Origin of the sequence: Chelativorans salis (genome assembly GCF_025336525.1) — a bacterium.
GTDB lineage: Bacteria > Pseudomonadota > Alphaproteobacteria > Rhizobiales > Rhizobiaceae > Chelativorans > Chelativorans salis.
Genome location: NZ_JAOCZP010000005.1, coordinates 171,646 through 286,988, shown reverse-complemented (window position 1 = coordinate 286,988; position 115,343 = coordinate 171,646). Strand labels below are relative to the sequence as shown.

The window sequence follows — 115,343 nt, the reverse complement described above, 5'->3', positions numbered from 1 at the left end:
TGTTATATCGAGAGTGAGACCCGATGGAGAGTTGCTGTCTTCTCTACGTCCCGCACGTATTACCTTCCATGTATCCATGGGCGCACCGTCACTCGGACGATAGACGAGGTACAGATGCCAACCAACGGGATATCGGGCAGTGTGTACTGGATTTCTTTCGATAGTAACGATTCCCATGACGGCTCCTATGGCCCACTGGTAAGTTCTTTGGAGATGTACGGATATGAACTGTCGGCTGAACTACCGATACTCACAATAATATCAGGAAGTAAAAAATTGATCTGTGCATGAACCCAACACGAAAATGTCATCGATTGACACTGAGGATACCGCGACAAGCGGCCCGACGCGAAATGCTCTGAGAAGGAAAATCGGAAAACATACATGGAGTCAGACCCTCGGAATGGCTTTCCGCCAGATCTAACAAGAAAGTCTTTCCAAGTTGACTCAGAATTTCTGCAGAGCTTGCTCTGTTTTATGAATTGCTCGTCGCTCAGATTGCGAATGGCCTTTCGAAGTTCGCTCGGAGAACTACATGCGAAATGATCGGGGCCAGTAAATGAATGTGGGGTTTCCGATGCAACTACCAGTATCGCACATGCAAGCAAAAGAGTGGCACAACAAGCACCCGCTCTATTCATATGAACTCTTAACTTGGCCCTGACGTCGAAGGAGCGATACGCAGCGTTGCGGCTGCCCAAGGCAGAACAACACCGCCGCAGAATCCCCAACGGCCCTTCCAAAGTGCCGGGCATCTGATACTGACCCCTCCCGCCGTTCAGTGCCTCAAACTATGGTTGAACAGTAGGGGGCTGCGTCTTGCTGAGTCAAACGAGCAGTTGATGGCCCGCGCCAACGGCATGCCGGCGCTGCGCCGGCATCTCGCCGCGCTGGTCGAATGCGGCCTGATCATCCGCAGGGACAGTCCCAACGGGAAGCGGTCGGGCTACTTTTCGGCGTGAGCGGCGCCGCTAACCGCCGGTCCGCAATCAGAACGAAATGCCGATAAGCGGCCGTTCAGCTGACGGACCCTGAGCCGCCATTCAAGTCTCTTCGTGTCGAAGGCCGCCCATTTTTTCATGTCATGTACTTGGGCAATGCCGCCGCCAGCGCGTCGATGGCTAGACGGATTTTCAGCGGCAGGTGAGATGTCTCCAGCCATAGCGCATAGGCGTTATAAAGGAATCCTGGCCCATCGGGCAGGAGTTCGACCAGCACGCCGGCCAGAATGCGTTCGCGAACCAACCAGTAGGGCAGCCAGGCCAGTCCCATGCCGGCAGCTGCCACATCGGCGATTGCGTTGAGGTCATCGAGCCGCAACCGGTTGGGCGGCGTGACCGCCACCTCAGGCTGGCCGCTGCGCGGAAACAGCCACGGCGGAACGGGACCTGACCTGCGGTAGACCACGGCATGGTGCTTGCTCAGATCCTCGATCTGCCGCGGCTGGCCGTGCCTCTCGATATAGGCCGGCGACGCGCAGACCACCATGCGCTGGTGCGCGATGCAGCGCGCAATCACCCCGCCTTTGTCCTCCAGACTGCCGGTCCGAACGGCGAGATCGTAGCCGCCGTCCGAAAGGTCGATGATACGATCATTGAACGACAGATCGAGCTCTAGCGCAGGATATTGCTGCGCGAGGTCCAACAGCACGGGGGCAACGCAGCGCCGGCCGAAATGCACGGGCATCGTGACACGCAGCTTCCCGCGCGGCTCGGCAATCTGGTCAGCCGCGAGTGCATCGGCCGCTTCGGATTCGGCCAGCACCACCCGGCAACGTTCGTAGTAGGCGCGCCCAAACTCCGTCAGGCTATGGCGACGCGTGGTGCGGTTGATGAGGCGCACCCCCAGACGCTCTTCGAGAGACCGGACATGCTTGCCGACCATCGGTCCGGACAGATCGAGCGCCGCCGCGGCTGCCGCGAACGATCCCAGGTCGGCGGCCTTAACGAACACGGCCATGCTGGTCAGGCGATCCATGATTAAAAACTTTTGGTTTCGGCTGTGCTGCTCTTGCGCCTCTTTATCGGCATTTAGCGCGCTGGCATAGCTCATTCAGTTCAAGCATTTTGGAGTTACAGCCGGATGGCGCGCGTTGTTCGCATTCATGAGCATGGTGGTCCCGAAGTTCTGCGCATCGAGCATGTCGATGTTCCGGGGCCCGGTCGGGGCGAGGTCCAAATCCGTGTCAAGGCGCTGGGCCTCAATCGGGCCGAGGTCCTTCTGCGCAACGGCACCTATATCGAGACACCGACGTTGCCTTCTGGTCTCGGTCTCGAGGCCGCTGGTATCATCGAAACCGTCGGCGAGGGCGTGGACGGTTTCGCGCCGGGAGACGCCGTCAGTGTGGTGCCGCCGACATCTATGGTTCGCTGGCCGGCATACGGCGAACTCGCGACGTTTCCCGCCGAACTGGTCGTCAAGCACCCGTCGTCGCTCGGCTGGGAGGAGGCGGCTGCCATATGGATGCAGTATCTCACTGCTTACGGCGCACTGATCGACATCGCCCAGCTCCGCAGGAAGGATTTTGTGGTTATCACTGCAGCATCAAGCAGTGTCGGGCTTGCTGCGATCCAAATTGCAAATATGGTCGGCGCGACCCGCATCGCGGTTACGCGGACGTCTGCCAAAAAAGAGGTCTTGCTCGAAGCCGGCGCTGACCATGTTATCGCCTCAGCGGAGGAAGATCTGGAAGTCCGGCTGAAGGACATCGCTGGCCCGGAGGGCGTACGAGTCGTATTCGATCCCGTAGGCGGCCCGATCTTCGAGCCATTGACGGCCGCGATGTCACGGGGTGGCATACTCATCGAATATGGTGGCTTGAGCCCCGAAGAAACTCCCTTCCCGCTGTTCGCCGTCTTGAGCAAAACACTCACGGTCCGGGGCTACCTCGTCCATGAGGTCATCTGCGATCCGGCGCGGCTGGAGGCGGCCAAGGCATTCATCCTCGAAGGCCTGGAATCGGGCGCTCTTAAACCCACTATCGCCAAGACATTCAAGTTTGACCAGGTCGTCGAGGCGCATCGCTTTTTGGAGTCGAATGAACAGTTCGGCAAAATCGTCGTGACGGTTTGACCGATCATACGCACTTCAGTTCGAGTGCTCCGATGCAATGGGCCGGTTTCCGCCCCAATCTTTGCCGTCAAACGGTTAAGGTCTCGGTCAGGCCAGTCGAGACCCTCCTCGTGCTTTTAGCCGACGACGGGGCCGGAAGTTGACGGACTGCTTCTGGCGAGGAAAGCTTCGGAAGCAGACGTCCTTCAGCCCCTTCCAGACCATTTGTCAGCCTGTGAACATCTTCTAACCGCAGGCCGTCATTTGGCTGATGTCTAAGTATCAGACGGCATCACTAGCTCGATCTCGGGTCGTGCCCCGCTGAGTGGTGTAGCTCGGCGGTGACGAAGCCGCTCGCGAGCGCCCTCAACAGCGCTGTAGCGAGCGAGCGGCGAGCAGTGGTCATCGATGTTCTCCGGTAGGGTTGGGTTGCTCACGCCAACCTGATTCGAAGGAACCACCGATGACCAACGACATGATGAACCTGCGCACGCTCGTAGAGAAGACCCCTGACGCCGATATCCTGCGCGAGATGATCGGCTTTGCCGCCGAACGGCTGATGGAGATGGAGGTTGGCGCTGCCACCGGCGCTGGCTATGGCGAGAAGAACCCGCTGCGCACGGCCCAGCGCAACGGCTATTCGGATGTGTTCCGGAATGGCTGCAGTGGCCGGAAGCCGTCGGTCCGCAATCGGGGCGAAGTAGCAGCAAGCGGCCGTTCAGCTGAGCGACCCCATTTCAGTCGTCGGCGCGGACCAAATGAACGGCTCGACTGTAGTTTTGCGATTTGGAGTTCTTCGCGGTCAAACAGTGAATCAACGACGGGCCAGCAGTCTGGCTACCGCTTCCCTGACAAGGGAAGGGACATCCTCGGTCTTGTCCAGGTATGCGGTTTCCAGCAGGCCGTCTGACAGGGCGACGAGGAGCGAGGCGGTGACGGAAGGGGCTGGATCGCCATCCTCTGCAAGAAGCTGCCGGAGGACGCCGTGATACCACGCGCGCCGCGCATCAATGGCTTGCCGAACGGGGCTGGTCGGGCTGGGGTACTCGGCCGCCGCGTTGAGGAACGGACATCCCCGCCAATCCCCCGCGACCACGGCCTTGCTGATGCGCCCCATGATCGCCGCGATCATTTTGCGTGGAGGCTGCTTCGGGAGCGCTGCGACGGCTTCCCGCCCGAGCCGATCCTGCTCTTCGATATACGCAAGGACGAGATCATCCTTCGACGGGAAGTGGTTATAGAACGTCGCCTTGGCGACGCCCGCTTCCGCAATGATGCGGTCGATTCCCACTGCATGGATACCCTCCGTGTAGAAGAGCCTCGTCGCAGTATCGAACAAGCGGCGGCGTGCTGGAGTGACGGCAGCGCCGGCATCTGAGTCTTTTCTTTTCATGGGTTGACTCTAACAGACAGGTCTGTAGTGTTCAACACTTAGACAGATCTTTCTGTATAGGACACCATGCAAGCGAACGAAACTTCAGCAATCGTCCACCGGTTCAACCAGGCGTTCCTCGATCACGATCCGGCAATCTTCGAAGGCCTCATCGCCCCGGACTGCGTCATGGAGTCGATCCAGCCCGCGCCCGATGGCACGCGCTACGAAGGTTATGAGGTGAACCTGACGTTCTGGCAGAGCATGGCGGCGGACCGCGTCAACCGTTTCGAGGTGGAGGACACCTTCGTGATGGGCGACCGCGCCAATGTTCGCTGACGCTTCCATTTCGGTGACGGCGGCTCGCTCCGCGGCGTCAGCCTGATCCGTGTCCGTGAAGACACCGGGTCAATCGGCACCGTTGCCTGAGTGAACCGGTCCAATGCCGTGCGGCCTCGGCGAGGGCGATGGTCGACCCCTTGTGCTTTAAAGGAAGGAGTAATGTTCATGATCATCATAGCCGGCTACACCCGCACCGACGCCGAGAAGCGGGACCGCGCAGTGGAAGCCTTCAGGGACATGGTCAAACGCGCGAGGTCGTACGATGGCTGTCTCGACTTCTCCATAAGCGCTGACGCGGTCGATCCGGAGCGCGTCAATCTCTTCGAATGCTGGCGCGACCAGACCGCACTGGACGCCTGGCGCAAGGTCGCGAAAGGGCCGCGGGGGAAACCCCGGGAGGTCGTGGTGAGCCTCTATCGCGCCGACAAGGCCGAAAAGCCGTTCTAAGGACGGGACGCCGCGGACCTACCGCATCGACCCCACACCCAGTTCGTAGCGCCCTCAGCGTTCGGACCGGCGGTCAGCGGACACCAGCCAATGGCTGCATGACTCAATGAGGTGAGAGGATGAATACCAACAGCGAAGTTACCCGTGAAATCATTGAACGTTTCCATGCCGCGTTTGAGGCGCACCGTCCCGAAGACCTCGACGATCTAGTTGGCGAAGATTGCGTTCTCGAAAATACGGCGCCAGCCCCGGACGGCGCGCGATATGACGGGCGTGAGGCATGCCTCGATTTCTGGAAGGGCATCGCATCTTCGGCGAACCTTCTCTTCGAGGCAGAGGAGATCTGGGCCAGCGAGGACCGCGGGATCATCCGTTGGAAACTCCGCTGGGGAGAGAACGAGACGGAGCGGGTTCGAGGGTAAACATCATGCGCGTTCGGGGCGGAAAGATCGTTGAAGGTCTCGGATACGTAAAGGGATAGGGGGATGCCTGCCACTCGCGACCTCGCGCCCGGAGGGCACCAGACATGAGCACAACTCCTCGCCGCAGCACCACCGGACTGCGCCAATTTCTGAATCCCGAGCAGCAGCGCAAATGGATGGAAGGCAAGACGAACTTGCGTGACGCCGACGAACGCTCGGAGTCCATGGAACTGCGGTTCAAGTACGCCGCGCGATTTCAAAAGCTGCTTCTTCGCCCGCAGGCACAGGAGGTTCTAGAGGTTCTCAGGCTCTACGGCCGGAACTGCATCCCCATCCCGCGCAAGACCGAGCGTCACTACTGGTCGGTTTCTTGTCTGCCGTCGACATCCGATAAGCCGCTTGTCCGCGTCAATGCGAGCTGGATGGAGCTTTTCACGCTGTATGCGGACGGCGAGGGCATCCGTGCAAGATTCCTGGTGCATCTTTCGGACTTCACCGGGGACCACTCGCTCGCGCAGAGTGATGTGGACGAACCTTTTCTTGAGCACTGCGTCACGACGCCGGAAGATGTGGGCTATTTCTTCCCGCGCGGCGAGGACATTTTCGGCATCAATGTGCGGGGCACCGCCTCGATCCACAAATTCCTCGCGGCCCGCCGCGTGTTGCGCGCCATCCGGACATTCAATTTGACGCACATGAATCGGGGGCGGAACGCCTACCAGGCGAGCCACTGCTACAGCTTGGCGGATTACATGCTGGAGAGTTGAGTGGATCTGGGATGCGCGCCAGCGAGGTTGCCGGACGCGCCGGCGTCGCGGCCGCAATCCGGTAGGCGCTTGCTTATGGTGACGGGCTGACCCGCTACCTTGACGATGGCCATCTGGCGATCGAAAACAATCCAGCCGAGCGGGCGCTCCGCAAGAACTGCCTGTTCGCCGGATCCGATGACAGAGGCGAGCGCGCCACCCTGATCTACTCGCTGATCGACACCGCCATCCTCAGCGGCCTGAGCCCTCCGGCTTACCTCGCCGACGTCCTCGTCCGCATCGTCGGCTACTCGGCAAAGCGCGTCGACGAACTCCCGCCCTTGATCTGGTAGCCCATTATAGACTTCGAGGGGCCGTCTGCGGACTGACTGCTATCGGAACGACGAAGTACTAATGTGCTGCCATTCCGCTCCCGACCCGGTTATGGATATTTGACTTTCCTACTGGGCACCAGCGAGTAGAGTCCGTTGCAATTGCCAGCCTTGGAGGTTCGCCGCATGCACATCGACCGCTCTGAAGGTTGGGACGGCGTTGCCCGGCAATTCATGGCCGCTCGCTCCGCCATCGGTGCGACCCTCGTGCGGTCCTGGGCACGAAACAATCTGCCGCCGTCGAGCTCCATCGTGGACGTCGGCTGCGGTTCCGGAGTGCCGATCGCGCAAGCTCTAATCGAGGATGGCTTCACGGTCTTCGGGATCGACGCATCGCCTACAATGATAGATGCGTTCCGTCGTAGACTTCCGGAAGCGCAAAGCGCCTGTGAAGCCGTGCAGGACAGTGTATTCTTTCAGCGCACCTTCGATGCGGCTGTTTCGATCGGTCTGCTGTTCCTGCTCTCGCCGAAAGATCAGCTTGAAGTACTTCATGGGGTAGCAAAGGCTCTCAGGCCAGGGGGGCGCTTTCTGTTCAGCGCACCTCGAGAGACGTGCGACTGGCAAGACATGCTGACCGGACGACGCTCGAGATCGCTTGGCGAAGAAGTGTATGAACGACTCCTGGAAGCGTCGGGATTGTGCCTGGTCGGCTGTCATGTCGATGAGGAAAAGAACAACTATTATGATGCGGCTAAGCCTTTCATATAACCATTTATGGCCGTTTTCAGTGGATCGGAAAGAGACTGCCGGTTTACGGGCGCTCGCCAGCTGACGACCCGTTGCTGTCGTCGAAGATAAGTCCCTTCAAAGATTGCTTCGATCTACCAGAGCTGTAGATGCGGCAGCCCCTCGCGGTGGTAAGCCGCCAGGACCGTGTTGTGCATCAGCATCATGATCGTCATCGGCCCAACGCCACCTGGCACGGGTGTTGTGGCCCCGCTGTTTCGATGACGGCGGCAAAGTCCACATCGCCGAGAAGCCGCTTCTTGCCGTCCACAATCACTTTCGTGGTTCCTACATCGATCACGGTTGCGCCGGGCTTGATCCAATCTCCCTTGATCATTCCGGCCTGTCCCGTTGCTGCCACCACGATGTCTGCCTGACGCACCTTTTCAGCCAAATTCCGCGTTCGAGAATGAGCCGTTGTTACGGTGCAGTTCGGGCCGGAAGCGGACTGACCGGCTTGGCTCCGGCTGTCTGATTTTCAGACTTGCGATGTTCGTTACGCGCTTTGAATCTTGCGACACGGGACGCGCAAGAACAACCACAATTGAAATTCGGACTCTTATCAGCCAATAACGGCGTCCCTAATGAAATGCCCCGCGACGAACCGCTCCACGTAGTCGCTCCAGGATCTAGAAATCAGATTCTCGGGGAATCGCCGTTCACGCAGATTCTTGTCGACTGCCACGATGATGACCCTGAGCAACCTTATAGCATCCGGCCGGGTCAGGATTGCCTCCAGTACCGAGCTGACAAGCCTGTGACGCGCTCCTGGAATTTCCGCGTTCCACAACTGGACGAAGAACTCTACAGCGACCCTCGCAAGTGAGGGCGCTTCGACGGTCTTCCGGGAAATGACCTCTACGAGCGACTTGAACTGAGGGGAGTCGAAGCCGAGCTGCGCTGCGGCGAACAAGTCCCCGGAGCCGGCAGACACGAAGCCAATCCGCTTGCTGCCGAGGTTGGCAATCAAGTCGACATAGTCGCCGTGCGACAGCTGCTTTCGGTCCAGAAGCAGCATGAGAAGCGGTTGGGTCCAAGAGACCCGCTGGGCGCCGATGATGGTCGCGAACCCCCGAAGCCGGCGATCTTCGATGATGGTCGGCATGTTCGTCGCCGCGGCGGTCGCAGCGGTGTCGAAGCTGGAGCCTGAGAAGAACTCTTCGAGCTCGTCGGCCTGCTCATGGTCAACGTGCTCGGTAGGGATGACCTCTGTATGCGCCCGTACCCAACACTCCAAACACGATGATGCGCGTGGTCTTCAACGTCCTTTGAATGATAAGGCAATGGGGCACGTCATGACACGCGAGCCAGGCTTTCCGGCGACTACAGAACACCGGCGGCAAGGCCGACCGCCGCTCCGACATAGCCGATCTGACTGAGATAGACGGGCCCGCCAACCGCCTGCAGGCGGAAGAAGAAGGCGAACATTATCGATGCCGCGGCGACCTGCGCGAGGACGAGAATCTGGAAGCCGGAAAGCAGCTTGAACGCTCCTGCGTCACCGACAAGAATGATCCCGAGAAGCAGCATCGCCGCTGCAGCGAGGTGGCTTCCGGCAGCGAGCTCGAGCGGCGTAGAGGCATCCGGCCAATCCATGGTCCGGTAGATGTTGCCGGCGGCGAGACTGACCGGAATGAGCAGCCCGATAAAGACCCAGGACAGTTCAGCGGGCTGTCCCACCTCCCCGCGCGTCGTTGCCACCATGACAGCTCCGACGAAGCCCACCGAAATGCCGGCGATGCCCAGGAGGTTGGGGCGGCGCACGCCCATTAGCATCGAAAGCCCCAGCGTGATCACCGGAGACAACGTGAACATGATTGCGGTGTAACCGGCGCCGAGATGCGGGATCGCCGAGAACATCACGATGTTGGGAATTGCGTAGGAGATAGCGGCCGTGATGATGAAGTAGCGCAGCTTAGGCGCGGCAAACCCGACGGAACTCCGCCGCGCGAGCAGAACGCAAAGAAGAACGCCGCCCGCGCCGAAGGAAATGACGAAGGACCAGGCCATGGCCGGAATCCCGGCCTCCGTCGCCAGTTTGCCGAGAGGCGGCGTCGCGCCTAGCAAGGCTCCCGTCACGAGGAGGAGGCCGAAGGCCGAGTCCCAGATATGTCTCATCGGATTTCCATTTGAAGATGGTGGGCCGCGTTCAGCGTCAGAACTCGGTTTCCAGAGACCGCATCACGGGCGGGGCTAGGCGGTGCCATTTGAGCCGGCCCCATGTCATGCAATGGTGCGCTCTAAGAGGTGTAACTCTGACCCGGGCCGCACCATCTTCTCGACGAATTCCTTGAAGGACTTGGCGAAGGTCGCAAGAAATTCTCGCGTGCCTTCATCGACCAATTCACCGTCATCATCGAACAGGCGCCCCGTATTGCCGATATAACACTCAGGCTGGCCGAGCGTCGGCATGTCGAGGGAGGCCAAAGACTGTCGAAGGTGATGATTGGCTCCAAAGGCGCCGATTGCACCGAGCGAGGTGGAGACGATTGCGGCAGGCTTCCCCATCAGGACACCTTGTCCATACGGCCGGGAGCCGACATCGACCGCGTTCTTGAGCACGGCGGGCACTGACCGGACATACTCGGGAGTGACAAACAGCACCGCGTCGGCCGCGATGATCCGGTTGCGGTAATCGGTCCAGTCCGCCGGTGGATTCGCTTCCAGGTCTTCATTGAAGTAGGAGATTTTGCCGATGTCGACGAAATCGAAGGACAGGTTCTTTTCAAGTCCAGTGATTGCAGCAGCAACCTTTCGGCTAAACGACTCTTTCCGAAGGCTTCCGACGAGAACTGCTATTTTGGTCATTGCTGATATCTCCTGTTTTTCGATTCAATGATTGGTCCGCCATGCCGGCGAGCGCGGATGACTTCATTTCGGTGTGTTTGGCCGCCCCCGCCAGACGAGGGTCCCCGAGGGCGAGTGCGGCGATGGCGAAGCGGAGCGCCGTCAGGAACAGCGGTGGCAGCCCTTCGCTCATCAGCGCAACGGCCGGGAAGGACAGCCCCACGATCAGCGCCCACAGAAGCATTCCCGTGTGCAGCCCTTCACGCCTTTCATCTCGGGCACCCTCATCACGCGCCTCCTTTCGGCTCCTCGCGCGGCAGGGGGAGCAGTTCCGCCGACGCAGGGCTGAAGGTAATTGGCGTCTTTTGCGACGATAATATTTGAATTTTTCTGTATACTATTCACCAGTAGTGAATGGTGATTCGATGCTTCCGCCGGAGCGAAAGGCGGCCTGGGAGGTGGGACCGCCTTTCGCTGTTCCGGAGGTCGGGGCTACTTCCGTGCGGGGAAGGCTACGCCGCAGCAGTCATTCCGTGCGCTCGGGCCAAAGTGATCGGCGGCGCTGTAGCCGGAATGTCTGGACGCCACGGTGGTGCTGGAGGTCACGAGTGCGCCTTCAGCCTTCTCTATGTCTGGTGGCCTCACCGAGTGCCGCGGAACAGAATTTTGCTCGTTGGGCCCGAACGCATCCGAGGCATTGAAACCACGATGGATGGTCGCGATGGTGACGGTCTCGCCGGTATAGACGGCCTGCTGCCCAGGATCGCCGGGAAGGGCATTGGCATTACTCGGCTTGAAGTCCTGGGCTGCGGCCGTGCCGGCACCGAGGAGGCAGAGGCCGGCGAGAATGATCAGTGACTTGTGCATGGTGGTTCCTTTCGGTGGTCATTTGCTGGATTGAGACAAAGGCGAATCGCCTTGGGATGGATCGACGGGTTGCCAAAACGGCTTTGATGCTTTCCGATCGACATCGGCCCGCGTAAGGCCGATATCGGCGAGGAGGCGATCGCTGAGATCGCAGAGATGTCGCCGCTCCAATGCGCGCTGCCGCCACCGGTTAGGCAAGGCCAACAAGTCCGCCAGTAGTCTGAGCGCAGCTAATGTGCGCTGCGAAGGGTCTTTGATGCCGAAGACGGTCGAGCTTGGGGAATTCAGCGGAATGTGCGCCATCTTCAACCTCCAGGGTGTTTTTCGCAGGTGAAGCGTTTCCTGCTAACTGCTAGGATGCGATATCAATCTTGAGGTGATAATCAGTGAAAATGCGCAAGGATCATCCACCGAGAGCGGATAATCGAGCACGATGGACAGACTCACGAGCCTAACGGTCTTCGGTCGTGTCGTGGAATGCGGCGGGTTCTCCGCCGCCGCCCGCAGTCTCAACATGTCGACGACGATGGTCAGCAATCATATCCAGGCTCTGGAGGACAGGCTCGGCGTCCGGCTCCTCAACCGCACAACCCGGAAGGTGAGCCTGACCGAGATCGGCGAGGCCTACTACGAACGTTCCTCCCGGATCCTCGCCGACCTGGAGGAGGCGGACCGGGTCGCCGGAGCCCTGCAGTCCACGCCGCAAGGCACGCTGCGCCTCTACTCGAGCATGACGACCGCCCGCTTCCTGGCGCCGGTCATATCCGAATTCGTCGCTCTTCATCCAGCCGTGTCGGTCGATCTCACCGTTGGTCAAAGAATGGTCGACATGGTGGGGGAGGGCTTCGACCTTGCCGTGCGCTCGCTGCCGCTTCCCGATTCGAGCCTGATCGTGCGGCGGCTGACGTCGTGGCGCAACATCGTCTGCGGTTCGCCCGGCTATTTCGAACGCTACGGAACCCCGGATGAACCAGGTGACCTCGTACGCCACAACTGCATGCACCACCCCTCCTATCCTTTCGGCGACGAGTGGCGTTTCGAGGGCCCCGGCGGCGAGCCCGTTACCGTTCGCGTCAACGGCAACCTAGTTACCAACAGCCAAGAGACGCTCAGGCGCCTCGCCCTGGACGGCCGCGGTCTATTCATACCACCGACCTTTCTCGTGGCAGACGACCTTCGCGCTGGGCGCCTTGTGCGCGTGCTCGAACGCTATTCCGGGCTCGAATTCTCCATCAATGCGATCTATCCGCACCGCCATCATCTCTCGGCAAAGGTGAGAGCCTTCATCGACCTCCTGGTCGAGCGGTTTGCCGAACATCGCCGATGGGTGGACACTATCGCCTGACGTAGGTGCCGTCGCGCCGAGTGCCAAGGCAAACGCCTTGCCGCGATGTCTAGGCGCAATCCCCATGCAGGATTCCCTTTGTGGATCCCTCGACCGGACCGAAATCCAGATCGGGGGAACCAGTGGTCATATAGAGGATGAATCAACGGAGAGGGGAACGTGGTCGACATCAGAAAGGCGCGAGGCAGCGGAAGCTTGAGGGAGACGGCAGGGCGCCGCATGGTCAGCGGTTCCAGCGTCGTCGCAGGCAATGTCTGCTTACGGGAAGTGGCAAAGTTGGCCTCGACGGCCGACATGGTGCGCAAGATCGTCGTGGCTTTTGCCTAGCGAGCGACCTTTCAGAGTTGCATAGTCAACACGCAAGTTAACGGCAGTAGACCCTATGCCGGCAGGACCACCACCTTGGTGTTCACTGGCGTCTTGGAATAGAGGTCCATCATATCTTGGCTGAGCAGGCCGATGCAGCCGCTTGAAACGCCTTTTCCGATCGTCTCAGGCACGCTCGTGCTGTAGATCGTGTAGAGCGTGTAGACGCCATTCTGGTAAAGATACAGTGTTCGTGCCCCGAGTGGATTGTTTAGTCCAGGCGCCATACCACCGGCATATTGGGCGACCTCTGGCTGGCGCAGGATCATCTCCCTGGGCGGCGTCCAGATCGGCCATTCGGCTTTTCGTCCGACATAGGCGTCACCGCTCCACAGGAACCCGGCGCGGCCGACATTGGCGCCATATCGGGTGGCATATCCGTCGCCTTCGATCCGGTATACGTAGTAGTTGCGGGGATCGACAATGATCGTGCCGGCTGCTTCCTTTGTGTCGTAACGCACCGTCCGGCGAAGATACTTCGGATTGATCTTGCTGACATCGACAGCGGGGATCGGAAAGCGCTCGTCGGGGACTGGCCCGTAGACTTTCTCCGCTTCAGCAAGACTCATACCGCCGGACGTTGCGCAACCCGCAAAGCCAAACGCGGTGAGACTGACGGCGGAGCCGATCAGAAACGACCGGCGGTTGAGAATGCCTAAGGAGCGGTCGGGACGCGCTACCGCGTCAGTCTCACGCGCATCCGACATCTCATCATACATGTTTCCAATCTCCCGTCCCCGACCAGAGACCACATGGCATTCAGCCTCGGGATGCCTGGCTGCGCGGAGCTTGGTCTCAAAGGCGACGGTTGGCAAGGTCTCCCGTTAATGCGGTGCGTCGGGCGTCGGGATGGCTGTCATGCCGCCCGGTGCATTGCCAATATAGCCGTCGATTGGCAAACGGCAGTTTTCGGGATTTGTCGCGGTGGAACGAATGGCGCCCTTCGGCGGCGCGAAGCGGCATCCGCGGGTCCGTCTGCGGAAGTTGAGTTTGGGACAACTCGGCCGGGGGCGATGATGTTGCTCTGGCGTGCTCCAGCGTAGGAGATAAAACGAGAGGGTATCGAATCTAGGGAGCGCTGCCGCCAATACAGTCCTGCAACCGAATTCATTTGTTGAGGCATAGCCACATGCGTTCGGAATCGCGCTGTGCAGCGCGCAAATGTGCCGCAATAGGCTTCAAATGGTCGACTTCAGAGGCTTGGAAAACTTCGTCTGGGTGGTTGCCCTCGGTAGCTTCCGCGGTGCCGCCCGGAAACTTAACACCACCCAGCCGGCCATCTCCCACCGGATCGCTTAGCTTGAGGAAGAATTCGGCGCAAGGCTGCTCACCCGTGAGACGCGCAATGTGACGTCCTACACAGCGCGGGCGACAGTTGCTGGTCTATGCCGAAAAGATGCTGGCGGTGCGTTCGCAGATGCTCTCGGCCTTGCGCGATACTTCGGCGGTGCGCGGGGTGATCCGGCTTGGCGTGTCCGAAACCATCGTGCACACTTGGCTTCCCGATTTCATCAAGGAAGTAAACCGCATTTATCCGGATATCTCGGTGGAGTTCGACGTCGATATTTCACCCTCGCTGCGCGCACGGCTGCTGGCGCAGGAGATCGATATCGCCTTCCTGCTTGGCCCCCTTTCGGCGCCGCTTCTGCGCAACCGGCTGCTTTGCGAATATCCAGTCCGCTTCATTGCAACCCCGTCTCTTGGTGTGTCCAATCCCGCGACGGTGCATGATCTCGCAGCCTTCCCCCTCATCACCTTGCGCGCAAGACGCAGCCCTATGAGCTTGTCAAATCTCTCTTTAACCAGCCCGACCTGCCGCCGATCAAGCTTCATGCCAGCGCGTCGATGGCGACCGCCGTTCACCTCGCCGTGGAAGGGTTGGGCATTGCCGTCATCCCGGATGAGCTGGTGGAGATGGAGCTGAAGAGCCGGACGCTGGTACGCATTCAGTCCGATGTCGTCATGCCCCCTCTCACTGTGCGAGTTGGCTGGAATCACCCGATAGTCTGGCTGTCGAACTGGCCGTCGACATAGCTGCGCGCGTGGCCGGTGGTAAAAGGGGCAGTGTGCGAAAGAGACCGTCTATCTGCCTTCCAGCCGATCAGCAGGAATAGGCTATTTTTCTTGTTTCGCAGCCGTGATCAGACCAATCTCGGCGGTGCCGCGCTTGCGCTGGGCGGCAAGCGCGAAGAATTGCTCGCGATAGATACCGCCTAAGCCACGGGCTGAGCAATTTCGAGCGCTGCCAGAACAGCATCGACTTGCGCTGCAGAATCCGGGGTCGCGTCACCGCCATTGGCAAACCACGGGCGCTGCTCGATATCGGAGACGCTCAAGGTGTCATTATCAGCCGTGGCGTTGAACTGACTCAGATCGCCGTCGATGTCATCGAGCGTATGGTGGAGATTGTCCCGCAACTTTGCAAGCTTGGTCGGGCCGTCTTCGCTGTTGGCAATCGAGTTGACCCAGTTCACCGTCTGCTCTGGTGTCAGCCCCTTCAGCTCTCCGTAGCGCATTAAGATCGGCACCGGGCTGTATCCTTCGCCGCTCTGGTCCTTTAACGCTTGGGCTGCTTCCTCGTTGAAGCCAGCCTGCTCCAGGAAGGCGGCTGTGGTATCTGTCTGGAAGCGGTTATTGTGCTGGACGTTCTGGATGCCATCCCAGACGAAGAGGCCGACTGTGGACAGCCCGGCTATGGTGAAACCGATCGGCCCCGCAAGGCTGGATGAGCCGAGCGCAGCCCAGCTTACGCCGAAGGCCACGCCTCCGTTCAGGACGGCGCCGGGTATATCGCCGTTTGCTAGCCGTCCAAGTCCGTCGATGGTGGCGAGACCGGCGCCAAGGAGATGGACAAACTTGCCGCCCATCTTCAGGCCGTTCGTGAAGGCAGAGTCGTTTGACGTGAGCAAGGCAGTGACAAACTGTGCGCCATCGATCCCTACACGCGCCGAATCAACCGCGACCTGCAGGGCATTACGGAGCGATGGGTCTTCGCCATACTGCTCAATGGCATTGGAAAGTCCGGAGCCTACAATGGCCAGCGCGGTCGTACGGAAGAGGCGGTTGAACGGCGCGTCGCGCACGAGGTCATCGAATTTGTCCAACGCGTTATTGAAGTTGCGCGCCACATCGATGCCATATCGCTCCGCGTTGAATTCGTCCGAGTATTCCGGCACGAGGTCGAGAAATGCGTCGGAAAGCTCGCCAAGTTCACTGTTCGTGATGCCAAGCAAGGAGGCAAGCTCCGGATTGTTGTCCAAAGCCTCCTCAATCTGCTCGCGGGCCTGCTGCAGCGACGACGGATCGCTGGGATCGATATCGCCGGCCGGGATCATGATGTTTTCGCGCATATAGGCGCTGATGAGGTTGTTCGCGAGCGGATTGTCGCTGCCGCTGATTCCCAACTCGTCGAAGAGCTGTATCAACTCCTGACCGGACTCGCCCTTCGTGAGATCGGGAACGTTGCGCAAGGCAATGGAAATGGCGACTTGCGCATTCGGGTCGCCGAGCAGGTTTAGAATACGCTCCTGGTAATCGCTTCGTACATCATCGGGAAGGTCTTGGAATTGCTGAGCATAGCCCAGCAGATCCTCCCCTCTTTCGGCCAGTTGCTGTTCCAGTTCTTCGAGTCGCTCCTGCCATTCCGGTCCCTTTTCATCGATATAATCCTGGATGGCCGCCTCGAGCTGCTCTTCCGTCATCGCCGTGCCGCCATTGGTGATGAGGTAGCCCAGTTCCTCCAGGTGTTCGCTGTAATCCTGGACAAGATCGACGACGTCGTGATCGCGCTCGCTCTCAACTGTGGAGAGGATTTCATCAAGGAAATCGACACCTTCCATGGAGGCGATGGTCAGCGCATAGCCGGGAATATCTTTGCCTTCATCGAGAGCCTGATTCAGCGTCGACCGCACGGCGTCCATATTGAACAGGCCCATCTGGGCGAATTGTTGCGCCGCCGCATCGCCCTTCGTCGTTCCCTCGACGCGGTCGAGAACGGTCAGCAGGGAGATTGTCCCGTTGTAATGCAACTCCAGACCGGCATAGCCTTCGTCCCGGAACCGTTGCTCCGCCTCGGCGAAGCGGGAGGTCATCGCATCGATCACTTCGGCGGCGATTTCAGGGTCGAGATCCGCCGTCAGCGTCTCCAGCCGTTCCATTGTCTGGCGCGTCAGGGCGCCAGGCAACTCCTCGTCCAGATCCCCGTTTAGCGGCTCTTCGGCCCAATCGGCCGCATTATCGATGATGCTTTGGACCGTGTCCGACTCGTCGAGGGCGTCGCGAACGCGGTCGGAGGGGGCATTCTCGTAGACGGCTTCAAGATCCTGCAGTGCCTGGGCCGGATTGTCCTGGTCGATCTGCGAGACGAGATCCTCGGCGGCGCGATTGGCGATCTCGTCCGTTGCGTCGTAATCGTCGAGCGCGCGTTGTACCTCCGACGAAGCATTGGCGTAACCATCCTCCAGCACCCGTAGGGCTTCATTCGGATCCGACTCCGCCTGTGCCTGCGCAATGATTTCACGTGCAGCGGTTTCCGTTTCCGAGCCCGCATGGCTGCTCTCGGCAAGTATTATGCCCGTCGACTCCGCGACCTGCTCGATGGCCATTTTCGTCGGTCCGGCATTCCCCCAACTTCGGTCGTAGAGGCGCTGCAACGCGGCTTTCCTATCCCCGGGCGGCAGGGCTTCCATGTAAGCCTGGACGTCCGTTGCGATCTCACCGATTTCCGCATCAAAATCGATGGTTGAAGGGTTGTCGGGATCTTCGAGATAATGACCACGCTCCCAGAGATTTTGGGCGAAGCCTTCCTCGCCTTCCGGAATGCCTTCAGCATTGAGGGGCGTCGCGGCGGCCTCCTCGGGGGAGGTATGGGGGATGATAATGGCCTCGCCCGGGTCGATATTCGATCCCTCGATGAAGTTGAGGTCTTGAATCTCCTCAAGGGAAACATCGAACTCGTCCGCTATCGCCCACAGGCTGTCGCCGCTCTCGACGATAACCGCGCGTTCCTCGGTTTCGTCGATTTCGCCCGAGCCGCCAGCGTCCTCCCTTGCGCGGAGCGCCTCGTCAATGGCTTCGCGGAAAGCCTGCTGCTGCGCCTGCGACAGGCCGGTCCATCCGTTCTCGCCGTATCGACGAAGTGCTTCTGTATCGATGCGAAATGCCATTTCAGAGTACCCATCCGCGGCAAGAAGATGGGCAACTCATGTAATGGTCAAACCCGGCGCTGAATTAAAGGTTGTGTTGCAGTTTTGTGAAATTCACGTCGCAGTACCCTGACAGGGCAACTGCCGTGGAGCTGACTCTCTATCCGTTCATGGACCCCAGCGCCTCCGCGCGAGCAGCCACCGTCGGCCTGGCGCGAATCGATCTCGCCGTCGCGAGCAGCTTGTTGACCTCTTCGGTCGACAGACCCGTGAGTTGAAGTGCGCGGGTTTCATCCGCGCGTCCAAGCAGACCGTAGACCATGATGATGTTGCGCTTGTGATGCAGGCTGATGTTCGGACTGGTAGCAAGCTCTTGTACGCTTGTCAGGGCCGTTGCCGAATCATCCGCGAGGGCGGCGGCCAGGGCGATATTCAAGCTGATGTCGGGATCGTCTGGCGCCAGCGAACGGGCGCGAGAAAACGTATCCATCGCAGGTTGGATCTGCCCGGCGAAGGTTTGAGCGACGCCGAGCCGGTTGTAGGCCTGGCTCGTATTGACACTCTGGGCCCCCTCGGCAAGCGTGCGGATGCCGGCTTCCGCGTCGCCGGACCGGACCATCGCCCAGCCAAGGCCGACAAGGGCGGGACCATAGCTCGGAGAGCGGGAGAGGGCGGCCTGATAGGACTTTATGGCCTGTTCGATGTAGCCGGCGCGCATATAGATGTCGCCCAATCCGACGAAGGCGCTGGCAGGCGCTCCCGGTGCGGAGGCGGCTTGCTCATAGAGCGCGATCGCTGTGCCGGTGGCACCTTGCTTCTCCAGATCTGCCGCCAGCCGCATGAGACGAGAGTTTTGGCTTGTCGGCTCCACCTCCAGCGCTTGTTCATTTTGTGTTGTGGCGCAGCCTGAAGCCGCTAATGTTGTCGACAAAGCCACACAAACCATGTGTCGTCGCATGTCAGGCTTCCTTCCGTGCAGCTCGATGGGGCACCTCGCGGAATGTCCATCGCGCAAAAAAAGCCAAAAACCCATAGGCGAGTCCGATGGCCGAGGAAAGTGAACAAAAAGAACTTCCCGCAACCCAGAAGAAATTTCGGGAGGCGCGGCGCAAGGGGCAGGTGCCGCAGAGCAAGGACCTCGCGGCCGGTTTTTCTATTTTTGTTGTCCTGATGTATTTGCTCTACGCTTGGCCGACCATGTCGGACAGGCTTCTTGAACTGGTGAACACGATCGGTAGCCGCCAGGATGACGTGTTCGCCGACGCCAGCCACTTCGCCATTCATCAGGCGATCAGAACCCTTCTTGCACTGCTCGGTCCCGTTGTGGCGCTGACGGTCGCCACCGTCATTCTTTTTAGCATCATCGCCACCCGCGGCCCCGTATTTTCCTCCGACCCAATCAAGCCCCGTTTCGAAAAAATCAGTCCCGCAAAGGGCTTCAAGCGGGTCATGTCGATGCGCAATGTCGTGGAATTCGTCAAGAGCCTGATCAAGGTCGTGTTCCTTTCCGCGCTGCTGGCCGCCGTTCTGCTTGTCTGGCTGCAATCGCTCTTCGAAGTGCCTGGTTGCGGCGCCGGGTGTGTCAGAGGCACGGTGATCGGCATCCTGACGCCGCTCACCGTTGCCGTGGGGCTTGCCTTCGTGTTGATCGGCCTGTTCGACATGCCCGTTCAGAGCTGGCTCTTTCGGCGCGACATGCGCATGACGCGAACGGAGTTCAAGCGGGAGCGAAAGGACCTGGAGGGCGATCCGCAGTTCCGCCAGGAGTTGCGCCGGCTCCGGCGTGAAGCGGTCACGAGGTCCACAAAACGCGGCCTGCACGAAGCATCGCTCGTCCTCTATGGTGGAAGCCGTCTGGTGGCGCTGCGGTATGTGTCGGATGACACGCCGGTGCCAATCATCGTCGCTAAGGAGGAGGGAGGCGAGGTTGCTACCCTGCTGGCGCAGGCGCGACGACAAAATTGCCCGGTTGTTGAGGACGGGGAGCTTGTGAGCAGGATGTTTGCGAAAGCACGTGTCGGTTACGATATCGAAACCGACGTGTTTCCATTCGTCGCTCAGCATCTCGTCCGCTTGAAGCTCGTGTGACGGAGCGGCGCAGGAATGGCGATGGCCGGCATCATTCCCGTTTCATTCGACTGATGTGGGTGCGGTGATATTCAGATCCTGCGACCGGCTGGGGCCACCGAGGAGTTCTTCCTCGCCATAAAGGTAGTGGTGAGCGGCTCTGACGGAGGGTGCCGCACGTGCGGGACCAAGGGTCCGTCCCTCGATGAGGTCGCGTTCGCTCTCCACCATGCGCTGAAGATTGTAAGCATTGGCGCAGCCCGGTGGCAGGTGCGGACCCAATGCCGGGGTGACGACGAAGTCGGTTTCCGCCAACCCGGGCGACATATCGGCCGGCTCACCAAGGCACGCCTCGGGCACCAGAACCGAGCCGCCAACCCCTTTCTCCATCCCTACATAGCTGTTGGTCGGGACAAAGCTGTAATAGGGAGTGTGATCCCTCGGCGCGGTCGCGCACCCCGAAATGGTTAGAAGAGAAAGCGCCAGGACGGCACGAAAATCGATAGGCGAAGTCATTTGCCCTTCCTCCCTTATTTCACAATCAAGCCGATACCGGTGGTGTTTTTCGCCCGCGGCTGTGGCGCGGGCCTGTCGAGGGGGGTGGCCAGCCGCCCGCCGCTGACGGGATTCACCAGATGTGGCGTAATCAGAATCACCAGTTCGGTCTCTTGCCTCTGATAGCGTTGAGACTGGAAAAGAGCTCCAAGAACGGGCACGTCTGCCAGCACGGGAACCTTCTGAAGATTGCGCGTCAACCGTTGCTGGAACAAACCGGCGATCGCAAATGTCTGGCCGCTTGCCACCTCCACGGTGGTGTCGGCGCGGCGGACAACGAAGCTAGGAAGCGAAAGGCCGTCAATGGAGACGCCTCCGCTGTCGGAAAGCGTGCTGACCTCCGGCCGAACATTGAGGGCAATGCGGTTATTGCCAATCAATGTGGGTGTGAAGCGGAGCGACACACCGAAGGGTTTGTATTCGACCGCGATCGTGTCGTTGCCCTGCGGTATTGGAACAGGGACTTCTCCACCGGCCAGAAAACTCGCCGTTTGACCGCTGACGGCCGTGAGGTTCGGTTCGGCGAGAATCTTAACGATCTCGTTGCGCTGGAGGGCTTCCAGGAGGACTTCGATGTTCACATTGCCAGCTCCGATGCCGAAACCAAGATTGGGATCGCCGACGTTGTTTAAAAGCCCGAAGTTGAAGCTGCCGTCGGTCACTGTCACATTCCAGTCAAGGCCGTAGGCCTGCAGTTCGGATCGCGAGACCTCCGCAAAACGAACGCGGATGTTCACCTGTTGGGACCCGTCGATGATGGTGTTGTTGAGTGGCGGCTGATCGGAGGGCGAATGCGAGCGCGCGACATTGTCGATATCGACAGCCTCGCCGATGTCGCGCACCCGACCGAGTGCCACAATGCGATCGCCGAGGAAGGTCAGTTCGGTCATCGAGGTCGGCTGAAGCCTGTTGGCCGCCGCCGCCGCGGCAGCGCTGTCAGCACTTACCTGGAGCTGCATGTAAGCTTCAACCTGCTGGTTCGCGCTGACGGCGATCAGGTTCGTGGTGCCGGGCTTGAGGCCGAAAACATAGATCACATCCGCGGATACGATCTGCAGATCGGCCACGCTCGTATCCGCGATAAGAACCGATTCCACCGGTTGCTCGAAGCGAAAGATGCGGCCCTGTCCGACATGAAGGTCGACCTGTCCGCCCGGTGCGCTCGTCTGCGCCTGTGCCGCCTCGCCGAACGCAACAATGAACAAGGCCGCCAAAGCGGCCGCAATCCGGTGCAGGCTCCAGCACTCCATGAGCCGGGCCATGCGGCAAAGGCCTGCCGCGGTACCAGAAAATATCATGCCAATTCCCCTCTCAAGCACGACGTCGAGTGCTATCTCGATCCCCGGAATTTCAGATCCTAGTCATCCGGCCGAAATGACGTCATGTCCCCGTGCGGCGGATGGTCGTGACGATCCGTTTGCCCGATGCAGCCGGACCCTCTTCTTCGGATAAGTGTTCCAGGTGTTTGTCTGGCATCTAATCGAGTCCCAACATCTAAGATTGTGTCGCCGGCGTATGCGCTGCCGGCAGTGATTTTGGCTGCGGCCTTGTCCCGGCGTCGCGTTGCCGGCTGGTAATCGTCGCAAGCGGCTGAACGTGGAATTCGTGCGCAAGCTCCTGATACGATAAGACCGGCAGATTGATTTGCCTTTGCATGAGAAGGTTGCGCATGTGGCGGCGCACATCCATCGCCGTTAAAACGACAGGCGCCGCGTCGGCCGCCGTCTTTGAGAGCGCACGCTCGATCTGTTCGACGATGAACTGAACTCCATTGTCGGCCATGTTGACGGAGCCGCCGCCGGGTGTATTTTTCACCGCCGCCCTTAATGCTTCCTCGGCCGATGGCTGCAACACATAGGCGGCGATGATATTGTTGCGATCGGCCAGGCGGAAGGTGATCTGCCGTTTCAGCGCGATCCGCACGTGCTCGGTCAGCAGAGCCGGTTCCTTTTCGCGCTGACCCCATTCCACAAGCGCCTCCAAAATGATGCGCAGATTGCCTATGGGGATGTTCTCGGCGACGAGCCGGCGCAGAACCTCGGAGATCTTCTGCAGCGGCACCATTTCCTGCGCTTCCCGGACAAGATCGGCGTAGTCTCCCTCGAGCGAGGAAAGCAGCCGCCTCGTTTCCTGAATTCCAATGAAATGGTTGGCATAGGAGCGCAGCGCGTGCTCGGCGGATCGGCAAACAATCTCGATCGGCCAAAGGAAAAGCAGACGCGCCTCGTCCAGCTGAGGCGTGTGGCTCTTCTCCACCCAGATTGGCTTGCGCCAGCCTGCGATGGGCGAGCCTTCCTCATAGGCGATATCCAGGAGATCGAGATGGGAAGGATCAGCCTCTAGGAGCACGCGATCGGCTGGAATGTCGACGGTGAGGATCGGCGCGCCTTCCAGGTCCATGCGCACACGCTGGGGATCGAGTTTGTCATCGATATGCAATGCGATCGCCGGTGTCTCGATACCGAGGTCCTCGAGAATGTCTTGGTGAACGCGCTGACTTTCCTTTGCGAAATCCGTGGATGAGACAAGCTCACCAAGATCTCGGCCCAACCGCACAACCACGCGATGCAGCAGGGGGAGGGCCAATTGCTCCCGTGTCTCGAGCGCATCAATTCCGTTATCGCGAGCCTGCGCGGGCGCGGAGGTGGACAAGGGCGTGAGGTCGACGATCTCCTCGTTGCGGGATTTGCGGTAAAGGCCATAGGCTCCCGCGCCCATGGCGATGCCCAAAACGAGGAATACGGCGGAGGGGAAGCCCGGCACGAGGCTCAAGGCAATGAGGATAACCGCGCCCGAAGTAAGCGTGCGGCCGTCCCGCAGCAACTGGCCCGTGATCTGACGCCCGAGATCACTTTGATCGTCGCCGCCGGTGACGCGTGTGATCATGGTCCCCGACGCAACGGCCACCAGAAGGGCAGGGATTTGCGCCACCAGTCCGTCGCCTACCGTCAGTAGCGAATAGGTGTGCATCGCCTGGGCGATCGACATGCCGTGCTGCAGCGTACCGATGGCAAAGCCGCCTATCAGGTTGACCGCGATGATGACGATGCCGGCAATGACATCGCCCTTGACGAACTTCATAGCGCCATCCATGGCGCCGTAGAGCTGGCTTTCATGCTCAAGGCGCCTTCGCAGCCGGCGGGCCTCGGCTTGATCGATGTCGCCGTTCCGCAGTTCGGCATCGATGCTCATCTGCTTGCCGGGCATGGCATCCAGCGTGAAGCGCGCGGCCACTTCCGCCACGCGCTCGGAGCCTTTAGCGATCACCACGAACTGCGCCACGGTGATGATGAGGAAAATCACGAGGCCGACGGCTAAGCTGCCGCCGACGACGAAATCGCCAAAAGCCGTCACGACCTGTCCGGCGTCGGCCTGGAGCAGGATGAGGCGGGTTGTGGTGATCGTGATGGACAGCCGGAACAGCGTGGCGATCAGGATGACGGAAGGCAGCGACGAGAACTGCAGCGGATGTGCGATGTAGAATGCTGCAAGAAGGATCAGCACGCTGACGGCGATGTTGGCGGTGATGAGGATATCGACGAGCCAGGTCGGTAGCGGGATCAACATCATCGTCACAGCGACGAGCATCAAGCTGGCGATGACGAGATCGCTACGGCGCGACAGATTGGCCAACACGGGGGTGATGCGGTCAAGCACGGGGATGATTCCTGCTTCCGGCGAGAAAAGTTTGGAAAGTTCTGCGCGCCTCCTCCATGCGCCCACTTAGAAGCAGGGCCCGGCTTTTCAGCAGTGCGAGCGCGGGATGGCTTGCCATATCGTCCATAGTCTCCAAGCGGTCGATGGTGGCGAGGGCCTTTTCGGCGTCGCCATCGCGTACGAGCAAGTGTGCAAGCGTGCGCAGGAGGCCGGGATCATCGGGCGACAACTGCACCGCGATCAGCAGGTAGGCTACGCCCCGTTTCACCTGACCGTGGCTGCCATAGAGGTAGCCGAGAGTATGCAGCAACTGCACCGCGTCGCGCATTTCAGTCAGGCTCAAATCCCCCCTGCATCCTTTCTTGCAGGGCGTGGCATTGGTCGATCTCCCCTTTCAACAGGTCCGTCGCAAATTCGGAAAACTGTGCTCCACCGTCGAGATTTGGAACCACGTCGGTGATGCAGTGCTGAAGGATCGAAACCAAACGGCGCAGGATGGCCAGATCGGCGTCCGGAGCCACGTATTCGGCCAGAATTTCGTCTGGCGATTGCGCGCGGCGCGAAGAGAACGGCTCCTGAACGCCGTCGATCGCTGACTGCTCCGGCGTGTCGGCTTCCTGCGCACGGCCGGTCCGCAAATCAATCTGGTCGACCTGCTGGGAGCGAATACGATCGGTGCCGGGCACCTCGATATTTTGTGCTTCATTCCCCGTCGAATGTACTCTGGCGGGATCGATGCGCAGCGCTTCAATACGTTTGATCATTGATATTTCAGCGCCACCACGGCTTCGCCTTTCGCCAGAAGGAGCTGTTCTTTACCGATCTCCTTGATGATCCAGCCGCCGCTGACGAATGCCCCCTCATGATAGCGGGCGCCATCGGCGGTTATGATGTAGGGGCCCTCACCGTACCAGATCGCCCGGAGGGGAAGTCGTGGCGCCTCGGTGCTGTTGCCGACGGCGACATTGGAGATAAGGACGGGGCGTCCCCGTTGTTCCTTATCGAACCAAGCCTGGGCCGCGCGCCAGGCTCCGACCTGATGATCGGTGATGCTTCCCGAAACCACCAGCCGACCCGGTGCCGCCGCCACATCGAGGCTGTTGATGCCGGCCTGTGCCAAATGGCTCTCAAGCGCACTTTTCGCCTGCCCTTCAATCAACATGTCCGACTGGCCGGCTGAATCCGGTCCGACTGCTTCCGCAACCTCGACGGCCGTCCCACTACTTACCTCGGGCTTTATCTGCGACAACGTGTTGGAGGCGACTGGAACGGCAAAAATCGTGGCGACCAGACCGGCCGCGATCATCATGGAACGGCTCGAGACGATTTTTTTCGCCGGGTAGGCGGGACTCGTGTCGGTCAGCCGTATCGTCGCGCCACCGATTGATACTTCCAGCGGTAACCGGCAGCGGCGCCCATATCCCTCAGGCACGGTTTGACCATTTGCAAGGCCGATGGCGCCTCCCAGTGCCTCCAGTTCCCCCCGACCGCCCACAACGCGAAACCGGCCATGAGTGTCCGCAATCTCGGGGTCGCTAAGAACGATGTCGGCGTCAACACTCGACCCGACCGTGAAAATCGTCTCGGTGAGGTCCAGTTTCGCTCCGGCGTGGAGCCCGCCGATCACCTCGAGCGCGATGTGCGGCTCAGGCGCCTCCGTCGCGTCTGAACCATGATTCAGACGCGGCATGCAGTGAGAAATGCGGCGGATAAGCTCCGTGTCCCGCACCCGATCAACCAGTCTCGCCAACTCCTGCGCCATCTAGGAGCACTCCCTTGAAGATGAGGCCACATGGTTCGCCGCAATTTGTTCATAAAGCGAGTGTGCCGCCGTTTCCGGGCTGGCGACACACGAGGACCGCTGTTGGCCGTGTCCTTTAGACCTTCTGGGCGACATCGCCCTCTTTGGACTTGGCGCCGATCGCAAACTGGCCAACAAGTTGTGCCTTTGAAAGCTCGGTTTGCCATTTCATGACTTCATTCGAGGATTTCTTGTAATCCTGAACAGCGTTGGCGATGGATTCTGCTTCTGAGGCCATAAGTCGCTCCTTGAATTCAAATGCGCTGCATATGCACGAACCGCCCGAGCAGGTATGCCGGTGGCCATGCACGGAACGATCTTAGGTCAGCAATGTTAAAAGTTAAAGTCCATTTGGAACTTTCACGCTTCCTAAATTCCATTCGCTGCGTTCCGTTGCATTGACGTGGACCAAGACGTAATGTGGGAATGGGCAAGGGGTATGGACAAATGAAACAAGGGCCTTTGGCAGAGCTACTGCTCGAACGTTTCGATTCGATGCCACCACAGTTGCAGATGGCGAGCCGCTTCGTGCTCGATCATCCCGACGACGTGGCGCTGATGTCGATGCGCGAGCAGGCAAATCGAGCGGGTGTATCGCACAGTACGATGATGCGGTTGGCGCGGTCGCTGGGTCTTAACAGCTACGAGGAAATGCGCGCGCTCTACGCAAGGGGGTTGCGAGAAGCGCACCGGAACTTCGAGGTGCCCGGCCTTTCGGAGGGAGAAGATGCGGAGCAGGGCGGCTTTTCCTTGGTCGGCCGCATGTCCGACACACTGGCCGCGCAGGTGGCGCGTTTCGGCGACTATGGAGCCGCCAGGCAACTGATGGCCGCTGCGGATGTGCTCGCTGGTGGGCGCCGTCTGTTTTGCTTAGGCTTGCGCTCGGAGCATGCGGTGGCGCACCATTTCAACCAGACGCTTTCGCTTTTCGACGAGCAGGCAACACTCCTGGACGCGGTGGGCGGAACCGGCATCGACAACCTTGGGCAAGGCGGTTCGGGGGACGTGATGCTAGCGGTCGGAGTCGAGCCCTACACCCGAGCGACGGTGGAGATCGCCCGGCAGGCGGCCGCGTTCGATATCGCCGTCGTGGCGATCACGGACAGTCAGGTTTCCCCGCTGGCGCGCATTGCGCGCCAGAGCATCATTGTTACGACGCATTCGCTCGTGGGTTTTCAGAGCCTGGTATCGGCCATGGCAGCGGCGGAAATCCTCGCGGCGCTGGTTGCAGCAAGGCGGGGCATTGACGTGGAACAGGCCTTGCAAGAGGCGAAGGCGCGGCTCTCCGCCCTTGATGTCTATTGGAGTTCCTGATGGGTCAAACTGCCGAGTTCGCAGACGGAAGGATTACGCCGTTTCGGCGGTCCTCAGATGGTGTTTCGCTGCATAGGCCTCGGCAACTTCGGCCACCAGCTGCGCCGCATGCTCGGCAATAGGATTGACCGGTTCCAGGAAGAATGAGGCGGTGAACTGCAGGTCGGACGGCTGCCATTCGCAATCGATCTTTCGCAGCTCTCCCCTGGCTATATGATCTCGCACAACATCCAGGGGCAGGACGGCGATGCCGATGCCGTCCATCGTCATGCGCAGCGAGGCCGCCAGCGAGTTGGCCGGGAACGTTCGCGGCGCGTCGTCCGCGTCTGCGCTGAGCTTGTGATAGAGCTCGCTATAGGGACGCGTGGCGCGCGCGTAGGAGATGACCGGAAACCGCAGCAATTCGCGGAGGGATACGCGCGTTTCCGGCAGGTCGAGGTGCGGCGCGCAGACCCATATCAGCGGGAAAGACGGCACGTTCACGTTTTCGATGCGGTATTCCGACACCGGTCCCATGAGAACGGCTATGTCGAGCCGATGCGACAGGAGATCGCTGCGTAGCGCGAGTGTGCCATCGACGACCAGATCAACATCGACGAGCGGATAGCTTTTGTCGAATTCCCGGAGGAAATCGGATAGCCAGGTGTGGACGATGGTCTCGGCAACGCCCAGCCGGAGAACGCCGTTGACTGTTGCCAGCGTGTTGGCTGCGCGCTGCAGCTTGTCGGCTGTGCGCAGCGTGCGTTGCGCAAGAGGCAGAAGCTGCTGCCCCATTGCCGTCAGGCGAACGGTATTGCTCATGCGCTCGAAAAGCTGCACGCCCAGCGCATTCTCCAGGCTGGCGATCCGTGCCGAAACGGCCGGCTGGGTCGTGTTCAGCCGCTCGGCCGCCTTGCGAAAGCTGCCCAGCGTGGCCACCCACAAAAAAGTATCGAGCTGCTTGATGTTGAAGGAGATCACGGCGCCCACAAATACCTGTCACCGCAAGAGAATAATTGGGTCAGTGTCTGACGACCACCTTAGCGCCCATCGACACCCTTTCATACAGATCGATCACATCCTCATTGGCCATGCGAATGCAACCCGATGACGTCGCTTGCCCGACAGTCCAAGGCGCGTTTGTGCCGTGGATCCGGCAGAGGGTGTCGCCGATATAAAGTGCACGGGCGCCCAGCGGATTGTTCGGTCCGCCCTTGACAAAAGCGGGAAGAACGCGACCGTGCCACGCCTCTCGCCGCCGCATTTCCTCCGGCGGGCGCCAGTCCGGCCACTTTCGCTTGTTTGTGATGTGGTGCTGGCCGCTCCAACTGAAGCCCTCTTTGCCGACACCGACGGCATATTTCAGCGCTTTGCCGTTTCCAAGCACATAGTAAAGTCGCCGTTGTGACGTGCTGATGACAATCGTGCCGGGCGGCTGCGGCTCGCTGAATGTGACGATTTCTCGTACAATCGGCTGCAAGTCCGGTTGCCGCAAAAACGCGGTTTGAGCGCTCGTCTCACCGGGCGGCAAGAGGCTCCGTGCGTCCGAATCGAAGGCCCAGGTCCTCGGATCATAGGCGCCCGACTGGGCAAGCGCGCCGGGATGCGACGCTGCAAACATGGCTATGAGCAGCGTCACCAACGGGGAAAGCCGGACGATTCCTGCCGTTCCCGAGCGATGCCTGCGCGCAAACGCCCCGACAATCTGTTGAAGGCCTTCACATATCATCTGCCGGCGCTCCCATCGTCGCGGGCAACGGAATCAACGAAGTCGTTACCAGCACAATTACTGCCCGTGCGCAACAAATGGAACCTATTTAATCTGCGCAGTCCAAATGGACTTTTCTTTTGGCGAGGAGCGCTATAGTCTGCAGCCTGTTCGCGCGGGCCGAGGGGCCGACCGCAGTTCAATCGAGCGAGATCACATGAACTTCACCGTCGGCAAGATGCGCCATCGTCACCATAGGGCAATTGGCCTGCTTGTGGGTCTGTGGTTTTGTGTAGCCGGGATACAGGCGATCGCGGCGGAGCCGGAGTGGCCCGCGGGCATTTATACATACATCCCGATCGACCAGAGGGTGTCGGAGGCCCTGCAGGAGTTCGGGCGCAACGTCGGCCTGCCGGTCAGGGTGAGCGACCGCGTCGAGGGGCGCTTGAGCCATGGTATGCCGATCGGCACGGCCCGTGAATTTCTGACGTGGATCTGCGACCGGTACGGACTTGTCTGGTACTATGACGGCGCAGTCCTCCATATCGCGGCGGAAAGCGAGCTTCGTACCGAAATGGTGAAGCTTGCGACCGAGGAAATGCGCTCCATGCGCGCGCGCCTGGAAAGGGTGGGAATAAGCAATCCGCGCTTCCCGATCCGGCTCATGGAGGATGACAACCTCATGTCCGTTTCCGGGCCTCCGGCCTATATCGCAGCCGTCAAGAAGGCGCTAGGGCTGCTGTCGGAAGGAGATGGCGGGGTAAGGAGCGTTCGTGTGTTTCGCGGCAAGGATGTTGCCGCCACCGCGGTTCCAGCAAGCAATTAGGAGAGAGGCGATGAGGATCGACAACTCGGCCACCAACGCTCAGATGCAAGCGGACATGAAGCTGAAAGCCAAGCAGACGACCATGCAGGCGCATATCGAGAATGCGCTGGCCGACCGCTCCGTGAACCGAATGTCTCAGCCCATGCAGGCGAACAGCGACGCGATCAGGGAATCTCAAGGGGCCGAGCCGGACGAAGGCTAGCAACCCTCGTCGAACGCTTCGTTGCGATCAGGAGTGGGACTATGGAAGCTACATCCGCCGCGGCCCCGTCACTTTCATCTCCGCTGTCGGAGATGCAGTCGAACCAAATGCCGGTTTCGATCACACAAGAGCAAAACCTCTTCGAATACCTGATCGATGTGGAGAAGGGGCTTGGAATATCCGGCGAATTTGCCAATCCAGCGGCGCTTTTCAGCAAGGTGTTGGACCATGCCGACGAAATTAGTCAGCAGGTGCAGGACGTTGTCAAAAGCATAAGCACACGTTCTGGTGATGCCTCGGGCGCGGTGCAGGCGCAGAAGGCGGGGACTACCTCGGATCCGGGCCTGGAGGAAATAGACATGGGGCAGATCGTCGAACAGTTTTGGTCGGCTACTTGGACAGTCTATCGTGCTACAGCGGTTACCAATAGTGTGGTCGCTGCCACATCCTCGGCCCAATCACTGATCCACCAGAGCTAACGGTGCACTCGGTGACAGAGTCTATGTCACGATCTGTCGTCATGGTGTGGCTTGGCAGGGCCCGTCTGGGGATCGTCGGGTTGGGCCTGTTGTTGTTACAAGCCTGTTCGTCGGAACTCTACACCGGCCTGGACCAGCGACAGGCCAATGAGATCGTAGCTACCCTCATGCGCGAGGGCATTCCAGCCCAGCGTCGTCCCAGCGATGACGGCACGATGACGGTGACTGTGGACAAAAACCGCTTCGCCGATGCCATGGCCATTCTGGACGATGCCGGACTGCCCAAGACGGAATTCCAGACGCTGGGAGACGTCTTCAAGCGGGACGGCCTCGTTTCTTCTCCGGTCGAGGAACGGGCTGCCATGATCTATGGCCTGAGCCAGGAATTGTCGCGAACGATCTCGGACATAGACGGCGTCTTGTCGGCGCGCGTCCATCTCGTGCTTCCAGATAACGACCCGCTTCGCCGGGAACTCGTTCCCTCATCGGCATCGGTCTTTATCCGCCATCGTGCAACCGTGGCGATGAGCGATTTCGTTCCGCAAGTAAAGCTGCTTGTCGCCAATGGCATCTCCGGGCTCGCCTACGACAATATCTCGGTGGTTCTGGTGCCCGTACAGGGCAAGGCTGCGGACGTATCCGAGCCGGCATTTGCCAGCTTTCTCGGGCTCTGGCTTCATCCCGACAGCGTAGCACGTGCCAAGTGGATCTGTTTCGGGCTTCTTGCCTTGGTTCTGGGGCTGGCTGTGGGGCTCGGATACGAATACTGGCGTCAGCGCCGTGACGTCTACTCTCTGCCGGTGCCCGTGAAAAAGACATGAATCCGGAAGGCAAGGCTGAGCGGAATAGCGGACAGTACGGTTGGGAATCGTTCCTCCGGGAACCTGCGGCTTATGCAGATCCCGAGCGTTTGGCGCTGTGCTTTATGGGCAAGATAAGCAATAGGGCTTGCGAGCGCCTGCTTGCCAACGGGAGGTTGCATGGTCGCCTCTCAACGCTTCTTGCGGAATACTATGCGCTCGCGCGGTTGCCGGACGATGATGCGCATACCGCAGACAATGCTGATCGGAGGATTGCGCTTTGGAACGTCGACCGTTTGAGCAACCTCATTCTGCAATCCGGGGCGATCTATTGGTCGGACGTACTTGCCAGTACGATCCTGGGCCGCGAGGCTGCCGCTCTGCGGGCCGTCTTCAATGGGGAATTGACCACCTTCGCGGTCGCCAACAAGGACCTTGCCGGTCCGCCGCAGCCAATCGAGCCGATTGAGACGCTCAAAGAACGTGTCGAAGCCGACGGGTGGCGGTGTCTTGCCGCATGGTGCCATGCCGTCGATCCCGCGATCGGTGCGCGTTTTCGTCTCAAGCTGCCTCCCACCACGCCATTGGAAGAGATTCCCGCGCCACCCTTTGTCGAAACCGGGCCTGAGATCGTGCGCCGGGCCGCGCGATGAACTGCTGAAGGGGAAGAGGGAATGGTCATCAAGCAGGCAAGCGGACCGTCGCTGGAATCTCTGCCAAGGAGACCCTTGGCGCATGTTCTGCGTCCGGCCGAAGCGACGGCATGGAGAGATGGATTTTCCTTTCTCGAGACAGCGCGCAACGAGGCCTCGAAGATACGGGAGATGGCGCGCCAAGGTTACGCGACGGAATATGCGCGAGGCTATGAGGACGGCAAAGCGGCTGGTGAAGCCGAGGCCGGACGGTTGGTCAACGAGACCGCGGCCAAGGTGGACCGATATCTGGCGGGGATCGAAGGCGAGGTCGTGACGCTGGCGCTCGAGATCGTGCAGCGTGTGCTTGGAGATTTCGATGTCGGCGAACGTGTCGCGCAGGCGGCCAAGCACGCCATCGCAGATCTAAGGCGCGCGAAATATATCCGCCTCACCGTTCATCCCGATGTCGCCACAGAGGTGAAGGAGAGGCTCTCCGGCATTGTCGACGAAGATGCGCTCGGATGTGCCATCGAAGTTCAAGCCGATAATGCTCTGGCGCCTCATGCATGCGTCATCGCCACTGACGCTGCCGTCTTCGATGCCAGCGTTGAAGCGCAACTCGAAGTCTTGAAAGACGCCATCGGCAAGGACACGGAGGCCGAGCGATGAGCGACATGGCCTCCGGCGTCGATGCCCGCCTCTCGACCATCGTTCCACGATTGCGGGAAAGGTTGCGCGAGGATGCCGGCCGCTCGCGCAAGGGACGGGTGCGCCAGGTTGTCGGCGTGATCATTCACGCCGCAGTGGACGAGGTGAGGCTCGGCGAGATTTGCGACCTCGTTGATCCGAAGACCGGCCGGCGGGCGAGGGCGGAGGTTGTTGGCCTTGCCGATGAGGAAGCCATTCTGGTGCCGCTTGACGACATGACCGGGCTTTCGAGCCTGACGGAAGTCATTCCTACGGGCCGGGACCTGCAAGTGCCGGTCGGTTCGGGGCTTTTGGGGCGCGTCGTGAGCGCTCTCGGCGAACCCCTGGATAGTGGGCCATGGCCGCCGAAGGCCATGGAAGGGACCTATCCGGTGCACTCCTATCCGCCCCCGCCCATGTCGCGCGCGCTCATATCGGAGCCGATCCAGCTCGGCATTCGCGCGCTCGATGGATTTCTGACCTGCGCGCGCGGCCAGCGCTTGGGACTGTTCGGCGAGCCCGGCGTGGGCAAATCCGCGCTGGTTTCCGACATCGTGCGCGGCACGGATGCCGACGTCGCCGTGGTAGCGCTCGTTGGCGAGCGTGGCCGTGAGGTGCGCGAATTCGTCGAACGCCAGCTCAGCTCGGAAGGGAGGGCGCGGACCGTCATCGTTGCCGCGACTTCAGACCGGCCGGCGATAGAAAGGGTCAAGGCTGCATATGTCGCCACGGCGATCGCCGAGTTTTTTCGCGATCAGGGCAAGCATGTCCTACTGGCCATGGACAACATCACGCGGTTCGCCCGCGCCCAGCGGGAAATCGGCCTTGCCTCGGGCGAGCCCCCAACCCGGCGTGGATTTCCGTCTTCACTGTTTGCCGCCCTTCCGAGGCTGCTGGAGCGTTCTGGCCCCGCTGAGCGTGGTTCAATCACAGGCCTTTACAGCGTGCTCATCGAGGGGGACGGCACGCTCGATCCGGTCGCCGAGGAACTGCAGGCGCTGTTGGACGGGCATGTCTTTCTGTCGAGCGACCTTGCCCGCCGCGATCACTTTCCGGCCATTGACGTGCTGCGCAGCCGAAGCCGGCTGATGGAGAGCGTTGCGTCGCCGGAACACCGGGCCGCCGCTGGGAAATTGCGGAACCTGCTGGCCCGTTACGCAGATATCGAGTTGCTATTGCGCGTCGGCGAATATGAAAAGGGGTCGGACCCGGTTGCGGACGAGGCCGTGCGCAAGATCGACCGAATCAACGCCTTCCTGCGCCAGCCACCGAACAAACTCGAGAACGTGGAGACGACAAGCAAGCTCTTGCAGGAGATCGCCGATGAAGGAACGTGAGACGATCGTCCGCCTGCGCGACCTTCGCCGCCTGCGCGAGCGGGGGGCGAACGAGACCGTTTTCCGCAGGCATGCGGCGCTGAATGAAGCAAAATGGGAGGTCGAGAAGGCGGCGCACACGACCGAAAGGCATTTGCAGGAGGCCGCTGCCGCGGAGCAATCAGAGTTCGAATCTCTTGTCGGGCAGCCGGTGGATGTCCGCCGCATGCATCAGCTTGAGGGACAGTTTCAAAAGGGGACCGCGGATTTGGCGCGGTTACGCGACGTGGAGTTGCAGGCGGCTGCAACCGCGCGGGAACGCAAGGATCAACTTGCACGGGCGCGCGAAGATCATAACAGGCATATGCGGGCAGTGACGAAACTCGATGGTTTGCTCGACCGACTGTCTTCCAGGTCGATCGGGGGATGGGCACGATGCGAGGAGTTCGAGGAGGAGGAGACCGCTGCGGACCGCAGGCCCTCCAAGCATAAGGGCGGGCTCTAGACTGTGTCCCAGGCGGTGGTCGAAAAGAGAACAAGCCGGCGCGCGCCGGGGAAAAAGAAGCCCAAACCCGGCGTGAAGCCGGTGCTCCTCCATGAAATCGAACAATCCAGGCTGCACGCATTCAATGCATTCTATCGCCGGCGCAGACCGGTAAAGCTCACGGTTGAGGGTCAGACATATTCGGTCACGGCCGCCTGGCCGGTTGAGACCGATACTGCCTCGCAGGCAGCCGTTAACTTCTCGATCGACGGCGCCCCGGGCGAACTGAACCTGCCGCTTTCGATGGTGGAGGAATGGATTTCCCGGATCGACCCCAACGCCGATCTTGCGCAGTTGACTCCCCAACACGCGGCACTCCTGGTCGAATGTGTCTTGAGCGAGGATTTGAACCGCCTGGAGGCGCAGCTTGGCTGTGCGATCGTTGTGCAGGCGGTCGAAACCGGGCTGGCGGATCTCGTCGGGGGCGATTTCAAGTTGCGGCTCAATCGCGGCGAGGCGGCCGCAATTTGCGCGCTCTCCGTGGAGGACCGCTGGGCAATACGGCTTGGCGAAGCGCTTGATGGAGCGCAACGCGGTACGCCTCGGCTCCGTCTGGATGTGCCGGTCACCGTCAACCTTTGGCGCGGCGTGACCACGATTTTCCTTGCCGACCTGCGGAGCCTTCGGCCTGGCGATGTGATCGTGCCGGAGGAATTGAACCATACGCAGGACACGGCAATCGCCATCTTCGCCGACCGTTTCGTGGTACCTGTTCAGGCCACCTCGGATGGCTGGCTCTTGACCGCCGGCGTGCGCCCGCTCGCTGCGACAAAATGGGAGTGGATCATGGATCATTCGAAACAGCCGCCGACGGCGGTCGTGGAAGATTCCGACCTTGAAGACCTGCCGCTAACCATTGCGTTCGAGATTGGGCGCGTAGCCATGTCACTGAAGGAGTTCAGCCAGTTGACGCCGGGGGCCGTGGTCAAGATCGCCGATGTGTCCGACCAGGCGGTCGATCTGCTTGCCAATGGCAAACGCATCGGCCGCGGCGAGATGGTCCGCATCGGCGACGGTGTCGGCGTGCAAGTCACCCGGATATTCGGCGATGCTTGAGGACGCCCCGAACATTCTGGGCATTCTTGTTGCCATTGGCGTCGTCGGGCTTGTCCCTCTGGCGGTCGTCACAATGACCGGCTTTCTGAAGATTTCGGTCGTGCTGTTTCTCATCCGCAACGCGCTAGGGACACAGAACACGCCTCCAAATCTGGTGCTGTATGGGATAGCGCTGGTCCTGACGGCCTATGTCACGGCTCCGCTTGCCAGCGAAATTTCCAGCCGGCTCGAAGAGAACCGAATCACGTTCGAGTCCAGCCAGGACGTGCAAGAGGCGGCGCGCCTTGTCCGCGCACCCCTAAGGCAGCATCTCCTTCACTTCACGCGGCCGGGCGAGCGGGAATTCTTTCTTCAGGCGACCGAACGGCTCTGGCCGGACGGAGCGCGCCGGGACGTCCAGGTGGATGATCTGTCGATTCTCGTGCCGGCTTTCGTGGCATCGGAGCTGAGCCGGGCCTTCGAAATCGGTTTTCTCATTTACCTGCCGTTTCTGATCGTGGACGTCGTCGTCGCCAGCATTCTGATGACGCTCGGCATGATCATGGTTCCGCCGGTGCTCATCTCCGTTCCGCTCAAGCTGTTCCTGTTCGTGGCGATCGACGGTTGGTCGCGACTGATGCAGGGCCTCATCCTGAGTTACGTCTGATGGGAGGAGGGCATGACCACTGATTTCGTTCTCGCGAAGGTCCAGACCGCCCTGGTGATCGTTCTCTTCGCGTCGGCCCCGGTGATCATCACCGCGCTTGCGGTCGGGCTCCTGGTCGGGCTGGCGCAGGCCCTTACACAAATACAGGATCAAAGCTTGCCACAGACGATCAAGCTCGTTGCGGTCCTGGTGGTCATCCTGTTGTTCGGGCCGGTCATGGCCTACCAGATCGCGGAACAGGCTTCCGAGGCGCTCGATCAGTTCCCCCGCGTGACGCGTTAAGGCCCTAATGGACACGGCGTTTTTTGAAACTATCGAGGGGCTTGAATATTACGCACTGGCAGTTGCGTATTCCTTGGCGCGCATGATCGGCGTGATGTCCATCATGCCGCTCTTCACGCGCATGCGGCTGACCGGCCTTGTGCGCAACGGTGCCGCGATAGCGCTGTCCATCCCGGTCATTCCGGCAATCGCCTCGATGCTGCCGCAGATGGAGCCGGTGCCGACGTTCTTCCTTCTCGTCATCATGTTGAAGGAGGTTCTGATCGGCCTCGTCTTGGGCATTGTGCTTGGCATTCCGTTCTGGGCCGCGGAAGCGGCGGGCGACATCGTGGACCTGCAGCGCGGAGCATCGATGGGCGTGTTGCTCGACCCCATGATGTCACACCAGACCAGCCCGACGGGCACGTTGCTTGCAATCGTCATGCTGGCCATCTTTTTGGCCGCGGGCGGGCTCGAACTCGTGCTCACCGTGCATTATCGCAGCTACGAGCTTTGGCCGCTGGACCAGTTCGCGCCGACCTTCAGCGCCGATGCCGCCGATCTCCTCCTCGATGTTCTGAACCGTGTCTTCGCGATGGCGCTCATCCTGGCGTTCCCCCTCATCGTGGGGCTTCTGTTGTCGGACGTCATGCTGGGATTTCTCGCGCGTGCCTCCCCGCATCTCAACATCTTCGCCCTGTCGCTCGTGGTGAAGACCGCGGTTTTCAGTGTGGTGCTGGTGTTATACGCCCCATTTCTGGTTCACTACATGAATACAAATCTCGGCTTCATGCGTGATGCCGCGCGCTACCTCGAACTGATTGCATGTCCGTCCTGTCCCTGATGATGCTTCCAACCTTGCAGGTGAAGAAATAATCTATCGCGAAGCAAAAAATCTCGTAATTTGACATGTCCTTCGCTGCTGAAGATGGTTGGGCATCGACAAGCCAAGGGGGCGGCGCCGTGGTACCGATCACCGACCATCGAGCATTTTCGTTTCAGGCGACGCTGGGCACTTGCGACGCTGCTCGGTTGCGGCAGATCATCCGGCAGGATGCCTATGAAGGAAGAACGTCAGGCCTTGCGCCGGGCAGGGTGCAGGCGAATCTGATCATTCTTACCCGCAGGTTTGCCGACGATTTCCTGCTTTATTGCAAGCGCAATCCGAAGCCGCTGCCGCTGATCGGGGTCGCCCGGCACGGCGTGCCGGCGATCCCGCAGTTGGGTGACATCGACCTGCGCACGGATGTTCCTCGCTACGACATCTATCGCTTCGGCGCACTCGTCGGGCGGCCGGCGAACATCACTGCCTTGTGGCGGGAAGATTTTGCGGCTTTCGCCATCGGCTCGAGCTTCACTTTCGAGCACGCGCTTGCAGCGCGCGGCGTCCGGTTGCGCCGGATGGGGGGATACAAGGCCGTGCCGGTTTACCGAACAGCCATTCCAACATCGCGGGCGGGACTGTTTTGCGGCGAGTTGATCGTGTCCATGCGGACCATCCGCGCAAAGGACATCGACAAGGTGCGCGCCATTACCGCACGGTTTCCCCAGGCGCACGGCGCACCGATTCATGTCGGTGACCCCGCGGAAATCGGGATCGATGATCTTAATCGTCCCTTATCGGGCGATTCGCTCACCATGGCGCCGGACGAAGTGCCCGTCTTCTGGGCCAGCGGCCTGACCGCGCATCATGCAGTGCAACGGGCGAAGCTGGAGATCTGCATTACCCAATCGCCCGGACATATGCTGCTCACCAGTATCGACGGGCGAGCGGATATCGGTTCCTTCAAGCTTTTCTAGAAGCCCTCGGACCTATTGTAGCCTCGTCGGGTTGGATCAGACTGGCGCTGTTGTTCTGCGCCGGCGCCTTTGTCGTGACTGACGGTGCGGGATTTCATCGGCAGACAGCCGGCCTGCATTCGTTGAAGTCGAAGTCCATGGCTGCGATGTTGCCGCTCAGTCTGCTGTCCTCGTTGAGGCGGATGAAGTTGGACCGTTCGATCATTGGATTACTGCGTGTTCGATCTATCGACCGACCTTAAACTCCGCAAGTCAATTGATCGGAGCACAAACACGGAGTGAACCTTGCGGATGAGCAGACTATCGTATCTTTGCCGGCAACCGCGAGCGCTGCGAGGTTGGCGCCGGCTGGAGCAAGGTCGCCAGGTCGAGCGGCGAGAGCTACCTCAACCTCAAGATCGCCGCGCCGGAATTCGCCCCTAACTGAGTCATTTTGCGAGTGACACGGTAACGCCCGTCACTGACTCGACCGCCTGTTTTAGAGCACTAATCAGCTTATCCACCGAACCCAACGGGATTGGATGCTCGCGGTTCTGATAGAAGCCAAAGAAGAACTTTTCCGACTCCATGGAGCTATTGCCAATCACGCTGATAGCCTCGCGATACATCTGAACCGAATAGTGTTCGTTATCGGGTGTTGTCGGAGCAATCCGGATGTCAAAACCGTGGAGGTTGGCGAATTGTTCTAGCTGATCAAAAAACTGCTCCCGTGAAGCCTGCGGTACGGTGATGTTCACCGATTGGATGGGCTTTTGCGCAGGGCCTAGTTTGGGCGTCATGCTAAGTCCCTTTACCACGCCGATGGCTGTGACCAACCCCAGAAACCCGATCAGAAATGCCCGGCGTTTGGTCATCCTTTGCTCCGAGTAATGAGATAGTCACGTCCACCTTACCAGTGCGCTGATCGCTAATTCGACAAAAGCCGCTCACCACGATGGTGACGTTCGATATTCTCGCGCATCTGCCGGTCCAAAGCGTCGAAGATTTCCGGTCCGAACATCTCGTTGATCTTGTTCATGCCTGGCACCACGTTGTTGCCAATTCCGCGTGTCGTGACATGCCAAGAGCCGTCAGGCGCCCGCCATACCGTACGGGTGATTTGCCCGTCATAGAAGACGTGTACTGGCAATGTGGTGTTGGTGATCGTCAGGTTATCGGCGCTGACAGTCGTTTGAATGTAGCCAGCAGGAATACCTTCGAACGGATCATAGACCAGGCAGAGGTCACCATTCTCCACCGGTATCGCCGGATTTTGACCTGGCACTGAGTAGCGCGCCAGCTGATCGGCGATTTCCTCGACCGAACATGACAGTCCTGCTTCGCAGACCATGTTGGTGGTCATGTAGTCGTGCCAGCCAAGCTTGTCAGGAGTATAGCTCCCAATAGGGGTGGTAGCCGCCTGATACGCGACCGCCGCCTGCCTGGATCGATAGCGGCTTAGCGCCTGCGCGCTGTCGATCTCCGCCTGGCGGGCACTGGGCGCCGCCGGCAGGCTCGCCATGACCTGCGAGCGGGTGTAGGCGGCCATGCTGGCCGTCTCCGCCTCGCGGGCGCTGGGCTGTCCATCCTGCGGCTCGACACGGCCGCCGTCCAGCATGCTTGGCTGCGAGGTCGGAGCGTTGCCGGAAAGCGACGCCTTGGCCGCCTCCACGCTGGCGGCAAAGTCCGCCCGCGCCTCCCGCTGCGCTGTCCGCGCACTTTGGTAAGAGGCCATGCTCGAACGCTCCGCCTCGCGATGGCTGGGCTCACGGCCGGAAGCTGTTCGGGATGGATGTGTGCTGCTGCCTCGGGAGCTGTTGTAGGCTGCCATGCTGGAGCGTTCCGCATCACGGTGGCTCGGGCTACTGGAGCCGTAACCGGGCGACGCGCTGGGGGCTGCACTTGAGGAGGTACTGGAGAACGTGCCGAAGCCATTGGAACTGCTGAAGCCGCCGTAGGAAGCGGTGCCGGCGCTTCGGCCCCGACTCTCCGACGGCGAAAAACCGCCGGCTCCCGACGCGCCGGAAACAGAGCCATGCATGCCACACCCTCCGCGTGCGCGCCCCCTCGCGCACAACCATCATTGCGGAGGGCGGCGTCCCGGTCAAGGCCCGGCATGACGGCTTCAAGCATCATCGGATTGCCGGAATTGTCGCGGTCATGCGGCCGGGCATCGACGGGGCGCTGACGAAGAAGGTCTGCTCTTCGGTGGCCGGCGTGTCGGCACGGACACGCTGTGCGTCGAACTCCGCAAATTCCATCAGGCAACCTCGCCTATGATATGCACTGAGCGATCGAAGCGTTCGAAGGATCAAAGCCGACTGTGGTCCCCTCGACCATCGATCCGTTCCAACACGCAATCGTCAACGCGATGCTTCTTGTCGCGGGTATCCGCATTCGCCACCAAAACCGGCTACGTTTGGCCTGCACCGCCTACGATCAGGAAACGGGGCGGCGGGCCGTGGCATCCCTGATCATCTCGACCAGGGTGCGACTAGGTTTTGTGCGGTTCTCATCGCGCGTACACACCAGGAACTCGACATCGGGCAGGTCGGGCAATCCGTCTTCCCGCCCCAATTCGCGCAACCCACTGCCAAGAGCGCTGCGGGGCAGGGGTGTGATGGCAAGTCCGGCGAGCGCGGCGGCACGCACGCCGGCCACGCTGGGGCTCACATAAGCGATTTGCCACGGCTGATTGTTCAGGGCCATAGACTCGATTGCCGCTTCGCGGTACGGGCACGGTTCAGGAAAAAACGCCAGGGGTAGCTCTCTGTCGCAAGGGAGGCTGTCGTGCTCAGAGAAAGCCCAAACCAGCGGTTCCTGCCAGAGTCGCCACCCTCGTGCTTCGCCACGGCAGCGACTGCCAAGAACCAAGTCCAGGCGCTCTTGATCCAATGCCTGAAGGAGCACTGGTGGAATGCCGACCTCAACCTCAAGTAGAACGCCTGGATGAGAGGCCCGAAATCTTCGCAAGATATGTGGCAGGCAGGTGGAGGCGAAATCCTCCGACGTGCCGATCCTGATCGTTCCTGTGAGCTTTGATCCTGTTAGACGCGCGTGCGCATCCTCATTCAGATGCAATATCGTTCGGGCGTAGCTTAACAGCGTCTCTCCCTTTTCCGTGAGCGCTACCGAACGCGTGCTTCGCGTTAAAAGGGGACATCCGGCCTGCTCTTCTAAGCGCCGGATCTGCGCACTGACGGCGGATTGGGTGAGATGGAGGCGTTCGGCGGCTCGCGTGAAGCCGCCCGATTCCGCAACGGCCACGAAGCTGCGCAGGAGTTCCGTATCGAACATGCCCTCAGTCTAGCACGAGGCTTTCTAAATGGCAGCATATTAATTCGTTAGTGTTTTTAAATCTTGCCTCTTATCCTGCCAAAGCAAGCAGGCCTAACCGGGGGGATGGCTGAAGCGCTTCCAGGCCGTGATGCTTGGTCGACGTTGGATGATCGGAGAGGCAAGACATGTCGAATCTGCTCTATGTGGAATGCTCCCCTCGCAAGCAGCGCTCAGCATCGATCGAGGTCGCACGGGCGTTTATTGATGCTTACACCGCTGAGCACCCGGGCGATACGGTCAAGACAATCGATATCTGGAATCTGGCTATGCCGGAGTTTGACGGCGATGCCATGGCCGCCAAATACGCAGGCCTGAGCGGTACCGAGCTGACGTCTGGTCAGCGCGCAGCTTGGGAAGGGATTAAAGAGTTGGCGCGACCGTTTGAGGCGGCCGATAAGCTGCTGTTTGCGGTGCCGCTGTGGAACTTCGGCATTCCCTACAAGCTGAAGCATCTCATTGATGTGATCTCGCAAAAAGATGTGCTGTTCAATTTCGACGAAAGCGGATTCAGCGGTCGCCTGACGGGCAAGAAGGCTGCTGTCATTTATGCGCGAGGCCTCGACTACTTCTCCTCGTCTTCAATTACTCCGGCCGCCGGCTATGATTTCCAGAAGCCTTATCTCGAGATGTGGTTGAACTTTGTCGGTATTACGGACATCTCTACGATCATTGTCGAGAAGACCTTGTTCGGCCCCGATATCGATGAAAATGCGCGGGCAGAGGCAAAGGCCAAGGCGGCAGTCTTCGCAAAAGAATTCTGATGATTTCAGGAGAGAAATTAAAATATTATTCCCCTGTAATATTTCCACTGATATTTTTAAATTACATGTGTATTGTCACATATATGTATGTTGAGCATTATTAATTCAATGGCAGAGATCTCGACGGTTTGGTGGTTTTGCTTTTTTCATCCGAGACCAGAAGGGGTAGCCTGGCATGGAGAAAAGCCCTCTAGCTGACCTGTTGTTGGAGGAATTCGACGCGATGCCGCCACGGCTTCGTACGGCCGCACGGTTCGTCCTAGAGCACCCAACAGAGGTTGCATGGATGTCGATGCGCGAGCAAGGGCGCCGGGCAGGGGTCTCACATTCGACAATGATCAGGCTCGCGGCCTGGCTCGGGTTGGACAGCTATGATGATCTGCGCGCGATTTGTGCTCAGGCCTGGCGAGAATCCGGCAGCATCCGATATAAGAAGATCGACTCCAGGCAGCCGGGGATTGGAAAAGGCAATTCCGCTGTTACTGGAGTTGCCCATTCCCTAACCGCTCAAATGACGAGCTTGGGTTGTGCTCCAAGCGCCGAGCAGCTTCTAGCGGCGGCCAGCGTACTCGCCTCAGCGCGCCGGCGGTTCTGTTTCGGTTTGCAGTCGAGCGAGATGATCGCTTGCTACTTCGCCGAGGTGATGTTCCGGCTGGATAAGCATGCGGCAATGGTCAATTTGGCACCCGAAAACGAAGCCGATGCCACTCCCGGTGCAAGAGCAGGCGATGCCATGCTTGTAGCGAATTTCGCGCCTTATTCCCAAGCAACGGACAAGCTTGCCCGACAGATGGCGCGCCGCGGCGTTGCGATTGTCGCGATCACTGACAGTGAGACATCACCACTGCATCGAACAGCCCGCAGCGGTATTGTCGTCCCGACGAATGCGCACTCGTTCTTTCCCAGTATGACGACCGCCGTGGCGGCAACAGAAATCCTTGCCACCCTGACCGCGCAAAAGATGGGTACAAAGGCTGAAGAGGCGGCTGCCTAATACCTGTTGCCCGCTCGCATCGCCCGGCGATTGGCCCCAAGCGCCACTAGACGACCTATAGATGTATTATTAGGCCGTAAGGGCCACCTTCTTCTTTGGCAGGACCTCAGTCGGCCTGCTGCCCCACAGTGCATAAAACAGCACATATATCTCGCAGGCCGCGATGAGCAGGAAGGAAAGCTGAAGCCCGTAAAGATCGGCAAGCCAGCCCTGCACGACTACCAGCGCACCGCCGGAAATCGCCATGGTGAGCAACCCCGACCCCTCCTCGGTGAGCGGCCCGAGACCACGAATGCCGAGCGTGAAGATCGTCGGGAACATGATTGAGTGGAACAGGCCGACGAGGATCAACGACCACATGGCAACCGACCCTGACGCGAGAACGGTGATCATCATGACCGCGAACGCGCCAATGCTGAACCAGGCAAGGATAGTTTCCGCACTCCAGATGCGCATCAGATAACTACCCCCGAAACGTCCGACCATCATCCCGCCCCAGAGGAGCAAGAGATAATGTGGGGCATCGGCATGGGTCATGTTGCCGATCTCTGGCAGGGAAATGAAATTGATGAACAGGTTGGAAACGCCTATTTCGGCAATGAGGGCGACGAAGATGGCGGGTACACCGAAGACGAGATTGCGGTGGCGCCAGAGAGAATGCTTGCGTCGCTCTTCGGCCGAAGCGCGGCGGTTTTCGGCGCTAATGTCCGGCAGCCGGAACATTGCGACAATGATTGCCAGAACGACGAGCACGCCCGCGACGATCAGATAAGGAAGCTGCACGGCTTGCGCATCCGCCAGCCGCTCGGCCTCGGTTAGGACAGCTCCGGCCTCGGCCGTGCCCGATGTCGATCGTGCGAGGATGAGATAGCCGCCGAACAGCGGCGCCAGCGTCGTTCCAAGGGCGTTGAACGCTTGGACGAAATTGAGGCGCGACGAGGAGGTCTCCGGCGAGCCGATCACGGCGACATAAGGGTTCGCCGCAACCTGGAGCAATGTGATTCCGCTCGCGATAACAAACAATGCGGTCACCACCAGCCAGTAGGACGGCACCATTGAGGCGGGCAGCATCATCAGCGAGCCGACGGCCATCAGCATCAGGCCGGTCACGAGAGAGCGCTGGTAGCCGATTCGCTCGATCAATTTTGCCGATGGAATCGAAACGAGAAAATAGGCAATGAACCAGACGGACTGGATCAGTGTCGTCCGCGTGTAATCGAGGACGAATACGCTGCGCAGATGCGGAAGCAGCGTGTTGTTGATGACAGTGATGAAACCCCAAATAAAGAAGAGCGAGGCAAGAACGCCGAGCGCGGCTCGGTGACTTGCCTTTGCAGAGGAGACGGACGGTTCGATCTCTGAAACGGCGGTTATAGGCATGGGTTACTCCTGCACAATCCTGGCCGGAAGTCCGGGCGCGTTTCGCCGCCCGTCTGTCATATTCTTCTCTCCCTGGAGGCACTGCGGATCTGCCGCAATTTGCTCAGACAAAATCATCAGGACGGGTTTCAAGCCGTCCATGCCGCCGTTGTTGGGACGAAAAAAGAAAGCCGAAAAATCCATATGGATTTCGGTAATGCTGGCATTACTGTTATGGTCTTTGTGGACTATCTTTCCATTGAGGGGCGTCGGAAGCAAACGATGAATATTAGCCCTCCGATAAGATCAGCTAACGATTTTCGTGGCCTCGATACTTCGCTGATCGGAAGCCTCTGGTTTTTCACAGTTGTGGCGCGTCAGAAAGGTTTCGGCACCGCGGCCCGAGAACTTTACGTTACTCAGGGCGCCGTCAGCCAACGCATCAGGCAGCTTGAGCATCGGCTTGGCGCCAAATTATTTGCCAGGGTCGGACGCGGAGTTACTTTGACTGCTGCCGGAGAGGATCTGTTTGCAGTCATCAACGGATCCTTTCATGACATTGAGGCCAAGATCGCGACATTCGTTCGGGAACGTCAGCAGACGAGTCTAGTCGTCAGTTGTATACCCTCGCTCTCAATGGAGTGGTTGCTGCCAAGGCTGAACTCTTGGCACGGTTCATCCAAGAATACGAAAATTCAAATTCGAGCTGAGTTTCATCGGATGAACCGAGAGGTCATGCTGAATGAAAACATAGATGTGGCGATACGCTATGATCGCGACACCTACCACGACCTGCACGTGATCGATCTGTTTGAGGAACAAATCTTTCCAGTCTGCACTGGCGCCTATTGGCGCAACAACAACCAATTTGATCAAATTTCTGAACTGGACCGGCTTACCTTGCTTCATGATCTCGAGCCGTGGGTGGGCGCCGAGCGTTGCATTGAATGGCGCAGCTGGATCGAAGCACAGGGCGCTTCGAACATCGATGCTGATCGCGGCCAGCACTATAATCTCGCCCAAATGGCAATGCGGGCGGCTCTTTTGGATCAAGGGTTAGCCATGGGGCGATCCATTCTCGCCGCCGACCACCTCGTCGGTGGACATCTCATGCGCCCGTTTGGCCCCGCTGCAGCTCCTGGCGCCAAGTACCGTCTTCTCACCTTAGAACCCGTCGGCGACTCCGGAATCACGGCACAGTTTGCATCGTGGATGAAAGAGGAACTCGAGATCTCGGCCAAAAGCGTTTCCGTCGAACGCGTAGATCACAACGCATCTGCCGATATTTCCGAATTGCAACATTGAGAGTCCGCCGGCTCATTCACTCGGAAGCCGGAAGATAAATCCTGTCTCCCGCGAAGACCACCGCGGGGTTGATGATATGGTCCATGTTCAACAGAACCGTTTCGGCAACATCGACCGAATTCTCTCGTGCAATGGTCCCGATGTCTTGCCCCGGCTGCACGTCCACCCAGTCATAACCGTCGTTTTCGAGCTCCGGATTGAAACGGCCCTGCTCATTCTGGGCGCCGTCGGCGTGAGGCGCCAGAAAGGATGCCTTCGCCCAGCCCTGATGCTCCACGCCGTCCCATCCATAACCGGTGACCAACACCCACTCGGTGCCTGCCTCGTCGGTCTTGCGTTCGCCCGTCTCGTGAACCAGCGAACCCGGCCGCAGGACCGCAAGCCTTTCGGACTGGTCCGTTGGCTCCTCCCGCATAGCAAGCCCGTCCTCGGTGGTGACGACGAGCTGTGGCAGCGGCTCTTCCGGCTCGTCGGGTTCCTCCGGCGGTGTTGGCTCTTCCGGTTCTTCCGGCGGCGGGAGTTCGGCCTCCCTTTCCTCTTCTTCGGCCTCCTCGGCTTTGTCATCAAGCGATTTCGAGATCCCCATCGCTCCAAGCAGGATCATACCGCCACCAAAAAGAACGCCATCGACGATGCGCGGCGCTATCGGATTCTCCTTTTTCGGTGGAAAGAACGCCTGATATCCTAGATAGAACGCTCCGGCCGTGAACATTGCCCCCGCGACGGTGTCCGCTGCTCCCGGAACGGTATTCAAGGCGTCTGGAATAAAGCCCAACCAGTCCGGGGAGATGCCCGACAGGTCTTGGCCTCCTCCCGACCCTAAAGCGGAATCCCAAGTATACTTGACGCTGCCGCCGAAAAACAAGGGAAGCGCCCAATAGTCCACCCGTCCAAAAGCCCTTTGCCCCGTCCGGGCCTCCCTGGAGGATTTCATAGCGTACAAAAAGTTGCCGGAGTGGATGGTGAGATTGGCGAAGTCGGGCTTGAGGAAACCGTTGGCTATGTTGGGTGGGAGGGTCAGGAAATCGAGACCCCTCAGAGCCCGGCCCAGAGGGCTGTGCGGGGGGGTGAAGGTAGGAAACGTCTCCTTTGCGATGAGGCTGATGCCGCGCAATATAATGCCGGCGCTGAGGACTACCTTGACATCGTCCGACAAGACGTTCCAAACGGTCGCCAAGGTGCCGGTTGCGGTTCCCGCTATGACAAAGTCGGTGGCTCCTTTTGCCCTGGCCTTAGCCACGGCTTTCCGCATGCGGGAGGGTGCCTTGTACCCGTCGAGGGCGGCCAGTTGATCGGCATCCAGCAAAACCGTCTGAATGGATTTCAACACCCTCTTTTGTGCGGATGTGAACGCTCCCAGATGTCGGCGATCGAGCCTGGCCATCTGATAAGGCGTGAATTTGAGCACCTGCCTGAGGGAGAACTCCGGAAACTGCTCCGGCTTGAACGCCGCAAGGTTCACATATTTGATGCGCTTGAGCGGAATGGCTCTTATCTGATCGCCCGTGAACGTTTGCAACTGGGCCGTTCCGAAAGCCGCTTTTGTATCCACCGTGTCGCCGGCGAACGCCTCGACCTGGTGGGTTCCGACCGCAGCATCCCATTTCTCGACAGGAAGTTTGGCTATCTCCCCTACCGAGAGGTTGCACACATAATCGAGATCGAGAATGGCCTTTTCGTTACCCTCAAGCTTTGCCTTTTGGTGGGGTTCGATGAGCTCGACCTGCTCGAGCGTGAAGGCTCTCAGCTGCTCCGCGGTAAACTTGGCAAATTGGTCCGCCGTTATGTTGGCGACTTGCTCGGGCGTGAGCCAAGGGATCTGCTCCGGCTTTAAACCGGTCTGCTCCTTCTCCAGACCGGCCACGTCCAGATTCCGGATGCGATTGGCAGGGATCGCGGGCAGTTGGCCCTCGGTGAGCTCCGTCTGCAGGCCGGCTTCGCTCAGGTCCTTCAACTGCTTGTTTGAAAGCGCCGCCACTTGCTCGTCCGTGAGCCACGGGATCTGCTCTTTCGTCAGGCTGGCTACGTTCAGATGCCGAATGCGATTGGCAGGGATCGCAGCTAGCTGGCTCTCGGTGAGCTCCGTCTGCAGGCCGGCTTCGCTCAGGTCCTTCAACTGCCTGGTCGAAAGTTCCGCCACCTGCTCGTCCGTGACCCACGGGATCTGCTCATTCTTCAGACCGGCCACGTTCAGATGCCGGATGCGATTGGCCGGAATCAAGCGCAGCTGGCTCTCGGCGAGCTCCGTCTGCAGATCGGCGTCGCTCAAGTCCTTCAACTGCTTGATCGAAAGCTCCGCCACCTGCGAATCCGTGAGCCACGGGATCTGCTCTTCCTTCAGACTGGCCACGTCCAGATACCAGATGCGCTTGGCCGGGATCGCGGCCAGCTGGCTCTCGATGAGCTCCGTCTGGAGGCCGGTGTCTCTCAAACCTCTTAACTGCCCGATTAGAAGCTCCGCCACCTGCTCGCCCGTGAGACACGGGATCTGCTCTTCCTTCAGACTGGCTACGTCCAGATACCGGATGTGCTCGGTCGGGATTGCTCCGACCTGCTGAGCATTGAGCGTCTTCACGTGCCCGACGGTGAACGCCCCCAAGTGATCCCCGCTGAGGGTCGCCATCTGCTCCGGCGGGATATTGCCCACCTGCTCCGCCGTAAATTGTGATATCTGCCAGGGTGTGCACGCGCCGACATCGATAAACCCTATAAACTCTTCCGGAATGGCTCCGATCTGCCAAGCATTGAGCGCCTGCAATCCCGCATCGCTGAAATCCTGCCAGTCGTCGGCCAACAGGTTCGCCACATCATCCGCGCTCAGGTTCTGGATCGCTGCGGTCTCTCCGCCCGTTTGCAGCAGGTTTGCCAATCTGAGTTCACGCACGGCGTCCGAGGCGCCGACCTCTTGGTAGAACCGATTCTCCAGGTCGGAATAAAAACCGGGCTCACGCTGCGTCCCGTTGGCCCGATCCGCTGCCCTGACCGCTTGCGCCATGTCCTCGGGTGAATTGAGGAGATTATAGAACTGTTGCTGTTGGTCGTCCTTCAGGTCCTGAAGATTGAAGTCCTTTCCGGCGAGGCTTTCCGCAGGGGTCGGCGCGCCGCCGCCCATCACCGGCATGAGCATATAGGTTCCGTCGGAATTGCGATGCAAATCCAGCCACGGTCCCTTCTTCCAATTTTCCTGCAACGATGGCTTGTCGGACGGGCGGATATATTTCGCGTCGATAATACGAGGGTCCGGGACGTGCTCTGGATCCTGCAGAAAAGGCAACCTTTTGTCGATTAACGCGACGACCAGCTTATCGCTTCTCTCCGGGTCGGCGACCAGAACCCGCTTCAGCTTGCCTGACTTCTCAGGCAGAAGCGCCTGCAACTGCTCATCGGAGAGCAAAAGCAGATCGTCGCGAGTGAGGGTATCGATTTCCTCGGGCGTGAGTGCTGCGAGTTCCCCGGGTGTCAGTGATTTCAGAGGACGAGGATTGGTGGCAGGCAGCGTGCTGTCGCCGGGCTTCGGCGTTGAAGCATCGGTCTCGTCTTCGGCGGGCTGCGGGTGTTCTCCCTTACCCGGGTCCACCTGCCCGGCTTCCACCGGAGGTATATTTTTTTCCTGTGTCAGCGCGAAGAATGAGGGGAAATGTGCACAAAGGGACATAAGGTTAATCCGCTCAGCGCCAGATGCAGCATTTATCTTGGCTCCGAGACCATGCCTTCGGAGGAAGTCTTCCTGGGACTCGAAACCCTTGTCCGGCGTACCGATCGAGCGGGCCGGCTGCAATCCAATCTGTTCTCCGAGTTGTGAAAGAACCTTCGGATCGACCTTCGCGGTAATGTCGATTGCGCCCGGGTAACGGTATGCCCACTCGACCGGCCGCGCTTTTCTATAAAAGGAATAAGGCTTTCGCCACATATCTCCCGGCTTACCGTAGTCGATCGTAAGGACAAAGCCTTTGGTGAGCGCGCCATCAAGCTCCTTCATCCAGGCGATTGCTTTTGCGCTGACGGTCAAGTCCTGCTCTTGCTGAGTGTCCGGTGGGTTTAGCAGCTGCCGCGCAGCCAGTTCCCGGAGCGCCGCGTTCAGTTCCGGGCTTGGCTCGCCCCGTTTCTCAATAAACCGATCGTTGTCATCGACCGTGACATAAATCTCTTCGATACGCCCGTCTGGGTGCCGGACGGCGCGATGTACAGGAAACTCGTCGACCAGTTCGCTGGAAAGAATTACGCCTTGCAGATTCCTGGGCAGGGCGTCCGCCCAGCTAACCCGATTTTCGCCTTCCAATTTCGCCCGCTGACGTGTGATCAGCGCCTGGCTGCGCTCGACAATCACATAGTTCAGAACGCGATAAATTTCCGGGTGTTCAACCCGAAGCATATCGATAATGTCGCGAGCGAGAGTGCCGTTTCCGGCTCCCTGCTCGACGATGGTGAAGCGATCCGAGGCTCCCATTGCCTCGTACATTTCGGCAAGAGCGCTGCCAAGCGTATAACCGAACGCCGGGGACACCTCCGGCGCGGTGCGGAAGTGATCGGATGTGTCGCCACCGATAGCGACAGTGCCTGAGTTGTAATACCCCCCTTCACCGTCGGTCCCTGTGTAGAGGGTGAGTTCCCAGAAGTCGGCAAAGGTAACCTTTCCCTGTGATCGGATATGCTCGGCCAACGCACTACGGAACTGCGGGTCGACCAGCCCCGCCACCATACTTTCGGCGGCAATCTCCTCCGCTTGCGGGACCTGTCCGCCCAGCAGATCTACCGTGACGGGAGAGGCATAGTTTTTAAGCAGTTCCGACGGGGTTGGCCGCTTCTTGGAAGCCTGCCATGTTTGTAGGTTGCGGAATATCGCAGGGATGTTTGGCTTATTCGATGGCCACTCTGCCGGGGCAGCGGCGGCCGACAGATCTCGGGGGCCATTATCCGACTGCGGGGGCGTACCATCGGGCCTCGGCGCGGGAACATCGGATATGTGCTGGGAAGATGGCTCCACCATCTCCCACTGTGACGGATCGTCCTCCTTGGGAAAGATAACCTCTACGCCGGCCTTATCGGCCACCTCCTGCGCCAAGAGTCTGTCCTGCCCATTGGAACTGAAGATGTCCAGTACAATGGGATTGCCAGGCTGCCACCCTTTCAATTTATCATGGAAGGGCACTCTCACTCCCAGTTGCGCTCGAAAATAACGCCCGTGCTGTTTCAGATCTTCATCAAATTCTTTCGGAATTCTAAAATATTGCCTGAAGCCATAAATCTGCGAGATATAAGCATTCTCAAACATTGGATTGTATGGCTCCCACCGCAATGCCTGTCTTGCCTCATCATTTCCTCCCGTGGGAGCGTGTGCATTGTCGCTTCCGGGCACATCTACGGCGATGAGAGATTGACGCTCTCCCTCGATTTTTCGCAAAAATTTGTCGACAGAACCGAATTCATCGTAAAAAGCTTTCACGGAATACGGGTAAACGACGGGTGTACTTAAACTATAATGACGCTTTTCGCCGAGTGTCGTTTTGATAAATAAATCCAGCATTTGGAGGCGAATATACGCCGCGTCGCTGAGGGCAAGGTCGCGCATTCCCACGTTCTGCGCCGCCTGTTTGAACATCTCCCATGTCTCTAACTCGCCATGCGCAAAGGCGCGGATCAACTGGCGCTCGATTTCCTGCTTGAGGATGTTGGCCACCCTCGGAAAATCGCTAAGGTCACCAAGATCATGAGTTTCGGCATGCATCTTAACCGCCGCCTCGATCACCCCGTCGATAAACACGGTGCTATCGTGGCAGTAACCGGTTTGGCCGCTGATACGGGTTGTGATCCATTCGAGTGCGGCCTTGTAGAAATTGGGATGGAGACTCACCGCCCTATGGCGAAACTCGTCATGGGCGGAGGCGTCCACCAGCGAATGGACCAGATCGCCGCTGTCAACGGGGGTTTCCGTTCCAGGAGGGGCAATCTCCGCTATAATACCGCGCGGCTTTCCGTTGTCGAACCGGCTGTAGGCATAGGCATGCCGCCCCTCGGCATGTGGCTGCTGCGCCCACTCCTCAGTGTCGACGGGCTTGACAAAGCCGGAGCCAAAACGCTGCTCCTCGGGAAGCTCAAGCCCCGCCCGAACGTCATCTGCAGTCTTTTCGATATATTGAGAAGCCTCTTCGGCAGACCACGGCCGATCCCATGCTCTAAACGAGGTTTGCCAGCCAGTCGGCCGTCCACCATTGCCTTCGCTGATATTGCGCCAAATCTCCTCCACCCCGGCTGCAAAATGCTCTCTGTAGGTTGACTTTGCACCCGAGGGGATTCTCTGCGCTACAGTCTCTCTGAGTTGTTGGGTTGCCTCTAGCCAGTTCAACTCTCCATTGCAATATTGTTCGCGAGTTCGGAGCATCCCGTGTTCGATATAATACTCGTCGATCTTGGGAGGAATGGTTATCCCAGCACGAACCAGATCGTCGCGCACCGCCAGATCGCCAGCAAGTGTCGCGTACGCCTCTTCTAGCAGCCCAGCTTCAGTGCCATGAGCGATAATCTCGGCAGTGCGAGGACCTCCCTGCTCATCCCAACGGTTGAGCAAGGGCAGAATTGGATTGGAGGCCGACCCTGGAAGATCAATCTTGATAAGGGAGTGATTGATTGCGTGGCGCAGCTCGTGTCCCAGCACGAGTGCAAATTCAACTGGCCACAACAGTCGGTCCAACTCGAAAATAATTTGCTTTGTGTCGCGCCGGTAAAGCGTCATGGCTCCGGGTAGGACGATCTCCACGCCGCCGCGCAGGATCGCTTTGTTCCATAGCTGCTGAAGTGTCGGAGATTGGCTAAACACCACCCGTAGGTTGTATGCGAGAGTATCCAGATCAGCACCCAGTGCACGGAGCTTGCTGCCCGCAGGGCTATAAATGAGTTCTTCAACGAACAGGTTGAAATCGCCATCGCGGAACGACAGGTCCGGTGTCTTACCCTCAATCGAGCCGTTCCAATCGTCAAATGAGATGTCTCGAGATGACGGATCTCCGATGGCCCCAGTCTGCTCTTGGTCTCCACTAGGTTCCCCGGAGCGAGCCGCGACCCGCAAGGCATTGGGATTTTCTTTCGCGACGTCGGTCTCCGACGGTTTGACTGCCTCATCAATGCTTTCGAGGACAATGCCGCGACACATGAGGTCGCCAAAAAGGGCACCCCAAATGACCTGTTCTGCGTCTGACCCGATATGGTGCTTCGCTCCCCGTTTGGTATCGATGTGCTCGATCACCTTTTCAAAGGCGCGGACTTCCTCGGCGTAGCCCCGGTTCTTGTCCGGCCCGAAAAGGCCCGGATAACGCGACCGCAGCCGCCGGGTCAGGCCTTCGATCATGGACTCATGCATGTTGGAGCCGTGTTTTAGCTCCAGCCCGGTAAGCAGATTTCTGAGTTCGGGGGCGATAAGGGCATGCAGGATTTCATGTGCCACATCGTCGGCTGATGCCGTGCTCTTGACGTAGATCGCCTTCGCCTCGCCAGTGCGCTTGTCATACACGGTGAAGGCATTGTCCTTGTCGGGGTCGACAATGTTTTTGCCATGCGTGCGGACAGTGGCTTTCCAACTCTCAGGAGCTTTCAAATTGATGTTCGGTAGGCCCGCAAGGGAGAACCGGCCTTCAGAGAAATGCGGTAGGACTGTCGAGTAAAGATCGGGCAATATGTGGAGCAACGTGTCCGTAAACTCGTTCAAACTGTCTTGGGTCCACGAGGTCGGACTATAAGACTCGGCCGACGTGTCTTTCGGCTGGATGCTTCTTGGTAGTTCCGTCACCAAAAGAAGGGGCAGGCCATCACGATCCTCCATAATCCCGGCATAACGCCGGTAATGCCGCGCGCCCAGATGCGCCCAGCTTCTTCCGCCCGGAGGAGCCGCCGAGTAGTCAGACTCTTCTAGCCGGTAATCGATTTCTTCGCCCCTCAGTTCTTTCTTCTTTTGTCTTACTTTCATTTTGTCATAATGCAGAGCAGCCAAATCGGATAAATAAGACATAAACCGTCGAGGCGGAAATTGATTCTGCCAGTTCTGCAGGAATTGCGTGTAATAATGATCAGCGTCTCTTAAAACTATATTTTGACTATTTTCTTTCGAATCTCTTCGTAGATTAATGATAAAGTGCAAAGAAAGAGTTAGTTTGCTAAAGTTGTTGAATGGCAAAATTGGAGCAATCGATAAAACACTTTTTTGTGAATTATCCTTATTAAAGTGATGAATTTCTACCCTCGCTATAAGGATAGATAGATTTATAATATTTCGGACAGCCGTATTATGTTCTGATGTTTTTACGTCGATAATCTTCCCGTTGGCGCCCTGTGGGATTTCAGTTGAGGGAATGGAGCGAAGGATTTCCTCGGCCCGTGATTTGAATACGGAATAGCCGGGATCTTGGTCGCCATTCAGCATTCGTTGCCGCCGTTCATTATCGATCGCCCGAAGAAGAAGCTGATACTCGCTCTCTGAAACCGTCCCGTTTTGCAGATTTGCCCATGCTTGCTCAAACGTCGTATCCGGAGCTCCGGTGCGATCCGATTGGCCCGGCTCCATCTTGCCCGCCGGCTCATTCGCCTCGGCGCCGCCAAGAAGTCCTGGGTCGATCGGTCGGGGCTGAAAATCGGCTTCGGGGCCCATCGCCAGTGTCTGAGCCAACGCTTCATCATCGATAATGACAATGAAATGATCTGTTTGTTCGAGAAAGTCCGCCAATTTGGCTGCGCGTATAGTTACTGGATCACCTTCCTGCCGGGTGAACCAATCCTCCAGCCTGGTGTAGAAATCAGGCCCATACCCCCTTCCCCGGACTCCATGCCACGTCTTGACCGCTTGCGCCATCTGCCGTGGTGAATCAAGAAGCGCATCGAACTGTTGCGGTTGATCTTTCTTCAGACGCGCAAGATAGAAGTCCACCTCGGCCAGGCTCTCCGCCGGTGTCGGCGGCAGGTTGCTCTCCTCGAAGGCGCCGAGCATTCTCGAATCGACCGGCTGGAGCTTGCCATCTTCCCCCTCGACCCGCGCTCCCTTCTTCAGGACCTGTTCGCTGAACGGGTCCGGTATGTGGCGGCGGGGCCGATTTTCCCCAAGCCAGTAGCTGCGCTGTGCAGCATAAGCGTCTTGGAATTGCCGGTTTACCGGCTTATCGACCCCGTTTTCCTTGACCTCGACCAGCGGCAGGTTCGGTCGTTCCCTCACCCTGGGGTCCACTACATGCTTATCCCTCGGCGTGATCTTGACCTCTTCGCCGAGTTCGATCGTCCCGTCGATGGCGTGGACGCGCGCGCCCAGCCTGTTCGCGACCTCGCGGGCCAGCGAGGTGGAGAAGGGGTCCCCCTGTCTCTCATGTGTGCGCGTGCCGTCCAGGCAGCCCCAAAAGACGATGTCCTGGCCTTCCGAGTAATTCTTATGATTGCGGATGTCTTCGACAAGCTGCTTGACCGCCTCCGGGTCTTTCAGCTTGCCATTATTGTCCATGAACGTGTCATGGTCGGCAATGACAACGAAGGCATCCTCCGGCGCGGGGACCGTGAGCGTCTGGACATCGATGGGCTCGCCATCAACCGTCACGCTCCTCTCACCAAGGTAATTCAGATCGCCACGTCGACGTCGAGGCAGATCGCCTCCTTCGCCCGTCCGAGGCGCCGCTTGCGTGACGGCTCCATTGACCTCGTCCATCGACTTGGTGGCGATGTCCTTGACCGTGGCTAGGGCCTCCTCGTCATCGTGGAAAGCCTTGTCCAGGAGCTCCTCGGCCTTCGCTCTGGCGCCGGGCGTGTTACGATAGTGGGCGGCCGCGATTTTTTTGAGAAGCCGCTCCACGGCGTCGACATTGTAGGGCGAGTCCGTCAATAGCTTATCATTGCCGTCCGCATCCCTAAACCATTCCGGATGTAGCTCCCGTTGCTTCTTTACTTTCCGGCGAGTCCGCCAGTCCACTACGGCTTCGTAGAGATTGTCGAACTGCTCCGCAGCATGGTCGGGCTTGAGGCCTTCCCAACTGGGCCTCAAGGCCGTAGTCGCCAGTCGGAAATTGGCGCCGCCCGCACCGTGTTCCGCCTCATGGATCAAGATTTCCGGATCGGCTGGCGTGACTGATGTGCGATCGGCGTCCTTAGCTGGTGGGGGATTGCCCTTGACATAGCTGACAACTGCCATGCGCGTATGCTCGTTGAAAAGGGTGAGGCCGTCGACCAACGCCTTGCCGGTTGCGCGGTCGTAGAGTTCGATCTCGATCCCCTGACTTCTCAGTTCTTTCTCTATCTGGATAACGTTGTCATCCCAGTCCTCCTCCCGGATGATATTGATGTGCTGAAGATTCTGGGGAGGAGTAGGTATGCTGCCCTCCTTTCGTTCGGGTTCGCCGAAACTCTCCAGCAAGACCTGATCCCGATAAAGTTCGACCTCCTCGCTCGTCCAGGCCTCGCCGTACGCCGCATAGTCGGTCGGCTCGCTGCCACCATCCGGGATTACCCGTCGCGCTGCCAGGACCAACTCGGCCCTGTTCAGCGTTCCCGCCCCCCAGACCGGCCTCTTGGCCCACGCCGCAAAGGTGGCCTCTAGGTCCGTCACGGTCTCGCTGCCGGCCTCGTCGTCGGCTTCATGCCTGCCATTATCCTGTTGACCGGCGTAGCCATCATGTGCGTTGTCGTTGGACGGCTCCACAGGCTGCACTGACTCGGGAAGGGGTGCCTGGGCTTGGGCTACATGAGGCCCGTGGAGATTTCCAAGAACTGGCGCATACGCGCTCGTGTGAGCAGCCTCGGGATCTGCAGAAAGCTGGTCTCCGCTCTGCAGTGCAAGAAGCTGACGGCGTCCGCTTTGCCTGTCCTCTATGAGGAAGAACTTCGGGCCTTCGCCGGGCAGCTGCACGCCCTCGATGCGCTCGTCCGGGGCTGCTACGATATGGCTCGCATCGAGGAAGCCGTAGACGTTAATGAGCGGCTCGAGCTGGCTGAGCGCCTCCGGTCCGGCCCACGCTTCGACTATCGCGCCGGTTCGCGGGTCATGAATTCGGACCGCGTTCCACTCTGTCTTGGCGGGAATGGCATCGGACGTCCCGTCCTTGCGATGTGCGATCAGCTCATTTGTGACGTCATCGCTGGAAAGCGTCGCGCTTTCCCCTCCGACAGAGTTCGGATTGCTGCGCCGGCTAGTGGGTGCAAGGTCGAGTATGATGTCGACCTCGCGTTCGGCTTGGTCGCGATAATCCTCCCTCTGCCCCTTCTTGCCTGCCAGCTCCCAAAGATAGTCGATGCGTTGTTCGTCCGAAGCGGCGAGGATGATTTCGTCGGCCTCTTTGTAGAAATCTCCCCATGCGTCGTCCGTCGCTCCGGCCCGCCTGCGGAGAAGATCGGCGAGCGATGCCGTAGACCACGGGGAGAGCTCTCTCGCCGCGCTGGCCAGGAAGCGACCCTGGTCTCCGTCCAGCGAACCCACTTCCTTCAGCTGTTGGGCGTTGGCCTGTTGCTGGACAATGGTTTGGTGGAACTCGGCGGCGGCCTGGCCGATAAGTTCGTCCGACGCGCCGTCGCCGGCTATGTATTCGATCGAGCTCCGGTAGATATCGTATAGGGCTCCGTCGATGAAGCCGTCCTCGCTCTTCCCGCCGCTCCGGGAAGCCAGGAGTGCGCTGTACGGTTGGTGCAGGCTCGGGAAGAGCGTTGTCACCGCCTGCAGCCGGTACGTGGTGTCGTCCTCCTTCGGTTCACCATCCTTAGTTTGAAGGTTTTCAGCTTGCCTGTCGAAGAGGGTGCGATGGAAGGCGTCGGCGACTTGGCGGATGCGTTCGTCCGACACGCCGGGACCAGCCACGTGTTCGACAAAGGTCCGGTAGATAGTGCTGAAGGTCTCGTTGAGTAACTCGTCTTCGTCCTTACCGTCCCTGCGGGGTGCCAGGAGTCCGCGGTAGGGATGGAGCAGGCTCGGGAGAAGCTCTACCGCCGCCTGGAGCCGGTTAGCATTGTCGTCCTCCTTCAGTTCCCCGTCCTCGGACCGACGGTTTTCGATTTGCACGTCAAGCAGGGCCCGATTGAATTCGGCAGCGGTGTGTTCGATAAGTTCGTCCGACGCGCCTTTGCCGGCTAGGCGTTCGACCCATTGTTGATAGAAATTGTTGGCGGCATCGGGCAGGAAGTCCTTCGGGGCTTTGTCTTCCGGCTCTCCGACCCGCACCCACTCGTCACGGGCCTGGCCGGCTACAACGTACCAATAGAGCTCCGCAGCGGCCGCAGCCTGAACTTGTGGTGCCGTATTGTCTGTTTCCCCGTCCTCCGCCTGCCTCTGCTTGCCGATCCACCCGTTCAAAAGCACACCGTCGACTTCGTCTTCGGCGGCGACGCGGAAGTCCTCCTTCGACTTTTTCTCGCTTTCCGGTTTCTTCCCCTCACTCTCGTACCAAAGATACCAATGATGCTGCATGCGCTCTTCGACCAGTTGCGGGCGGAGCGCTCCCGCCGCCTGCAACCAATCGGTGGGAGAACCGTCCTTGGCGGCCTCGTCCACCGGTGTCAGGATGTGCTCTCCGGAAGTCCGCTTGCGATGCGCATTGAAGTGGACGATTTCCTGGCGCATCCCCACGCCGCCCATAACGAGCATGGCCCCGCCCATGACGGTCATCAGCCGTTCCCAGGCCGAGGCCTCCTCACCGGCCTGGCCCAGGTGGCGAACACCGTCTGGCATGAGATAGGCGCCGATGCCCAGATCGATGGCATTGGCCGTCTGAGTGCCCCAATAGGCGGCCTTAGCCCCGGTGGAGACGATACCGGGACCCGTCCGGGCCAAAAGCCGCGTAAGGAACCAACTGCCGCCCATGGCCACGCCGCCCGCGCCGGCGCCGATCATGTCGAGATAAATATTGCGCGCCATGCGATTGGACCAGCCACTGTCCATGCCCAGGCGTTTCATTTGGCCGAGCCGATAGGCGCCGTCGACGGCGGTGTAGACTGTGCTGCCCCAAAGCGTCGCCCACAGCGGCGTCATTTTGCCGGGCAGCAAGGCGGGGGATGCTTTTGTAAACCAATTCGTGAACCTTGTGGCGTTCCCGGCCCACAATCCGACTCCGGCGGAGTACTGGGTGAGCCGCGTTGCCCCAAGGCCCAGGCCCGTCGCTTTGAGCAAGCCTGCGCTTGCACCTCTCAGCAGGCCGGAGAGGAGGGGGCCTCCCACCGGCACAAACATGGCTGCAAAGCTGGCGACGGTCACCGCCACCTCCACTCCCTTCATCCATTTTTCACCAGTCGTCTCAATGGCGGCCACGGTCGTGCCCACCTGAACATCGTGACCGGCGCTGGGCCCGAACAGGTCCATTTCAAGACCGTATTGCTCACCCAGCCCATGGGGCAGGTAGAGCAGGCCTTCTTCGTCGAGGTAGTTTTTGTCCTGGAAGTTCTTGACGCTGTCGAACAGCCAAGGCTGCTCCTTGGTGATGGCGTCGATCTCCACGCCCTCGGTCATCGCCTGGCTGGCCAGATTGGCCATCACCCCACCATCGATGACGAATTCGTTAGGAACGGTTCGGGTCGCGCGGCCGTTGCGATAGCTTATCTGTGTATCCGGCCCGTCCACGGCGAACAGCGCCCCCGTGGCCCAGCCGTCGCGCTCGGCGGCGTAGATATAGGGGATCACGGTTACCGTGATCGGCGTGTCTTCCCGGTTTTCCTCATCGATGCCGGCCTCGATGAACATCTGCGCCATGATGAAGTCGACGGTTTCGCGGTCGACCTCGTTGTTGCGCCAGTCGAGATCCATGCCGGCGGCGATGAGATCGCGCAGCTCGTCGCTATAGACCACCTCCTGCTCTTCGCCGATACTCTCCTGGCTCATGATGCGGTCGAAATAGTCGGGAACGATGTTGTGGGCGTTATTTTGGAAGTAGGTGTGCTGCTGGGCTGAATAATCCGCCATGGCGTCCGGGTGCTGCTTGGCCTCCTCGATGGCGGATACCCACTCCTGGTAATCCCAGTCTTCGAGAAACTCCTTGTCGTTGGCCAGAGCGGTATAGGCTTCCGCAAGCGCACTGCCGGAGCCCTGGGTGATGGCGTTGGTGAGAGCGCTCAGGCCGAATTGGTAGCCATAAGGATGGCTCTCCGTCGGCTGTAACAGCCATTCGGCCATGCCTACTGCCCAGCTCGTCGAGCGGGTGGGATCGGCGCGCTGTTCGGCAACCGAGACGATTGCCGACAGGGCAGCGAAGAAGTCGCCGTCGTAGAGGTCGATCTGGTCAAGATCGACCTTGTCTTCGACGAGGGGGAGAATGATGTGTGCCATTTCCGGAGAAATGGTGTCTTCTATGCTCCGGAACCAATCGGCGAGATCCTCGGCGAAGGAACTCTTGCCCTCGGAGGCCGTGATGATGGCGTCGAGCTCCTCCTCCCAATAGTCTTGTCCGAAATGCTTAAGCCCCACCTGCTGCCACAGGATGGCCCGCTCCTCCTCGCTCAGGACGGCATCCATATTCGCGGTCAGAAGCTGCCGCGCGCCCTCCTCCTTGCCCTCAGCCATCAGCGCCGATACCTGCTCTGCCGTATGCTCCAAACGCAGCGCGCCGGCAGCGGCCGCGTCGGCCGCCAAACTTTCGGCGTCGTTGCCGTACCACCAGAGAGTGCCGGCGATCGTCGCCAGCACATCCGAGTTGCCCTTTGCCTGGGCCAGCATCTCCTCCAGCCCTTCCGCGAGGGCCAGCGGATCCTGCGCGGACCCGCCCTCGTCCACTAGCTTCTGCGTCAGATCGGCCAGCGTGGGGTTGAGACCGTCGGGAAGATCGTCCGAATCCTCGAGATGGTCCAGAACAAGGGCCCTCAGTTCCCCGTCCGACAGATCTGCGAGCGTCTGCAGCTCATCCGGGGTGAGAGGGCCGGCATTCGCCGTTACCCCGAGCTGCTCGGCCAATTCCTCCAGCTCTGACCGCTCAAGTGATCCGATCTGGTCCTCGACGTTGGCATAAGATACACCGTCAAATGCAAGCCTTATGCTGCTGCCGCTACTCCCCTCGAAGCGGAAGCCGGCCTTCAGGAACAGTGCCAAGGTGGTGGCATCGCCATTCTTCAGCAGTTCCTCTTCCGCGCCGCTTAGGCGTAAGCGTTCCCCGTCGACAATAGCGTATATGCACTCGTCACCGTAATTGAGGCCGCTGCCCTCGGGACGGACGTCCTGTGACTCGACGAAGCTGACCTCGAGCTGCCGCAGCAGCGCCACCGACGCCTGGTCGCCCGCTTCCCACAATTCCTTCTCCACCCCGCTCAATTCATCGGGATCGATCTCTTCGATGATGCGGCCCAATTCGCCGGCCTGAAGATCGATGGCAATTTGATCGATTATCCCGGGGCTGTATTCATCGCTGAACATAAGGGTGTTAACGTAGGGATTGTCGCCGAGCGCTGTGCTGACTTCCTCTGCCGCCATGCTGATAAGCTTGTCGTCAAAGGCGTCGGTGACGGCCTGCTCGTCTACGGCGCCCAGCGCCTCGGCCAACGTGCCGGGATCACTCAAGACTGTACCGAGCTCGTCCGGTTCGACCCCCAGGGTTTCCGCCAGCTGGTTGCGTCCATCCTCATCAAGCGTTTCGAGCAGGGTTCCCGCCAGTTCCTCCAGAACTGTCTCATCGAGCGAGTCGAGCGCACCGCCGGCACTGTCCGTATCCTCCAGCTTGTCGAGCGCATCGTGGATCAGTTTTCGCAGCTCCTCACCCGATAGATCGGCAAGCGTCTGCTCCCCCGGACGGTAAGGACCAGCGTTCGGCGCCGTCACCCCGAGGAGACCGGCCATTTCCTCCAGAACAGAGCGCTCGAGATCCGACACCTGTTGATCGATCGCCTCGCCTAGGGCGGTCAGCGCGGATTCGATTTCGCTCGCTTCTACGCCGAGCGCTTCGGCCAGCGTGGCCCTGCCGGCCTCGTCGAGAGCACCGAACTTGTCCAAGACGAACGCGGTCAGCTCTGCGTCCGACAGGGTGACGAACCGCTCGTCCCCGGCATCGAAATGCACCGGCAACTCCTCGCCGAGTGCCTCGGCCAGCGCTAACGCCAGCTCTTCCATCTCCTTGCGATGTTCGTCCGAAAGTTCCTTGCCATCTTCAAGCCCGGCCGCTGCCTGCTCCAGTTCGTCCAGCGCCGTGCCATATTCGACCTGCGCAGCGCGAACCTCCTGCGACTCCCCAAGCACCTGCTGCTCGGCGGCATCGATAGCCTCCACAGCGGTTTCGTCCTGTCCGTTGGTATCCCGCTCGCGGATTTCGTTGGCCGTGTCCTCGATCGCCTGGTTGGGATCCTCGCCCAGACGCTCAGCCTCAAGGGCGGCAAGCCGCAGCTCCAGCATAACCGCCGTGTAATAATCCGCCTGCGCCGCGTTGAGCGCCTTTGCCTCTTCCGGGTGCTTATCTAGCCAGTCCTGGTACTCTTCCTCCAATGCGGCCTGCAGCTCCTCGTCCTGACCGTCCGGCACGACCAGCTTGCCATTGGCATCGATATACGAGTCCTCATGCTCCTCCGCCCACTGGCTTATGAAGTCGTCCCAGAATCCCGATTCCTCCAACGCCGCGTCGACCTCGGCCATTGCCTCGTCCAGAGCCGCGCCCGCCGCCTCCTCTCCGCTCGCCGTTCCAGCCCCATCGTCAATAACAACCGTCTCGCCCGGATGGATGAGGTCGCCGCCATCGTGTGCGTCGTCGAACAGCTCCGGATTGGTTTCCTTCAAATCGTCCAGAGTGACGCCATACGCTTCGGCGATGTCCCACAGCGTATCGCCTTCCTGGACCTTATACTCCTCCGGCTCGCCGTCGACCACGATGTCGTAGGTGCCGTCATACTTGTAGTATTCAGTGATCGTCTCACCGCTTTCAGGGTCCTCGATCGTCGTCACCCGCATTTCCGAACCGATGGGGCCCGTCTCCGACGTCTCAACCTCATAGCCCGCGGCCTCAAGCTCTTCGATCACCTCATCGCGCGTCATACCGAGCTCTTCGGCGACCTGCTGGATGCTCTTGCCCTCTTTCACCTCCTCGAGGATCGAAGCAGGTTCGCTCTCCTCAGAACCGTCATTCTGAGCGTGCACATCCGTCCCACCGTCTGTCGCGGTAACAAAGAAATGCGAGTCCACATTTGTCGTACTGTCAGACGGAGATATCGGCTGGCCTTGCTTCTGCCCCAACGTCCGCGATACCATCGTTCCGGCCAAATGAACCTGATCGCGAAAGCGCGTCGCCTCCTTCGATGAGGACGACCCAGCCTCCGCCAAAAGCTTCGACGCCTGCTTCGATACCCGGGCTACGACCATCCGGTTCAACCTCCACTTACTTTGTGCTTGACCTCCCGAGACGCGATCCAACAATCGCGGCCTATCGCGACGATGCCAGCGCCGCGATCATCGAAAAGCCTTCAGGAAAATTCCCGAGACCTGCATATCCTCCCCACCTTCAATTCTGGATACCGCCAGAGGCGAACGCCGGGAGCGGAAGCTTCGCCGAAGATACCTTTTCGGCTGCGCAAGCCTACAGCCGAACGCATTGTATCGAGACCGTCGCAACGGCAAAGTCCAATTGGAATGATTTGCCGGAGAACATTCCGTACGAGGCACTCGACCTTCAAATATTGGGCCGAGAAGACACTCAGATTCGAATCATTATCTGAGCTAATCTTCTGTCTAAATTTAATCGTTTGGAGACGGCGCGCTTCTCATGGATATTAGAAATATAAATCTATACTAGTTTGCAAAATTACTACGAGATTACAAGTAAAAGATTAGAATGTGAAAATTATACGCTACTTACATAAACAAATCTTTAAAAATATAATAGATATACTGTCTTTAGGCGCAAATCCAGGGGAAGTGCGATGACAGTTAGCTTGGAAGGAAAGTTACAAGATATAATAATGGCAGGCACCGCCGAAGAGAAAGGCGGCGTAAATCAGCTAAATATCCTAATGCTTGCCGTGGCGGTCGTTGCTTCAAATTCGCTCGTCTTGAGCCCTATTCTGCCCGATGTAGCGAGATCCCTTAGTTCAACCCACATTGCGATTTCACGAGCTGTTGCAGTTTACGGAGCGGGAACGATGCTTTCGGCGCTCTTTCTTGCGCCACAGATCGACCGATTTGGTGCAAGGCAAGCCTTGCGGTTCGGTCTGCTGGCTCTTGCTGTCGCGCTTTTGTGCAGCGCAGGAGCCACCAATTCGCTAATGCTCATGGGCGCCCAGGCTCTTGCGGGCTTAAGTGCCGGGATCATCCTGCCGGCTACTTACACCCTGGCTACGGTCTGCGCCGGCCCCAATGATCTCTCCCGCTCTCTCGGCAAGGTGCTTTTCGGCTGGTCGTTGGCGTTTGCCTGTGGAATTCCAGGACTGGCCTTAATCTCAGATTTGTTGGCTTGGCGTCTTGCTTATCTGATATTGTTTGCTGTTGTGCTTATCATTGCTGTTGAGATCCATCGTGTACCAAGTCTTGGAGACAGGGTTGCAAATGATACTGTTCGGTTTAGCACCTTTTCTGCTCTGAGCTACCGCGATGTTCTGCGGCTGCTCGCAGTGTGCCTGTGCTTTACCACGGCGTTTTATGGAGTTTTTGCTTTTCTTGCCGATCAGGCTCGACAGGCGTTGATCATTTCGGCAAGCGCGGCCGGTGCCATCATCCTTGCATTTGGTGTCGGGTTCGCGGCAGGAACCCCTGCCACGCAATTGGTCGACAAGATTGGCGCGAGCAGGCTTTTGCCGGTCGTGCTGTTGATGAATGCCGCAGTCTACGGGCTAATGGGCGTGGCTGGAAACGATTATACAGCAACTCTGGCTGTCGTCATCCTATGGGGGGCCATGACAAACGTCTCACTCAATATGATTGTTCTCTTGCTGTCGCAGATAAGCTCCACGGACAAGGGACGCATATTAGGGTTGAACAGCGCCACGACCTACCTTGGGGCAACATTCGGTGTAACTGTGGCGGGCTCATTCTATGAGTCATTTGGCTTTCAGACTGTGCTGTTATGGGCGGTGCTGCTGCAAATCTGTGGGGCAATGCTTCTGTGGGCTGTCAGGCTGAGCCGGCAATAACCGCAGTGCGCTCTTCCGGCCGGGTAGGGCTTCGATGAATGAAATTCATCGAACTCGATCAAAACTAAAAATTCGACTCATACAACTTCTCGTGGCCATTATATCTGGACGTAAGGTCGGAGTGAGGAGCAATGAGGGGGAATGCTAGCGCAACCGATTAGAACAGGTGAGCGCATACCGGCTTCTGAAGTCCGACGAAACGTTGTGCTTCTACAAACGCAGGCAATGAATACCAACGATCGGATGATTTAGCCTTTTCAGCCGACACCAATTAAGAGGTAGCTTGGCATGGAGAAAAACCCTTTAGCTGACCGGCTGTTGGAAGAGTACGAGACAATGCCGCCACGGCTTCGCGCGGCCGCTCGGTTCGTGTTGGAACACCCCGCGGAGGTGGCATGGATGTCGATGCGCGAGCAAGGGCGCCGGGCAGGGGTGTCCCATTCGACGATGATCAGGCTCGCCGCTTGGCTTGGCCTGGACAGTTATGATGATCTGCGCGCGATCTGTGCTCAGATGAGGCGCGACCCCGATGGTCCACGGCTTCGCGTAGCCGTCGCGACACAACAGGCAACCGCGAAGGAAATTTCCATGGTCACAGGCGTTGCCGATTCTCTCACGGAGCAAGTGAAAAGCCTGGGTAGTGGCATCAGCCCGAAAAGGCTTTTGGCTGCAGCAAACATTCTCGCAGAAGCCCGCGGGCTGTTTTGTTTCGGCATGCATTCGGGCGAAATGATTGCTCGCCATTTCGTCCACCTGGCCTCTCAGGTGGGCAAGAATACCGCTTTGATCAGCATGGTGCCCGAAAGCGGAACCGATATTCCTCACAGGCCGCAGGACGGCGATGCCATGCTTGTCGTCAGCTTTGCCCCGCATTCGCCGGTAACCAGCAAGCTTGCGCGTCAGATGATGGACCGCGGCGTTGCAATCGTGGCGGTCACAGACGGCAAGGCTTCGACCCTACAGCGAATAGCCCGTGAGAACATCATCGTCCCCACGAAGCTGCATTCATGCTTTCCAAGTGCGACGACGGCACTGGCGGCGACGGAATTTCTCGCTGCCCTCACCGCGGAAAAGATGAACGCGAACGCTGGAAGGACGAGAGGACAAAGGGAAGCGGAACTTGCCATCCTTGAAGGTTGACGCCGGAGGGCGGCGCGCTCGGCTTGTCAAAGAGAGTCGGAAATATCTAGAACGATACGAAGGCATTCTATAGAGGTACATCGGCTAGCGGATGGGCATGTGGAATGCTGCCGCCGGATATTCTGTTCCCCGGAAGCAGGTACGAGGCTTCATGGGCGCCACCTTCCGCAACCACCACTGTCTTGATGTAGGCGTTTAGGTGATCCCTATCTGGTGCAGCGTGATGGATGAGCGGGAGATAGAGGCACTGGAGCGGCAGGCGGAGGAGGTCACGGTGTCACCCTATGAGTGATGATAGAAACTTCCATGTGCTTGAGGCGGTAGCGAACCGGCTGGAGGTTAGCCCGCCGGGGCCACGCAGACACTGTGAAGCATAGAAAGCCCTTTTATCGCTCACAAATATTGGATAAAATGAGTTATAGAAAGGTACTCTATAACTCATGATCTGGAACTGGCAGCAACCTGACTGGCCCGAGTTTCGCCACGACAAGGCGGCGCTGGCCTCACTGGAGGAGACATTCCTGCTCCGGGCCGGTGAGTTGTTCGGCGCCTTTCGTCATGTCAGTCCCGATGATCGCGACACACTTCGCATCGAGCTCATCAGCGACGAAGCGCTGAAGACCTCCGAGATCGAAGGCGAGATCCTCAACCGTGACAGCGTCCAGTCCTCACTGCGCCAACAGATGGGACTTAACGCCGAAACACGGCGCGTTCCTCCCGAAGAACGCGGCATCGCGGAGATGATGGTCACTCTCTACCGTTCCTATGACAACAGGCTCACGCATAAAAGCCTGTTCAACTGGCACAAGATGGTGATGGCCGGGCACCGCGGCATTGAGGTCATCGGCGCGTATCGAAAGCATGCCGATCCGATGCAGGTGAACTCGGGGCCGGTCGGGCGCGAGAAGGTTCATTTCGAGGCGCCACCCTCAAATCAGGTCCGCGCGGAAATGGACGCATTCGTCAAATGGTTCAACGGCAGCGCTCCCGATGAGAAAGGCGCGCTCCCTACACTCACGCGCGCCGGGATTGGCCACCTGTATTTTGAGAGCATCCACCCCTTCGAGGACGGCAATGGCCGTATCGGCCGCGCCCTGTCGGAAAAGGCGTTGGCGCAAAAACTCGGCCAGCCTAGCCTGATCATGCTGGCCTATACGATCGAACGCGGCCGCAAGACCTATTACGACATGCTGGAGCGCTCGAACAAAGACAACGAGATCACGGACTGGCTGGTCTATTTCGCCGAGACGGTTCTGGAAGCGCAAGGCAATACGCTCAAACGAATTGAATTCCAGATCGCCAAGGCCCGCTTCTATGACCGACTGCGCGTCAAGCTGAACCCCCGCCAGGAAAAGGCGATTGCACGCATGTTCCGCGAGGGCATCGACGGCTTCAAGCGTGGCTTGAGCGCCGAGAACTACATCAGCATCACCGGCGCATCGCGCGCCACGGCCACGCGCGACCTGCAGGATCTGGTCGAGAAGGGCGCACTTACCCGCACCGGCCAGCGGCGGCACACACGCTACTGGCTAAATACCGAACAGCGCGAAACTTATGTGTCGGAGAGGAGGATCGCCACTGATCAAGCCGCTACCTGATCCAGCCTGGCATCGAGTTCGCGGACGGGAACGCCGAAGAGTTCCGCGGCTTGCTCCTTCTGCCAAGGCCCGGTGGCGGCGGCGCTCGAAGCGCCTGGGTTCCTTAAGCTCCGGTTTCATCGTCTCCGGCTGGTCATAGGGGGCCTTCTCCATCCCCGCTCAGGGAAAGTTTTGAAGAGATGGGCAAAGGCGGACTGGTTAATGATGCCGAGATCCTTGCATCGGTAGCTCACGCAGAAGCGCTTCTTCAGAGCGACGAGCTCGCATGCTGATGGAGGATTGGTGGGCGCCGACTTCGGCGCGCAGAACGTCGGCCGGGATCAGAAAGGCGCCGGCGAGGCGATGCGCTGCCTTTCCTCGTTCACCCCTTCGCATGGCGCGATGACCACGTGACCTCGTGGGCGAAGTTGAAGCGCTTACCTGACCACGTGCTAGGCTTGATGACAGTGACGCGCGCGGCCGCGCGGCCCTTTCGTCTCACCTTGGCAGCCATCGTATCGTCTCAGAACGGCGATCGCTCAAGGATAATTTCCAACCCTCCTCGTATAGGTCGCTGCGCTCCGTCATGGTCGCGCAGCCACCTCAATTTCCCTTCCGCACAGTCAACGTGACGGCACCAGAGCACCTGCACGTGGGCATCCTGGGCCAAAGGGAAAAATGCCAGTTGGAATTATTTCTTCCCATAAGTTCCATATGTTGCTTTTATGACAGGGGACGGAGTTGGGCGATGAAGCGGTGAGATACCGCGATATTGGAGGGAAATCTGATGGCGCTGCGCCGGATTTCGCCGATCCTGGGGACGCCGTGGGAAGCCCTTGCGGCAGTGCGTGCCGCGATGGACGAGCTTCGAAGGCAGCAGGCTTCGGCTGCGGAGAGCTCGAAACCGACGCAAGTTGTCACCACCGCAAATAACGGACCGACGACAACCGACGGAGGCATTCAGAACTTTGGCAGGCCGGCGCTTTATCTCGGCCCGGAAAATTCGACGGTGCCGCAATTTTACTTCACGCCGACAAACTATGAAGATCCGGTCCAACCCGATCAGACGGGCACGGAGGCGCGGGACGCCACCGATGCGATCTTGGAGGATATCGAAGAGGGCAAGAGCATCGACCTCATTGCCGAGGAGCAGGGCAAGTCGCGCGAGGAGGTGATCGCCGAGCTCAAGGCTGCCGGCTACACGGTGGAAACGACCGAGCCGGAAAGCGACAACGGGGATGTGCGTACGACCGAGGTGACGGACCCGCAGAGCGGCCGCGGGGTCACCGAATACTATGATTTTCACGATGGGACCTATCACACGGGCGTCAAGGAGGATGGCGAGGAGGTGCGCGGCCCTGTGCGCGACGAGCGCGGTTGGAAGGTCGAGGAGCAGTACGATTCCGATACCGGTGTGACGACCACTCGGTACGAGGACGACCTGGGCGATGGGACCATCGTGGAGGAGACGAGGCTGCCGAGCGGCGTGGTGATCAGGAAAACCACGCCCGAGGACGGTGATACGACCACCGTCGTTATCTCCGATGGCGAGGAGACCGAACTCAATCCGGAGCAGGTTCCCACGAAAGAGGGTAGCGTGGGCATCCTCGAAGACGTCATCGCAGGCAAGAGCATTGCAACCATCGCCGAGGAGCGCGGACTTACCCGGGAACAGGTGATCGCCCAGCTCGAAGCGGCCGGCTACGACGTGAGCGCGACGGATCCGAGCAACTCAAACTATTACAACCAATCGGTCCTCATCACCTTGGCCGGCAGCGACGAAGTTGTCGCCTCCTATTCACGCAATGAACATAACACCACGACGGTGGAGTACGTCGAGGACGACGGTGATGAGGTCCACCGAATAAGCTATGTCGACGGAAGGGTGGTCGAGACCGTTGTCGACAAGGAGGGGCGCCGTACCGTCACAACCACGGAGCCGGGCGAGAACGGCGATCCCCAAGAGACCGTCGAAGTAACCTTCAACGGCTACACCCTGACGACCGATCCCGACGGCAAGATGGTACTCAAGAACAACGAGGACGGCGCCGAAATCGAGATCGAACGGGGCAGCCTCGAGGAAACGCTGGCACGCAAGCTTCTGGCGATCAATCCGGACGGCGACGATCCCGCCCAGGCCGCGCAAGACGAGATCGTCATGACGGTTATCGAAGGCATGTTTGCCGGAAAGACCTACGAAGACCTCATCGAGGAGGCCGGCGAGCGGCGAGAGGCGACCGAGGCGGCAATCGAGGAGCACGGGCTCGGCCCGGAAGCCCAGCCGACCGTCGAGACGGACGAAGAAGGCAACGTGACCGGCATCAATTTTCAGGGCGAGCCGCCGGCGGGGCTGGATCCCAACGTGGACTGGGTGCCGATGAAGGTGGATGGCACCTGGCGCTGGGTCCATCCCGAGGTGGCCAGGGCGATCGCGGCTGAAAACGTCACCCTTGGGGAGATGATGCAGCTCCAAGCCGAGATTGAGCAGATCCAGGCCCAGCTCGACGTGTGGGCGCTCGATCCGGACGCCGAGGAGGCGACGGAAGCAGCCGGGACAACCCTTGACGAGACGCTTGGCGAGCACGGCTATCGCTGGGTGCGGCCCGAGCCTGAAGGCGACCTGTCGGACGCGCGGGAGCGGCTGTCGAACGCCAATGACCGCGTGACGGACACGGAGGACGCGCTGGAGGCTTATGAGGAATCCGAGCGCCTGCTCGATGAGGCCATCACGAAGCAGGCGAACATGCCGTTCTACCCCGACGGGGAGACGCCGGTCATCACCTCCGCCGACAGCGATTACAACTATCAGGAAGAGTACAAGAAGGGGGTGGCCGCGCACGCGGAAGTGGACGCACTGCTTTCTCAGGCCAACTATCAACGCACCCTGGGTGACAGCCTGGTCACCGGTATCACGCTCGCCGATCTGGAAAGCCAGTTCGGAGACGGTGTGGAGGGGCTTCCCGACGACGTCGAGCCGGTCGAGATCACGGTTGGGGACCAACAGGTGCAGGTCGCGCCCGAAGTGGCGGAAGCCTATGAAGAGGAGGGCTTGCCCGCTCTTGCCGAAGGCGGACAACCGGTCGGGATCCAACGCGACACCGATGGAGACAGTACGCTCGAATGCCTGTGGATCGACGCCGAGACGGCAACCACCTGGCTTCAACTGAAGGCCGAGCAGGACGCGATCGGAAGGCAGGTCGAGATCGACCAGGCCTATGTCAATCTCTACCAGTCAAGGAGCGACCTGGCTGATGCCGAGGTCGAGCTGGAAGACATCAAGCAGCGCCTGCTGGCCGAGTACAACAGGAACAATCCTCAGCTGTTCGAGGATGACGACTTCCAGGGCAACGAGATCGTCGCGGAAGACGGCCATCTGTGGGTGGTCAATCACTACGAGAACGGCGAGACCAAGTACCAGCTGACCTGGGACAGCGACGACGTAGACGAGAGCTATTCCTACCATGCGTTCGGCCAGGAATGGCAAACGTTCCAGGGCACCAAGCCGGATTCGGACGTCTGCAGCGCCGGCACCCGGCTCGATATCCTGCAGAGAGCCGAACAGAGCGCCGGTGAGACCGTCAACCGGACGCTGGAAGAGCAATTGGGCGTCAGGATCGATCATCTTGGCGAACAGATCGAGGGGCTGGAGGCAGAGTACGGCGAACTTCTGGAAGAGCACGGCCCAGGCAGCGTCGAGCCGCCGGAGGGAAGCTTTCCGGAAGGCGTCGAACCCCTCAAGATAGAGATTGGCGGCCGGGACGTTTACATGCATCCCGACGTCGCCGACGCCTATGAGGCAAACGGCCTTGAGGCCCTGACCACCAGCGATACGCCCGTTCGCGTGGAGATCGACAGCGACGGGGACGGCGAAGCCAACGAAACGCGCTGGGTTGATCCGCAACTTGCATATACCTGGCTCGCGCTGGAACTGGCGCGGGATATGCGCGGCACCCTCGAGGACACCCGCGATATGGCCGAGTCAGCGGCCGACTGGCTCGCCTTTCAACGCACGCAGTCGCTCGCGCCGCTTGACGAGGAGGGTAGGCGGGAGCATCTCCAGGGCCTCGAGAGCGCCTATTTCGAGGAGCGTCAGGGCGATGTGCTCGAAAATATCCAGCAGCAGATCGGAGCGCACTACGAACGAGGCTATGATGAAACCTTCCGGTCTGTTACCGACCAGACCGTCATAGAGGCGCTGCACCTGGACACATCTACGGAGGAAGGCAGCGAGGCACTCGATAAGGTCATGAACGAGATTCGCGATATCGGCGGCGATGACGCCGAGGTTCGCGTGGTTCCGCTCTTCTATGTCGATCCGGAGAAGGGCGTCCAGCAAATGGCGCTCTTCGCCGTCAGGAACGAACAGGGCGACGTGCGCTGCGTAGACATCGCCGGCAAGGCGTATGACGACGTGGGGGACTTTCAGGACAACAACAGCCTGTTCTCCGAGGACGGCCATCTGATCGTGCCGACCGACTTCCAGATGACGCCCGGCTCTGACAGCGAGATCGCGCTCGAGGTCGTCAAGGCGCGCAACGTCTCCGCTTGGGACAAGGTCGTCGATCCGCTTGTTGGCATCGGCACGGCCATCGCCACCGTCGCTTCCTTCACGCCGGCGGCGCCGATCGCCGCCCCGCTGGCCGTCGCGGGCGGCACATATCTCGGTACGCGCGCCGCCATTCGCCAGTACAACCACCTCCAGCATGGCGGCGAGTGGGGCGAAACGGAATCGCTCATGAACATGGCGATGATCGCGACGACGGCGCTGCCGATGATCTCCGGCGGGCTGCGGAGCATCGGCATGGTGCACAGCCTCAACCTGACCAAGGGACAGGCCTTCCTGGCCGGCATGGGCGCCGTCCGCACCAGCGGCACGGCCAACGCCGCCGCCCACAGCACCCGCTTCAGCCGGCTCTGGCACCAGATTCCCCATGCGCGTCAAGTCGGCACCTATATGAGGAGCGCCGGCGGCCTCAACCTGGCTGCCTATACGCTCGACGGGGGCGCGATGGTGATCGGCGCTCCGCTCATGTACTTCTCAGTCAAGGACCTGGTGCTCCATCACGATCAAATGTCGGGTCTGCAGATCGCCGATGCGATCACCGGCTTCATGACGGGCCTCGCGGGCACGGGAATGGGCGCGGCGAGCTTCGTTTCCTACGCTAGGGCCAACGGGCCGCCCACCTTCCGCCTCACCGACCAGAATGGGCAGAACATAATCGCCTTCGCCTACGGCGAGCCTCCGGCAAGCGGCGATCGGGTCTATGTTCCGCAGGCCGACGGGCCGCAAAGGCGCGGAGACGATCCGAGCCTTGCCGACAAGACGCATATTCTCGTGCGCGATCCCGAGACGGGAGAGGCTGCGGTGATCCCTTGGATAAGGGGGGCATCCAACGAGCATACACCGCCGCCGGGGAATCAGCCGCGACCGGCAGAGGAGGGCGATCCCGCGACGGAATCAACCGCGCAGGCCAATTCGCCGGAGAGTTCTGAGGCCCATCCGGGCAACCCACCGCCCGCGTCCCCTCTGTCGGGACGCGAGGTGAGGGAGCTAACGCGCGCGGCAATCCCCACGCTGACGGATAGCTACCTGAAGGCGATCGAGCCGAGGCATATGTCTCAGCTTAGCGCCGACCAGGTCGGTGCCCTTACGCCGAGACAGATTGGGAAGCTCACCTTCGACCAGCTTGCGGCCTTTCGGCCGAAGCAGTTGCGGGCGCTGAGTGCCGAGCAGCTGCAGGCAATCCCCCCGAGTCGCCTCGAGGCGATCAAGCCCGGGCGGATCGCCCAACTGAAACCGGAGCAGGTGGCCAGCTTCACGCCCAAGCAGATTGCGGCGCTGACGCCGGATCATACGGCCAAAATCACCGTCAATCAGTGGAAGGCGCTGGGGGAGGCACAACTCCAAACCCTCTCGTCGGAGCAACTCGCAACGCTCACGCCGAGGAAGCTCTCCGAGCTTCGACCGGAGCAGGTGGCGAGCTTTACGTCCGAGCAGATCACGGCGCTAACGCCCGATCAGATGACGAAACTCACCACCGATCAGTGGAAGGCGCTGGGGGAGGCACAACTTCAAACCCTCTCGTCGGAGCAACTCGCAACGCTCACGCCGGAGAAGCTCTCCGAGCTTCGACCGGAACAGGTCGCCGCGTTCCTTCCCGCGCAGCTCGAAGCGTTGACCCCCGCGCAGGTGGGCGCCCTCAAGGCCGAACATTTCAACGCGCTCAGCAAGGAGCAGTTGAGGATATTTGCGGCAGAACAACTCCAGGCGATCTCCCCAGAAACTATCTCGGGGATCGCCAGGGGAATTATGCGCAAGTTCGCACCGGAGCAGATTTCCGCCTTCACGCTGCGTCAGTTGAACGCCTTCACGTCCGAGCAGGCGGGCGCCCTCAGATGGAGCCAAAAGCTCAAACTGTCGCCCGAGCAGAGCTCCGCGCTCGGGATCATGGAACCGGCGATTATCATTGGCTACTCGACGGTTGTGGTCGGCAGCGCGGCATTCGGCGTGCTGCCGCCGTATATCCTCGCACCGATTTCCGCGAGCGCCTTCGGCTTTCGCGGTCTGGGCATGTTCGTGAAGGCCAAGTATCCCGACAAGACCGGCCCCGACCAGCCCCTCGGTCGTATCTTGAGGGGGGTGGATGCCCTCACCTTCATGCCCAATATCGCCTCAGGCTACTTGAACTTGTCGGAAAGCCCGTTTGTCAACAGCACCTACCAGATCGGCAATTTGATGTATGCGGGCAAGTCGATCGAGGAGCTGCGAACCCGCAAGAGCGCCTTTCCGCAAACGGATAAAGTGGCGCTTCCTATCTATGCGGCAGGCACTCTCGAATATATGAGAGGCCCTACTGGCGAACTCATAGGGGACGTCTCTACATTCGCCAAAGTCACGCCGGACATTGTTGCGGGCGGCTTGTTCGCCTACGGCTCGGGCCATCTTCTGTACGATGCTTGGCGTCCTTCCTTGACAAAGGACGGCAAGCCGGGGCTTGGACCGCGCGTCGTCCTTGCTGTCACCTTCGGTGGGGGTCTCCTAGCGTTCAGCGCGATGTCATGGGCGGATATATTCGGAGGCGATCAGAGTGCCCCGCCGCCTGACGACGACACGACGCCAGAGGACTCCGTGACCACGCCGGTGCCGGAGGAGTCGCGCAGCGAACCTGAGCGGGAGGAGCCTCCTACCGAGCCGGAGGAACCGGAAACGCCGGGGCCGCAACTCGTCGTCATTGCGGAAGTCGGCCTCAACCTGCGTGAGGAAGCGGCGAGTGGTTCGGAAGCGATCACGGTTCTGCGGCCAGGGTCGTTTATCCATGAAACCGGAGAGCGCAGGACGGACGACGACGGCAACGAATGGGTAGCAGTCACCGGTTTCAGCTGGGACGGGCAGCAGTACGAGGGTTGGGTGGATGCGTCCTTCGTCGCCCCTCACGAGGAGGGCGCACAGGATGCCGACGGCCGCTTTAACCCGCAGCTGGAGAGTGAAGGCTACCAGTGGATAAGTGTGCAGCCCGGTCAAAGTATCGGCAGCATAGCCCGAAGCCGGTCAGTGGACGTCGCCGACACCATCGTGCTGAACATGGACCATATCCACAATCCGCACCTGATATTTGTGGGTGACAGAATTTACATGCCGCAGTCGGCGACCGTCTGATCATAGGCGCGGCGGTTCGAGGTCAGCGAATAGGCGGCGACCGCATGGGCGATAATCGGCCTTGCCGGGGCGATGTTCCTGACCACGGCCGCCTATGTCTATCTCGCGAATTATGCAGATGATCGGGCGCGGAGTCTGATTGGCACCTTGATGCTTTTCACCGGCCTTGCGGGAAGTGTCTTTTGGCCTGTCACCGCGCTTCTCGACCGCGCGTTCGGCTGGCGGGGCGCGGTCCTTGTCTATGCCGGGACCATGTTTCTGCTCGTCTGTCCTTTGGTGCTGCTTGGATTGCCGGAGGCTGGGCGCTCCACCGAACCCGAAACCACGGGTGAAAAGCCTGCCCCCAAGGGCCTGACCTTCGGACTACTGGTGCTCGTCATCGCCTTGAACAGCTTCGTCACGTTCGGGATAGAGGCTATCGGTATCGAGCTGTTCCGCACCATGGGGGCGGATTTGGCTGGCGCGGTCGCGATCGCCTCTCTCCTGGGACAGCTCAGAACTGTCCCATCCTTGTTCAAGGCTCCGATCAACCGGAACCATTGCAATCAGAGCGAGTTGATGCGAGCATTCGGTTTTTGAGGGGAATTCATTATGAGCGTTCTCATCAGCATCCTGATCACCTTTCTCGTAGTGATCTTGGTGCTCTATCTGATCGGCAGGTTGCCCTTGGATGGGCGCACGAAACAGATCGCAAATATCGTTGTGATCATCATTGGCGTCATCGCGCTCTTGAGATACCTCGCCGTGTTTTAGTCGACCGGGTATATATCTTCCCTCGCCAGTCCGCGTTAAACCGCCTCAGCGCGAAACCGGCGCTCAACCGCAGCAAAGAAGTCGATCTTGTAGGAGAAGATGCATTTGCATCCCATCTTCTCGCTTATGGGTGCGTCAGGGGCATGGGGATACGGCATCCTTGCGCCGTTCGGCAGTTCGAAATCCTCCCCGTAGGGCACGCTCTTGCCGTTCATTGCTTGACGGTGAAGGCGGGGATGCTCCTGCGGCGTGTGACGCCAGACCTTCGTCACCGCCTGCGCATCGATCTTCCCGGCCACGATCTGCTGCCGGATGGCATCGGCGCGCGCCTTGGATATCGCCTCCTGCGTCTCGTTCTGGGCCAACATCTCGCCACGCAACTGCAAGAGCCGGTCGGCATAGCGAGCCGTGACCTTGTCCACCGTTTCAGCGTTGAGCGGCCGTTCCTCGCGCATGGCCTTCATGACGGCCCGGTCAAAGCGCCGATCGCGCCGGCCACGCGTCAGATAGCGCCGCAGCGCCTCTGGATCGCCCGAGAGCAGTTCCCGCCTCGCCGCGCTCACATAGCGCTCCTGGGGTGCCGTGAGGCCGATGATACCGCCCTCGCGCCGGTTGCTGCCTCGTACGACCCTGCCAACGGTTTCCAGCGCTGTCTGACGTGATTGCGGCCCTCGGCAAGCCCTGTCGTCAGGTGCTGCCGGATCGCCTGGCGCTGATCGTCAACGATGCGCGTTACCAGCGTTGAGGAATGCTCCCTCAACCAGGCCTCGGCCTCCGGGTTGGGGATACCGAAGCGGAACACGACGCGGTTGCCATTGGGATCTCTGACCAGCGGCAGGTTTCCGACTTCCGCCTGTCCACCATCCGCATAGGCATCGAATGTCGCCCGCTCAAGCCTGGCGAAGGCTTCCGGTTCGATCTGCAACGCCTCAGTTGCGCCGGTTACATCACCACGCTCAAGACGCTCGATAACCACGCGTAGCCTGATCGAGTTTCGGATGTCGTCGATGGCGGCGAGGATTGCCTCACGAAGGCGCGGTTCATGACGCTGGACGAGTTCGTCGACGAGCTGGCGGGCGGATTTGCGGGGCATCGTTTCCTCGCCTCTTTTCTGCTCGGGCACTGGACGGCGAGAGTAGTTCCCCCCACACTGCCTTTGGGGAATGGAGGGGCTATCTTGAAAAGAATGATCATTGCTATGGCCGTGACTGGCCTAACCGCAGCGTGCGCAACCACAACAACCTACGACGTAGCTGGACTTCCGAATAAGAACACCGCGAACCTTTGCCGAATAGTTGCTGAAAATACAGACGAGAATTATCGCCTCGCAGCTGCTAAGCTGCTCGCCCGGCGTGGTGCTACCGCCGAAAAATGCCTCAAGCTTATTGAGGTAGACAACGCGATGTTTGCAACGGCGATTGGCGTCAGCGGGGCAGCTCTGGCTGCAGGGGTCGGCGCTAGCAATGGTGGAGGTTATTCCCCGAGCTATGGCTCATCCGGCGTTGCCTGGGATCAGTTCTACAACCAATACTACCAGCCAATCTGGAGATGCAGAGATAAATCGAACGGGGAGTTTGTGCCGGATTCCTATTGCCGTAGAAAGCTGATGGTCGACTCGACATGGCCCGGACTAAGCACCTGATCAGAACGTCACCTGCGCCGTCCACATGACCACGGTTCCGCCCGGGTCGAGCGGATCAACGCGCACGATCTCATGCGCCGTTCCGCCCACCACACTCTGGTCCCGCTCTGTCGGCGCGTTTGCGCTGTCCGGATCATCGCCATAGGCCGGGATCGTGACGCCCTCGGTCGAAATGAGAACGCGCTTATCGGTTGCGCCGATGGAGGAACCCTGGCGCTCGAATGCCGAATACTCGATCACGACGAGGGTGCACGCGTAATCGTTCGTTCCAGGCGGTTCCACGGATCGCCGCCGGTCATCGTGGTGCGACGGATTGCACCCTGCTGGCCATATCGCTTGATGAGCCGCGCTGCGGTGGCCTTGGACCGGCCATAGTCGAACTTCGCCACGTCACACCACCAGAATATGGCTGGGATATCGGCCGACGTCCTCAGGAGCGGCTCAAGCAGCTCCTCGATCGCCGTCAGCACTGGCGTCATCGACTGCACGGGGTCCATATCGGCCGTGTCGGCATATTCCGTCTCAAGCGGCCCGACCTTCTCCCGCTTGATCCGCTCGCCTGCCGTTATGATTGGCTCAAGGCTGCCCGGGCTGTCCAACTCTGCCAGCGTGGCATGATAGCTGGCATGAACAACGCGGTTCGGAACGGCGTTGCTTGCGATCGCCTTGCCCCGCTTGTCCGCGGCACCAGTGCGAGGCCATGCCCGATCCTGCTCGATACCTCCCGTTGGCTCGCCCGGGAAGCGATCGCCGCACACGGCGTCCACATACGCGCTGCCGGGCAGCCGCAACAGTGTTGGCCGGAACGGTATAGCCGTTCTCAGTCGCCCAGGCCTGAAAACCCGCATCGTCGCCGTAGCCCACCATCTGATTTTCCTAGCTTCTGGAACATTCGGTTGATGCGCAGGTTCGTCATCGTCAGCTATGGAGAAAGCCATGCACAAGGACGAAGTGAAGGGCACCGCGAAGAAGGCTCGCGGCAGCGCCAAAGAGACCGTCGGAAAAGCCACCGGCGACGACAAGATGCGTGCCGAAGGCAAAGCCGACAAGGCTGAAGGACGCCTGCAAAAGGGCTATGGCAAGGTCAAGGATAAGCTTCGCGACGCTCTAAAACGCTAAGAAACCACAGGTGTCAGGCCACCCCTCGTGAGAGGCGGCCTGACACATATCTGGGGCTTCCTTACTTCTTCACCGTCTCGACGTAGGCCGCCTTGTCCTCGTCGGACATCGCATTGAACGTCTCGGCGTCCTCCTTCGACAGCTTCTCGACGAGCTCTTCCTCGCCTCGCATGATCGAATACGAGCCGCCGCCGCGGTGCCTCGCTTTGAGCTTTGCCGAAGCCGACTTCTTCTCAGCCTTGCCGAAGGAAAGGAACGGCAGTCGCTTGGCGCGCTCCAGCTCCTTGCCCGACAATTTCAGGTCGCGGGCCTCACACTGGGCTTGAGGAAGACGGCGCGGCCGCCGTCAATCCGAACGCCCTGAAGACCCTTAGCTTTGTTGGTCACTTCCATGATGCCCTCCCGTCAAGCCGGCGGAGGCGGACGAACAGCGTATAATAGGCGGTGCCGTCAGGGGATATTCGAGCCACCTCCTCCGTCGATGCGGTCACCTCCGCAGGAACGGGAGACGCATTTACGTCCAGAAAGAATCACGACGGCGCCGCCACCGGATTCTGCCCCAAGTTCTGCGCCGCGACTTGAACTAGCACAGTTTGATCCTCCTCTGAAACGGAAATGAAGCGCCATGCAACTTGAAGACGCAGGTCGCCGTAGGTCTCGGTGAGTCGATGCTCCGCCAGGCGCTGTCGATCGGCCCAAGCGCCAACGATAACCGCCAGCAGCACGAGTGCCACGATAGCCCAAACTCCGATTTGGAAGAGGGAGCGCAGCTGTGAGAGATGCACGTTCTTAAACTTCTCATTGATGTGAAGAACGTAGAGCTGCTGCACGTCCTGGTCGAAGCTGTTGGCTGCGTCCTTTAGATCCCCCAAACGCGCACGGAACATTGGCAACTGTTCGGCGTAAGCGGCTTTCAGGCGTTCGCGTTCGGAGCCAAACCACAAGATGGTCCACCATTTGGGATCGAACTGCGCTTGGTTCGGTAAAGCATCGCGATAGAACCACTTCCATGTCCGTGTGGCATCAGTCCAAGGATACCGGTTGGTCTGCCGTGCATAGACGACGAGCAGCACAATGGAAGCGATGGCCGCCGCTACGGCAGGATAAGTGATTATCCTCGCCAGCTGCCTGTCGATGATGAAGGTGAGCACGGCGATCCCGCCCGCTAGCAATGCGCCTGCTACCACGGTGAAATTCGTGCGGCGTCCTTCGGCATAGTGGATGCGCTCTGCGACCGCCGCCAAGACCTCGCCGAGTGGAACGGCCCCGGTACCCCGGGGTCAGATGACTGTTGTGTTTCCGAAATGATCCAACTCTTAGCCAAACGCGGACGCGATGAACAGATGCGCCGTGTACCCATACTCAAGGCGAGCTTGGGTATTCCAAGCACATGCTGTGAGAGAGCGTTTCCTCGTGGTGCCGTCTGTCCTGTTCACCCAGAAGTACTTGCTCCCGAAATCAGCGCTTCGCGCGCTGAAGCTCTTCAAGCCAGCGCCAATCTTCTCCTGGGTTTCTGGATCGTGGGCCAAGGCAGCCTCCAACACGAGAGCATCGGCAGCGTCGGGCCAATCGGACTGGCAGCCTTGAGTCTGTGGATCTTTGAAGAGCGGACATCGAGGGAGCGTGGACTAGTCGTGACTGAACACGTAGGCCATCCTCACCAAGCTGACCGACCTTTATCCAGAAAGCCTGCAAGAATAGCTGGCGCCCAGGGAGCAACCGCGGAGCGCTCACTTATCTGATGCCCCTGTCAGGGCGCCGCGCTCACGCCCGATTGCAGTTTGCGCCAAGTCACCGGCGGCATCTCGAACGCCCGCCTGAATGCTTTGGTGAACGCCGCCTCCGATTCGTAACCGATCTCGAAGGCGATGCGGGCGATAGGCTCATGGGAGTCCTTCAGACGCTGGGCGGCGACCTGCATCCGCCAGTTTGCCAGATAGCGCATAGGGGTGCGCCCATGAGAGTCGTGAATCTTTCCGCAAACGCGGAGCGGGACAACCCGATCTCCTGCGCGAGCTCTTCCGTCTTCCAGCGGTGGGTTATGCTGCTGTGGAGCAGCGCCAGCGCCCGCCCGACCACAGGATCGCGCAGGCCGGCGACCCATCCGCTGGTCTCGGGCGGAAGCGAGGCCACATAGCGGCGTACTGCTTCCATGAACAGGAGTTCGGCAAGCTTGGCGAGAACCGTCGGCGATTCGATCCGGCCGTCGGCCAGCTGATGCGCTGCAAAGCGGAACGAGCTTTCGATCCAGTTGGCGGAAGCCCCTTGCTCCGCCCCAATCTTGAGGACTCGGGGCAGGATGGCGATGATCGGCATGATCGGCATGATCGGCATGATCGGCATGATCGGCATGTTCGGCATGTTGGTGCCGATATAGCCACAGAGGATTTGCGTTCTCTCGCCGCCACCTCCGTGGACGATGCGCATCAGCCCTCCGGCTGGTGCGGGCTGGATCAAAAAGTGGGCGTTGACAGGTCTGAGATTGGCCGCGCTGCCGATGACGTCCTCGTCGTTGCGTGACAGCAAGATGATCTCACCGGCCTCGACAGGGAGGAATGTATATTACGAATTTCGCGTTTTCAGGGCGAGTCTGCTATTTTGGCATCGCCGACAGGAACCCCGCTCGCTCGTCCGGTTCGAGGGCCGACAGCATGGCGCGGCAATGGTTGTTCTGCATCTGCACGGCTGCGTCCACCCGTCGCCGCCCCTCCTTGGATAAGGTAAGGGGCACGATCCGCCGATTGCTCAACACCCGCTCCCGCGTGATGAGCCCCTGCCGCACCAGGCGGTCGGCAACCGCCGACATGGTCGTCGCGGCTACGCCCAGATACTGGGCGACCTCGCTTGCCGTGCAGCCGGGATGATCGGCGACAAAGAACATCGCCTGGAGGTCGATCTGGTTGAGCTTCGGCCCGTCTCGCTTGCGGTCTCGGCGATCTTGAACCGGCGCATGAACTTGTCGATGGCGTTCCGTAGGGTGTTAATCTGATTGTCGTTCGGATTCTTCATGAACGGAATATACGAAACTTGGATCGTCCGGAGAAGCCGTGGACAGAAAGACCTGCCTGCCGGTATGAGCGTTCATAGATGCGGTGTGGATGCAACCTGCTCCCGTCTGTACCGTCGCACATGTTCGACGAGCGCGCGAAGCTTGGGCGCCATGTTCCGGCGGTGCGGAAAGTACAAGAAGAAACCTGCAAACGGCGGCAGATAGTCGTCCAGTAAAGAGAGCAACGCGCCAGAGTCGAGATAGGGGCGAAACGTCTCCTCCATGGCGAACGTAATACCGCCGCCTGCCAGTGCAGTCCGGATCATCAGGAGCAGATCGTTCGTCGTGATCTGCGGCTCGACCGCTACGTCGAAGGCGCGTCCATCTTCTTCGAACTCCCATCTGTACGGTGCGACGCCAGGGGCGGGCCGCCAACCGATGCACCGATGGTCGACCAGATCGCGAGGATGGTCCGGTGATCCGTGGATTTTGAGATATTGCGGCGCCGCTACCACGACCTCTCGCTGATCGCCGGTCAAGGAGACGGCGATCATATCCTGTTCGATCACGTGCCCTAAGCGGACGCCGGCGTCGAACCCCGCAGCAACGATGTCGAACTCATCATCGGTCACGGTGATGTCGATCGTGATCTCGGGATAGGCCTCCGCGAACGACACGATGAGCGGGCCGGAAAGGAATTGCTCGGCGATCGAGGTCGCCGCAATCCGCAGCAGGCCGCGCGGGGCGGTGTCGCCCGCTATCTCCTCCATCGCCGTCTGCACGTCCGCCAGCGGCCGGGAGAGTGCGGCACGGAAGCGCTCCCCCGCCTCCGTCAGGCGCACGCTGCGGGTGGTGCGCGTGACGAGGGCTACCCCGCAGGCATCCTCCAGCCGCCGAACCCCCTGACTGACTGCGGAGCGGGTGACGCCGAGACGGTCGGCGGCGGCCCGGAAATTTGCCTCCTCGGCCACAGCGAGGAACAAGGTCAAGAGGTTCAGATCGATCGCCATTGTCGCTCCTTGCTAACCATTGAGGTTAGCAATGGAAGGATACCGGCGACAATTCCCGTCGTCTAGCTTCCTACCACATCAGAAGTCTTCAACCTGAACGGAGGTAGGAATGAATAGGGTCATCTTGATTACCGGCGCATCCAGCGGCATCGGCGCCGGGCTCGCACGGGAGCTAGGGGCCGCAGGGGCGCGAATTCTGCTCGGCGCGCGGCGCCTTGACCGGATCGAAACGCTGGCCGCGGAAATCAAGGAAGCCGGCGGCTCTGTCGAGGCCATGGCGCTCGACGTTACGGACAGGGACGCAATGACGGCCTTTGCGAACCAGGCGGTAGAGTGCTGGGGTCGCATCGACGTGCTCATCAACAATGCCGGCGTCATGCCGCTTTCACCCCTCGTCGCGCTGAAGTTGGACGAATGGGAGAGGATGGTCGACGTCAACATAAAGGGCGTCTTGTGGGGTATCGGCGCCGTGCTGCCGACGATGGAACGGCAAGGAGCCGGCCAGATCATCAATATCGGATCGATCGGCGCATACCGCGTCGTTCCGACGGCCGCCGTCTACTGCGCGACCAAATTCGCCGTGCGGGCGATCTCCGACGGCTTGCGCCAGGAGAGCGACCGCATCCGCGTGACCTGTGTGAACCCGGGCGTCGTCGAGTCCGAACTCGCCTCGACCATCACCGATCCAGAAACTGCGAAAGCCATGGAGGAGTGGCGGCGCATCGCACTCAAGCCCGCTGACGTTGCCCGCGCCGTACGACAGCTCATCGAAGCGCCTGAGAGCGTCGACACCAGCGAGATCACCATACGACCGACAGCCTCCGCCAACTGAACCAATTCTCTCCTAGAAGGATCCCACGCATGAAACGTCGCACCACCGTTCTCGCCGCCGGTCTGGCGCTCATAGCCGGCACCGCGCCCATCGTCGCGCAGGAGAACATCTGCGCGCAGGAAGGGATGAACTCGCCCCTCGAACTCCACAAGGCTTGGATACTCAAGGGCTGGGAACTTCGTCAGGGCGACCCCGAATTCGTCTTTGCCGAAGAGATGGACCGCTACTATGACTTGGAGGATCCGCAGGGCGTCTACTACGACAACTTCGCTCCGAACGGTGCGCCGACCTTCGACAACGCGGCAGAATACGGCGCCAACTGGGAGGCGCCCGTGAACAGCTCGCGTACCATCCGCCACGCGCTGACGGAACACCATGACCAGATCGTCGGCGAAAGGGTCGCCTCGACCACGCTCGGCTTTGTCGGCGATATTGTACGCCTTACGGGCGAGAGGATCACCTTCAATGCCCGCTCGCAGCTCGGTTGGGAATGCGATAGCGGAGAATGGGTGATCCGCCACGAACTCAATTCCGCCTGGCTCGTCGAGCCCAAGGAAATCACCCCTTTTTCGAAAAGGGGCAGGATCGGAAATGACAGGGGAAACCGCAGGCCATTCCTATGTCGGCATGTGGGTGACCGGTGACGACCTTATCCGCCACGAACTCCTGCCCAACGGCCGTTATGTCGAGGCGCGTGGGAATCGGGAGAGCGCCTACCAGGGCCGCTACGAGATCACGGGCAACCACATCCAGTACTGGGACGACACAGGCTTTACAGCCGATGGCGATTTCATCGACGGCGTCCTGCACCACGCCGGGATGATCCTCTATCGCGATCAATAGATCGCGATCGGATCCACGGATCGGCGGAAACCATGAAACGCAGAGAGCCGCGCAACCGGATCACCGGCTGCGCGGCTATTACGGCCACGCGGGCAGCTGAACGACTGTGACACTCAGTGAGCGCTGAGCATCTCGACCGCTTGATCAAAGCGGCCGTCTCGCTCGGCCCAACGCAGGAAACCGACACGATCGACGAGGATCTCTTTCGGCGTCGGCCGCTGCTGAAAGAGCGCCATAGCCTCATCGATGAACGCGTCGAGAGGCATATACTCCTCGCGCGTCGACTGGCCCGGCGTGAGCTCGGTTTGAACCGCGGGTGGCGCGAGCTCGATCACCTCGATGCTGCCTTTCAGCTGCTGCCGCAACGAGACCGTGTAGGAATGGATTGCCGCCTTGGTGGCATTATAGGTTGGCGTGTGGCTCAGCGGCACGAAGGCGAGGCCCGACGAGACGTTGACAATTGCGGCGTTCGGCTGGCCTTGGAGATGGTCGATCAGCGCGTTGGTCAGCCGGATCGGCCCGAGCAGGTTGGTAACGACAGTTTCCTCCGCATCGCGTAGATCGCGGGACTTGGTCAAATCCTCGCGGCGCATGATGCCGGCGTTGTTGATCAGCACGTTAAGCGCCGGATGCTCGGCGGTAACGCGCTTGGCAAAGGCTGTGATAGCTTCCGGATCTTCCATATCGAGCATGATCGCATGCATGCGATCTCGGCCGGCAATTGTCTCCTCAAGCGTTTCCTTGCGGCGGCCGGTGATGATTACGGTGTTTCCGAGTGCATTGAACCGCCTGGCCACTTCCCGGCCGATCCCGGACCCACCGCCGCTAATGAGAACTGTGTTTCCTGTCATTTTCATCGTTCTGTACTCCGTCAATCCAGCTGTTCGGGATCAGACGATGCCGCCGTTGGCGAATACCGTTTGACCGTTGATCCAGGCACCGTCGCCGCTGCAGAGCGCTGCAATCGTGTCGGCGATGTCCTCGGGCTCTCCGAGGCGCTTGTGCGGTGTGCGCGCAGCGAAGCCGGCGATCTGCTCCGGCGTCTTGCCGTCGGTGAAGAGCGTGGTGTTGACGACGCCCGGCGCCATCGCATTCACCGAGATCATGCGACCTTCGAGCTCTTTGGCGAGGACACTCGCGAAAAGCTCCTGCGCGGCCTTGGTGGCGGCATAGGCCCCGTAGGTCGGGCTGCGCAGCTGGGTGATGCTCGAAGAGAGCGCGATGATCCGGCCGCCGTCGCGCACGCGCCGTGCCGCCTCGCGCAGGACGAAGAAGCTGCCCTTCTGGTTGACATCGACCATCCGGCTGAAGTCGGCGTCGGTCATGTCGCTGAACGGCGCGAGACGCATGATGCCGGCATTGCTGACCACCACGTCGACGCCGCCGAATGCGCGCTCGTTCTCCTCGAACAGGTGCTGCACCGCATCCAGGTCGCTGACGTCGGCCTGTACCCAGATGGCGCGGCCGCCGGCGGCCTCGATCTCTCTCACCACGCCGGCCGCGAGATCGCGGTTCTTCTCGCAATTGACGGTGACGGCATAACCATCACGGGCGAGGCGCTTGGCCGTTGCAGCGCCGATACCCCTTGAAGAGCCGGTCACCAGCGCGACTTTGCCGTTCGACGCCGGCGCCTGACCAGTCGTTTGAGCGTGGGCAACCCCCATCGCGAGTGCTGCGGAACTCAACGCAGCACCTGCCAGCACCGTCCGCCTCGGCACTTTGTTTTGTCCAGACATTGTAGGCTCCTTTCCTTCGAGCGATTTGGTTTCTGTCGGGACGTTGCATACCCCGTATGGGCCCGCCGGGGCTTGCCAAAGCATGCGCAAAACTTGCCGAATCCTGCAGGCCAGGTGATATTTGATCGCGGGCGTGCTAGGGTCGCTGCATTGTAGGAGAGAGCCCATGGACACGCTCAAGGTTGCCATTCGCAATTACGCCGCACACCATGCAAACAGTGAGGGATTGGCGACGACGCCGGTGCCGGGTCTACGCATGATGTGTGTTGGATCGCCGCCCGGCGATCTGCATTCAGTCTACCGCCCGCTGGTTTGCCTCGTTCTGCAGGGCGCCAAACGCATGACCGTGGGGCGGGAGCAGCGCGTCTTCTCCGCCGGGCAGTCGGTGATCGTGAGCGCGGACATGCCTGTTGTGGGCCGGATCGTGCAGGCAAGCCCGGACGAGCCCTATATCGCGGTCGCCGTCGAACTCGAGATGGCAACCCTGCGCGAGCTCGCAGCACATCTGGGCGATATGCGCGCTCAGCGTCCATCCGAGATACGCACCTTGTTCGCCGAAGACACAAACGCCGCGGTTCTGGATTGCGCAATGCGGCTGATTCGCTTGGTCGACCGGCCTGATGCGACGCCGCTGCTGCGTCCTGGGATCATGCGGGAGTTACATTACTGGCTTCTCTCCGGGCAGCACGGCAAAGCCTTGCGGGCGCTGGCAGCCCCCGACGGCCATGAGGGTCGCTTGGCGGCAGCCATCGCCATCTTGAGGGAGGAGTATCGATCGCGTGTGCCCGTCGAGCGTCTGGCCGCGGCAGCAGCGATGAGCCTCACCGCGTTTCACAAGCATTTCAGGCACATGACGTCGCTGACGCCGGGACAGTACCAAAAGCGGCTTCGCCTCATCGAAGCCCGCCGTCTGATGCTGGATGAGGGCTTCTCGGCAAGCAGCGCGGCCTTCGAGGTGGGCTATGAAAGCGTTTCGCAGTTCACCCGCGAGTATGGCCGTCTCTTCAAGGCCCCGCCGAAGCGTTCCGTCCTTCGCATTCGACAAGCGTCAGGGAAGGGCAGGGAGAGCCTACACCAGGTCGAACAGGCGAACGCCTCATAACATTCGCACGAACACCTCGGACGGTGTTGAGGATCTCGGCCGGCGAAGAGGATCGAGTTGTTCAGATTGGAGGTCGCCCGGAGGCAGCCGTGCGCAAACGGCGTCGCCGAAGGGCTCACGCCCGGTCGGAGAGCCGGGTAAAACCATGGAAATCGAAATCGCCTTCGACCAGTTCGGGGCTCCGAACGGCGAAGGCATTCATGTGTGGAAGAAAGAAGTGACGGTCGAGGCCGTCGGCGGGCAGCCAAATCTCATAGACCATCCACAGGTCGGGATCGTGCTTCGAGCGATGCACGTGGTGAGAAATGCACGCGGCTTCCCCGCGCGACGGCGCAACGAGAGCAAGAAGTGCCTCGCCAAGGTCGTCCGATCGACCGGACCGCGCGCGAACGAAGGTCAGATTGAAGTAGTGCGCCACGGCGTATGTCCCTGGTCGCAACGTGCACGTGGGGAGGGCAACCGCGTCACCCTCCCCACCCGGTGCTGGCGATGAAAACACCCCAACATCGGAGCTACCGAACTGGCAGGTCGTTCTGCGAGCTGAAGCCGAAATCATCGGAGGCGTTATAGCCCCGGTTCACGCGGCCGATCCGCGTGCCAGCGGGGTAGCCTAGGGTGACCGTTGACGCGCCCGTGCTCGAAGTGACAAGCCCGGAATCGGAGATGCCGGCGTGGTTCCGCTTCATCGAGATCGGCAGGTCGTTCTGGTCGCTGACGCCGAAATCGTCCGAGGCGTTGTAAGCACTAGCGCCGCCAAGGCCGAGCCCGAGCATGGCAAGGGTGGATGTGAGGAGAATGATCTTACGCATTGCATTTCCTTTCAGTGTTGAGGTTGAGAGCGTCTGAGGTCATTCGCCGTGCGGATGAGTTCTCAGATGCGATCCTGTGAGGTGGGGCGCGGCACAAGGGAACGTCGCGCTCATACCTCACATTGGACAAGTCGGATGTAATCCTTCCCGCGGTCGCCCGCCGTCGCCTACTTGCGGCGACTGTCGCAATGTTTCGGCTATATGATTTTGAGAGGAGGAATTTCAGAGCTGACGGCGGAATTCCGTGGGCGTCTGGCCGGTAACGCGGCGGAAGGCTGCTGTGAACGCCGAGGGCGTGCTGTAGCCGACAGAAAGCGCAACATCGGTAATTGGCGTGTTGGATACGGCAAGCATGGCACGAGCGCGCTCCATACGTTCTCGTGTCAGCCACTCATGTGGGGTCTGGCCAGTCGCGAGGCGGAATGCGGTGCAGAAATGATAGCGGCTCAAGCCGGCAATCGCAGCCAGCTCGTTGAGACCGATCTCGTCGGCGAGATTGTCCCGCATATAGTTGGTGACGCGGCGAACCTGCCAATCGGCCAGCCCGCGTCGTGGCGCTAGCGGTGCGAGCGTTTGGAACGTCGAATGGCCGCGAATGAGCTGAGTGCAAAGAAGATCGAGCGCCTGCTCCACGAACAATCGAGAGGAAGCGTCCTCCGTGGCGGCCTCGCGGGCCAGAAGCTCGAGAATGCGCGCGGATGTTGGATCATCGAATCCCACTCGGCCGAGCAGTTCGACAGGTTTGCCGTCCGTGAGCGGGTCGGCGCAGGACTGGAGCCGCTCGGGCGTGAGATAGACGTGCGAGACTTCGATCCCGCCGGAAATATCCCAGCGTCCTTCGGCGCACTCAGGAATGAGTGTGATGGTGCCAGGCCGCGTGGTGGCGACCGTTCGCTGTCGGCCTATCTGCCACGTGATATCCTGTGGCTGCGAGTAATACGTCATCACCACATGACCGCTCATCGCCGGCAACGCGTCATGCAACGCGCCATGACGCCAGCGACGCGTCAGGCGTGTGTCGCCACGAAGAATCGCGGGGGCGAGGTCTGGAGGCGTGTCAAGAATACGTTCCATCTCGGTGATCACCGAGACGACATTCTGCTGATTTTCGGTAGTCTTCGGATCTTCGGGCATGAAAGCGCCTCGATCGCATTCTGTTTCTCCTACAGTAGCAGCGAGGCAATCCTTGATCACCTCCAAAGTGGACAAGTCTTCAATACAACTGTTCCACTTCTGCGAGAGTGACCGCTGCAAGAGCGCGCTTGAATCGGTTTTCAGCCTCTGCTTCGCGCAGAAACCTGACGCGTTCGACGAGGATCTCCGGCGGCGTCGGTTGCCGGCGAAAGAGGCGTATTGCCTCCTCCACGAATTCATCGACATGCATACAGTCGGCACGTAGTGACTGGTAGGGCATCAGCTCGGTACGCAATGCAGGCGGCACCAGCTCGATCACTTCGACCATTCCTTTCAGCTGCTCGCGCAGTGACACCGTATAGGAGTGCAGTGCTGCCTTCGTGGCCGAGTAGGTGGGGGTGGCGATGAGCGGAACGAAGGCGTGGCCAGATGAGATGTTGACGATCGCAGCATCAGCCTGACGTGTGAGGTGCGAGATCAGCGCGTTGGTGACCCGAATGGGACCGAACAGGTTTACCTCGATGGTCTCCTCTGCGTCACTGAGGTCTCGTTCGATCGTCACATCCTCACGCCGCATGATGCCGGCATTGTTGAAGAGGAGATTGAGCCGCGGATGGTCGTCCGTGACCCGCCGCGCGAATGTCTCAACCTCGGCGGTATCGGTAAATTCGAGGTGGTAAGCGGTCATGCGGCTTCGCCCGGCAATGGCCTCATGGAGTTTTTCAGTGCAGCGGCCCGTGACGATCACTTCATTCCCGATGTCGTGGAACCGGTGCGCAAGGGCGCGGCCAAGTCCCGAGCTGCCGCCCGTAAAAAGCACTGTATTGCCGGTAATCTTCATGCCTGTTTCTCCGGTCTCCTCACCCAAGGTACCGCGGAGGACCAAACGCCAAAGGGTGGGCACTTGACCGTTTGGCCTTGCAGCGGTCCCATCAGCTCCTGCCCGAGGGCAACTGAGACAATGCAGCCGTAGCGCTGAAAGATCTGCCCCGCCTTCTCTAGGTTGCGGCAACTGTCGTGATGTTTCGGTCGCACGTCGGGAATTCTTCGATAGGGCACGCCATGGTACGCTATCCATTTCAAACCCTAGATTTCGGTGTGTCCATTAACGACATTGGTATCCGAATTCCCGCACGGGCTTCCGCTCGACTGCTTACGTGGCGCTTACGCGAGAAATCGCGGCCAAGTCGGACGCGCGCTATGCGTAAGATCACAAAAAGGGTGGTCGACGCTGCGGAGGTCCGTGAGAAGGATTATGTCATGTTGGCATGACGAACTACCGGGTCGAGTTATGAGCCCGTAGGCCGACCCGTCAGGTCACATCCCGATTCAAGACGCTGGCCAGCGTCGCCCTCTGCACCTGCAGAATGGCTGTCGGCGGGGTGAAGTTGGGTCAGGCCACTGACGAGGCTTTGCCTGGAACGTGGCTCGGTCAGCCGCCGTTCCTAATCCTTCCGAACTCGCGCTTTGCTGTCGGGTTCAGATCTAACGCGCAGCGTGTCCCGTTTGGGCGGAGCCTGAAATAGGCGGCCATATTCCCGTGTGAATTGGGAGACGCTCTCGTAGCCGACGGCGAAGGCGGCACTGCTCGCCGACGCGTCATCCTCCAGCATAAGGCGGCGCGCCTCCACAAGACGAAGCCGCTTTTGGTATTGCCCTGGGGTCAGCGAGGTCATGCGCTTGAAGTGCTTATGGAAGACGCTGAGACTCATGCCCGCTGCCGCCGCAAGAAGTTCGATGGGTATGCGGGAGCGATACTCGGCCCTGAGGATCGCGATAGCCGAGGCGAGGCGACTTGCGTGTCTCGCAGGATCGCAAAGCTCCAGCAGACTTGCGCCATGCTGACCCGACAGAAGCCAATAGCTCAGTTCCCACATGATCCCGGGGCGAAGAAGCCGAATCGCTTCCGGCCTGTCGATCAGGTGCATGAGGCGCGACATGCAGTCCAATGCCGCAACCTCCGTGTCCTGGGCGAACAGGTTGCGCGCTACAGGCGGGCGTTTGGGACGGGTGACGCCCAGTTCAGAAGCCACATCGCATAGGATGGCGATCTCCAGTTCAACGCCTATGGCAAGATAGGGTTGGCTCGTGCTGGCTTGCAGAATCCTTGTAACCATCGGCATGTCCGCGCTCACGATCCCGGTCTGGCCGGCGGAAAGGATCCGCTCTTCTCGCCCCACGATCATGCTCTTTGCACCCTGCAGAACCAGGACAATCAGGGGCCGGCTTATTGCCTGAAAGTTGCCGCGCGGGGCTTCAATATACTTCATCAACAGACCTGGGACCGGCGTCGGCGCCAGGCCATCACGATTGGCATGTCGGCTGCCGTAGGCTTGAACAGCTTGTTTGAGCGAGTCCACGCGTTGGCTCCTGCAGGACACCACAACATCTAACATCACAGTGAAGAAGAATCAGTGGTCCCGCAGAATAAGGCAAATTTTGCGCAGTCTTGGGCAAGCCAGGGCGCCCTGGCGCGAGTATGAATAAGGCAGATCAAGTATTGTTAGGCGCGTTGCCCGTTACCGCGCTCAGTAGCGGACGGAGCCGTGCTGACCGGCGAACCACATCTGCATGAGCCCCATCGTTGACCCGAAACCCAGAGTAGATGGAGCAGAAAGTACCGCTGCTATGACCGAGAGTGACGACGCCCCGGCACCCGGTAAGAAAGGCGAAGGCCGCATTGATCATCTGGGCTTCCTCCCGATGTCCCGCAGGAGCGCGCTCGAAGGCGGCGCCGCGGTCGTGGCCGCGTCTGTCTTCGCCAGTGGCTCATCTCCCGCTGATGCGCCCGCGGCGGTGTGGCGCGGCGGTCGGGCGGGACGGCACCAAGATCGGCGACATAGCCGACAATTGCCTTGATGCCGAACTGGCGAATCAGGCAGCCGCCGCGGGCACATCAGGGGGAGTGAGGCTGCTATATGCTGCTATATTATGGCACGGCTTCTCCATTCATCGATTTCCGCCTGCTGTGTGGCTCGCGCCTCAACATATTGATCGATCCGGCGCCGAACCGTGCCTTGCTGGCGCGCAGCCTCGAAAATAGCGAGGCGCAAGCCAGCCGCCTTGCCGTCGCCGTCGGGACACAGGTCTGGCTCCTACACGAGCGATCCTACATTCCCTCGCTTCGGCTTGTGATCCTGGGGTCCGGTCCGAAATGCGCGGCGTTGCGGCGGCTTGCGGCGGTGCTGGGGACGCAGGTGGAAATGCGAGAGGCGGCCAAAGCCTCGCGCTCAACCAGATGCCGGCCGATCTGCCGGCGGACACCTGGATGCCCATTCTCCTGCAGTTCCATGACCATGAGTGGGAGCATGCTTTGATCGAACGGGCACTGCGGACGCCCGCCTTCCTCCGACTACCTCGCAGAGGAAGTCGCGTGACGATGGTACCGCTGAACCTGCTGGAGACGCAGAACGAGGAAGTGGAGAAGTGTGACTTTCCAATTGTTCCACCGAAGCAAAGGAAACTCACCACTATGCGACTTTTCAAGAATAGCCCGCTTGCCACAACTACTCGCGCGATCGCTGCATTTGGGCGGAATGCTCGGTGACACCTCTGATCCTTACAGAGCGGCGAGCAGCTCGTCCGGACGATCGCGAAGGGAAAACGGACGTTGCAGCATGGTTCGTCTGCACCACTATTTCTATTGTTGGGCGATCCTGAAGAGGTGGTCCCATGAACTCGACTTTGCCCCCTGACCAAGCCCTTTTCCCTTGCAACCGAGCCGCCGTTCGGTGGCGAGTATGTGCGCCGTTGGCCGTTTTCGCGGTGACTGCAGGTTTATTCGCACCCGTTGCGGCCACCGCCCAGCAAGCAGACGGCGAACGGCTGTTCCAGCAGCGTTGCGGCGGCTGTCACAGCACGGAGGCTGGTCGGAACAGGATCGGGCCGCATCTGTCGGGCGTCATCGGCCGCGCTGCCGGGAGCATAGAAGGTGCCCGCTATTCGGACGCGATGCGGGATTCCGGGATCGTTTGGGACAATCAGCTGCTCGACACTTTTCTCGCAGCACCGCGCGAGATGGTTTCAGGCGCACGGATGACTGTCGCCGTCCCTGATGCAGACCAGCGCGCAGCAATCATCGCCTATCTCGAAAGCCAGTAGCCTGATGAGGGAGAAGCATTCATGACAGCGTTTACGATCAACGGGCGCGCGGTCGATGTCGCCGCCGAGCCCGACACACCGCTTCTGTGGGTAATCCGGGAGCACCTGAAGCTCACCGGCACCAAGTTCGGTTGCGGCATCGCGCAATGTGGCGCCTGTACCGTTCATGTCGACGGCGCGCCGACGCGCTCCTGCGTGACCTGGCTTGAGGATGTCGCCGGCAGGGAAGTGACGACGATCGAGGGGCTGTCGCCGGACGCCAGTCATCCGCTGCAGAAAGCGTGGATCGCCGAGCAGGTGCCGCAATGCGGCTATTGCCAGTCCGGGCAGATCATGCAGGCAGCGGCTCTCCTTGAGAGCAACCCCAATCCCACGCGCGAGCAGATCATCGAACACATGGACGGCAATATCTGCCGCTGCGGAACCTATGTGCGCATCATCAGCGCCATTCAGCGCGCCGCACAGGAGGCCTGAGACATGACCAAGACAGTGCAGCTGCACAGCTACGCGCTCTCGCGGCGCAGCTTCCTTATCACGGCAGGCAGCCTCGGCGTCGCGGTCGCGTTCGGCGGTCTGCTCCGGGATGCCTCGGGCGCCGCGGTGGCACCAGCCGTTAAGGGCAATTATCGCCCGAATGCCTGGGTGACCATCGCGGGCGATGGCATGGTGACCATCATGTCGCCTGCTTCCGAGATGGGCCAAGGCATCATGACGACGCTGCCGCTGCTCATCGCCGAGGACATGGATGCTGATTGGGACAGCGTTCGGATCGTCCAGGCGCCGTCCGACGCGGAGAGCTACGGCAATCCCGGCTTCTATGGCATCCAGCTCACGGGCGGCAGTGAATCCACGCGAGGCTATTATGATTTGTTGCGGCTGATTGGAGCTCAGACGCGCAAGGTGATTTTGGCGAGCGGTGCCGACATGTTGAATGTCCCCGTAAGCGAGCTCGCGACCGAAACCAGCAGAGTCGTACATGCTCAGTCAGGACGCTCACTCAGCTTTGGCGAGATCGCCGCGAACGGTGCACTTCCCGATCCGCTGCCGCAGGCGACCGAGGCCGATCTGAAGCCGAGCGACCAGTGGCGATACATCGGCAGACGCGACATCCCGCGCGTCGACGTACCCTCGAAGGTCGACGGCACCGCGATCTATGGAATGGACGTGCAGCTTCCAGACATGCTTTACGGCGCGGTATTGCGGGCACCCGTCCAGGGAGAACGACCGGAGGTTATTGACGACGCGGAAGCCAGAGCCGTGTCGGGCGTCACGCATATCGTTCCACTGTCCTACGGCGTCGGAATCATCGGCGAGACAGTGGAGGCAACGACGCGGGCCAAGGACCTGCTCAATGTGACGTGGAGCACGTCATCGCGGGTCCGCGCCTACACGAGCGACCGGCTACTGGAACAGTATCGCAGCGTCGGGCGCGACCTCTCCCAAGCTGGCGTCGAGGCGTTCGCAGAAAGCGATGCGGAAGCGGCCGTTACTGGTGCCGCCACGGTCATCGAGGCCGATTACATGAGCGACCTCGTCTACCACGCGACCATGGAACCGATGAACGCTACGGCGCTCGTGACCGGCGATACCGTGGAAATCTGGGCTCCGACGCAAGGCCCGACGGGCACTCAGGGCTTTGCCGCGGAGGTGGTCGGCACCACGCCCGATAAAGTCAAGGTGAACACGACCCTGCTTGGCGGCGGTTTCGGCCGCAAAGCCGAGGCAGACTTCATCGTCGATGCGGTGTCACTGGCAAGGGAGGCGGAAGGCCGCCCGGTCAAGGTCATCTGGAGCCGCGAAGACGACGTCCGGCACGACAAGTTCAGGCCTCTCGAGGCGCAGCACATTCAGGTCGGGCTCGATGATGACGGGAATATCGTCGGTTGGCGGCATCGCATCGTGGCGGATTCGATTTTCGCCCGGACAATGCCCGATCTGTTCGAGAGCCAGGGCGGACATGACGACGTCGTGACCGAGGGCGCGCATTTTAACTATGCGGTCCCCGCGCACCGGATCGACTATATCCGCCAAAACAATGGCCTGGACATCGGATTCTGGTTCGCAGTCGGGGTCGGATATACCAGGTTCGGCATCGAATGCGTCCTCGACGAAGTTGCGGCGGCCAAGGGCGCCGATCCTGTACAGCTTCGGCTCGAGCTCCTGCGGGACCAGCCGCGCGCCCGCAAGGTCGTCGAAACCGTCGCGAAGATGGCGGAATGGGATCGCGAGCGCGATGGCCGGGCGGTAGGCGTCGCCTATTCCGACGCCTTTGGCACCCATTGCGCCCAAGTCGCCGAGGTTTCGCTCAACCTGCAAACGGGCATGATCCGGGTGCACAAGGTCTGGTGCGCGGTGGATCCGGGAGTCGCAATCCAACCGCTCCACATCGAAGGTATGATGATCGTCGGCATCACGAACGGGACCAGCCACGCGCTGTTCGAGCAAATCAACATCATCGATGGCGAGGTGCAGGAAGGAAACTTCGACACCTACCGGGTGATACGCATGTCCGAAGCGCCGGACATAGAGGTGGCCGTGGTGCCAACGCTCGGGAGTCCGGTCGGAGGCATGGGCCAAGTCGGCCTGCCGCCAGTTGGTCCGGCAATCGCCAACGCGGTGGCGCGGCTTACCGGCGGCGTGCGGCTCAGGCACTATCCGTTCCTGCCGGAGCGCGTGCTGGAGGCGCTCAACGCGTGAATCCAGAGGGTCACAGTCCATCGATGGTCTTCGGCGCGGCTGCCTGAGTAGCGGGCGACCACCGCGAAAACCGGAGGGATACCTTCACTCTACGGCGAAACGACCGCCAGGGCCGCTGCAGGCCCGGCACCGGCGTCAACGCCAAGCCGTCGCGGTTTGCATGTCGGCCGGCGTAAGCCAGGACAGCCTGTTTGAGCGCGTGCACGTGCCTCCGACTGCGCATTGGCTCGAATTTAGCATGGCGACCGACAGGCGCCAGCCACCCGCAGGATGAGGCAAGTTTTGCGCAGGTGTTGGCAAGTCCGGGCGCCGGCAAGTTGATATGAAAAGCCACTGAAATCACCGCGGCCGGGACCGCATCGCGTTTCTTACGCTGCTTGGAGAGTGACTTGGATTTTTCAGAAGCAACGATCCTTCTCACCGGCGGAAATTCCGGTATCGGCCGCGGTCTCGCCGAAGCCTTGGCCGCACGGGGAAGCAACCTGATCATTACCGGGCGGAACAGTCGGTCGCTGGAGGAGACACTGGATGCCAATCCCGGCATGTCCGGCGATCAGCTCGATGTTTCGGATTCTGTGGCGATCGAGGAGTTTGCGGCGACACTGTTGCGCGAGCGTCCCGAGATCAATGTTGTCATACACAACGCCGGCATCATGAACTACGAAGAACTCGTCGCGGATCCTGTCGACCTCGAGGTGCCTGAACGGGCCATTGCGACCAATCTGCTCGGTCCGATCCGGTTGACCGCAGCGCTGCTCCCGCATCTCCGGGCCAAGGAGTCGGCCGCGTTGGTGACGGTTTCTTCCGGTTTGGCCTTCGTGCCGCGTGCCGATGCACCCGCCTACAGCGCTACGAAAGCGGCTATCCATTCCTGGACCCAATCCATCCGGCACCAAATGCGTGGCACGAGCGTAAAGGTCGTGGAGATTGCGCCGCCGCTTGTCGCGACCGAGCTCACGCCCGGACAGTCGAAGCTACCGCACGCGATGCCGCTTGCTGATTTCGTCAGTGAAGCGATCGAGCTTCTGTGCGCCACACCCACGCCCGACGAGGTGCTGGTGAAGCGGGTGATACTCCAGCGGACAGCGGAGCAGACCGGCAATTTCGAGAAAGTGTTTAGTCTCATCAACCCAGCCTGACCGCAGGCTTCAACGAAGACGCGACGAAAGGACGTTTCATGAGCGACGACCGCAAGCGGACGATAGAAAAACGGCCTTGGTCCATCACCCGTCGTGCCGTTCTGGCCAGCGGTTCGGCCGTAGGGGCGTTGGCGGCGTTTGGCTTGAAGACGCCAGCCATGGCTCAGGAGACCACGCCCGCGGCGCCCGCGGCGTTCCTGCCGCGGGTTCTGGTCTCCTTTGCGGTCAATGGCGTGACGCAGGATATTGACCTGGATCCGCGCACATCGCTTCTCGACGCGCTTCGCGAGACCATCGGACTTACCGGCACCAAGAAGGGCTGTGACCACGGCCAGTGCGGGGCCTGTACGGTGCATGTCGACGGCAGGCGGGTGGCATCTTGCCTGACACTGGCCGCGCAGGTGGCGGATCGGGAAATCACGACCATCGAGGGGCTCGGCGACGATGAAGCGTTGCATCCGATGCAACAGGCCTTCATCGATCACGATGCCCTGCAATGCGGCTACTGCACGCCGGGGCAGATCATGGCTGCAGTCGCCTGTGTCCATGAAGGCCATGCCGGCAGCGAAGCTGAAATCCGCGAGTACATGAGTGGCAACATATGCCGTTGCGGCGCCTATCCCGGCATCGTCGCCGCAATTCGTAACGCAGCGCAGGTGATGGAGGGCTAAGCAATGCAGTCATTCTCCTATGCCCGGCCTGCCTCCCTTGACTCGGCCATCGCCACCTTTGCCGAAGGCGGCGAAGGCACGCGGTTGTTGGCTGGCGGGACGACGCTCTATGACCTCATGAAGCTGGACGTCGAGCGGCCGGAGCGGATCGTCGACATCAACGGTCTTGCGGAACTCTCGACCATCGACACGTCCGGCGACGAGTTGGTGTTCGGCGCCCTTGCACGGATGAGTGATGTCGCCGCAGATCCCCGTCTGGCCGATGAGTTTCCAGCCCTTTCCGAGGCGCTGTGGAAGGCCGCCTCACAGCAGCTGCGCAACATGGCCAGTCTCGGCGGCAATCTGTTGCAGCAGACCCGCTGCGCCTATTTCCGTCACGGCGAACCCTTCGCCTGCAACAAGCGGTCGCCTGGGTCTGGATGTTCGGCGATCGAGGGACTTAATCGCGGCCACGCGCTCTTTGGCGGCTCCGACGCCTGCATCGCCACCTATCCGGGCGATTTCGCCGTGGCGCTCATCGCCTTCGACGCGGAAGTCGATGTCGCCGGGCCCGATGGCGAGCGGACGATCCCGGTCTCCGATCTGCACCGGCAGCCGGGCGACAATCCGGAGGCGGAGACGGTTCTCATGCCCGGCGAGATCATCATACGGATTCGTGTTCCGGCCGATGCCGTCGGGCGGGGCTCGACCTACCACAAGATCCGTGATCGCGAGTCCTATGCCTTTGCGGTGGTCTCCGCGGCAGCGGCGGTACGCCTCGAGGCGGGCGTGGTCGCCGATGCACGGCTTGCGCTCGGCGGTGTCGCCACCGTGCCCTGGCGCGCACGCGAGGCCGAGCATTCGCTCATCGGTACCGCGTTGACCGCCGAGACCGCCCGTGCGGTCGGCGAGATCGCCTTTGCCGATGCGGTCACCCGGGAACACAACGCATTCAAGGTCGAACTTGGCGCCAACGTCGTTAGAGACGCACTTCTCATCGCAAGCGGGAGAGCCTGACATGCCCACCGGACCCTATGCCGAGATCCCGCGCGTCGATGCCTATGAAAAGGTGCGCGGCAGGGCGATCTACGGAACCGACAACAACCCCTCCGGCGTTGCGTATGGGGCCTTCGTAACTGCCACGATCGGCAGAGGCCGCATCACGGCAATGGACCTGTCGGAAGCGCAGTCCATCGACGGCGTCAGGCTGATCGTGAACCATGAGCACACCAGCGACCTGCAGCCGGCGCGTTTCATCATGCAGCACGGCTTCGCCTTTCAGAGCTATTCGCCGGTCTTGACGCCCAATGTCGCCTATCGCGGCCAGCCGGTGGCCCTGGTCGTAGCCGACACGCTCGAATCCGCTATCGAAGCGGCATCACGCATTCGTGTCAGCTATGAGGAACACCCCTTCGCGGCCACTTTGGACAGCGAGCGGGCGGAGCCTGTTCCCCAGGCCGAAGCCGCCACGGCCTGGCCGATCGACGACATTGTTGTCGGTGATGCCGAGACGGTCTACGCGGATGCGGCGGTCAAGGTCGATGCGACCTATACCATGCCGACCCAGCACCAGAACCCGATGGAGCTCATTGGAACCGTGGCTGCGTGGGACGGGGATCACCTCACCGTCTACGAAGGCACGCAAAATGCCGGCGCTTGCAAGTTCGGCCTTGCAGAACAACTGGGCATCCCGCCGGAAAACGTGACCGTCATCTCTCCTTACACCGGCGGCGGCTTCGGGCAGAAGAACACCATGCAATCGCAACAGGTTCTCACCGCCTTCGCCGCGCGGGAGCTGGGGCGGCCGGTCAAGGTGGTCGTGCCGCGACGGCAGACTTTCCACGATTCGAGCTTTCGGCCCGCCACGCGCCAGCGCGTGCGCCTCGCCGCCGACAGCGCGGGCCGCTTCACGGCGGCGCTTTATGATGTCGATGCACAAACTTCCATGCACGACTTCTTTCAATCCGAGCATGCTGACACCGCCGCGCGCCACTACGGCTATGGTGCGTTCCGCAGCTTTACTCGGCTGGTGCGCACCGACACACCCACGCCCGGCTATATGCGGGCACCCTTCGAACATGCCACGGCCTTCGCCATCGAGAGCGCGGTCGATGAACTCGCCTATGAGCACGGCATGGACCCGGTGCAAATCCGTCTGCTGAACGATACCGACACCGACATTGTCGATGGGCTGCCGCACTCTTCGCGGCACGTGTCCGAATGCCTCAGGCGTGGAGCGGAATTGTTCGGCTGGGACAGACGAACACCCGAACCCCGGTCGATGGTCGCCCAAAATGGTGATCTGATCGGGATGGGAGTCGCCATCGGCCTTTATGCCGGCTCCGGCGGCCCCAATCGCGCCAGCGTTCGTGCAACCCGCGACGGCATCATCGAGATCAGCCTTGGCGTCCATGAAATGGGTCAGGGGATCCGCACCGCGATCGCCAATGTTGTCGCGCGCCACCTCAATGTGGCGCCGGAGAGCGTGACGGCGATCCTTGGCGATACGCGCGGCGTGCCGCAAATGCTAACGGCCGGGTCCTGGGGTTCTGCTTCGTCGATCCCCGCCGCCGAGGCGGTGTGCGAGGCACTGCGCGAGGCGCTCGATGCTCTCGGCACGAATGCGCCGGAAGGGGCTTCTCCCGCAGAGATTCTGGCTCTTGCCGACCATGACGAGCTTTCGGTGGAGGCCGCGACCTTCGCCCCCGGGCAGAATAGAGATGCGCTTGGGGAAATCGACACCGGACACGTCGCGCCCAGCGGTCCCGTCTATCCGGATTTCATTACTTATAGCTATGCGGCGCATTTCGTCGAAGTCCGGGTCGAGCAGACCACGCGCCGGATTCGCGTGCCAAGAGTGGTGAGCGTGTTCGACTGCGGGCGTGTCTTGAGCCCGCGAACCGCCCGCAGCCAGGCTATCGGCGGCGTGGTGTGGGGTGTGGGCGGCGCGCTGCGCGAAGCCGGAGAGGTCGATCCGCGCTATGGCGGCGTGCTGAATGCCGACATGGCCGAATACCTGGTTCCGGTCAACGCAGATATCGGTTCGATCGAGGTCGGCTTCATTGACGAGCCCGATCCGATGGTCAATCGGTCCGGCGTGAAAGGCTTGGGCGAGGTTGTCCTTGTCGGCGTGGCGCCTGCGATCACCAATGCTATCTACCACGCAACCGGGGTGCGCGCACGCCATCTGCCGGTCCGTATCGAAGACCTGGTCTAGCTGCGGCGTCACGGGCGTCCTGGTTCCTGCCGGCGAAGCGCGGGCTTTGGTCGGTCCGACTGACGAACCGCCGGAACTGGGGACGCTCTGGTACGGTTACCAGAGCGCGTTGCCGGATCACGTATTCTTGGTTCCAGGAGCGAACTGCAAACTACAAAATCTTTGGCTGGAAATGGTGGTGGAGGACACATGGTCTTCGAACCGAATGTGAATGGTGCCACCCATGAGGTGGATGTAGAGCCTGAGACACCGCTGCTTTGGGTCCTGCGTGACAGTATCGGTCTGACCGGCGCCATATTTGGCTGCGGCATTGCCCAACGCGGCGCTTGCACCGTCCATCGCTACAGAGAGGCGGTCAGGTCCTGCAGCATCAGTGTCGACAGTGTGGTCGGCTGCGAGATCATCACGATCGAAGGCCTATCCGAAGACAACAGTCATCCAGTCCAGCGCGCTTGGATCGAGCATACGGTTCCACAATGCGGGTACGGCCAGTCGGGCCAGATTATGGCGGCGGCCGCCCTCCTGAGGCAAACGCCTAATCGCGGACAGCGACATCGATGCGGCGATGGCCGGCAATCTTTGCCGCTGCGGGACCTATCTGCGCATCCGGCAGGCGATCCACCGCGCCGCCGAACTGTCGCAGGCCTGACGGAACAAGTCATGGCCTTTGTAGATAACAATATTTCGCGCCGCACCCTCATATGCTCGATGCTCGGTGCCGGAGGCGGCATGATCGTCGGCTTTCACATTCCAGCGCCGAAGCCGCCGTCGTGGCGCCGAAGCCCTGGACGGCGCCGACGGACGGAGTTGAAATCAATGCATGGCTGACGATCGACCCCGACGGCACGGTGACCATTCGCGTGCCGCACACGGAACAGGGGCAGGGGGCTCTCACCTCCGTTTCCATGACGGTGGCCGAGGAACTCGACGTGCCGTGTCCATGCCGTGTTCGCGGACATGAACCGCCACGTCGATGAAGGCAGGGAATATATCGTCACCAGTACGCACGGGTCGCAGCTCGTTCGCATGCAGCACCCGCACATGATGCGCGCCGGCGCGTCAGCGCGTGAAAGTGAACGGCAGCGCCCATTACGCGATCGACACGCGCCTGGACGGCATGGTCTATGCCGCGGTCAAGAATTGTCCTGTCCCCTGGGGGCGCCTTGTTAGCTATGACGCGGAGGCGGCGAGAAATCGGCCGGGTGTCGTCGCGGTCATCGAGTTCCGTGCCGAAGAAGGCAAGACCGGATCGGACCATCTGCAGGACGCAATCGCGGTCGTCGCAGACAGTTGGTACCGCACCAAGACCGCGCTCGATCTTATGTCGGTCGAGTGGGACTTCGGACCCGAGGGCCAAGTCAGCGACGAAACCCAGGCTTCGGAGGCGAAAAGGCTCTGGGAAGAGGCTGGCGACGTCAGCCGCCAGGAAGGCGGCGATACGCTCGGCATCATCGCCGCGTCGGACCGGGTGGTCAGTGCCGAGTATCACCGTCCTTACGAGACGCACGCGAAGCCGCTTCTTGACCACGGCCGTACTGCCGTGGTGTGCACCCCATGACCCTCTTGAACGCCGCACTGAAGGCGCTTTCGGATTCATATCCGAGTGACACGGCAATGACGGAAATGGGATCGCTGGAATTTTCCAGCCTGTCGCCGGCCAGCAGCATTCGCCAGCGCGCAAGATATTCCATGGGCGTCTCGCCAGACGACTCCTTGAATCTTTGGGCGAAGGTCGACCGCGACATGCAGGCGCGCTCCGCCAATGCCTGCAATGTCCAGCGCCGGGCCGGTTCAGCGTGGATGGCGCCGATCGCGGCACAGATCTGCTTATCTGCGAGGGCAGTGAACCATCCAACGCCACCGTTCACGCCTTCCGCCAGATGCAGCCTCAGGGCTTGAACCAGCATCATGTGGGCGAGGTGTTGCGCGACCAGAAAGCCGCCTGGCTGCTGCTCGCGCAGTTCCTGCATCATCCTTTCCACGGACCAGCGCAGCACCGCTTGTTCTGACTCCTTATGAATATGCACAATCGGCGGTAGCATCCCCAATAGGATGCTGGCATGATTGCCACGGACAGCGAAGCGACTCCCGACAAGATACAAACCTCCGCCGCCATTTACCGAGATGACACCGCCGGCCCGCGCGGGCGGAAAAATCGACTTAGCGTCGACGGGAGTTAGGCTCATATCGCTCGCCAGGCGGAAGGGCCGCCCGCTCGGCAGCACGAAGCAATCTCCTGCTTCCAGACGCACAGCGTCGGGAACGCTCTCGACCGACAGCCAGCATCTGCCGGAGATTACGGCGTAACACTTGATACGGTCGTGCTGGTCGGCGAACTGGATCGACCAGTCTCCCCCAGCGTCGAAGCCGGCGGATACATAACTCTGTGGTTTCAGAAGCGATAGGACGTCAGAGAGCGGATCCATAGACAGTTCCGGACGGCTGCGAAGATATGCGGATTCTACAGGTTAGAGCGTTCAGCCTCAATCAAGTATCCTGCAATAATCAGTCTCCGAATGTGGCCAAGAAAAGCCATAACCACAGAAGGAGTCCCATGACGAAGACGTTTGGCAGTGCTGGTCTGGACGGCTGCTTTTTGGCAAGCGGATGCTCAAAGTTGGGCGTCGCAGAATCAGCCGGGCCTTTCTGCGCGTTGGTAAACTCTATTGTGAACGAGCCTAGGCAGATAACGAGTGCCGTTACGATTAAGGGTTTCATGACTCCTACTCCTCAGTTTCGTGTCAACGAAGTCACACCAAGGCGTGAGGAGGTAGCGAGACCGAACCTCGGCGATCTTGGGGCGTCCGCTTCCAGGGAATGCCCTATTCAACATGGGGTAATGGGCGGCGGCTCTTCTGCGGAGGTCGATTAAGATCGGCTTCGCTATTGGCAGAGGAGACCGACCATGGAGTATTTTGCAGGCTTGGACATCTCGATGGAGGAGACGCACGTGTGCGTCGTCGATCGGGAGGGGACCGTCATCCACGAGCAAAAGACGGCGTCGACGCCGGAGGCGATCGCGGCCTCGCTGGCAAAGGCGGCCCGCTGCCGGCGCATCGTGTTTGAGACCGGGCGGATGGCACCGATGCTCTACCACGGGCTGACAGCGCTCGGCCTGCCGGTCATCTGCATCGAGAGCCGGCAAGCGTACCAGGCGCTCAAATCCCTGGCGACCCACAAGACCGACCGCAACGATGCCCGCGGCCTGGCGCATCTGGCCCGCACCGGTTTCTTCAAGCCCGTGCACGTGAAGTCGCTGCCGGCGCATGCCATTCGCGCGCTGATCATCGCCCGCAAGAAGCTGGTCGGACAGCGGGTCATGCTGGAGAACCAGATCCGTGGACTCGCCGTGGTATTCGGTGTCCGCCTGCCGCGGGCCCTCAGCCCTGCCTTCATCAAACAGGCGCTGCGAGCCAGCGAGGGAATAGCCGGATTGTCTGCCGCCATGCAGGGCCTCATTGCAGCGCGCGCCGCGGTGCTCTCGGCCGTCGCAGCGATCGATGCCGACATCAAGAAGATGGCCAAAGCTTCCACGACCTGCCGCCGGCTGATGACGATCCCCGGTGTTGGCCATCTCACCGCGCTCGCCTTTACCGCTGCTGTGGATGATCCGAATCGCTTCAGGCGGTCTCGCGATCTGGGCGCCTATCTCGGCCTCGCGCCGCGCCGCTTCCAGTCCGGCGAGGTCGACTACACGGGCAGCATCTCCAAGTGCGGCGACCGCCGGGTGCGAACGCTGCTTTATGAGGCGGCGAATGTCATGCTCACACGCTATCGCGGCGCCTTGGCCGCGTGCTACACAATCGGCACCGTCTTCCACTCCCTCCCTCGGGCAGCATCCGCAACGCCTCCGCCGCCTGTGGCCGTTCATCGGCCCGGTCCAGCGCGGCCGTCAGCACCGTAACCTTCTTCGCATAGATGGCCGACCCGTTCGGCAGCAGGTCAGGGACATCCTCCGGGATCTCAGTAAGAAGCTCCGTCAGACCGAGAAATCCCGCAAATGCATCGGCCGTCTTGGCGACGGACCAGACACAGCTGGGCGAACATGCGTGGGCCCGAGACGGACGGCCGCCCATTCTTGACGGCCGGCCGGTGCTGGGGAAGGCGAACCGCTCAGCTTCCCGAGATCAATGTCTTGATCCGATCGACAATGGCCGGTGGCGTACCCATCAGTTCCTCGGCAATCTCCTGGAGTTCCTCACCGGTCGTGTATTCAGCCTCGGCCCCGCTGCGCTCCATCTCGGCGATGAAGCCGGGATCCTCGGCTGCCTGGACGAAAGCCTCGCGCAACGCGGCAAGGCGGTCTTCCGGAATGTCTCCCGGAGCGGAGAAGATGCGGCCGAGGCCCTGGGGGATCAGCATGAAACGGAAAATCCTGCGTGTTTCATCGTCTTTGATGGCATCGAAGACATTCGGCACCCCGGCAAGGTCGGGGTGGTCCTCCAAGGCGAACTGGAGGACGTAGTGCAGCTTTCCATCCTCTTGCCACTGCTTCAGCTGGCCACGCTGGGTCATGCTGTAGGTACCGGCGCGCCCGTCGGCTTCGCCCCGCTCGATCGCCAGGGCTTGCTCCTCATTGCCGGAGTAACCCGGGACGAGTTTGAGCTTGCCGCCAAGAAGTGCGTTCACCAGCAGCGGGTAAGTGTAGTTGGCACTGCCTGATCCGGTTGCGGCCAGGACCATCTCGTGATTCAGAGCCTCTTCGACCGTGGTTGTTCCCGGGTCATCCGGATATTGGAAGATGACATAGATCTCCTTGCCGACGCTGCCGATGTGCTTGACCTCACGAGCGTCGAAATCCACCCGTTCATCGCTGAGCAGCGGGTCGGTGAAGTTGTTGCGCTGAAGGGTGGCTATGTAGGAACCGTCGCTCGGCATCGTAGTCTGAAGCTCTGCGGCAGCAATAAGCCCACCGGCGCCAGGCTTGTTCTGGACGATGATATCTGGATTGCCTGGAATGTACTTTGACAGGTAAGGCGCCATGGTCCGGGCGAAGAAATCGGTGGAGCCGCCTGCAGCGGTTCCGACCACCATCGTTATGTCATTCTGGCTGTAGAACTCTTCAACGCTTTGCGCCTGTGTGCTCGTGGCTCCGGCCAAGACGAGCGATGCGACAGCAATCGCTTTCCAGATTGCATTGATTTTCATTTCTTTTCCTCCCTCTGCTGCTCCGCCCGACCGGGGTCGGACTAACACCTGTCACGGATGTCGTTCCGGCAGGTGATCGAGTTCCCTAGAAATCGGACCATCCGAGGATGCTGGGAAATAGATTTTGGCCCGCCCGATATAGAATTCCTCCAGGACTGGAGCGGAAGTTATCTATTCCCAGAGGGTTCCCACGGATAGCGTCACGATCCATCTATGCACGTCTCCACAAACAGCGCAGATCCCGCACATCGGTGATGGACTCGATGGAGAGCACCATGTCGACTAGTTCACTCGCGCGTGTTTCTCCGAGCACAAGGCTGAAGAGGTCGCGCGCCTTATCGGCCACCTCCGCCGAGCTCATTGGATTTCCCGGCTGGCCGCGCACATGTTCCGGCGCCCGAAAGAAGCGGCGGCCGTCCCGTGTCCGCAGAGTAAAGTGCGCCTGTTCGCCCCGCTTCGCACCGGGGCGCGGCTCCACCCGAATGCGTTGGGCAACGCGGCGTATCTCGGGATGGGCCATGCGGGCGTGATCGTGCAGGCTGGCGAAACCGACCGAGCCGTCAACTAGGTAGAGCGCAAGAGCGTGCGGGAGGTTCACGTCGGGCATGTCGCTCTGCGCAACTCGGCTGCGCTGTTCAGGCAGCGACACGACGATCGATTCGACCTCGGGTTCGGCGAGTTTCAGTTCGCGCACCGCTTCTTCGATGCAGTCCAGCGCAGCCTGGAGGGGAGAGCCCACGCACCACTTCTTGAAGGAGGTCCGCATGACCTCGAACCGGCTGCCCAGCCCGTCCATGAGGCGCGTGGGGTCCGCCGTCAGCGGGAATGCGGCCAGGAGGCCGGGCGTACCCTCGATCGCGTCGCCCACGCCGGTAAATCCCGCGGCGGCGAAGCTCGCGGCTTCAACGCCCGTGCGGGCGGGCATGCCGCCGAAGATGAAGGCTTTCTGCACGTGATCCGGGTCCCTCAGCCAGCAGCGGTTGCCCGACGCGCTTTGCACCGCATACGAGAGTGCACACACAACCTGATCGTGGGACAGGCGCGCCAACGCGCTTGCAGCAGCTGTAGCGCCGAATGCCCCGCCCCAGGCGTGGGAGCTCATGTGATAGGTGTCGGCGAATTTGCTCCCGCCCAAAGCCATCGACATCCGGGTGCCGACGTCATAGCCGAGCACGACTGCGCGGACGAGCGCGGCACCGTCCCGCGCCAGCCACTCGGCGGCGGCGAGCGCGGCAGGAACGATGGCGCATCCGGGGTGGGTCAGCGAGGGTGCGTGGGAGTCGTCCGTTTCGTCAGCGTGGGCAAGCATCCCGTTCGCCATCGCTGCTTGCGCCGGGCCAGTCAGAATATCTGTTGCCAGCACCGATACCCCCTGCGGCCCGCCGGCGCCGCGGGTGAAAGGGATGATCGCCCGGCCCGCGGGCAGCGTTCTGCCCGAGACCATGGCCGCCAGCGTGTCGAGCAGATGCAACCGCCCCTGTTCGGCTACCGCGGCGGGTAGCGGCTCGTGTGCGGCTTTCCGAATATATTCGGCAAGTCCTGCAGAAATGGCTTGGTTGTCGGCCATGGCGCGCCTCCCTATCGCTTTTTGCTGATCGCCGGCACCAAAAATGTAATTGCCTTCACCGGTGCGAGATCTATTGGATTTAGCGGCTGCTCCATTCAATCGCTGCCAGAAACCCCAGCCTTTGACGACTTGGCGAGAGCTCGATCAACTCTGGACTGTCATCTTCTATGAGGAAGATTGCCCCTGCGTGCAGTAATGTTTCTTATGGGCCGATATCGTCTTCCAATTGGGCATGTCCGGAAGGATATCGAATGCTGGTGTGGCTGGGAGGGCCATTCGGCGATTGCTGCATGGGACCGCCCGATGGGAGGAAGAACTTGCTGAATACCTTCGATGAGGGCAACGACCCGACCACGCCCATTCGCAATCTTGCGCGATGGACCCTCTCCGGCGACCCCCTGTTGTCCGACCCGCTCGTTGCCCGTCAAGCGCGGCTTCTGATCGCCGATTCCATCGCCTGTGCGGTCGCGGCGCTCGATGTGAGTACGCCAGGATATGTCGCTGCGATGCTTGAGGAGATGGGAGGCACTCCCCAGTGCACGCTCTTCGGTCGGGCGCGGAAATCGTCGATACTGTCGGCCGTCTTGCTGAATGGCGCACTTGTGCGGTCGCTGGACTACAACGACGTGCAGTTTTTCCTGAAGGAGGGGGAACTCAGCGTCGCAGGCCATTGCAGCGACAATATTCCGGTCGCGTTAGCGGCCGCAGAGCGGTTCGGCTCGACCGGAACGGATATGATTACGGCCCTCGCGATGGGCTATGAGCTTTTCCGCCGCCTGCGACAGCTGATGCCGTTCAGCTCGGCCTGGGACGGCACTTCGGTTTCGGGTCTTGTCGCCGCAGCGATTTACGGCCGCCTCGCCGGGCTCGATCCTGCGCGGCAGGCAAACGCGCTGGCCCTGGGCGCGGCTCGCTGTGCCACGCCCTCGGTGGTGCGCTGGGGCAGGCTGTCGGGCGTGAAGAATCTGGCCAATTCAATGATAGCGCAGAGCGGCGTGCAGGGCGCATTGCTGGCCGAGCGCGGCGTCACGGGTCCGCTGGAGGTTTTCGATCACCGGGGCGGGCTGCACCAGGTGTTCGACCCTTCCCTGGGGCTTGAGAGGCTATGGGGGCCGATCGAACAGCCGCCCTTCATCATGACCTCGAACATCAAACCCTATGCCTGCATCGGCACAGCGCAGACCGCCATCAAGGCGGCGCTGGATCTGCATCCCCGGGTTAGTTCCCGCGTCAACGCGATCAGCCGGATCGAGGTCGTCATGGCCGATTTGCCGATGATCCGGAAACAGCAGGGTGAAATCGAGCGCCGGTTCCCGAAGACCCGAGAAGCGGCCGACCACAGCTTCACCTTCCTGCCCGCAGTCGCAATGGTCGAAGGCGCAATGACAGATCACCAGTTCCGCGACCGGCGCTGGGAAGCGCCGGACATGCGGCGGCTGATCGAGCTCACCGAACTGCGGGTCGAGCGCGGTTTTGCAGAACGCGCGCCCGGCAGCATGCCCAGCCGGGTGCGCGTGACCTTCGACGACGGCAGCACAGAAGTGCAGGAATGTCTCTACGATCCCGGCCATTCCTTCCCTGAGCGGGGGCTCGACGAGGCTGTAGTGGTCGAGAAGTTCATGGCCATCGCGATCCGCCGCATGCCCGAGGAAAGGGCCCACAGGTTGGTCCGAAGTATCCTCTCCATTGAGACCGGCCCCGTTGAGGCGATCATGGCTCCGCTACGGGAGATAGGATCTGCGAACGGGGACAAGCCGCGATGAGCCGCGTCAAGACGGTATCGTCCCAGCAACACAAACGGGGTTCCAACTAGAATGGACGGGCTAGGCGACTTCTATGTGCTGCAGGCCGCCATGGATGCGTTTCAGACGATCCTGCAGCCCGAGCGCCTCCTTTATATCTGCGTCGGCGTCTTTGTCGGCCTGGCCATCGGGTTGCTTCCTGGCATTGGCGGCCACACCGGATTCGCCTTGCTTATTCCGTTCACCTACACGATGGAGCCGATAGCAGCCTTCGGAATGCTGCTGGGCATGGCGTCGGTCACGGCGACATCGGACACGATTCCGGCGGTGCTGTTCGGCGTGCCTGGTACGGCATCATCGCAGGCCACGGTTCTGGACGGCCTGCCGATGACGCGAAGAGGTGAGGCGGGGCGAGCGCTGAGTGCGGCTTATGTCGCTTCGCTCACCGGCGGCCTGTTCGGTGCGCTGGTTCTCGGCCTCACGATCCCCATCGTCCGACCATTCGTGTTGGCCATCGGCTCGCCGGAACTGCTTGCCATGTCTGTCTTCGGTATCGCCATGGTCGCGGCGCTATCGGGAAACACACCATTGCGCGGCATGGTCGCTGCCTGCTTCGGCATCATGGTCGGGATGATCGGAACGGAACAACAAACTGGGACTCTCCGCTGGGCCGGCGAGGTTCTGTACCTGTGGGATGGCGTGCCCTTGCTGCCGATCCTACTGGGGATCTTCGCGCTGCCGGAACTGGCCGACCTCGCTGTGCGCCGTGGCGCGCTGAGCGACAAAGTCGCCTTCAACCCCCGCGACGGGATGCTTCAGGGAGTCCGAGACTGCGCCAAGAACTGGTTTCTGATCCTGCGCTGCAGCGGGCTCGGCGCCCTGCTCGGGGCAATTCCGGGGATTAGCGGCTCGGTGACTGATTGGCTGGTTTACGGCCATGCGATCCGTACCGAGAAGGGCGCTTCGGAGACTTTCTCGAAGGGTGATGTCCGCGGAGTGATCGCACCAGAATCCGCCAACAATGCGCGCGACGGCGGCGGGCTGATCCCGACGCTCGCCTTCGGGGTCCCCGGCAGTGCGAGCATGGCGATTTTGCTGGGCGCTCTTATGGTCCACGGCTTTGTTCCAGGACCGGACATGCTGACGCGCAATCTTGAGGTCACCTATTCCATGGCCTGGAGCATCGCAGTCGCAAACATTGTGGGCGCCGGCCTGTGCTTCGGGCTGAGCGGGCAGTTCGCCAAGATCTCGACGCTGCGCTACACCCTGGTGCTGCCGGCGATCATGGCGATCGTCTACGTCGGTGCCTTCCAGGGATCACGCAACTGGGGCGACCTCTACACACTCTTGATCTTCGGTGTCATCGGCTGGACCATGAAGCGTCTGCGCTGGCCGCGCCCGCCGGTCATTCTCGGCCTGGTCCTCGGCGGTCTCATCGAGCGCTACATGAAGATCTCGATCCTGCGCTTCGAATGGGAATGGCTGCTGCGGCCGGTGGTGTTGATCCTGCTCACACTGGCCCTGCTGGCGCTGTTCAGGCCGATGATCGCCGAAATCCGACGGATCGGCGTAGGCAATCTCGTCCCGCGGGAGCGTCCGTCCTTCCGGCTCGAGGACCTGGTGTATGCCTTCTTCCTCATCTTCGCCGGTGTGCTCGTATACAAGGCGCTCGACTGGCCTTTCGGGGCGCGGGTCGGGCCGGTTGTCATCGGCACGGCGATGATGATTTTCGCCGCCATCAGCCTGTTCTTCGTGCTCTTCGCCCGCAGCGACGCAGCGGTTGAGGCGAGATCAACCCGAAAAAGCGGCATCCACATGGATCTGGCCTCCGAGGTTGGCGATCTGCCGTCCCGGGCGGTCGCCCTGCGCGGCGCACAGTTCTTTGGCTGGCTTTTGGTTTTCATGGCTTCCATGGCCGTGATCGGCCTGATCCCCACGACGCCGCTCTTCATCCTTACCTTCATGCGCCTCGAGGGGCGGGAGCGCTGGCCTGTCTGCCTGGGCTATGCGGTCCTCGTCACGGCTTTCGTCTACCTGGTCTTCGACAGGATCATCTCCGTGCCTTGGCCGAGTACCATTCTGGGCGAGATGCTCCCGATGCTCGCCAAGTGGGTGCCGTCGATGTAAGGTATCGGGCGGCAGGACGCAGTTTCACCAAGAGACATGAACATGAACGACTGCCTGGAAATACCCAACATACGCCATCTCCGGATGGTCCAGATGATCGGACAACTCGGCGGCGTTACCTGTGCATCGCGCACGCTCAACACATCGCAGCCTGCCGTGACGCAGGCGATCTCGAACCTGGAAACCGAGCTTGGCGCGGAGCTTTTCGAAAGACGGGCCACGGGAACCTATCCGACCAAGGTGGGGCTGCTGTTCCTGCGGCGCATTGACCGGTTCTTCGACATCCTGGAACATACGATGGCGGTAATTCGCGGCGCCTCGGTACGCCCGGCGCCGCCGGTGGAGCGCCTGATCACCGCCACGCAGATCAGGGCGCTGATCGTCACATCGGAACCGTCGACCGTCAACGAGGTGGCCTCGCAGCTTGGCGTTTCGGCGTCCACGCTGTACCGCTCTGTCAGGGAGATGGAACGTCATATCGGCCACCGCCTGTTCATCAGCACGGCGAATGGTCAGGTCTGCAACAAGACAGGTGAGTACCTCGCGCGCCGGATGCGGCGTGCCGTGCGCGAGATCGAGTTCGCGCGCGGCGAGGTCCGGAGCGCCACTGGCACCGGCAACGTAAAGATCGTGGTCGGCGCCCTGCCTATGGCGGGGTCCTCCGAACTGGCGACCGCCATTTGCGCGTTGCTGGCCCGAAGGCCTGAGGCGCGCGTGCAGATCCTGACAAGGGACTACCACAGCCTGCTGGACGATCTGGAGAATTGCCGCATCGACATGATCTTCGGACTTCTGCGACGCCCCGAATGGGCAACGGATGTCGAGGAGGAAATCTTCTTCCGCGACTCCTACTGCATTGCCGCCCGCCGCGGCCATCCCCTGACCAAGGTGCCCGACATAACGCCGGAGATACTGACGCAATACGACTGGGTCGTGCCGGCCGCCGGCACACCGCGTCGCAAACAGATCGACCGGCTGTTCGAGGACCTTCTCCGGAAGCCGCGTTTTGGGATCGAGACGAGCTCGCTGGCCACCCTGCGCGCCTTGCTGTCCAAGAGCGATATGATTACCGTGATGACGCGGGGCGAGATAGCGCTCGACGTTAGCGCGGGGATGCTGATCAGCTTGCCCTGCCGGTATCTCAATCCTATGCCGCCCAAGGGGCTTACCACGCGGTCGGGCTGGTTGCCAACGGAGGCGCATCTTGATTTCATCGACTGTCTGCGTGCGGCCACCTCGCCCGCCATGCGCGAAAAGGGGCAGCGTCAGCTCCGCGAGCTGGCTATTGCGTCGTGAAAAGGCACGTCAGTCTCTGCCCAAAACCGTCCGTGCGCTTTCGTAGGCGGCATAGCTGCGCTGCGGCGTGGTGAAGAGAATACGGTAGCCTTCCTCGATCACCTTTTGCGCATTTGCCGCCGTGACGTGCGGATGCCCGACCGGTACATCGGCCTCGCGGGCGTGCGCCAGTATCTCAGTCATTGCCTCCCGGACCACCGGATGCTCATAGTCGCGTGGATGTCCAAGCGCTTGGGACAGGTCGCCTTCGCCGATCATGATGATGCCGATCCCAGGCACCTCGGCAAGCATCTCGCGTAGATTTTTCATGCCTTCGACGCTCTCGATCATGAGCATGCAGAGGATCTCTCCTGCGGGGTTGAGGGGCCACACGTCGGCGCGCGCATAATACTCGGCCTGTTTGAGCCCCCAGTAGCGCGAGGCCGCCTTGGGGCCGTCGCCGCGCCGGCCCGGCGGATGGGAAAGCCCGTCCTCCAGTGGGCGCGCATAGCGGCAGGCCGTCACGGCATTCATTGCCTGCTCCACCGTGCTCACATGCGGCCAGACGACGCCGTAGACGCCGCTGTCGAGTGCCTGCTTGGCGAGCCACTGGTTCATCTCCGCCCCATTTGCCGGGATACGCACGAAGGGCGCGACTGATGGCGCCAAGGTTCCCGATGAAGCGATCTGGCGCCGGTCCAGCATGTATTGGAGAGCGTCCCGGAGATTGGCGCCGTCCCAAGGGCTGTGTTCCATCTCGAACAGCACCCCGTCCAGCGGCGAGGCAGCGAATGCGATGGCCTCTTCGCGTTCCGCCTTGGCGAAAGCCATGAAGGCATGACCACCCCGTTCCAGGGCGTCGATAACCTTGTTCAGTCTTCCGATTTCTTTCTGGGGCATGAAGCTTGTTTCCTGTCATGTTCCGCGTAACCGGCAGATCCAATGGGAGTGGCTAGGCGGCCCCTACAAGTCGACGAAGACATCTTCGGCCGGTACCATGTGCGGGATGAGCTGTTGCCCGTGGGCGTAGCGTATCAGGGCCTCGATCGAAGCCCGGTTGGCCTCCAGCCCGTAGGGCAGGGGGTCTTCCCCGACGATCTCTGCCAGCGCACGATGTTTCTCCGCATCCGTACCCGCGGCGGTGCCGGCGCGCAGCTCGGCCAGATAGGCGTCCTTGGCGGCCGCAAAGGCATCGAAGATGTCCCTTGCCAGCGCCGGCCGTGCCGTCAGCACCTCCTCCTTGAGGACCAGCGTGCTGTGCATCGGATAGATGCCCATGCGCTCGTAATAGCTGCGTTCGGCCGCCTCGGCATCGGGGATCAGCTCGCGCAGCTCCGGCGACTTCACCGGCACGTTCTTGTTCCAGTTCTCTTTAGGGGCCCCCTGGCGGCCGATTCCGGCATTGCCCAGGAACCCCGCATCGATCTCACCGGCCGCGATCATCCCGGCAAGGGACTTTCCCTCGGGAACATGGACGACGTTTTCGGGAAGCCTGAGCGCTTCAACATGCTCCTCGTCGTCGACCATCCAGGTCACCTTGTCGATATCGACACCGTACTCTTCCTGCAGGATGCCACGTGTCCAGACCCCGGTCGTTACCGAATAGGCGCGCACGCCCACCGTCTTGCCCTCCAGATCCGTGGGCTCGGTGATCCCGGAATCGGGCCGCACGACGAGACCGGCGTGGTGGAACCGACGCGAGAAGAACACCGGGAGTGCGATAATGGGCACGCCGTAGGCGCGGGCGATGATGTAGGTGGTGGGCGCGAGCTCCGCCACGTCGAATTCCAGGTCCCGCACCATCCGGCGGAAGGCGGCGATGTGCGGCTTTACGTCGACGAAGTCGAGCCTGACACCGGGAACGTCCATGGCGCCGGTCTTGAGGGCCTGAGTGTGCGGATAGTTCCGCAGGCAGGTCTTGAGCGACAGATCGGTGTCGGTGGTCATCCAGAGGCTCCCAGCTTGCAATTGCCTAGCCCGTCCCCAGAAGGCGGGTCTCGGCCATTGAAATCCGGACACCCGCGATGTGCGAATAGGTTCTGCGCCGGCACCCATAGATTTGTGCGTGTGTCCCGGTTTGCAGCTGCCAGGGCGAGGCGAGATCAAATTTCCGATGGTGAGGGAAAGGGATTGGATTGGCGTGAAAACCGGCCCGTACCGAATATTCGCCGACACTGGTTTTCTGAGGAAACGGGCCGAAGGACACGCAATGAAGAGCCGAGTAATCG

Annotated in this window: 101 protein-coding genes and 7 pseudogenes (1 of these 108 running past the window's edge); 58 read left to right on the top strand and 50 right to left on the bottom strand. The window is 60.5% G+C overall.

All coding sequences use genetic code 11. The features are described from left to right. Positions 1 to 827: 827 nt before the first annotated feature. Positions 828 to 941, top strand: a pseudogene (locus N5A92_RS17735) (helix-turn-helix domain-containing protein); the annotation flags it as partial. Between the two features lie 136 nt (positions 942 to 1,077). Here N5A92_RS17735 and N5A92_RS17730 read toward each other — a convergent pair. Continuing rightward, entirely contained in the window at positions 1,078 to 1,977 is a 900-nt protein-coding gene (locus N5A92_RS17730; protein WP_260905277.1) for a LysR family transcriptional regulator, read from the bottom strand. A gap of 105 nt (positions 1,978 to 2,082) precedes the next feature. Between N5A92_RS17730 and N5A92_RS17725 the strand changes: the two genes are divergently transcribed. Together N5A92_RS17725 and N5A92_RS17720 are read left to right on the top strand one after the other, a co-directional pair. After that, positions 2,083 to 3,072 (top strand): zinc-dependent alcohol dehydrogenase family protein, encoded by a 990-nt coding sequence (locus tag N5A92_RS17725; RefSeq protein WP_260905093.1) that lies wholly within the window; start codon positions 2,083 to 2,085, stop codon positions 3,070 to 3,072. A 442-nt stretch (positions 3,073 to 3,514) separates the two neighbouring features. Beyond that, positions 3,515 to 3,697, top strand: a pseudogene (locus tag N5A92_RS17720) (transposase); the annotation flags it as partial. A gap of 168 nt (positions 3,698 to 3,865) precedes the next feature. On the opposite strand, the gene N5A92_RS17715 reads toward N5A92_RS17720, so the two are convergent. Then, positions 3,866 to 4,444, bottom strand: coding sequence for a TetR/AcrR family transcriptional regulator (locus N5A92_RS17715; protein ID WP_260905092.1), 579 nt, complete (start codon positions 4,442 to 4,444; stop codon positions 3,866 to 3,868). 66 nt (positions 4,445 to 4,510) lie between these two features. On the opposite strand from N5A92_RS17715, the gene N5A92_RS17710 reads away from it, so the two are divergent. The 6 genes and pseudogenes from N5A92_RS17710 (at position 4,511) to N5A92_RS17685 (ending at position 7,483) form a co-directional block, all read left to right on the top strand. Then, positions 4,511 to 4,762, top strand: coding sequence for a nuclear transport factor 2 family protein (locus N5A92_RS17710; protein WP_260905091.1), 252 nt, complete (start codon positions 4,511 to 4,513; stop codon positions 4,760 to 4,762). 162 nt (positions 4,763 to 4,924) lie between these two features. After that, entirely contained in the window at positions 4,925 to 5,212 is a 288-nt protein-coding gene (locus N5A92_RS17705; protein ID WP_260905090.1) for a putative quinol monooxygenase, read from the top strand. A 119-nt stretch (positions 5,213 to 5,331) separates the two neighbouring features. Further along, positions 5,332 to 5,693: pseudogene (locus tag N5A92_RS17700) on the top strand (nuclear transport factor 2 family protein). A gap of 45 nt (positions 5,694 to 5,738) precedes the next feature. Beyond that, the gene (locus N5A92_RS17695; protein WP_260905089.1) at positions 5,739 to 6,401 is read left to right on the top strand and encodes a hypothetical protein; all 663 of its coding nucleotides are present in this window, start codon (positions 5,739 to 5,741) and stop codon (positions 6,399 to 6,401) included. Between the two features lie 86 nt (positions 6,402 to 6,487). Next, complete coding sequence (locus tag N5A92_RS17690) at positions 6,488 to 6,733, top strand: transposase domain-containing protein (protein ID WP_425248606.1); 246 nt, start codon at positions 6,488 to 6,490, stop codon at positions 6,731 to 6,733. A 165-nt stretch (positions 6,734 to 6,898) separates the two neighbouring features. Then, positions 6,899 to 7,483, top strand: a complete 585-nt coding sequence (locus N5A92_RS17685) for a class I SAM-dependent methyltransferase (protein WP_260905088.1) — start codon at positions 6,899 to 6,901, stop codon at positions 7,481 to 7,483. Between the two features lie 113 nt (positions 7,484 to 7,596). Here the strand turns inward: N5A92_RS17685 and N5A92_RS17680 are convergent. From N5A92_RS17680 to N5A92_RS17650, 7 genes and pseudogenes are all read right to left on the bottom strand, one after another. Further along, positions 7,597 to 7,934, bottom strand: a pseudogene (locus tag N5A92_RS17680) (bifunctional methylenetetrahydrofolate dehydrogenase/methenyltetrahydrofolate cyclohydrolase); the annotation flags it as partial. A gap of 129 nt (positions 7,935 to 8,063) precedes the next feature. Further along, positions 8,064 to 8,738, bottom strand: a complete 675-nt coding sequence (locus tag N5A92_RS17675; protein WP_341850070.1) for a PIN domain-containing protein — start codon at positions 8,736 to 8,738, stop codon at positions 8,064 to 8,066. An 86-nt stretch (positions 8,739 to 8,824) separates the two neighbouring features. Next, complete coding sequence (locus N5A92_RS17670; RefSeq protein ID WP_260905086.1) at positions 8,825 to 9,619, bottom strand: DMT family transporter; 795 nt, start codon at positions 9,617 to 9,619, stop codon at positions 8,825 to 8,827. 105 nt (positions 9,620 to 9,724) lie between these two features. After that, the gene (locus tag N5A92_RS17665; protein ID WP_313958431.1) at positions 9,725 to 10,309 is read right to left on the bottom strand and encodes an NADPH-dependent FMN reductase; all 585 of its coding nucleotides are present in this window, start codon (positions 10,307 to 10,309) and stop codon (positions 9,725 to 9,727) included. Next, positions 10,260 to 10,532, bottom strand: coding sequence for a hypothetical protein (locus N5A92_RS17660; protein ID WP_260905085.1), 273 nt, complete (start codon positions 10,530 to 10,532; stop codon positions 10,260 to 10,262). The genes N5A92_RS17665 and N5A92_RS17660 overlap by 50 nt, the downstream gene beginning before the upstream one ends. A gap of 248 nt (positions 10,533 to 10,780) precedes the next feature. After that, positions 10,781 to 11,155 carry a hypothetical protein gene (locus N5A92_RS17655; protein WP_260905084.1) on the bottom strand — a complete coding sequence of 125 codons (375 nt, stop codon included), beginning with the start codon at positions 11,153 to 11,155 and terminating at the stop codon, positions 10,781 to 10,783. Positions 11,156 to 11,173: 18 nt separating this feature from the next. Then, entirely contained in the window at positions 11,174 to 11,458 is a 285-nt protein-coding gene (locus tag N5A92_RS17650; RefSeq protein ID WP_260905082.1) for a DUF1127 domain-containing protein, read from the bottom strand. Between the two features lie 130 nt (positions 11,459 to 11,588). Here N5A92_RS17650 and N5A92_RS17645 point away from each other — a divergent pair, with 130 nt between their 5' ends. Together N5A92_RS17645 and N5A92_RS17640 are read left to right on the top strand one after the other, a co-directional pair. After that, positions 11,589 to 12,500 (top strand): LysR family transcriptional regulator, encoded by a 912-nt coding sequence (locus N5A92_RS17645; protein ID WP_260905081.1) that lies wholly within the window; start codon positions 11,589 to 11,591, stop codon positions 12,498 to 12,500. Between the two features lie 159 nt (positions 12,501 to 12,659). After that, positions 12,660 to 12,827: a hypothetical protein gene (locus N5A92_RS17640; RefSeq protein WP_260905079.1), complete on the top strand. Its 168-nt coding sequence runs from the start codon at positions 12,660 to 12,662 to the stop codon at positions 12,825 to 12,827. Between the two features lie 53 nt (positions 12,828 to 12,880). Here the strand turns inward: N5A92_RS17640 and N5A92_RS17635 are convergent, their stop codons facing one another. Further along, on the bottom strand, positions 12,881 to 13,573 hold the full coding sequence (locus N5A92_RS17635; protein ID WP_260905275.1) for a L,D-transpeptidase: 693 nt from the start codon (positions 13,571 to 13,573) through the stop codon (positions 12,881 to 12,883). Between the two features lie 475 nt (positions 13,574 to 14,048). On the opposite strand from N5A92_RS17635, the pseudogene N5A92_RS17630 reads away from it, so the two are divergent. After that, a pseudogene (locus N5A92_RS17630) lies at positions 14,049 to 14,980 on the top strand (LysR family transcriptional regulator). A 99-nt stretch (positions 14,981 to 15,079) separates the two neighbouring features. On the opposite strand, the gene N5A92_RS17625 reads toward N5A92_RS17630, so the two are convergent. Both N5A92_RS17625 and N5A92_RS17620 read right to left on the bottom strand, forming a co-directional pair. Continuing rightward, positions 15,080 to 18,031 carry a LysM peptidoglycan-binding domain-containing protein gene (locus N5A92_RS17625; protein WP_260905077.1) on the bottom strand — a complete coding sequence of 984 codons (2,952 nt, stop codon included), beginning with the start codon at positions 18,029 to 18,031 and terminating at the stop codon, positions 15,080 to 15,082. 139 nt (positions 18,032 to 18,170) lie between these two features. After that, positions 18,171 to 18,851: a tetratricopeptide repeat protein gene (locus N5A92_RS17620; RefSeq protein ID WP_260905076.1), complete on the bottom strand. Its 681-nt coding sequence runs from the start codon at positions 18,849 to 18,851 to the stop codon at positions 18,171 to 18,173. Between the two features lie 203 nt (positions 18,852 to 19,054). On the opposite strand from N5A92_RS17620, the gene N5A92_RS17615 reads away from it, so the two are divergent. Further along, complete coding sequence (locus N5A92_RS17615) at positions 19,055 to 20,098, top strand: EscU/YscU/HrcU family type III secretion system export apparatus switch protein (RefSeq protein WP_260905075.1); 1,044 nt, start codon at positions 19,055 to 19,057, stop codon at positions 20,096 to 20,098. A 42-nt stretch (positions 20,099 to 20,140) separates the two neighbouring features. Here the strand turns inward: N5A92_RS17615 and N5A92_RS17610 are convergent, their stop codons facing one another. The 7 genes from N5A92_RS17610 to N5A92_RS17580 all read right to left on the bottom strand — a co-directional run bounded on the left by N5A92_RS17610 (position 20,141) and on the right by N5A92_RS17580 (position 26,328). Further along, on the bottom strand, positions 20,141 to 20,593 hold the full coding sequence (locus tag N5A92_RS17610; RefSeq protein ID WP_260905074.1) for a hypothetical protein: 453 nt from the start codon (positions 20,591 to 20,593) through the stop codon (positions 20,141 to 20,143). Between the two features lie 14 nt (positions 20,594 to 20,607). After that, positions 20,608 to 21,930, bottom strand: a complete 1,323-nt coding sequence (locus N5A92_RS17605) for a type II and III secretion system protein family protein (protein ID WP_260905073.1) — start codon at positions 21,928 to 21,930, stop codon at positions 20,608 to 20,610. A gap of 196 nt (positions 21,931 to 22,126) precedes the next feature. After that, positions 22,127 to 24,289 carry a type III secretion system export apparatus subunit SctV gene (gene sctV, locus N5A92_RS17600; protein ID WP_260905071.1) on the bottom strand — a complete coding sequence of 721 codons (2,163 nt, stop codon included), beginning with the start codon at positions 24,287 to 24,289 and terminating at the stop codon, positions 22,127 to 22,129. After that, positions 24,282 to 24,632, bottom strand: coding sequence for a tetratricopeptide repeat protein (locus N5A92_RS17595; RefSeq protein ID WP_260905070.1), 351 nt, complete (start codon positions 24,630 to 24,632; stop codon positions 24,282 to 24,284). Before N5A92_RS17595 ends, sctV begins: the two co-directional genes overlap by 8 nt. Then, a complete protein-coding gene (locus N5A92_RS17590) occupies positions 24,619 to 25,053 on the bottom strand; it encodes a hypothetical protein (RefSeq protein WP_260905069.1) in 435 nt (144 codons plus the stop codon). Before N5A92_RS17590 ends, N5A92_RS17595 begins: the two co-directional genes overlap by 14 nt. Continuing rightward, positions 25,050 to 26,051 carry a SctD/MshK family protein gene (locus N5A92_RS17585; RefSeq protein ID WP_260905068.1) on the bottom strand — a complete coding sequence of 334 codons (1,002 nt, stop codon included), beginning with the start codon at positions 26,049 to 26,051 and terminating at the stop codon, positions 25,050 to 25,052. The genes N5A92_RS17590 and N5A92_RS17585 overlap by 4 nt, the downstream gene beginning before the upstream one ends. A 115-nt stretch (positions 26,052 to 26,166) precedes the next feature. Continuing rightward, a complete protein-coding gene (locus N5A92_RS17580; protein WP_260905066.1) occupies positions 26,167 to 26,328 on the bottom strand; it encodes a hypothetical protein in 162 nt (53 codons plus the stop codon). A 209-nt stretch (positions 26,329 to 26,537) separates the two neighbouring features. On the opposite strand from N5A92_RS17580, the gene N5A92_RS17575 reads away from it, so the two are divergent. Then, positions 26,538 to 27,404, top strand: coding sequence for a MurR/RpiR family transcriptional regulator (locus tag N5A92_RS17575; RefSeq protein ID WP_260905064.1), 867 nt, complete (start codon positions 26,538 to 26,540; stop codon positions 27,402 to 27,404). A 33-nt stretch (positions 27,405 to 27,437) separates the two neighbouring features. Here N5A92_RS17575 and N5A92_RS17570 read toward each other — a convergent pair whose 3' ends face one another. Continuing rightward, positions 27,438 to 28,373, bottom strand: coding sequence for a LysR family transcriptional regulator (locus N5A92_RS17570; protein ID WP_260905063.1), 936 nt, complete (start codon positions 28,371 to 28,373; stop codon positions 27,438 to 27,440). Between the two features lie 31 nt (positions 28,374 to 28,404). Next, complete coding sequence (locus N5A92_RS17565) at positions 28,405 to 29,025, bottom strand: L,D-transpeptidase (protein ID WP_260905062.1); 621 nt, start codon at positions 29,023 to 29,025, stop codon at positions 28,405 to 28,407. A 283-nt stretch (positions 29,026 to 29,308) separates the two neighbouring features. Between N5A92_RS17565 and N5A92_RS17560 the strand changes: the two genes are divergently transcribed. The 14 genes from N5A92_RS17560 to N5A92_RS27500 all read left to right on the top strand — a co-directional run bounded on the left by N5A92_RS17560 (position 29,309) and on the right by N5A92_RS27500 (position 38,770). Continuing rightward, a complete protein-coding gene (locus N5A92_RS17560) occupies positions 29,309 to 29,917 on the top strand; it encodes a type III secretion protein (protein WP_260905060.1) in 609 nt (202 codons plus the stop codon). Positions 29,918 to 29,927: 10 nt separating this feature from the next. Continuing rightward, positions 29,928 to 30,119: a hypothetical protein gene (locus tag N5A92_RS17555; protein WP_260905059.1), complete on the top strand. Its 192-nt coding sequence runs from the start codon at positions 29,928 to 29,930 to the stop codon at positions 30,117 to 30,119. A 41-nt stretch (positions 30,120 to 30,160) separates the two neighbouring features. Further along, positions 30,161 to 30,598, top strand: coding sequence for a hypothetical protein (locus N5A92_RS17550; RefSeq protein WP_260905058.1), 438 nt, complete (start codon positions 30,161 to 30,163; stop codon positions 30,596 to 30,598). 23 nt (positions 30,599 to 30,621) lie between these two features. Beyond that, on the top strand, positions 30,622 to 31,419 hold the full coding sequence (sctJ, locus tag N5A92_RS17545; protein ID WP_260905057.1) for a type III secretion system inner membrane ring lipoprotein SctJ: 798 nt from the start codon (positions 30,622 to 30,624) through the stop codon (positions 31,417 to 31,419). Continuing rightward, the gene (locus N5A92_RS17540; RefSeq protein WP_260905056.1) at positions 31,416 to 32,051 is read left to right on the top strand and encodes a Yop proteins translocation protein K; all 636 of its coding nucleotides are present in this window, start codon (positions 31,416 to 31,418) and stop codon (positions 32,049 to 32,051) included. The genes sctJ and N5A92_RS17540 overlap by 4 nt, the downstream gene beginning before the upstream one ends. 75 nt (positions 32,052 to 32,126) lie before the next feature. After that, entirely contained in the window at positions 32,127 to 32,702 is a 576-nt protein-coding gene (gene sctL / locus N5A92_RS17535; protein WP_260905055.1) for a type III secretion system stator protein SctL, read from the top strand. Then, on the top strand, positions 32,699 to 34,057 hold the full coding sequence (locus N5A92_RS17530; RefSeq protein WP_260905054.1) for a FliI/YscN family ATPase: 1,359 nt from the start codon (positions 32,699 to 32,701) through the stop codon (positions 34,055 to 34,057). Before sctL ends, N5A92_RS17530 begins: the two co-directional genes overlap by 4 nt. Next, on the top strand, positions 34,044 to 34,541 hold the full coding sequence (gene sctO / locus N5A92_RS17525) for a type III secretion system stalk subunit SctO (protein WP_260905053.1): 498 nt from the start codon (positions 34,044 to 34,046) through the stop codon (positions 34,539 to 34,541). The genes N5A92_RS17530 and sctO overlap by 14 nt, the downstream gene beginning before the upstream one ends. 3 nt (positions 34,542 to 34,544) lie before the next feature. Continuing rightward, the gene (gene sctQ, locus N5A92_RS17520; RefSeq protein ID WP_260905052.1) at positions 34,545 to 35,636 is read left to right on the top strand and encodes a type III secretion system cytoplasmic ring protein SctQ; all 1,092 of its coding nucleotides are present in this window, start codon (positions 34,545 to 34,547) and stop codon (positions 35,634 to 35,636) included. Next, positions 35,629 to 36,282, top strand: a complete 654-nt coding sequence (sctR, locus tag N5A92_RS17515) for a type III secretion system export apparatus subunit SctR (protein ID WP_260905051.1) — start codon at positions 35,629 to 35,631, stop codon at positions 36,280 to 36,282. The genes sctQ and sctR overlap by 8 nt, the downstream gene beginning before the upstream one ends. Before the next feature lie 12 nt (positions 36,283 to 36,294). Beyond that, the gene (locus tag N5A92_RS17510) at positions 36,295 to 36,564 is read left to right on the top strand and encodes an EscS/YscS/HrcS family type III secretion system export apparatus protein (protein WP_260905049.1); all 270 of its coding nucleotides are present in this window, start codon (positions 36,295 to 36,297) and stop codon (positions 36,562 to 36,564) included. Between the two features lie 7 nt (positions 36,565 to 36,571). Then, complete coding sequence (gene sctT, locus N5A92_RS17505; protein WP_260905047.1) at positions 36,572 to 37,387, top strand: type III secretion system export apparatus subunit SctT; 816 nt, start codon at positions 36,572 to 36,574, stop codon at positions 37,385 to 37,387. 119 nt (positions 37,388 to 37,506) lie between these two features. Further along, positions 37,507 to 38,343, top strand: a complete 837-nt coding sequence (locus tag N5A92_RS17500; protein WP_260905046.1) for a D-glutamate cyclase family protein — start codon at positions 37,507 to 37,509, stop codon at positions 38,341 to 38,343. A gap of 307 nt (positions 38,344 to 38,650) precedes the next feature. Beyond that, entirely contained in the window at positions 38,651 to 38,770 is a 120-nt protein-coding gene (locus N5A92_RS27500; RefSeq protein ID WP_425248605.1) for a DUF736 family protein, read from the top strand. A gap of 1 nt (position 38,771) precedes the next feature. Here N5A92_RS27500 and N5A92_RS17495 read toward each other — a convergent pair whose 3' ends face one another. The 4 genes from N5A92_RS17495 to N5A92_RS17480 form a co-directional block, all read right to left on the bottom strand. Next, positions 38,772 to 39,197 (bottom strand): hypothetical protein, encoded by a 426-nt coding sequence (locus tag N5A92_RS17495; protein WP_260905044.1) that lies wholly within the window; start codon positions 39,195 to 39,197, stop codon positions 38,772 to 38,774. Positions 39,198 to 39,250: 53 nt separating this feature from the next. Then, on the bottom strand, positions 39,251 to 40,153 hold the full coding sequence (locus N5A92_RS17490) for a hypothetical protein (protein WP_260905042.1): 903 nt from the start codon (positions 40,151 to 40,153) through the stop codon (positions 39,251 to 39,253). Between the two features lie 301 nt (positions 40,154 to 40,454). Continuing rightward, entirely contained in the window at positions 40,455 to 40,583 is a 129-nt protein-coding gene (locus N5A92_RS17485; protein ID WP_260905041.1) for a hypothetical protein, read from the bottom strand. Positions 40,584 to 40,761: 178 nt separating this feature from the next. Beyond that, positions 40,762 to 41,619, bottom strand: coding sequence for a LysR substrate-binding domain-containing protein (locus tag N5A92_RS17480; protein ID WP_260905039.1), 858 nt, complete (start codon positions 41,617 to 41,619; stop codon positions 40,762 to 40,764). A gap of 167 nt (positions 41,620 to 41,786) precedes the next feature. Between N5A92_RS17480 and N5A92_RS17475 the strand changes: the two genes are divergently transcribed. Together N5A92_RS17475 and N5A92_RS17470 are read left to right on the top strand one after the other, a co-directional pair. After that, the gene (locus N5A92_RS17475; protein ID WP_260905037.1) at positions 41,787 to 42,422 is read left to right on the top strand and encodes an FMN-dependent NADH-azoreductase; all 636 of its coding nucleotides are present in this window, start codon (positions 41,787 to 41,789) and stop codon (positions 42,420 to 42,422) included. A gap of 334 nt (positions 42,423 to 42,756) precedes the next feature. Further along, positions 42,757 to 43,416, top strand: a complete 660-nt coding sequence (locus tag N5A92_RS17470) for a MurR/RpiR family transcriptional regulator (protein WP_260905035.1) — start codon at positions 42,757 to 42,759, stop codon at positions 43,414 to 43,416. Positions 43,417 to 43,485: 69 nt separating this feature from the next. Here N5A92_RS17470 and N5A92_RS17465 read toward each other — a convergent pair whose 3' ends face one another. Further along, positions 43,486 to 44,796: a sugar MFS transporter gene (locus N5A92_RS17465; protein WP_260905034.1), complete on the bottom strand. Its 1,311-nt coding sequence runs from the start codon at positions 44,794 to 44,796 to the stop codon at positions 43,486 to 43,488. A 99-nt stretch (positions 44,797 to 44,895) separates the two neighbouring features. Here N5A92_RS17465 and N5A92_RS17460 point away from each other — a divergent pair, with 99 nt between their 5' ends. Continuing rightward, complete coding sequence (locus tag N5A92_RS17460; RefSeq protein ID WP_260905032.1) at positions 44,896 to 46,080, top strand: LysR family transcriptional regulator; 1,185 nt, start codon at positions 44,896 to 44,898, stop codon at positions 46,078 to 46,080. A gap of 16 nt (positions 46,081 to 46,096) precedes the next feature. On the opposite strand, the gene N5A92_RS17455 is transcribed toward N5A92_RS17460, so the two are convergent. After that, complete coding sequence (locus tag N5A92_RS17455; RefSeq protein WP_260905030.1) at positions 46,097 to 63,346, bottom strand: SAM-dependent methyltransferase; 17,250 nt, start codon at positions 63,344 to 63,346, stop codon at positions 46,097 to 46,099. A 596-nt stretch (positions 63,347 to 63,942) separates the two neighbouring features. Here N5A92_RS17455 and N5A92_RS17450 point away from each other — a divergent pair. From N5A92_RS17450 to N5A92_RS17425, 6 genes are all read left to right on the top strand, one after another. After that, on the top strand, positions 63,943 to 65,109 hold the full coding sequence (locus tag N5A92_RS17450) for an MFS transporter (RefSeq protein ID WP_260905028.1): 1,167 nt from the start codon (positions 63,943 to 63,945) through the stop codon (positions 65,107 to 65,109). A 288-nt stretch (positions 65,110 to 65,397) separates the two neighbouring features. After that, positions 65,398 to 66,249, top strand: coding sequence for a MurR/RpiR family transcriptional regulator (locus N5A92_RS17445; protein ID WP_260905026.1), 852 nt, complete (start codon positions 65,398 to 65,400; stop codon positions 66,247 to 66,249). A 440-nt stretch (positions 66,250 to 66,689) separates the two neighbouring features. Next, a complete protein-coding gene (locus tag N5A92_RS17440) occupies positions 66,690 to 67,847 on the top strand; it encodes a Fic family protein (RefSeq protein ID WP_260905024.1) in 1,158 nt (385 codons plus the stop codon). Between the two features lie 766 nt (positions 67,848 to 68,613). Next, on the top strand, positions 68,614 to 75,483 hold the full coding sequence (locus N5A92_RS17435) for a DUF4781 domain-containing protein (protein ID WP_260905023.1): 6,870 nt from the start codon (positions 68,614 to 68,616) through the stop codon (positions 75,481 to 75,483). Positions 75,484 to 75,555: 72 nt separating this feature from the next. Beyond that, a complete protein-coding gene (locus N5A92_RS17430; RefSeq protein ID WP_260905022.1) occupies positions 75,556 to 76,062 on the top strand; it encodes an MFS transporter in 507 nt (168 codons plus the stop codon). Between the two features lie 12 nt (positions 76,063 to 76,074). Next, positions 76,075 to 76,236, top strand: coding sequence for a Thivi_2564 family membrane protein (locus N5A92_RS17425; protein ID WP_260905020.1), 162 nt, complete (start codon positions 76,075 to 76,077; stop codon positions 76,234 to 76,236). 35 nt (positions 76,237 to 76,271) lie between these two features. On the opposite strand, the gene N5A92_RS27290 is transcribed toward N5A92_RS17425, so the two are convergent. Beyond that, positions 76,272 to 76,799, bottom strand: coding sequence for a hypothetical protein (locus tag N5A92_RS27290; protein ID WP_313958430.1), 528 nt, complete (start codon positions 76,797 to 76,799; stop codon positions 76,272 to 76,274). Beyond that, entirely contained in the window at positions 76,796 to 77,329 is a 534-nt protein-coding gene (locus N5A92_RS27285; RefSeq protein ID WP_313958429.1) for a hypothetical protein, read from the bottom strand. The genes N5A92_RS27290 and N5A92_RS27285 overlap by 4 nt, the downstream gene beginning before the upstream one ends. Before the next feature lie 84 nt (positions 77,330 to 77,413). Here N5A92_RS27285 and N5A92_RS17415 point away from each other — a divergent pair, with 84 nt between their 5' ends. Then, positions 77,414 to 77,878: a hypothetical protein gene (locus N5A92_RS17415; protein WP_260905018.1), complete on the top strand. Its 465-nt coding sequence runs from the start codon at positions 77,414 to 77,416 to the stop codon at positions 77,876 to 77,878. Here the strand turns inward: N5A92_RS17415 and N5A92_RS17410 are convergent, their stop codons facing one another. Together N5A92_RS17410 and N5A92_RS17405 are read right to left on the bottom strand one after the other, a co-directional pair. Next, positions 77,879 to 78,118 (bottom strand): hypothetical protein, encoded by a 240-nt coding sequence (locus N5A92_RS17410; RefSeq protein ID WP_260905017.1) that lies wholly within the window; start codon positions 78,116 to 78,118, stop codon positions 77,879 to 77,881. After that, positions 78,115 to 78,645, bottom strand: a complete 531-nt coding sequence (locus tag N5A92_RS17405; RefSeq protein ID WP_260905015.1) for a DnaT-like ssDNA-binding protein — start codon at positions 78,643 to 78,645, stop codon at positions 78,115 to 78,117. The genes N5A92_RS17410 and N5A92_RS17405 overlap by 4 nt, the downstream gene beginning before the upstream one ends. Positions 78,646 to 78,814: 169 nt before the next feature. Between N5A92_RS17405 and N5A92_RS17400 the strand changes: the two genes are divergently transcribed. Next, positions 78,815 to 78,997: a CsbD family protein gene (locus N5A92_RS17400; RefSeq protein ID WP_425248601.1), complete on the top strand. Its 183-nt coding sequence runs from the start codon at positions 78,815 to 78,817 to the stop codon at positions 78,995 to 78,997. 61 nt (positions 78,998 to 79,058) lie between these two features. Here the strand turns inward: N5A92_RS17400 and N5A92_RS17395 are convergent, their stop codons facing one another. From N5A92_RS17395 to N5A92_RS17365, 7 genes are all read right to left on the bottom strand, one after another. Continuing rightward, on the bottom strand, positions 79,059 to 79,292 hold the full coding sequence (locus N5A92_RS17395; protein ID WP_260905011.1) for a hypothetical protein: 234 nt from the start codon (positions 79,290 to 79,292) through the stop codon (positions 79,059 to 79,061). Positions 79,293 to 79,527: 235 nt separating this feature from the next. Further along, complete coding sequence (locus N5A92_RS17390; protein ID WP_260905009.1) at positions 79,528 to 80,241, bottom strand: hypothetical protein; 714 nt, start codon at positions 80,239 to 80,241, stop codon at positions 79,528 to 79,530. A gap of 72 nt (positions 80,242 to 80,313) precedes the next feature. Then, a complete protein-coding gene (locus tag N5A92_RS17385) occupies positions 80,314 to 80,541 on the bottom strand; it encodes a DUF3223 domain-containing protein (RefSeq protein WP_341850069.1) in 228 nt (75 codons plus the stop codon). A 206-nt stretch (positions 80,542 to 80,747) separates the two neighbouring features. Then, on the bottom strand, positions 80,748 to 80,918 hold the full coding sequence (locus N5A92_RS17380; RefSeq protein WP_260905007.1) for a helix-turn-helix domain-containing protein: 171 nt from the start codon (positions 80,916 to 80,918) through the stop codon (positions 80,748 to 80,750). Continuing rightward, positions 80,894 to 81,523, bottom strand: coding sequence for an AraC family transcriptional regulator (locus N5A92_RS17375; RefSeq protein WP_260905005.1), 630 nt, complete (start codon positions 81,521 to 81,523; stop codon positions 80,894 to 80,896). The genes N5A92_RS17380 and N5A92_RS17375 overlap by 25 nt, the downstream gene beginning before the upstream one ends. 67 nt (positions 81,524 to 81,590) lie before the next feature. After that, positions 81,591 to 81,893 (bottom strand): MarR family winged helix-turn-helix transcriptional regulator, encoded by a 303-nt coding sequence (locus N5A92_RS17370; protein WP_260905273.1) that lies wholly within the window; start codon positions 81,891 to 81,893, stop codon positions 81,591 to 81,593. A 185-nt stretch (positions 81,894 to 82,078) separates the two neighbouring features. Next, positions 82,079 to 82,996, bottom strand: coding sequence for a LysR family transcriptional regulator (locus tag N5A92_RS17365; protein ID WP_260905003.1), 918 nt, complete (start codon positions 82,994 to 82,996; stop codon positions 82,079 to 82,081). A 109-nt stretch (positions 82,997 to 83,105) separates the two neighbouring features. Between N5A92_RS17365 and N5A92_RS17360 the strand changes: the two genes are divergently transcribed. Genes N5A92_RS17360 through N5A92_RS17350 form a run of 3 tightly spaced genes read left to right on the top strand, consistent with a single transcriptional unit; the run spans position 83,106 to position 84,671 of the window. Then, positions 83,106 to 83,828, top strand: coding sequence for an SDR family oxidoreductase (locus N5A92_RS17360; protein WP_260905001.1), 723 nt, complete (start codon positions 83,106 to 83,108; stop codon positions 83,826 to 83,828). A gap of 29 nt (positions 83,829 to 83,857) precedes the next feature. Next, entirely contained in the window at positions 83,858 to 84,472 is a 615-nt protein-coding gene (locus N5A92_RS17355; RefSeq protein WP_260904999.1) for a hypothetical protein, read from the top strand. Further along, a complete protein-coding gene (locus N5A92_RS17350) occupies positions 84,420 to 84,671 on the top strand; it encodes an Atu4866 domain-containing protein (protein WP_260904998.1) in 252 nt (83 codons plus the stop codon). The genes N5A92_RS17355 and N5A92_RS17350 overlap by 53 nt, the downstream gene beginning before the upstream one ends. Before the next feature lie 113 nt (positions 84,672 to 84,784). On the opposite strand, the gene N5A92_RS17345 is transcribed toward N5A92_RS17350, so the two are convergent. Further along, on the bottom strand, positions 84,785 to 85,528 hold the full coding sequence (locus N5A92_RS17345; protein WP_260904997.1) for an SDR family oxidoreductase: 744 nt from the start codon (positions 85,526 to 85,528) through the stop codon (positions 84,785 to 84,787). Positions 85,529 to 85,561: 33 nt separating this feature from the next. Beyond that, positions 85,562 to 86,407, bottom strand: coding sequence for an SDR family oxidoreductase (locus N5A92_RS17340; protein ID WP_260904996.1), 846 nt, complete (start codon positions 86,405 to 86,407; stop codon positions 85,562 to 85,564). 166 nt (positions 86,408 to 86,573) lie between these two features. On the opposite strand from N5A92_RS17340, the gene N5A92_RS17335 reads away from it, so the two are divergent. Beyond that, the gene (locus N5A92_RS17335; protein WP_260904994.1) at positions 86,574 to 87,509 is read left to right on the top strand and encodes an AraC family transcriptional regulator; all 936 of its coding nucleotides are present in this window, start codon (positions 86,574 to 86,576) and stop codon (positions 87,507 to 87,509) included. Positions 87,510 to 87,624: 115 nt separating this feature from the next. Here N5A92_RS17335 and N5A92_RS17330 read toward each other — a convergent pair whose 3' ends face one another. The 5 genes from N5A92_RS17330 to N5A92_RS17310 form a co-directional block, all read right to left on the bottom strand. Next, positions 87,625 to 87,927: a putative quinol monooxygenase gene (locus tag N5A92_RS17330; RefSeq protein WP_260904992.1), complete on the bottom strand. Its 303-nt coding sequence runs from the start codon at positions 87,925 to 87,927 to the stop codon at positions 87,625 to 87,627. Between the two features lie 94 nt (positions 87,928 to 88,021). Continuing rightward, positions 88,022 to 88,318, bottom strand: a complete 297-nt coding sequence (locus tag N5A92_RS17325) for a hypothetical protein (RefSeq protein ID WP_260904990.1) — start codon at positions 88,316 to 88,318, stop codon at positions 88,022 to 88,024. Positions 88,319 to 88,540: 222 nt separating this feature from the next. Continuing rightward, on the bottom strand, positions 88,541 to 89,452 hold the full coding sequence (locus tag N5A92_RS17320; protein WP_260904988.1) for an AraC family transcriptional regulator: 912 nt from the start codon (positions 89,450 to 89,452) through the stop codon (positions 88,541 to 88,543). Positions 89,453 to 89,531: 79 nt separating this feature from the next. Continuing rightward, positions 89,532 to 90,293 (bottom strand): SDR family oxidoreductase, encoded by a 762-nt coding sequence (locus N5A92_RS17315; protein WP_260904986.1) that lies wholly within the window; start codon positions 90,291 to 90,293, stop codon positions 89,532 to 89,534. Between the two features lie 604 nt (positions 90,294 to 90,897). Continuing rightward, positions 90,898 to 91,812 carry an AraC family transcriptional regulator gene (locus N5A92_RS17310; protein WP_260904985.1) on the bottom strand — a complete coding sequence of 305 codons (915 nt, stop codon included), beginning with the start codon at positions 91,810 to 91,812 and terminating at the stop codon, positions 90,898 to 90,900. Between the two features lie 1,405 nt (positions 91,813 to 93,217). Between N5A92_RS17310 and N5A92_RS17305 the strand changes: the two genes are divergently transcribed. The 10 genes and pseudogenes from N5A92_RS17305 to N5A92_RS17260 all read left to right on the top strand — a co-directional run bounded on the left by N5A92_RS17305 (position 93,218) and on the right by N5A92_RS17260 (position 102,814). Further along, positions 93,218 to 93,553 (top strand): c-type cytochrome, encoded by a 336-nt coding sequence (locus tag N5A92_RS17305; protein ID WP_313958428.1) that lies wholly within the window; start codon positions 93,218 to 93,220, stop codon positions 93,551 to 93,553. 21 nt (positions 93,554 to 93,574) lie between these two features. Then, entirely contained in the window at positions 93,575 to 94,027 is a 453-nt protein-coding gene (locus tag N5A92_RS17300; protein WP_260904982.1) for a (2Fe-2S)-binding protein, read from the top strand. A gap of 3 nt (positions 94,028 to 94,030) precedes the next feature. Further along, positions 94,031 to 96,250 (top strand): xanthine dehydrogenase family protein molybdopterin-binding subunit, encoded by a 2,220-nt coding sequence (locus tag N5A92_RS17295; RefSeq protein WP_260904980.1) that lies wholly within the window; start codon positions 94,031 to 94,033, stop codon positions 96,248 to 96,250. A 389-nt stretch (positions 96,251 to 96,639) separates the two neighbouring features. Next, positions 96,640 to 97,389, top strand: coding sequence for an SDR family oxidoreductase (locus tag N5A92_RS17290; RefSeq protein WP_260904978.1), 750 nt, complete (start codon positions 96,640 to 96,642; stop codon positions 97,387 to 97,389). 38 nt (positions 97,390 to 97,427) lie between these two features. Next, entirely contained in the window at positions 97,428 to 98,060 is a 633-nt protein-coding gene (locus tag N5A92_RS17285; RefSeq protein WP_260904975.1) for a (2Fe-2S)-binding protein, read from the top strand. 3 nt (positions 98,061 to 98,063) lie between these two features. Continuing rightward, positions 98,064 to 99,056, top strand: coding sequence for an FAD binding domain-containing protein (locus tag N5A92_RS17280; RefSeq protein ID WP_260904973.1), 993 nt, complete (start codon positions 98,064 to 98,066; stop codon positions 99,054 to 99,056). Position 99,057: 1 nt separating this feature from the next. Beyond that, positions 99,058 to 101,256, top strand: a complete 2,199-nt coding sequence (locus N5A92_RS17275) for a xanthine dehydrogenase family protein molybdopterin-binding subunit (protein WP_260904971.1) — start codon at positions 99,058 to 99,060, stop codon at positions 101,254 to 101,256. A 189-nt stretch (positions 101,257 to 101,445) separates the two neighbouring features. After that, positions 101,446 to 101,905: pseudogene (locus N5A92_RS17270) on the top strand ((2Fe-2S)-binding protein). 52 nt (positions 101,906 to 101,957) lie between these two features. Beyond that, entirely contained in the window at positions 101,958 to 102,233 is a 276-nt protein-coding gene (locus tag N5A92_RS27350; protein WP_425248600.1) for a molybdopterin cofactor-binding domain-containing protein, read from the top strand. Positions 102,234 to 102,322: 89 nt separating this feature from the next. Continuing rightward, the gene (locus N5A92_RS17260; RefSeq protein ID WP_260904968.1) at positions 102,323 to 102,814 is read left to right on the top strand and encodes a hypothetical protein; all 492 of its coding nucleotides are present in this window, start codon (positions 102,323 to 102,325) and stop codon (positions 102,812 to 102,814) included. Here N5A92_RS17260 and N5A92_RS17255 read toward each other — a convergent pair. Then, a complete protein-coding gene (locus N5A92_RS17255) occupies positions 102,729 to 103,682 on the bottom strand; it encodes an AraC family transcriptional regulator (protein ID WP_260904967.1) in 954 nt (317 codons plus the stop codon). The genes N5A92_RS17260 and N5A92_RS17255 overlap by 86 nt on opposite strands. Positions 103,683 to 104,161: 479 nt before the next feature. On the opposite strand from N5A92_RS17255, the pseudogene N5A92_RS17250 reads away from it, so the two are divergent. Next, positions 104,162 to 105,043: pseudogene (locus N5A92_RS17250) on the top strand (IS110 family RNA-guided transposase); the annotation flags it as partial. 326 nt (positions 105,044 to 105,369) lie between these two features. On the opposite strand, the gene N5A92_RS17245 reads toward N5A92_RS17250, so the two are convergent. Together N5A92_RS17245 and N5A92_RS17240 are read right to left on the bottom strand one after the other, a co-directional pair. Continuing rightward, the gene (locus N5A92_RS17245; RefSeq protein WP_260904963.1) at positions 105,370 to 106,404 is read right to left on the bottom strand and encodes a Bug family tripartite tricarboxylate transporter substrate binding protein; all 1,035 of its coding nucleotides are present in this window, start codon (positions 106,402 to 106,404) and stop codon (positions 105,370 to 105,372) included. 211 nt (positions 106,405 to 106,615) lie between these two features. Next, positions 106,616 to 107,971, bottom strand: a complete 1,356-nt coding sequence (locus N5A92_RS17240; protein ID WP_260904961.1) for an MmgE/PrpD family protein — start codon at positions 107,969 to 107,971, stop codon at positions 106,616 to 106,618. A 317-nt stretch (positions 107,972 to 108,288) separates the two neighbouring features. Here N5A92_RS17240 and N5A92_RS17235 point away from each other — a divergent pair, with 317 nt between their 5' ends. Genes N5A92_RS17235 through N5A92_RS17225 form a run of 3 tightly spaced genes read left to right on the top strand, consistent with a single transcriptional unit; the run spans position 108,289 to position 113,136 of the window. Further along, a complete protein-coding gene (locus N5A92_RS17235; protein ID WP_260904960.1) occupies positions 108,289 to 109,734 on the top strand; it encodes an MmgE/PrpD family protein in 1,446 nt (481 codons plus the stop codon). Between the two features lie 51 nt (positions 109,735 to 109,785). Beyond that, positions 109,786 to 111,840, top strand: coding sequence for a tripartite tricarboxylate transporter permease (locus tag N5A92_RS17230; protein ID WP_260904958.1), 2,055 nt, complete (start codon positions 109,786 to 109,788; stop codon positions 111,838 to 111,840). Positions 111,841 to 111,882: 42 nt separating this feature from the next. After that, entirely contained in the window at positions 111,883 to 113,136 is a 1,254-nt protein-coding gene (locus tag N5A92_RS17225; protein WP_260904957.1) for a LysR family transcriptional regulator, read from the top strand. Between the two features lie 9 nt (positions 113,137 to 113,145). Here the strand turns inward: N5A92_RS17225 and N5A92_RS17220 are convergent, their stop codons facing one another. Next, complete coding sequence (locus N5A92_RS17220) at positions 113,146 to 114,015, bottom strand: HpcH/HpaI aldolase family protein (protein ID WP_260904955.1); 870 nt, start codon at positions 114,013 to 114,015, stop codon at positions 113,146 to 113,148. Positions 114,016 to 114,078: 63 nt separating this feature from the next. Then, positions 114,079 to 115,062, bottom strand: a complete 984-nt coding sequence (locus N5A92_RS17215) for an ABC transporter substrate-binding protein (RefSeq protein WP_260904953.1) — start codon at positions 115,060 to 115,062, stop codon at positions 114,079 to 114,081. A 262-nt stretch (positions 115,063 to 115,324) separates the two neighbouring features. On the opposite strand from N5A92_RS17215, the gene N5A92_RS17210 reads away from it, so the two are divergent. Then, positions 115,325 to 115,343, top strand: the 5' portion of a protein-coding gene (locus N5A92_RS17210; protein WP_260904952.1) for an amidohydrolase family protein. Its footprint extends 851 nt past the window's final position; only the first 19 of its 870 coding nucleotides appear in the window; the start codon lies at positions 115,325 to 115,327; its stop codon lies off the right edge, out of view.

Bases quoted from the DNA above. Each gene is read 5' to 3' on its own strand.
- N5A92_RS17470 (WP_260905035.1), top strand. From the start codon at position 42,757: ATGATCAGGCTCGCGGCCTGGCTCGGGTTGGACAGCTATGATGATCTG.
- N5A92_RS17335 (WP_260904994.1), top strand. From the start codon at position 86,574: ATGGACACGCTCAAGGTTGCCATTCGCAATTACGCCGCACACCATGCA.
- N5A92_RS17625 (WP_260905077.1), bottom strand. From the start codon at position 18,031: ATGGCATTTCGCATCGATACAGAAGCACTTCGTCGATACGGCGAGAAC.
- N5A92_RS17340 (WP_260904996.1), bottom strand. From the start codon at position 86,407: ATGTCTGGACAAAACAAAGTGCCGAGGCGGACGGTGCTGGCAGGTGCT.
- N5A92_RS17645 (WP_260905081.1), top strand. From the start codon at position 11,589: ATGGACAGACTCACGAGCCTAACGGTCTTCGGTCGTGTCGTGGAATGC.
- N5A92_RS17530 (WP_260905054.1), top strand. From the start codon at position 32,699: ATGAGCGACATGGCCTCCGGCGTCGATGCCCGCCTCTCGACCATCGTT.
- N5A92_RS17590 (WP_260905069.1), bottom strand. From the start codon at position 25,053: ATGATCAAACGTATTGAAGCGCTGCGCATCGATCCCGCCAGAGTACAT.
- N5A92_RS17495 (WP_260905044.1), bottom strand. From the start codon at position 39,197: ATGACCAAACGCCGGGCATTTCTGATCGGGTTTCTGGGGTTGGTCACA.
- N5A92_RS17475 (WP_260905037.1), top strand. From the start codon at position 41,787: ATGTCGAATCTGCTCTATGTGGAATGCTCCCCTCGCAAGCAGCGCTCA.
- N5A92_RS17695 (WP_260905089.1), top strand. From the start codon at position 5,739: ATGAGCACAACTCCTCGCCGCAGCACCACCGGACTGCGCCAATTTCTG.
- N5A92_RS17280 (WP_260904973.1), top strand. From the start codon at position 98,064: ATGCAGTCATTCTCCTATGCCCGGCCTGCCTCCCTTGACTCGGCCATC.
- N5A92_RS17355 (WP_260904999.1), top strand. From the start codon at position 83,858: ATGAAACGTCGCACCACCGTTCTCGCCGCCGGTCTGGCGCTCATAGCC.
- N5A92_RS17620 (WP_260905076.1), bottom strand. From the start codon at position 18,851: ATGCGGCTGGCGGCAGATCTGGAGAAGCAAGGTGCCACCGGCACAGCG.
- N5A92_RS17430 (WP_260905022.1), top strand. From the start codon at position 75,556: ATGTTCCTGACCACGGCCGCCTATGTCTATCTCGCGAATTATGCAGAT.
- N5A92_RS17540 (WP_260905056.1), top strand. From the start codon at position 31,416: ATGAATCCGGAAGGCAAGGCTGAGCGGAATAGCGGACAGTACGGTTGG.
- N5A92_RS17465 (WP_260905034.1), bottom strand. From the start codon at position 44,796: ATGCCTATAACCGCCGTTTCAGAGATCGAACCGTCCGTCTCCTCTGCA.
- N5A92_RS17585 (WP_260905068.1), bottom strand. From the start codon at position 26,051: ATGGCGCAGGAGTTGGCGAGACTGGTTGATCGGGTGCGGGACACGGAG.
- N5A92_RS17225 (WP_260904957.1), top strand. From the start codon at position 111,883: ATGAACGACTGCCTGGAAATACCCAACATACGCCATCTCCGGATGGTC.
- N5A92_RS17325 (WP_260904990.1), bottom strand. From the start codon at position 88,318: ATGCGTAAGATCATTCTCCTCACATCCACCCTTGCCATGCTCGGGCTC.
- N5A92_RS17440 (WP_260905024.1), top strand. From the start codon at position 66,690: ATGATCTGGAACTGGCAGCAACCTGACTGGCCCGAGTTTCGCCACGAC.
- N5A92_RS17710 (WP_260905091.1), top strand. From the start codon at position 4,511: ATGCAAGCGAACGAAACTTCAGCAATCGTCCACCGGTTCAACCAGGCG.
- N5A92_RS17560 (WP_260905060.1), top strand. From the start codon at position 29,309: ATGAACTTCACCGTCGGCAAGATGCGCCATCGTCACCATAGGGCAATT.
- N5A92_RS17665 (WP_313958431.1), bottom strand. From the start codon at position 10,309: ATGACCAAAATAGCAGTTCTCGTCGGAAGCCTTCGGAAAGAGTCGTTT.
- N5A92_RS17220 (WP_260904955.1), bottom strand. From the start codon at position 114,015: ATGCCCCAGAAAGAAATCGGAAGACTGAACAAGGTTATCGACGCCCTG.
- N5A92_RS17230 (WP_260904958.1), top strand. From the start codon at position 109,786: ATGGACGGGCTAGGCGACTTCTATGTGCTGCAGGCCGCCATGGATGCG.
- N5A92_RS17360 (WP_260905001.1), top strand. From the start codon at position 83,106: ATGAATAGGGTCATCTTGATTACCGGCGCATCCAGCGGCATCGGCGCC.
- N5A92_RS17245 (WP_260904963.1), bottom strand. From the start codon at position 106,404: ATGAAAATCAATGCAATCTGGAAAGCGATTGCTGTCGCATCGCTCGTC.
- N5A92_RS17580 (WP_260905066.1), bottom strand. From the start codon at position 26,328: ATGGCCTCAGAAGCAGAATCCATCGCCAACGCTGTTCAGGATTACAAG.
- N5A92_RS17550 (WP_260905058.1), top strand. From the start codon at position 30,161: ATGGAAGCTACATCCGCCGCGGCCCCGTCACTTTCATCTCCGCTGTCG.
- N5A92_RS17400 (WP_425248601.1), top strand. From the start codon at position 78,815: ATGCACAAGGACGAAGTGAAGGGCACCGCGAAGAAGGCTCGCGGCAGC.
- N5A92_RS17455 (WP_260905030.1), bottom strand. From the start codon at position 63,346: ATGGTCGTAGCCCGGGTATCGAAGCAGGCGTCGAAGCTTTTGGCGGAG.
- N5A92_RS17605 (WP_260905073.1), bottom strand. From the start codon at position 21,930: ATGATATTTTCTGGTACCGCGGCAGGCCTTTGCCGCATGGCCCGGCTC.
- N5A92_RS17255 (WP_260904967.1), bottom strand. From the start codon at position 103,682: ATGGATCCGCTCTCTGACGTCCTATCGCTTCTGAAACCACAGAGTTAT.
- N5A92_RS17215 (WP_260904953.1), bottom strand. From the start codon at position 115,062: ATGACCACCGACACCGATCTGTCGCTCAAGACCTGCCTGCGGAACTAT.
- N5A92_RS17365 (WP_260905003.1), bottom strand. From the start codon at position 82,996: ATGGCGATCGATCTGAACCTCTTGACCTTGTTCCTCGCTGTGGCCGAG.
- N5A92_RS17435 (WP_260905023.1), top strand. From the start codon at position 68,614: ATGGCGCTGCGCCGGATTTCGCCGATCCTGGGGACGCCGTGGGAAGCC.
- N5A92_RS17285 (WP_260904975.1), top strand. From the start codon at position 97,428: ATGAGCGACGACCGCAAGCGGACGATAGAAAAACGGCCTTGGTCCATC.
- N5A92_RS17715 (WP_260905092.1), bottom strand. From the start codon at position 4,444: ATGAAAAGAAAAGACTCAGATGCCGGCGCTGCCGTCACTCCAGCACGC.
- N5A92_RS17445 (WP_260905026.1), top strand. From the start codon at position 65,398: ATGGAGAAAAACCCTTTAGCTGACCGGCTGTTGGAAGAGTACGAGACA.
- N5A92_RS17320 (WP_260904988.1), bottom strand. From the start codon at position 89,452: ATGCCCGAAGATCCGAAGACTACCGAAAATCAGCAGAATGTCGTCTCG.
- N5A92_RS17650 (WP_260905082.1), bottom strand. From the start codon at position 11,458: ATGGCGCACATTCCGCTGAATTCCCCAAGCTCGACCGTCTTCGGCATC.
- sctR (WP_260905051.1), top strand. From the start codon at position 35,629: ATGCTTGAGGACGCCCCGAACATTCTGGGCATTCTTGTTGCCATTGGC.
- N5A92_RS17295 (WP_260904980.1), top strand. From the start codon at position 94,031: ATGACCAAGACAGTGCAGCTGCACAGCTACGCGCTCTCGCGGCGCAGC.
- N5A92_RS17685 (WP_260905088.1), top strand. From the start codon at position 6,899: ATGCACATCGACCGCTCTGAAGGTTGGGACGGCGTTGCCCGGCAATTC.
- sctT (WP_260905047.1), top strand. From the start codon at position 36,572: ATGGACACGGCGTTTTTTGAAACTATCGAGGGGCTTGAATATTACGCA.
- N5A92_RS17615 (WP_260905075.1), top strand. From the start codon at position 19,055: ATGGCCGAGGAAAGTGAACAAAAAGAACTTCCCGCAACCCAGAAGAAA.
- N5A92_RS17345 (WP_260904997.1), bottom strand. From the start codon at position 85,528: ATGAAAATGACAGGAAACACAGTTCTCATTAGCGGCGGTGGGTCCGGG.
- N5A92_RS17705 (WP_260905090.1), top strand. From the start codon at position 4,925: ATGTTCATGATCATCATAGCCGGCTACACCCGCACCGACGCCGAGAAG.
- sctJ (WP_260905057.1), top strand. From the start codon at position 30,622: ATGTCACGATCTGTCGTCATGGTGTGGCTTGGCAGGGCCCGTCTGGGG.
- N5A92_RS17660 (WP_260905085.1), bottom strand. From the start codon at position 10,532: ATGCTTCTGTGGGCGCTGATCGTGGGGCTGTCCTTCCCGGCCGTTGCG.
- N5A92_RS17485 (WP_260905041.1), bottom strand. From the start codon at position 40,583: ATGGAATTTGCGGAGTTCGACGCACAGCGTGTCCGTGCCGACACGCCG.
- N5A92_RS17730 (WP_260905277.1), bottom strand. From the start codon at position 1,977: ATGGATCGCCTGACCAGCATGGCCGTGTTCGTTAAGGCCGCCGACCTG.
- N5A92_RS17490 (WP_260905042.1), bottom strand. From the start codon at position 40,153: ATGGCAGCCTACAACAGCTCCCGAGGCAGCAGCACACATCCATCCCGA.
- N5A92_RS17450 (WP_260905028.1), top strand. From the start codon at position 63,943: ATGGCAGGCACCGCCGAAGAGAAAGGCGGCGTAAATCAGCTAAATATC.
- N5A92_RS17670 (WP_260905086.1), bottom strand. From the start codon at position 9,619: ATGAGACATATCTGGGACTCGGCCTTCGGCCTCCTCCTCGTGACGGGA.
- N5A92_RS17480 (WP_260905039.1), bottom strand. From the start codon at position 41,619: ATGTTCGATACGGAACTCCTGCGCAGCTTCGTGGCCGTTGCGGAATCG.
- sctO (WP_260905053.1), top strand. From the start codon at position 34,044: ATGAAGGAACGTGAGACGATCGTCCGCCTGCGCGACCTTCGCCGCCTG.
- N5A92_RS17610 (WP_260905074.1), bottom strand. From the start codon at position 20,593: ATGACTTCGCCTATCGATTTTCGTGCCGTCCTGGCGCTTTCTCTTCTA.
- N5A92_RS17315 (WP_260904986.1), bottom strand. From the start codon at position 90,293: ATGAAGATTACCGGCAATACAGTGCTTTTTACGGGCGGCAGCTCGGGA.
- N5A92_RS17635 (WP_260905275.1), bottom strand. From the start codon at position 13,573: ATGTCGGATGCGCGTGAGACTGACGCGGTAGCGCGTCCCGACCGCTCC.
- N5A92_RS17350 (WP_260904998.1), top strand. From the start codon at position 84,420: ATGACAGGGGAAACCGCAGGCCATTCCTATGTCGGCATGTGGGTGACC.
- N5A92_RS27285 (WP_313958429.1), bottom strand. From the start codon at position 77,329: ATGCCCCGCAAATCCGCCCGCCAGCTCGTCGACGAACTCGTCCAGCGT.
- N5A92_RS17555 (WP_260905059.1), top strand. From the start codon at position 29,928: ATGAGGATCGACAACTCGGCCACCAACGCTCAGATGCAAGCGGACATG.
- N5A92_RS17380 (WP_260905007.1), bottom strand. From the start codon at position 80,918: ATGCAGGTCGCCGCCCAGCGTCTGAAGGACTCCCATGAGCCTATCGCC.
- N5A92_RS17275 (WP_260904971.1), top strand. From the start codon at position 99,058: ATGCCCACCGGACCCTATGCCGAGATCCCGCGCGTCGATGCCTATGAA.
- N5A92_RS17725 (WP_260905093.1), top strand. From the start codon at position 2,083: ATGGCGCGCGTTGTTCGCATTCATGAGCATGGTGGTCCCGAAGTTCTG.
- N5A92_RS17300 (WP_260904982.1), top strand. From the start codon at position 93,575: ATGACAGCGTTTACGATCAACGGGCGCGCGGTCGATGTCGCCGCCGAG.
- N5A92_RS17240 (WP_260904961.1), bottom strand. From the start codon at position 107,971: ATGGCCGACAACCAAGCCATTTCTGCAGGACTTGCCGAATATATTCGG.
- N5A92_RS17510 (WP_260905049.1), top strand. From the start codon at position 36,295: ATGACCACTGATTTCGTTCTCGCGAAGGTCCAGACCGCCCTGGTGATC.
- N5A92_RS27350 (WP_425248600.1), top strand. From the start codon at position 101,958: ATGCTCGATGCTCGGTGCCGGAGGCGGCATGATCGTCGGCTTTCACAT.
- N5A92_RS17575 (WP_260905064.1), top strand. From the start codon at position 26,538: ATGAAACAAGGGCCTTTGGCAGAGCTACTGCTCGAACGTTTCGATTCG.
- N5A92_RS17425 (WP_260905020.1), top strand. From the start codon at position 76,075: ATGAGCGTTCTCATCAGCATCCTGATCACCTTTCTCGTAGTGATCTTG.
- N5A92_RS17655 (WP_260905084.1), bottom strand. From the start codon at position 11,155: ATGCACAAGTCACTGATCATTCTCGCCGGCCTCTGCCTCCTCGGTGCC.